Raw genomic sequence first — 115343 nt, 5'->3', positions numbered from 1 at the left:
GTGGGAACGGCCACGGCCGGCGGACCGGAGGCCGGCGCGGCGTCCGGCGCCGTACCGGGCGGCCGGGCCCGCCCGGTGGACCCGCTGCTGGCGTACCGGGCGGCGGACTTCCCCTGGTACGGGCTGGACGAGGGCTGGACGGGCCGCCGCTGGCTGATGCAGGCCGGCTCGGGCGTCCGCTCCGGCCAGAGCGCCGGCGTCGACTACGGCACCCTCGGGCACGGCGAGGAGCCCGCCAAGCAGTACGAGGCCCGGGACGTCCGCCGCTTCGCGGTGGTGGTCACCGTGGCCCGCCGGGACGTCCGCCGCAGCGCCGACAACACCGGCACCCTGGAGGCCACCTCGGCCTCCTCCGCCGCCTGGCTGGCCGGCTCCGGACTGCTCGCCGCCACCTGGCCCGGCCAGCTGGACCGCGCCCTGCGCCAGGACTGGATGGACCAGCAGACCGCCCTCGCCTGGGACCTCGCCGACGACCTGGAGGGCCCCGGCTGGTCCGCCCTCAGCCTTCCGGTCAACGGCCTCCCGCAGCCCTTCCGCTACCGGGAGTCCGAGTACGGCTGGGTGCTCGCCGGCGAGGCCCCCGGCGTCCTGCTGGGCGCCTACGGCCGCGGCGTCAGCGCGTACGGCGTCGGCTTCTCGACCGTCCCCGACCTCGCGGCCTACACCCGCCCGTAGGCCGGGCGCGGCGCGCGGGGCGGCAGCGGTGACCCCGTCGTCCCCGGCGGCGCTCGCCCCCGCCCCCGGCCCGGCCGGTCAGCGGCTGCCGTCCGGTTGGTGGACGGTGAGCTCGCCGTAGGCCCGCAGGTCGCCCGCCAGGTCGCCGGGCCGGTCCCGCAGGACGGCGTCCAGGAAGGCCAGGGTGGCCGCGGCGACCACGCGCGGGCTCCCGGTACGGCCCAGGGAGCCGACGACCGAGGGCACCGGCGGCAGGTACAGCGGTCCGTCCGTGAAGGTGAGGTGGGCGGCGCCGGGGACGGTGAGCCGGTAGCTCGTCGCGGTGCTGAGCCCGAGGGCCTCGGTGAGCCGGGGGAGGTAGCGCGGGTCCGTCCCCGGGGTGTCGGCCTGGGTGAGCGCCAGCGTCGGCTGCCGGAGGGCGGGGGAGCCGGGGCCGTGCGGGTAGCCGTCCAGATCGACGACGGCGCCGAACCTGCGGTCCTGCCGGGCCGCCTGCAACGCGGCGGCGCCACCCATGGAGTGGCCGGCCACCGCGGCCCGCCCGGTGTCCAGCCGGCCGGTCAGCGGGCCGGCCGGCGCACCGCGGTCCAGCTCGCCGAGCCGGGTGAGGACGAAGCCGAGGTCGGCGGCCCGGACGGCCGTCCAGTCGGCCGCCAGCCTCTCGTCCGTGTCCCGGTCGCCGGAGGAGGCGGTCACGGCGTGGATCGTCCGGCCGTCGGCGAGGACGACGGCGGCCGAGTCGTACGGGTGGTCGAGGGCGGCGACCACGTAGCCGTGGCTGGCCAGTTCCTCCGCCCAGGCGGTGTTCTGGGTGCGCGCCCCGCCCGATCCGGGGGAGAACAGCACGACCGGGAACCGGTCGCCCCCGTCGGCCACCGGGGCGTCGAAGACCGAACGGCTGCGTGCCCGCGGGACGCCGTCGACCAGGAAACCGGGCAGGCCGGCCGAGCGGGCGAGGGCCTCGGAGACGGTGCGCGCCTCCTGCTCGGTGCGTCCGAGGTACTGGGCCCGCCGGGTGCCCGGGGGGCTCGTCCGGGCGGGGTACCAGAGCTGGACCACGACCGTGCGCCGGTCGTCCGGATCGGCGGTGAAGGTCTCGGGGCGGAGCGGGTCCGTCCACTGCTCGACGCGGGTGCCGACCGCGAACCCGCCCGACGGTACGGGGAACACGGGGACGGGAAAGGCCCAGGCGGCCACCGGGCCGGTGGCGATCAGGCCGACGCAGGCCACCGTCCCCGGCAACGCCAGCCACCAGCGGGCCCGCCGGGCCGGCCGGCCGGTCCGCCGGCGCAGCAGCGGCGGGAGGGCGAACGGCAGCGCGACGGCCGCGCCCGCCAGGACGGGCAGCAGCTGCCAGCGGATCCCCGTCACGGCCAGCGGGACCGCTGACGCCGCGAGGACGGCCCCCGCCGCGATCGTGCCGCGCGGGCGGGCGGCGGGGGGCAGCCAGCGCGCCATGACCAGCGCGACGGCGCCCAGCAGGGCGAGGAATTCCAGGGGCGACATGGACAGCCCCGTGATGATCTCGGTCACCGGGCCATCCTCGGCGCCGGGTGCCTGCCGCCACATCGGCTCCGGGGCGCCGTCCGGTGCGTCCGGGGTCGCAACCCGCGGCAGCGCCCGGTGCGACCGTGGTGGCGGTCGACCCCGCCGGACCGGCGGCCGCGGTGCGACCACGGGAGGTACCCGGTCTCCTCCTGCGGTCGTACCCCGGCCCGCTGCCGTCAGCCGGTGGACTCATGTGCCGCGCGGGCCCGCGCCCTACCGTGACAAGGGCGCACGGGCCGGGCGGCGCGCAGTGCGGGCTCCCGTACCCGCCCCGGCTCCGGCCGTGCGCGGTGGCGGCCCCGGCCGGGGCCGCCGGGATCCCGAACCGACAGGGACGTGTGATGACCGAGGCTGCCACCGGGCCCGGCGGACCGGGCCACGCCCACCCGGTGGGGCACCTGGACCAGGCGGGCCACCGGGACCAGGCGCGCTGCCGGTCCCGGGTACGGCCGACCAGGACGGCGCGACGGGTGACCAGCCGCGCCGTCCCGGGCTCCGTGCGCGCGGCCCGGCTGGTGGGAGCCGCCCGGCGCGGGAGCCGGCGCCTGCCGCCCACGGTGCGGGACTCGCTGGTGCCGGCGCTGCTCCTGCTCAACATCGCGACCACGGGCGCCCCGCAGGGGCTCCCGGTGGCCGTGGCCCTCACCGCCGCCCTGGCGCTGCCCCTGGTGTGGCGGCGCCGGGCCCCGCTCACGGTGTTCGGCGCGGTGGCGGCCGCGGCCTTCGTCCAGTGGCTGACGGACGTCCAACTGCCCGCGGACGTCGCCCTGCTGGTGGCCCTCTACACGGTGGCCGCGAACGCGGGCCGGCGCGCCACGCTGGCCGCCGCCGTCGTCGCGGAGGCCGGGGCACTGCTGGCCTGCCTGCGCTGGGCGACCGACGGCGCGTTCCTGACCCCCTTCGTCGCCGTCACCGCGACGGTCGTCGCCGCCGCCGTCCTCGGCCTGAACGTGCGGACCACCCGCGCCTACCTCGCGGCCCTGGAGGAACGGGCCGCCCACCTGGAGCACCAGCAGGACCAGCAGGCGCGACTGGCCGTCGCCGAGGAGAGGACCCGGATCACCCGGGAGATGCACGACATCGTCACCCACAACCTGTCCGTCATGGTCGCGCTCACCGACGCCGCCCGCTACGCGCAGCACCGGTCGCCCGACCGGGCCACCGCCGCGATGCTCCAGATCTCCGAGACCGGCCGGCAGGCCCTGACCGACATGCGGCGCACCCTCGGCATCCTGCGGACGGACGAGCCGGACGCGCAGCGCCACCCGTTGCCCGGCATCGCACAACTGGAGGCCCTCGCCGACCAGATGGGCGCCGCCGGGCTGCCGACCCGCGTCGAGGTCGAGGGCAGCCACAGCCACATCCCCGCCACCGCACAACTGACCGTCTACCGCCTGGTGCAGGAAGCCTTGACCAACACCTTCAAGCACACGCCCGCCGGCACCCGCGCGACCGTCCGGATCCGGTGCTCGGCCGGGACCGTCACCGTGGACGTCACCGACAGCGGCCCCTGCCCGCCACCGCCCGGCGCCGCGCCGTCCGGCCACGGCATCCCCGGCATGCGCGAGCGCTCCGCCGCCTACGGCGGGACGCTGCGGGCCGGACCGCTCCCCGGCGGCGGCTGGGGAGTGCGCACCCGCCTCTTCCTCGACAGCGCCGGGGCGGCCTCCGCATGACGATCCGCATCCTGATCGCCGACGACGAGGCGCTGCTCCGGATGGCCTTCGGCACCGTCCTGGAGGCCCAGCCCGACATGGCACCGGTCGGCGAGGCCGCGGACGGCGCCCAGGCGGTGCGCCTCGCCCGGGAGCTGCGCCCCGACGTCGTCCTCATGGACGTCCGGATGCCCGGGACGGACGGGATCGAGGCGACCCGGCAGATCGTCCGGACCTCCCCGCGCAGCCGGGTGCTGATCCTCACCACCTTCGACCTGGACGAGTACGCCTTCGCCGCACTGGGCGCCGGAGCCTCGGGCTTCCTGCTGAAGAACACCAGGCCCGAGGAGCTGCTCACCGCGATACGCGACGTGGCCGCCGGCGACGCGGTGATCTCCCCGCGGATCACCCGCCGCCTGCTGGAGAGCCTGCGCCCGCACATCCCCGGCGGCGGCGGCGACGCCGCCCGCGAGGAGCGGCTGAGCCGGCTGAGCACCCGCGAGCGCGAGGTGCTCGTCCAGGTGGGCCGCGGCCTGTCCAACGCCGAGATCGCGGCCACCCTGCACCTGGCGGAGGCGACCGTGAAGTCCCACCTGGGGCGGATCCTGCACAAGCTCGAACTCCGCGACCGGATCCAGGCCGTGGTCCTCGCCCACGAGAGCCGCCTGGTCCGCCCGGCCTGACACCTGCGCGGGGCGGCTCCGTCGCACCGGAGGCCGGCCGGCACGCGGGCGGGCGGCCCGGCCGGGGCCGGAGGACGGCCGAGGGCGGGGCGGTGTGCTACCCGCCCCGCCCTCGGTGCCGTCAGGCCGGCGTCAGAACTTGTTCAAGTCAGGCTGACAGCCTCCTGACCAGCCACTATCTACCCTCGATCAGGTAGCGGGGCCGTCGTGGGGCCGTCGTCCGCTTCTGGGCCGTCTCCGAACGCCCGGTCCACAGCCTCGGTGGTGCGCTTCTCGCTGCTCGGCATGAGGTGGGTGTAAGTCCGGAGGGTGAAGCCCGGATCGTGGTGCCCCAGGTACTCGCTCACGGCCTTGATGTTCTCGCCGGCGTCCAGCAGGACCGACGCATAGAAGTGCCGCAGCGCGTGCATGCCGTTCTCGCGTCCGTGCGGCACGTCGGCCGCCGTGAGCGCGGAACGCCACTCCCCGCGGTTGAACCGGTTGCGGTGGAGGTGCAGCTTCTTGGCGTCCACGAACACCAGGCTGGCTGTGGTCGGCGGACCATCCACGTCTCGCCACGGCAGGGTGACGCTGACCGGGGGATAGGCGTCGATCTGCTTTCGCAGGGCCCGCGCGACGGAACTCGGCAGAGGGACCGTGCGAGTCTTCCCGCCCTTCGGCAGCGAGAATACTGGGCGGTTCCGAATGAGCCGGATCTGCCGGACGACGTGGACCACCCCTTCCGCGAAGTCGATGTCGTCCGAAGCCAAGCCGAAAATCTCGCCCTGGCGCATCCCGCAACCGGCGCCCAGGTCGACCAATGGTTGGTAGTGCTCCGGCAGTGAGGCGCGGACCGCCATGACGCGGGTGACGAGCCACGGCGTGATGCGGCGGGGGAGCAGCTTCGGGGCCCGGACGGAGGTGGATCGGCACGGGTTGCTCGGGATCAACCGGTCTTCCACCGCCGCCGTGAGCATCGTGCCGAGGTTCGCGAACACGACCCGCTGTGTGGCGGCGGACAGGCCCTGATCCGTGAGCGTCACCAGCCACTCGCGGATGTGGGACGGCCGCACCGACCCCAGGGGCCGCGTGCCCAGGTGCGGGACCACGTGCAGCCGGATCCGCTGCTCGGTGCTCACGTAGGACTGCGGGTCCATGCTGAGCGACCGGAGCCACTGTTCCGCGAACTGCTTCACGGTCGTCCGGCCGGCGCTCGGATCGATGTACTGGCCCCGGGCCATGTCCGTCTCGATCTGGGCGAGCCACTGGTCAGCCTGCCGCTTCTGGCGGTCGGGGAAAGACTGGCTCCTCTCGGTGCCGTCCGGACCGACGTACCGGGCCCGGTAGCGCATGCCGGTGCCGTGCCGGTCGGTCTTGACCTTGCGGCACTTGCCGTCGGGAGCGGTCTCGGTCTTGAACCAGCGGTCTTGGATGTGTCCGGCCATGTGGCGGACTCCTTCGGTGCGGGTGGTGGAGGGGTACTTGGAATTCGACGTGCGGTTTCTTGGCTCTGCGCTCGCGGTTCGGCGGTGGTGCGTGCCGGCTGTTCCAGCCGTGGGCCGGGCACTCGGGCAGTGCCGCTTCGCCGGTCCCAGAGGCCCGGCTTTTTCGCTGACGGCGGGTGATTGGCACGGGCTCTGGGGGCTTGGCCTGGGCGCTGTCGGAGGCGCCCAGGCCAAGCCGGACCGGCACTCTTTGACGTGATGCGGGAAGGGCGGATGCGATGCCCGTTGCGAGCGGTCAGGCGGCCGGTTCCTGCTGGTGGGCGATCCAGGCTTGGACGTCGGCCAGGTCGTAGCGGAGGTGGCGGCCGGCGCGGAAGCCGCGCGGGCCGGTGTGCTTGCGGCGCCACTGGTAGACGGTCTCCACGGACGGCAGGCGCAGGAGGTCGGCCAGCTCCTCGGGCGTGAGGTAGACCGGCAGGGCGGGCTTGGCGCCAGCCTGGGCGGGCCGGCGTTGCGGTTCGTCGGAGGGTCGGAGCGGGATCACCTTGGGCTGGGGCACGGCGTCGCCTTTCTGGCACTGTTGGTGGTGCTCCACGGGGTGCGCGGTGGTGCTCCAGGGGGCAGCCTCGGGCGCTGGGACGGACTGTCGTTCCGGCCCTCGTGACACGGGCCGAGCTGGGCCTTCGCGCGGGCTGTTTGGCGTCCTGGGCGGGGGCTCGAAGTGGCGTGGGCCAGGGTGCGCGGGGTGCGGCCGGCGGCCTGACGGATCGGTCACTGGGCCCCGGTTTCGTCGGGGCCGACCGGCGCTCTGACATGGGCTTTTGTGGGACCCTCACCCCCGCCAGACCCCCGCCAGCCTTGGAAAGCCGCAGGTCACAGCCCCGGCAGTCGTGTCGGGACCGGTGCCGACCGGTGCCGGAAGCGCGCCTGCGGGGCGCCTCCTGGCTGGGGTCTGGCGGCGGTCGGCACTGCGCTGACCTGGGCTTTTATCGACCCTGGCGGGGGTCTGGCGGGGGTGTAAATCGAGATGGAGCGGACTGGCGGGGCCGGTGGCGTGGGGGGCGGGGGCTTGGTGGTGAGCGGGCGACGGGCTCCGGGGTGTCCGGTTCGCTGGGCGGCTCGGATGCGCTGGGGGTGGTTGCTGGCATGGGTGCCGTCCGTTCGGTGGCTTGGGGATGGTCCGGAAAGGCCGAAAAGGCCGGAAAGGGCTTTGAACTGGGGTTTTGGCTGGCGGAAAGTGGTCCGCGATGGTCCGGAAAGGGGTCCGGTATGGGTCCGGTGGTGGTGGGGCGGGGGCTTCGCGGACCATTTCGGACCGCTTTCCGCCGAGCGTTTGTGCAGGTGGGAGGGCTTTCCGACCTTTGCGGGCTTTCCGGCCCCGGTCCGGAAAGGCGGGGGGATGAAGAGACCACCCCCGCCCCGCCCGGGGGAGGGGTGGCTTCTTCCTCCCGTGCGGGGCTGGCCGGGCTGTCGGTCAGTCGGGCGGGGCGTAGAGGTAGACCGTGGTGTGCCTGCCACCGTTGGGGACCTGGGCGGCGGCGAAGCCGGGCAGCTGGCAGAGCCGGGCGGTCAACTCGCCCCGCTGGGTGGCGTTCTGGCGCTTGAACATGACCTGCACCTCGGACTGGGTGAGCCCGCCGGGTGCGGCGGTCTTCACGGCGGCGGCCAGCTTGTCGAGGTTTGGGTCTCCGGTGCCGCCGGCGGCCGGTCCGAGGATGTGGGCGGCGCTGGCGCGGGCGTATCGGATGAGCGCCCATGAGGCCCGCAGGTGCTGCTCCTGGATGCGGTCGCTGTTGTCGAGGAGGGCGTAGACCATGGCGGCGCGCTTGGCGTAGGGGGCGGCGCGGGCCGTGAACTCGGCGAGGGGCCCGTCGTCGTCATCGGCGCCGGACAGGGCCGGGTAGACCTCTTCGCGCCAGAGCTGTCCGGCCGCGTCGGTGAGCTTGACCTCCCCGACCTGGCGGGCGTCGGTGAGCACGGTCCGCCATGTATTGGCCAGGGTGTTGACCAGGTGCTCGGGGGCGCCGGTGGCATCGGGCAGGGACAGGTTGCGGTGGACGAACACCGGCAGGAACCGGTTGTAGGTGCCCCCGGCAAGCTCGGAGTCCTGCATCTTGGCGCGTAGCTCACGGGGGGAGATGTGCCCGATCAGGGCGATGTGCGGGGCAGTGGAGCGCATCGCCTCACGGTTCATCACGCCCAGGTCCTCGCCGTTCCACGCCTGCCGCAGCACCCCGCCCAGGGATGAGCCCTCGCGGCGGGCACGGGCCATGGTGATGCCGTACTCCGACTCCACCACCCACAGCCGCTTGTCCACGACGCCCTCACCGCCCTTCGCGGCCTTACCGGGCTTCGGGTCGGGGTCGCCGTCGCGCACGGCCTCGATCAGGCCTTCCCCGGAGGACAGGCCGGAGGGCATGTGGTTGGCGACGAACTGCGGGTCGGCGGCCTTGAACAGCCGCTTGACGGTGTTGCTGGCTGCGCCCTTGCGGCCGGCGGCGGTGGCTCCGACGGTCAGGGCCCAGATGAGGGCGGGGTGGCGGTCGTTGCCGATCCACAGGAACGGGCCGGGGCCGATGATGGCTCCGCCGGCGGACAGCAGGTTCACCAGGATGGCGACGGGGTCGGCTTCGGTGGTCGGGTCCAGGTCCCGGACGGTCTGTCCGACCCAGCCGGTGAACACGTCCGGGTCTGGCACCGGGCCGGGCCGTGCGGGGCGCTCGGCGTCGGGCTGGGGGTCGTAGAGCGGGTTCGCCGCCCGGGTTGGTCGGACGTCGTCGGGGGCGGCCGTGTGCTGGGTTTCGACGGTCATCGGGGGGATCTCCGGCTGCTAGGCGGAAGGGTGCTCGGTCGGCTGCGGGGCTGGTGGGTCGCGCATCGGTCGGTGTCTCCGGTCGGGTGCGATGGTCGGGTGCCGATCGGGGGGAAGGGCGCTTCTCCGGGACGGGCAGTGGCCAAGGAACCGCGGAACGGCCTGTCGTGGCAGATCAGAGGGCGACCGTTGAGACCTGCTGCCCGGCCGGAGAAGCGCTGTTGTCGGTGACCGGATCGGGCAGGGCGGTCGGCCGACTGACCGGCACCGGTGGGCACCCTCTCTTTGCTGATCAGCAAAGAGAGGAGGTGGTCGGTCCGGTGGGCGCCCACCGCACAGTCGGTGGGCAGTCGGGTGGGCAGTCGGTGCCCACCACCGCCCCGGCGGGCGGTCGATCAGGGCGACCGGCCGGAGGCGGGTAAAGCGCTTCTCCGCCTCCTTGGCGCCCACCGGTGGGCAGGTGGCCGCTCACCAGGTGCTCACCGATGCTCAGGCGGTGGTCAGGCGCCTGGGGGAGATGTGGGGGATGGCGGTGCTGAAGACGTGGTCCACGCCGGTCAGGTAGGCGGCCGTCAGGGGTGCGGTCTCCAGCCGGTGCAGGTGCAGGACCGGCGCCGCGGCGGCCGGGCAGCCGTCCACCTTCGGCATGACCAACAGGTGGTCGTCCGCCCGGATCACGTCATTGGCCAGGCCCGCGTGCCGGGCCAGCCGCACACCGGACCGGCCGTGCAGGTCGGCGAAGAGGTCTTCGACCAGCAGCAGCCGGGTGGCTTCGGCCTGGGTGGGGGCGGTGCTCGGGTCGGGCAGGGCCAGGCGCACCCGCGCGCCGGCCGCGGCGCGTTCGGTGAGGATCCGATTCAGGTCGGGGGCGGTGTCGGCGAGGAACAGCCCGCAGGTCACCGCGATGTCGATTCGGTCGGTCGCGGTGAGCATTGCGCGGGTCCAGAGATCGCCGGGCACCGCGCTGCGGGTCGGGAACCAGGTGAGGAGTTCGTCCCGGGGCGCGGGGGTGGCCTTGTGGCGGCTGCCGAGGGTCGGCCACAGCTCGTAGGGGTCGGTGTGCAGGAGCTTGGCGGTGGCCAAGGCGTGACGGGCGTACGGGGTGCGGCTGGGCTCGTTAAGCCACCGCTCCACCGTGCGCGGGTCCATGCCGATGGCCCGGGCCAGGGACTCGACTGTGTGCTCGGAGGCCGTCAGGGCGGAGCGCAGACGGGCGTTGCCGTGCAGGGTGGTGGCGGTTGCAGGCATGATGGAACTCCCTTCATTGGGGCGTGGAGCGGCGTGCTGACTTGGCGGAAAGGCGCCGCTCCACAGACTTCCGTGGGGCTTCCTTCTGACACCTATGCTGACCTAGGTGTATCAACGTGTCAACTGGATCGGCCTAGGTGTGTTAGGTCGTGGCAGCGGATAGGCTGAACGGCATGACTGTCTCCAGCGATGACGACCGCGCCCCCTACGTCCAGGTCGCTGACGCGCTCCGTGACGAGATCAGCTCCGGCGCACTTCAGCCCGGCCAGAAGCTGCCATCTGCAAGGCAGTTGGCCGACCGCTTTGGCGTGGCTGTCATGACGGCATCCAGCGGGGTGCGGGTGCTCCGGGAGGAAGGCTTGGTCTACTCGACCCAAGGGCGCGGCACGTTCGTCCGCCGGCCTGGCGAGGACGCAGCAGCTGCCAGCATCCCCGCGAACCGCGGACTGGCCGGCCGGGTCGAGGAGCTTGAGTCGCAGGTGGAGACCCTGACCGAGCGGCTGGACGCTTTGGAGACGCTGCTCGGCAGTCGAGAGGGGTAGCCGAAGCTGTGCCAGGGGGTGGAGCGACGCTTCACGGCTCGCATGGTGACTCCCTTTCAGCTCTGTGGCTTCCTTCTGGCAGAGTCAGCAAAGCCCATGCCAGGGCAGTGATTACAGGCTGAGAGTCGATCACTCACAGGTCACTCACAGGCACAGTTCTCAGGGGGGACGAGATGCCAAGCGAGACGCCGGGAGCAGAGCCATTCATCGCAGAGTTGAAGCGCTGGAGGGACGTACGGGGCCTGTCACAGTCAGCGTTGGCCAAGGCGGTCGGCTACACGCCGTCCTACGTCTCGAAGGTGGAGAGCGGTCACCAGAAGCCGTCCGCCCCCTTCGCCGAGCAGGCTGACCGGGTGCTGCACGCTGGCGGAGCGCTCCGTCGAGCATTCAGGGAGATTGAGCAACCCGCCCGGCTCGAAGCGGCGGGCCTTCATCCTGCGGATCCGGATGCTGTGGCAGGTGACAACCAAGCCACGAGCGTCATCGTGAAGCACGACGATGCCGAGCTGTACTACGACGGCCGCACTTACCGTGCCACCCAGCGACGCCTGCTCTACAACGCGAGTCCGGACCCAATCGCCCGATACTTGATCCGCATCTCGGTCGACCGCTACCCAGGTAGCCCCGAGCGCTCGAACCGCCTCTACCGGGAAAACCCGCTCACCTGGGAGGAGATCGACCTCAGCGCGCGGGTGGGCAATGAGCCGGTTGGCTGGCGAGTCCAACACGACCGGGATGCTTTCAAGGAACTCTGGCTGCTGTTCGAGAACAGCTACGGCCGCTACCCGCTCTACCCGGGAGAGAGCACCTGGATCGAGTACTCCTACACCGTCAGCGACGACAAGTGGGGTACCTGGTTTCAGCGCGCCGTGCGGCTGCCTACGGAGCGCCTGAGCGTCCGGCTCAACTTCCCCGCCGAGCTGGACCCCGCTGTGTGGGGCACTGAGACGACCATGACCGCCGCCGCCTTCCCGTTCCGAACAGCGATCCACAAGGCTCCCACCGAGGACCGACAGGTCTTCTCGTGGACGACCGACGACCCGCCATTGCACGCTCGCTATCGCCTGGAGTGGAAGTTCCGGGCCCGGCCCAACCCTGAGGAGACTGCGCCCGTGTCCGCCAACACTGCCAGCGAGAAGATGCGATCGATCGGAGTGGTCCAGGCCGGTGACCCGATCCTTACAGGGCGAGCCCGCGCGTTCGACCTTCCGGCGGAAGCAGAGGACGTGAGGAGGGTCGTTGCAGAGCTCAACGCGGCCGCCGAGCGGGCAGCGGGCATCCACAACTTCAGCAAGGGGATGGGCGTGGCCGCTCCCCAGATTGGGATCGACCGCGCCGCTGCCATCGTGCGCACCGCTGCCGGCGAAACGCTGACCTTGCTGAACCCCCAGGTGATCGAGGAGTCCGCTGAGACGGACGAGCACTACGAGGGGTGCTGGAGCTTCTTCGACGTCCGCGGCATGGTGCCGCGCCCGCGGGCCATCACTGTCGAACATCAGGACATCGGTGGCGAGCGCCGAATCACCATCTTTGAGGATGCCGTGGCTCGCCTTGTCGCACATGAGATTGACCACTTGGAGGGGGCTCTCTACACCGCGCGCATGCGCCCCGGCGTCGAACCCATCCCCGTCTCTGAGTATCGCGGTACAGGTCGGAACTGGAGCTACGACAGCAAGCCAACGGATCGCTAGACCGGATGGCCAGGGCTGTCATGAGTTTCGCTACTTGATCAAGGGGAGTGCAGGGCACCATCGTGCGGCCCTGGCCGCTCTTTGACACTCCTGCCTTTGCCCCGCTTCGGCGGCGCCCAGGCCAGGCTGGCGGCTGGATGGCAGAAGAGCGCAAAGCCCAGAGCCCGCCGGGACTGAGGGCGGGGCGGCTCACCTACCAGGACCGGGACCCGCACGAGCAAGACCGGGGGCACTCGGCCATTGCGGTCAGGCTTAGAAGTCCCGATCGAGTCGCAACTGCTTAGGCCCCCCGATCATGCTCGGCCCCAGACCAGACAGGGCGCCAGCCAAAAGGCTCCACCACCCCGGAGCGCCTGCTTCCGGAAACCTGGTGACTCTCGGCTACGGGGTGGTCTACTCTCGCGAGAAGAGCGGAAGGGGTGAGCTATGACGGCGCACAATGACATGGCTAAGGAAGCGGAGCGTCTAAAAAGGCTCGTCGCTGGCGATCCTGCCGCGGCTACCGGTGGCCCGTACCTCGCAATATCCGCCACGAATAAAGCCATCTTCTCTGGAACCGCAGTCGAGGTGCTGGGGCATAGGTATTTGCGGCGCCCTTCGGGTCTCATTGTTCCAGAATCAGTAGCACCTGGACCCGCCCCGATCGACCTCGTGGCCACCTACATTACTCACGGCGAGATCACGGGTGAGCGTTCTGACGTCTCGGCGATTTTTGCAACTTTGAAGTCAGCTAACCTCGGTCAAGTGCTTAAGTTTACGGCGCACTGGCTGGCGCGATGCACCCTTTCCTCGGGGAGTCGGCTTGAGCTTGACCGTGCATACATTGAAGAATTCTTCCACGGAGACCGAAAGGTCCTAGCTGGTTCGCTCCTTCAGAATGGCCGCGTCGTTGTTGTTCCGCAGCTTCTTCACGTGCTTTGCAAGCTTGCGATCCTCTTCTGTCCAGCTGACGGTGAAGAACTCCCGAAGGAAATCCTTGGCCTGCTCCCCCTCGGAGTAGGCGATCACATGGCAAGCGGATTTGGCGAGGACGCCGAGGGATCCGTTCACTCGGATGGAATCCCCGGTCACCTGGCGCGAGAGTTGATTAGCAATCAGCACTTCAATCATCCTCAGGACATTGCCTCCTCCATGGGGCGGTTTACTCGGCGGTGGAGGGAGCTCTCTTCCGAAAATCCGCATCCCACTCTGGGGTCGATGGAAGATCTTTTCCATAGCTCGACAAGCGTCACCTTTGATGAGCTTGAGGTGGTTGTAATTGCGCTCTATGCCACTCTGCAGGCAAGTTTTGAGCCATTTTTCCAGGAATCGTTTTTTGGCGGCCTAGGAATCCCAAAGGAGCGGGCCCTTGCGGCTCTCGGGGTTATCTCATGCAGTCTCCCGCAGATGAAGGTCGAAATCGCTAAAGATCATCAAGGTCTCGGCGGAGGGTTTGCATGGTCGATCGGTCCGTTTGAGCAGTATCCGGTTATTTGGGCAGACGATGCGATCGCCGTCATCGACCCCAAGCTTTTGATTAATAGAATTTTTGGATGGCTTCCTTTCTTTGATGTCCAGTCTCGCCTTTCTGGCAAGCGGCGTGGGCAATTCAGGGACTATGCTGGCCGAATCAGTGAAATGTATGCGCTGGAAGTTGTGGCATCCATCGCGCCTGATCATCTGGGGAAGCGCATCTATACCGAGGATGAACTCCGGGCTGCATATGGTGCGGACATCAAAGTAGTCGATGCCGTTATTGACTATGGCGATTCGTGGGTGGTCCTTGATGTTTCGACCAGGCAGCTTATGCGAGGGTCTGTCGCTGGGACATCTGCCGAAGATGTAAAAAAGGATTTGGATGCTCTTGCGGTTAAGAAAGCCCATCAGATCCAATCTACGATCAACTGCCTTCGAGCTGATGAGAGCAGGCTCACTGGTTACCCTGCGGCGCCTGGCCGTCGGTATTATCCGGTGGTTGTGGCGAGTGAAGGGTTTCCAGTAAGCCCGGTTACAAGTCTCATGGTTGAGGATGCTCTTCGCAATGAGGGAGTGCTGCAGGCCGGTGATGTCGCGCCTCTCCAGATCGTAGATACCGTAGATCTGGAGTTGATTGAGTCGCTCGAAGAAAGCGGCAAGTCAACGTTCAATCGGATCCTGCATGATAAGCCGCAGGCAAATCTTTCCCGAATGTCAATTCGAGACTTCGTACTGGTTGAATGTGGACTCAGGTTTGAGAGGCCGAGGCGCATGGAGGCGCTCTGGAAGAAGCCATTCTCTAGGGTAATGAAGGCCGCATTTCCTGGTAGCGATCAATCAATTATTGAATGATCGTTTCGCGGCGCCTATTGGTAGCTAGCCGCAAAGGGTAGTCGGCCTCTACGCGGGCGAGCGTCCCGTTCTTCCAAATACGTTCTCGCGGGATGGCAACACAGACGGCCCCGGGCGGTGAGTCCCGGGGCCGTGTCTGGGCCGTGCGAGGTCTACCAGGGTCGACCAACGTCGACAACCAGCGACAGCGAACGGGCTGGTCAGCGAGTCGGGGAGTACCCCGCCGCTGACCAGCCCGCTACCCGATCAGAACTTGTTCTTCGGCGTGAGCCCCAGCGAGAGCCCGGACAGGCCGCGCTGGCGGCCGCCCAGCTTGCCGGCGACGGAGCGCAGGGCGGCGCCGGCCGGGGAGTCGGGGGCCGCGAGGACGACCGGGGTGCCGTCGTCGCCGCCCTCGCGCAGGCGGACGTCGATCGGGATCGAGCCGAGGACGGGGACGGTCGCGCCGACCGAGCGGGTCAGCGCGTCGGCGACGGTCTGGCCGCCGCCGGTGCCGAAGACGTCGATCATCTCGTCGCAGTGCGGGCACGGCATGCCGGACATGTTCTCGATCACGCCGACGATCTTCTGGTGGGTCTGCAGCGCGATGGTGCCGGCCCGCTCGGCGACCTCGGCGGCGGCCATCTGCGGGGTGGTGACGATCAGGATCTCGGCGTTCGGCACCAGCTGGGCCACCGAGATCGCGATGTCGCCGGTGCCCGGCGGCAGGTCGAGCAGCAGGACGTCCAGGTCGCCCCAGTACACGTCGGCCAGGAACTGCTGGAGCGCGCGGTGCAGCATCGGGCCGCGCCAGACGACCGGGGCGTTGCCCGGGGTGAACATGCCGATCGAGATCACCTTCACGCCGTGCGAGGACGGCGGCATGATCATGTCCTGGACCTGGGTGGGACGGCCCTCGACACCCAGCATCCGCGGCACGCTGTGGCCGTAGATGTCGGCGTCGACCACCGCGACCTTGAGGCCGTCGGCGGCCATCGCGGCGGCCAGGTTGACCGTCACCGAGGACTTGCCGACGCCGCCCTTGCCGGACGCGACCGCGTACACCCGGGTCAGGGTGCCCGGCTTGGCGAACGGGATCTCCCGCTCGGGGGCGCCGCCCCGCAGCAGGGTGGAGAGCTCCTTGCGCTGCTCGTCGCTCATCACGTCGAGTTCGACCTCGACCGCGGTGACGCCGGGCACGGCGGCGACCGCCTCGGTCACCCGGGTGGTGATGGTCTCGCGCATCGGACAGCCGGAGACGGTCAGGTAGACCGCGACGCGGACCGCGCCGTCCTCGGCGATCTCGACCGATTTCACCATGCCGATCTCGGTGATCGGTCGGTTGATCTCCGGGTCGTTCACGGTTGCCAGCGCCGCCCGTACGGACTCGTCCGTGACGCCGGCCGCAACCTCTGTCTCGTTGGCCATGCCTTGATGGTACGGCGCGCCGCGGCGGCGCCCGACTCGTCGGTGGCGTGCCACCGGTCACAGCAGTTCGGAGGGCTCCCGGCGCTCGTCGATCTCCTTGAGCAGCGACTGCAGCTCGGAGCGGATGAAGTCGCGGGTGGCGACCTCGCCGAGGCCCTGGCGCAGGGCAGCCACCTCGCGGGTGAGGTACTCGGTGTCGGCGATGTTGCGCTCGCTGCGGGCCCGGTCCTGCTCCATGTTGACGCGGTCGCGGTCGTCCTGGCGGTTCTGCGCCAGCAGGATCAGCGGCGCCGCGTAGGAGGCCTGCAGCGAGAGCATCAGGGTGAGGAAGATGAACGGGTAGTCGTCGAAGCGCCAGGCGACCGGCCCCACCGTGTTCCAGCCGACCCAGACGATGACCACCACCGTCATCCAGACGATGAACCGGCCGGTGCCGAGGAAGCGCGCGATCCGCTCGGAGAGCTTGCCGAACGCCTCCGGGTCGTACGCGGGCAGGGTGATCAGGCCGGGCCGGGCGGTCCGCGGCTGGTCCAGCCGGCTGCGTGCCGTGGTGCCGCTGCTGCCGCTCTCGGTGCGCTGCATCCGGCTGCCTTCCCGGGCGCGCTTCTCGCGCAGCTGGCGCAGGTGCCGGAGCTCGCCCTGGAGGCGCTGGCGCGGTGTGTCCTCCCGTCGGCCCTTGCGGTCAGCGTCCACCGGTGGCCTGCCTCTCGTGGTCCCGGCCGCCGTACGTCCCGTCGACGTGGGCGCCGCCGTACGTCCCGTCGTCGTCGGGGGTGTGCAGGGCGGCGTCGCGCCAGTCGTCCGGCAGCAGGTGGTCCAGCACGTCGTCGACGGTGACCGCGCCCAGCAGGTGGTCCGACTCGTCGACCACCGGGGCGGCGACCATGTTGTACGTCGCCAGGTAGCTGGTGATGAGGGACAGCGGCGTGTCCGGCGGCAGCGGGTCCAGGTCGTCGTCCACCAGCGAGCCGACCAGGGTGTACGGGGGCTCGCGGAGCAGCCGCTGGAAGTGCACGGTGCCCAGGTACTTGCCGGTCGGGGTCTCGCTCGGCGCCCGGCAGACGAAGACCTGCGCGGCCAGGGCCGGCTTGTTGTCGGCGATCCGCACCAGCGCGAGGGCCTCGGCGACGGTGGCGTCCGGCTCCAGCACGATCGGCTCGGTGGTCATCAGACCGCCGGCGGTGTTCTCCTCGTACGTCAGCAGCCGGCGCACCGGGGCGGCCTCGTCCGGCTCCATCAGCTGGAGCAGCCGCTCGGCCTCCTCGCCGGGCAGCTCGGACAGCAGGTCGGCGGCGTCGTCCGGGTCCATCGCCTCCAGCACGTCGGCGGCCCGCTCGTCCTTCAGCTTGCCGATGATCTCGACCTGGTCGTCCTCCGGGAGCTCCTCCAGGACGTCGGCCAGCCGCTCGTCGTCGAGCGCGGCGGCCACCTCGGCGCGGCGCTTGGCGGACAGGTGGTGCATCACGTTGGCGAGGTCGGCCGGGCGGAGCTGGTCGAAGGTGGCGAGCAGGTTGGCGGCGCCCTGGTCCTCCTCGGCGAGCGAGAAGCCGGTGACGTCGTGCCAGTCCAGGGTGAGGGTCTCGCCCTTGGCCTTGCGCAGCCGGCTCGGCCGGCCGACCTGGACGAAGACCTTGCTGATCTCCCACTCGCGGACCCGGGTCTGCACCATCGCCACGTCCAGGACGGTGACCTCCTCCTGCGTCCTGGTGCGCACCACGCGGCGGTCCAGCAGTTCGGCGAGGACGAGGGTCTCGGAGGGGCGCTGTTCGAAGCGGCGCATGTTGATCACGCCGGTGGTGAGCACCTGGCCGGACTCCAGGCTGGTGATCCGGGTCATCGGCAGGAAGATCCGGCGCCGGCCGACCACCTCCACGACCAGTCCGAGGACCCGGGGCGGCCGTCCGCCGATCCGCAGCGAGACCACCACGTCCCGGACCCTGCCGACCTGGTCGGCGTTGGGGTCGAAGACCGCCACGCCCGCGAGGTGGGAGATGAAGACCCGGCTGCCTGCCCCTGCCATGGCTCCTCGACTCCCTCGCTGCCCGTGCGGCGCCCGCCCTGACGCCCGCGGCCAAGGCTACCCGGGCGGGCGGGGCGCAGCCCGCCGAGCCACGGCCCGGTGGTGACGGCCCGGTGGAGCCGGTCCGGCGGCGGCCGTGCGGTGCCGGCTGTGCGGCGGTGACGGCCCGGCTCCGGCCGGCGCGGGCTCCGGCCGGGTGATGACGGCGCGCCACGCCGGGACGGCAGCCCGCCGGCGGGTCAGCGCCCCCGGCGCCGGAGCAGCAGCTTGGGCAGGCCGGCCGGCATCGGCAGCCGGGTGGTGACGGGCGAGGGCATCGGCGCGGCCGCCAGCGAGCCCTCCGGCATCGAGCCGGGCTGCTCGGTGAGTTGCCGCCCCTCGGCGCCGGCCGGCTCCAGCCGCAGCACCCGGCACTCGCGGGCCCAGCGGTCGGTGACGGTGTCGGTGTCGGGGGCGTTCAACCGCTTGCCCTTGAGCTCCTCCACGGCGCCGAGCCAGCCCTCGCTGCCGGGCGTCAGTTCGGTGACCCGGGCGGTCCAGCCGGTGAGCCGGCCCCACTTGTCCTTGCTGCGGACGGTCACCTCGGCGGCGCCGCCGGCGGTGAGCCCGTGCAGCGGCTGCTCGCCGCCGTCGCCGACCACGACCACGGCGCCGTCGTACCAGGCGTGCCACAGGGCCCGGCTCTGCCGCTCCCCGTCGGCGCGGACCCAGAGCAGCCCGGACTTCTTCGCGGCCTCCTCCAGGAGGGCCCGGTCCAGGAAGTCGGCGGCGGTCGCGGCGGCGGCAGGCGTGCGGTCCATGGCCGACAGCGTACGGCCTGCTGCCCGCCGGGTGTCTCAGCGGTCAGGACGACAGTTCCGTCCGCCAGGAAGGGGCCTTACCGTAGTGACGTCCGGCCGACCGCCGGCCCCGTCACCCGCGACCACCCGCCGCGCGGCCCGACCACCAGAGGAGAGCCGTGCCAGCCGTCCGGTCCGACGCCGCCGACACCGCCGTTCCCGTCACCACCGGCACCGGGCCGGCCCCGCACGCCCTGCCCCGGACCGACCTGCTGCTGCTCGCCGTCTCCATCGGCGGCATCTCGCTCTCCGCCCCGCTGATCAGCGCCACCGCCGCGCCCGCCCTGGCAATCGCGCTGTGGCGCAACGTGATGTCGGTCGGCGTGCTGGGCCCGTACGCGCTGCTGCGCCACCGGGCCGAGCTGCGGGGGATCGGCCGCCGGGCCCTGCTGCTCGCGATGGCGGCGGGGGCGCTGCTGGCGGTGCACTTCGCACTCTGGATGCCCAGCCTGCGGATGACCTCGGTGGCCTCGGCGACGGCGCTGGTGACCACCACGCCGCTCTGGACGATCCTGCTGATGCGGGTGTTCGGGGTCCGCGCGCCGCGCCTGGTGTGGGCGGGCATGTGCGTGGCCTTCGCGGGCGTCCTGGTGCTCACCGGCGTCGACCTCTCGCTCTCCCCGCGGGCGCTGCTCGGCGACGCGCTGGCGCTCGGCGCGGGGCTGGCCGCGGCCGGGTACGTGCTGCTCGGCGCGGAGGTCCGCAAGAGCGTCAGCACGACCGCGTACACGCTGGTCTGCTACGCCACCACCTCGGTCGTCCTGCTGGCGATCTGCCTGGTGGCGGGGACCCCGCTGGCCGGCTGGTCCGGCGGGGTCTGGTGGCAGATCGTGGCGCTGATGGTCAGTGCGCAGCTGCTCGGCCACTCGCTGAGCAACCGGGTGGTGAACACCCTGGGCCCGTCCGTGACGTCCACCGCGATCCTGCTGGAGACGCCGGGCGCCGCGCTGATCGCGGCGCTCTGGCTGGGCCAGTGGCCGCCGGTGGCCGCCTACCCGGCGGTCGCGCTGATCCTGCTGGGGCTCGTCCTGGTGGCCCGCGGCGGCCGCCGCTGAGCCCTGCGCGCCGGGCCGCCGGAGGGCCCGCGCGCTGCCGCCGTCGCGCCGGTCACCCGGGCGCGGCAGCTCCGCGCCCGGCACCGGCGGACGGAGCGCCGCCGGCCGCGGCTACAGCCAGCCGTTGCGGCGGAAGCCCCGGTACATCCCGACGCAGATGGTCGCCACGCCGAGCAGCACCATCGGATAGCCGTACTTGTGGTGCAGCTCGGGCATGTAGTCGAAGTTCATCCCGTACACGCCGGTGATCATGGTGGGCACGGCGAAGATGGCCGCCCAGGCGGTGATCTTGCGCATGTCCTCGTTCTGCGCAACGGAGACCTGCGCCAGGTTGGCCTGGAGCAGCGAGTTCAGCAGTTCGTCGAAGCCGTGCACCTGCTCGGTCACCCGGGCCAGGTGGTCGGCGACGTCCCGGAAGTACTTCTGGATGTCCGGGTCGACCAGCCGCTGGAGCGGCTCGGAGAGCTGCTGCATCGGCCGCAGCAGCGGGGTCACCGCCCGCTTGAACTCCAGCACCTCGCGCTTGAGCTGGTAGACCCGGCCGACGTCGGTGCCCTTGCCGCCCTTGTTGGCGAAGACGTCGAACTCGATCTCGTCCACGTCGCTCTGCAGCCGGTTGGCGACCTCCAGGTAGTTGTCCACCACGTGGTCGGCGATCGCGTGCAGCACGGCGGACGGGCCCTTGGCGAGCAGTGCGGTGCCGTCCGCGCCGTCGACGTCCTGCTCCATCCGGCGCCGCAGCTCCTGCAGCGAGCTGTGCCCGCCGTGCCGGACGGTGATCACGAAGTCCTGGCCGGCGAAGACCATCAGCTCGCCGGTGTCGACCACCTCGCTGGTCGGGGTGAGCTGGTCGTGCTCGACGTAGCGGATGGTCTTGAACACGGCGAACAGCACGTCGTCGTAGCGCTCGACCTTGGGGCGCTGGTGGGCGTGCACCGCGTCCTCGACGGCCAGCGGGTGCAGGCCGAAGCGCTGCGCGATGCCCTCGAACTCGGCCTCGGTCGGCTCGTGCAGCCCGATCCAGCTGAACGAACCCGGGGTGCCCTGGAGCTGCTTGGCGGCCTTGACCCGGCGGGCGGCCTCGCGGGGGCTGCAGGTCTCGCCGTGCCGCTTGCCGTCCTGGTAGACCGCGCAGTCGACGACCGCCGAGGGCGACTGGCCGGGGTGGATCGAGTCGTACGCGTCGTCGCCCGGGCGGCGGCGGTGCGGGCGGACGGCGGCGCGCAGGTTGTTGATCATCGACATGGCAGGCTCCTTGGGCAGGAGCCGTCGCACGGCGGCACGTCGGAGGGGCCGTGGTGCGGCGGCGAGGAACACCGATGGAATCCGGTGCCTGCGGTCGGCCCTCGGCCTTGCTGGGGCGCGATGCGGGACGACGAGGCTCCGGGGAGGGTGCTCTCCCGGCCCGATGTGACGCCGCCTCAGTCACCTCGGCAGGCGCAGCTGTTTCAGCTGGAGAGGTGAGGGGTACGGGGAAGGCGTCCGGGCCGGGTAGAGCTGCCGGTACTGCATGGTCGGCTGGTATCCACCGCAACCACCTCCTTCACGCCGCTGCCCCGGGCGACAGAAGTCCCCGGTGGTCAGCTGCTCACATTAACAGCTGACCGGGCCCGGCCGCTGGGGTGTTCACGGGCCGGTTCCCGGGGGCGGGTTACGCTCACCGGCATGGCGCACGACTTCCCGCTCTTCGGCGACCCGTCCAGTGACCCGCACGGCCCCGGCCGGCACACCCGCGAGGCCGTGCTGGCCGCCGTCGAGGCCCGGCTGCTGACCACCTTCGGCGAGCCGAGCGGCCGGGCGGCGGTGACCTTCCTCGGCACCGACCGGATCGAGGTGCTGCGCTTCGGCCCGGACACCGAGGGGCTGGTCCGCTACGCCACCCTCGGCATGGCCGCGACGCCGATGGCGGACCCGACCGCGGTGGTCGCCGACCCGGTGCGCGGCCCCCGCGCGGAGCTGGTGCTGACCGTCCGGGGCGGGCGCGACGACGTCCTCAGGACACTGGCCACCTTCGCGGCGACGCCGCAGGTGGAGGGCCTGGTGGTGGCGCCCGGCGGTTCGCTGGACCTCGGCTCCCCGCTCTGGGCGGGCGCGCCGTTCACCTCGGTGCTGGCCGCCGAGCCGGGCGGGCTGGTGCCGGACCTGGAGCTCGACGAGCCGGCCGATCCGGTGCGGTTCCTGCCGCTGCTGCCGATGACGCCCAACGAGGCCGGCTGGAAGCGGGTGCACGGCGCGGCCGCCCTGGAGGAGCTCTGGCTGCGGCACGGGACCGACCTGCGGGACCCGCTGCGCCGCGCCGTCCCGCTGGACTGAACCCGCCCCGGCGCGGGCCCCGCCCGGGCGCCGTCAGCCGTGGTCGGCGATGAACCCGAAGACGCCGTCGGCGGTCAGCTGGACGGCGATCGCGGAGAGCAGCAGGCCCGACAGCCGCGTGATCAACACCACACCGCCCTCCTTGATGACGGTGATGATGAGCAGCGAGAAGCGCATCGTCAGCCACATCACCACGTGCATGGCGACGATGGCGCACCAGACCGCGAGCTCCTGCCCGCCGGTGTCCGCGGCCTGGACGGCGAGGATGACGGCCACGATCGCGCCCGGGCCGGCCAGCAGCGGCGTGCCCAGCGGGACGAGGGCGACGTTCACCTCCTTGGTCTGCGTCGGCTCCTCGATCTTGCCGGTCAGCAGGTCGAGGGCGATCAGCAGCAGCAGGATGCCGCCGGACACCTGCAGCGCGGGGACGGAGACGTGCAGGTAGTCCAGGATCTGCCGGCCGAACAGGCCGAAGGCGGTGATCACGCCGAGCGCCACGGCGGCGGCCTGCCAGGCCATCCGGCGGCGGACCTTGTGGGCCCGGCCGGAGGTCAGCGCCAGGAAGATCGGGATGGTGCCCGGCGGGTCCATGATCACGAAGAGGGTGACGAACAACGACCCGAACGTCGTGACGTCGAAGAAGCTCATGCCCGAATTGTCCGATTGTGGAACGTCCGTTGCACCCCCGGGCCCTGACGGCGCGCGGGCGGATCTCGGTGGGCGGATCTCGCGCGGGCGCGTGGGGGTGCGGGCGGGCGGGCGCCGCCAGGGACGCGCCGAGGACCCGCGCCGGGCGCCCGGCGGTGCGCCGGGTCGGACCCCGGCCGGGACCCGGCCGGGCGTCGGGCGTCCGGCGGGCGTCGGGCGGTGGTGAACCGACCGGGCGTCAGCCGGTGACCGGCGCGGCCCCCGTCGCTTGCGCCAGCAGCGCCTCGTACACCTCGGGGTCGGTGGTGTGCGCGCCGAGCCGGACCGTCTTGCGGCTGCCGTGGTAGTCGCTGGAGCCGGTCGTCAGCAGGCCCAGGTCGGCGGCCAGGCCGCGCAGATGGGCGCGGGTCTCCTCGTCGTGGTCCATGTGGTCCACCTCCAGCGCCGCCAGGCCCGCCGCCGCCAGGCCGGCGATGGTCTCGTCCGAGACCGTCCGCCCGCGCTTGACCGCGCCCGGGTGGGCGAAGACCGGCACGCCGCCGGCCGCCCGGACCAGCCGGACCGCCTCGACCGGATCGGTCTCGTGCTTGCGGACGTCGGCCCGGCCGCCGTTGGCCAGCCAGTCGGCGGTGAAGGCGTCCGAGACGGTCGCCACCACGCCGGCCTCCACCAGCGCGCTGGCGATGTGCGGCCGGCCCACCGAGCCCGCGCCCGCGATCCGCTCCACCTGCTCCCAGGTGATCGGCGCGCCCAGCTCCCGGCAGCGCTCGACCACCGCCCGGCCGCGCCGGAACCGGTCCGTGCGGACCAGCTCGCGCTCCTGGGCGAAGGCCGGTTCGGCCGGGTCGAAGAGGTAGGCCAGCAGGTGCAGGCTGATGCCGTCGGTGTGGCAGGACAGCTCGGCGCCCGGCACCAGGGTCAGCCGGCTGCCGGCCGGCAGCGCGCGCACCGCCGCGGTGGCCTCGGCGTGGCCGGAGACGGTGTCGTGGTCGGTCAGCGCCACCACGTCCAGGCCCGCCGCGACGGCGGCGGCCACCAGCTCGGCGGGGCTGTCGGTGCCGTCGGAGGCGTTGCTGTGGGCGTGCAGATCGATGCGCACGGGTGTCAGGGCTCCTGGGGGTCGACGCTCGCCGGGTCCGCCTCAGGATAGTCAGGGCCCGCCGGCCCGCCGGCCCGCCGCCCTGGCCCGGCCGTCCGTCCCGGCCCGCCCGGGCCGCCCGTTCGTGCCCGCCCGGCCGCCCGTGCCCGGCGGGCCTGGCCGCGCGGGCGCCCGCCGGGGGAGGCCCGGCCCGCGTCAGCCCAGCAGACGCGGGGTGAGCGCGCCGCAGGGCAGCAGGTCCAGCTCGGCGCCGGCCTCGCGCAGGTCGGTGAGCACCAGTTCGTCGTACATCACCAGGGCCGACTGCTCCGGCCAGGCGATCGCCCACAGCCAGAGGCCGCGGGCCTCGCCGGCGAACACCGCGCGGTCGGCCGGTGCGTCGGGGACGTGGAACATCGGGGTGGGCCGCCCGGCCGCCAGCAGCTTGGCGTCGGCGGGCTTGTAGAGCGAGACGGAGTCGCCCGGGTCGGGCCCCGGCAGCCCGGCGTAACGGGCGCCCAGGCCGACGCCCAGCTCCTCGGCCACCAGCACCAGTTCGCCGAAGCCGCCCAGCGGGGCCGGCCCGGCGCAGGCGACGGCGGTGGCGCGGGCTCCCGAGACGTCGTCACCGACGTGCGCGATCCCGGTGTAGAGCCAGCCGACCGGCAGTGGCCAGGGCAGCCAGACGGGCACCTGCGAGCGGGCCACGGCCACGCCCAGTGCCTCCACGCTCGGGGGCAGTACGGGCTGCATCGGGTGCACCGCTCCGTGCCGGTCGCACTGCCAGGTGTCTGAGAACAGACCGGGGGCGCGGACCCGACCGGCGCACCTCGGGCAGCTTGGCTCGCCCCTCATAGCCGACAACGCTCCTCCCTCCGGACCGCCGCGTCAAGGACGATCACCCGTACGGAGTGCGTCGCGCCATCTGCCGGTGCGTCGGCCACCCGCACCGGCGGGCTGTGCGGGCGGTCCCGGCTAGGGGATGTCCAGCGGCGGGCGGCGGCAAACGTCACGGGCCCGGCCCGGAACGCACTGACGCCCCGTCATCGACTGTGCGGTGACGGGGCGTCAGTGGGGTATCGGAACGTCGGAAGCGGGTGCTTCGCAGGATTCCGGGGCGGTCTCCGGGCTCTCGGCCGGGGCTGCGCCGGGCGGCGTCAGATGGTCTTGCACGGGCGGATGAGCAGACGCTCGCCGGTCCGGGCCGCGGCCTGGACCAGCTCGTTCACGGTCTCGGCGTCGGCGATCAGCCGGTCGGTGGCCGCGCCCTGGGCGTCGTCCAGTCGGAGGATCTCGAAGCGCATGGGCCTCTCCTTTCCTGGCCCCGGGGACCGGGGCGGTTGTGGCTGAGTCGGGATCAGCCCCTTCAAGGTCTGTCGGGTCGTGCGTTCGGCGGTCTGCTGCTGCAAGCGTGCCCCCCTGGTCGCCGGGACTGCCGGCACCTCATGGACCACTGTGGCGCGGTGCTGATTCCGGGTGGTTGCCCGCCCGTGAAGTCCCGGTTTCGGCTGACTGGCGTGGATCGGCGCAGTCGTACGGCCGGTCGTCGGTTCAACAGGCCGTCGTCGGTTCAACAGGCTCGGGATGATCGAAGATTCCCGGACAGACTCAAATATTACCGGAACTAACGAATTCTGTCCCGGGTGAAAGCGCGGAACCGTCCGGGAGACGTCGGTCCACCCGCCCCCCGCCCCGGCGCAGGCCGCTCCGCCGGGGCGGATCCGTGCAGGTCAGGACCAGAACTGGGCCAGTGCCGCGGCCGTGTCGGCCGGCTGCTCGGCGTTCGGGGAGTGCCCGGCGTCCTCGACGACCACGCGGCGGGCCCCCAGCCGCAGCGCCATCCGGGACTGCTCCTCCACCGGCCAGGCGTAGTCCCGGACCCCGGAGAGCACCAGCTTGGGCAGGCCCGGAGTGGCGGCCGCCAGTTCGTCGACCCGGTCCGGGCCGGAGATCAGGTGCCCGCCGGTGGTGATCAGCGACTGCGGGACGTTGGCCAGCCACCGCTCGTGCAGGAACCGCGCCACGTCGGGGGCCGGGCGGCGGGCCGGGTCGCCGCTGCCCTCCTCCATCTGCTGCAGGATCTGCCAGATGGACTCCAGGTCCATCGTCTGCAGGGCGTCCACCAGCAGCTTGGTGCGGGCGGCCTCGGAGGGCTCGATCGCCCCCGGGCCGGTCGAGAGCAGCGTCAGCGAACTCCACGGCAGCGGTCCGTCGGCGCCCAGCAGGGCCTCCCGGACCACCAGGCCGCCGAAGGAGTGCCCCAGCAGGTGCAGCGGCCCCCCGCCGTCCAGCAGGGCGCCCAGCGCCCGGACGTCCGCGCCCAGGGCCGCGACGGCGTACGCGGCCGGGTCGTCCGGGCCGCCGCTCTGGTACTGGCCGCGCTGGTCCACCGCCACCACCCGGTAGCCCGCCCCGGCGAGCGGCTCCAGGAGGGCGACGAAGTCCTCCTTGCTCCCGGTGAAGCCCGGCACCAGCAGGGCCGTGCCGAGCGGCTCGCCGGCCGGGTCCGCCCACAGGGCGGCGAACTCCCCGCGCGCGGTGGTCAGCCGCAGCGAGCGCGCGCAGCCGGGCAGGGTCAGGAACGGCGGGGTGCTCATCGTGCGGTCTCCTCCAGGGCGGGGCCGGTCGCAGTACCTTCCGAGCCTAGCCACCGGGCCGGGCGGCGCGGTCGCACCGACGCGGCACCGCGGACGCGGCGGGGCGGGCGGGTACGCCGGACGGAGCAGCGGCCCCGGTGGCCCTCCCGGGCCGGAACGGCCGAGGCGGGCCGGCCCCCGGTGGGGGGACCGGCCCGCCTCGGTGGATGCCGGGTCAGACCGCCGGGTCAGACCGCCGGGGCGGCCTCGCCGCCGGCGGCGGGGCGGCGGGTGCGGGTGCGGCGGCGCGGGGCGGCCTCACCCTCCGCCTTCGGCTCCGCCTTGGCGGCGGCCGGGGACTCGGCCTTCGGCTCGGCCTTGGCCGGAGCCTCGGCGGCGGCCTCGGTCACCGCGGCGGCCGCGGTGCCCTCACCGGCGGCGGCGCTGCGGGGGCGGCGGCGACGACGGCGCGGGGCGCCCTCGCCGTCGGCCGCGGCCGGGGCGTCGGAGACCGCGGTCGCGGGGGCGACGGCCTCGACCACGGCGGCGTCGGCCACCGCGTCGGCGGAGGCCGAGCCGCCGCGGGTGCGGCGACGCTCACGGGTCTTGCGGGCGGGCTTCTCCTCGGCCGCCTCGGCGGCCGGAGCCGCCGGGCCGCGCCCGGAGCCGGTGGCGGTGGCGGGCTTGCCGCCCCGGCCCCGGCCGCCGGCCGAGCGGGAGCCGCGGCCGCCGGTCTCGCCGAGGTCCTCGACCTCCTCGGCGCCCAGGCCGGCCCTGGTCCGCTCGGCGCGCGGCAGCACGCCGGTGGTCCCGGGGGCGATCTTCAGCAGTTCGTAGAGGTGCGGGGAGGTCGAGTAGGTCTCCTCCGGCTCCGGGAACTTCAGGTCCAGAGCCTTGTTGATCAGCTGCCAGCGCGGGATGTCGTCCCAGTCCACCAGCGTCACGGCGGTGCCGGACGCGCCGGCCCGGCCGGTGCGGCCGATCCGGTGGAGGTAGGTCTTCTCGTCCTCGGGGCACTGGTAGTTGATGACGTGCGTGACGCCCTCGACGTCGATGCCGCGGGCGGCGACGTCGGTGCAGACCAGGACGTCGACCTTGCCGCCGCGGAAGGCCCGCAGGGCCTGCTCGCGGGCGCCCTGGCCGAGGTCGCCGTGGACGGCGCCGGCGGCGAAGCCGCGCTGGGTCAGCTGGTCGGAGACGTCGGCGGCGGTGCGCTTGGTGCGGCAGAAGATCATCGCCAGCCCGCGGCCCTCGGACTGCAGGATCCGCGAGACCATCTCGACCTTGTCCAGCGAGTGGGCGCGGAAGATGTGCTGGGTGGTGTTGGCCACGGTGTGGCCGGTGTCGTCCGGCGCGGCGGCCCGGATGTGGGTCGGCTGGCTCATGTACCGGCGGGCGAGGCTGATGACCTGGCCCGGCATGGTGGCCGAGAACAGCAGGGTCTGCCGCTTGGCGGGCAGCATGGTGAGGATCTTCTCGACGTCGGGCAGGAAGCCCAGGTCGAGCATCTCGTCCGCCTCGTCCAGGACGAGCGCGCGGACCTTCGAGAGGTCGAGCTTGCGCTGCCCGGCGAGGTCCAGCAGGCGGCCGGGGGTGCCGACGATGATGTCGACGCCCTTCTTCAGCGCCTCGACCTGCGGCTCGTAGGCCCGGCCGCCGTAGATGGCGAGCACGCGGACGTTGCGGACCTTGCCGGCCGTCTGCAGGTCGTTGGTGACCTGGGTGCACAGCTCGCGGGTCGGGACGACGATCAGCGCCTGCGGGCTGTCGCAGAGCTGGTCCTCGGTCGCCCGGCCGGCGTCGATGTCGGCGCGGACGACGACGCGCTCGATCAGCGGCAGGCCGAAGCCCAGGGTCTTGCCGGTGCCGGTCTTGGCCTGGCCGATGACGTCGTGCCCGGTCAGGGCGACCGGAAGGGTCATCTCCTGGATCGGGAAGGGGTGGATGATGCCGACGGCCTCCAGGGCCTCGGCGGTCTCCGGGAGGATTCCGAGCTCACGGAACGTGGTCTTCGTGGGTTCAGCGGTGGTGGACAGGGTGCTGCCTCTTCCATGTGGGAGGGCCGAGAGCGAGAGGGCGGCGGGCAGCCGCGCGGCTGCGCCGGGGCCGGATCGGCCCAGTCACAGCTGCGTGGACGCACAACCGCGCCGGTCCCTGCGGCCGGCCGAGGTCGGACGGCCCGTGAAGGCGCGTCGCCCGGCGGCGTGGGGGAGGATTTCCCGTGAGGGACCCGGCGCGGGACCTTCGCCTTCGGCGCGGTCCGCGGCGGCCCTCGCTCGGCCACTGATGCGGTGCCAAGGCTTGAGGTCCAAGCCAAGGTCGGAGCCGATCGGCTCTCCGACCGGGCATCCGCGTACGTGAGCGCCCGGCATCCGGGCGGGACATGTCCGGCTAGGACGACATCCGTTCGGAGCGGGCTCGCCCGGTCCGCCGGAAGCGGCGGAACCATGCGAGCACTACGGGCCTCCCTACCACCATACAGTCACGCGACGACTCGAACACGTGACGCGGGTGACACGGCCGCCGGGGCGGGCGGCCGACGGCTGCCGGGCCCGGGCCGGGGTCCGCGCCGCCGCCGGCCGCCGCGGCCCCGTCCGCGCCCTCGGCCACCGGGGCGGACCCCGGCCGGGACACCGCTCCGCCGTCCGCCCGCCCCCGGCCGGGCGGGCTAAGGTGGCGAGCCATGGAGACCCAAGGTGAGACCCAGGACGTCGGGGCCGGTTCGATCGGTGACTGGGCCAGTCGCTCGGCCGACCCGGGGTACCGGGCGGCGGTGGTGGACCTGCTCGGCGCCCTCGCGTACGGCGAGCTGAGCGCCTTCGAGCGGTTGGCCGAGGACGCCAAGTTCGCGCCCGGCCTGGCCGACAAGGCCGCGCTGGCCCGGATGGCCTCCGCCGAGTTCCAGCACTTCCAGCTGCTGCACGACCGCCTCGCCGCGGTCGGCGCGGACCCGGACGAGGCGATGACCCCCTTCGTCGAGCCGCTGGAGGGCTTCCACCGGCTGACCGCGCCGTCCGACTGGCTGGAGGGCCTGGTCAAGGCGTACGTCGGGGACGCCATCGCGACCGACTTCTACCGCGAGGTGGCCGTCCGGCTGGACGACGACACCCGTGACCTGGTGCTCGGGGTGATGGCCGACACGGGCCACGCCCAGTTCGCCGTGGACAAGGTGCGCCAGGCCATCGAGGAGAACCCGCGGGTGGGCGGCCGGCTGGCGCTCTGGGGCCGGCGGCTGATGGGCGAGGCGCTCAGCCAGGCCCAGCGGGTGGTGGCCGAGCGGGACGCGCTGTCGAACCTGCTGGTCGGCGGCGCGCAGGTGCAGGGCTTCGACCTGGTCGAGGTCGGCAAGATGTTCAACCGGATCACCGAGGCGCACACCAAGCGGATGGCCGCCCTGGGCCTGGCCTCCTGACCGCGCCCCTGTCCTGAGGGCGGGCTCCTGGCCCGCGCGGCCCCGGCCGCGCCGCACGGCCGGTCGTCCCGTCCCGGGGCGGCCGTCCCACGGGCCCCGGCCGGTCAGGCCGGGCGCCGCCGGCCCGCGTGCCGCGCGGCGCCGTGGCGGTGCGCACCCGCCCGGCGGGGCGCCCGGTCCGGCCGGGCGAGCACCGAGACCAGCAGCGCCGAGCCGGTGGCCGAGATCGCCAGCACCACGGCGGGCAGCGCCCCGCCCAGGGCGTAGTGCGCTATCACCCCGCTCACCAGCGCGGCCACCACCGCGGTGCCGAAGGTCAGGGCGCGCGAGGCCGGGAAGTGGTCCGGGAGGCCGGCCAGCGCGAAGGCGCCGACCAGCAGGCCGATCAGGACGAAGGCGACCGTTTCGACGAGCAAGAGCTGCCTCCTGGGATCGCGGTGTGCGGCTGCCCGTGCCCGTACCCGCAAGCGAACGGTCGTACACCCGGTGCCCGAGCGGGCACGGTCCGCACCCGCTCCGCCGGCCCGGCCGCCGGCCGGGAACGCACCGGTGCCCCGCCCCTCGACGAGGGACGGGGCACCGGTGGACCGTCTCAGATGGTGCCGAAACCGACCTTGCGGACGGTCGGCTCGCCGATCTCCACGTACGCCAGGCGCTCGGCCGGGACGATGACGCGGCGGCCGTGCTCGTCGGTCAGCGTGAGGAGCTTCGAGGTGCCCTCCAGCGCCTTCGCGACCGCGCTCTCGACCTCATCGGCAGTCTGCGGGCTCTCGAGAACGATCTCTCGGGGCGCATTCTGCACGCCGATCTTGACCTCCACGGCTTCCGTCCCTCCGGGGTTGCAGCCATCCACGCGCGGGAGCCGGACCGCCTGGGAACAGGCGTTCGTGGCCACCGCGCCGTACAGCCTCACCATAGAGCACGAGCTGCGCACTGAGGTGAAGGTCAGGAGATCGCCTATTCGGCTGCGGGCTCGGCGCCGCCCTCGGCACCCTGCTCGCCCGGGTGCATCGGGAAGCCCTTGAGACCGCGCCAGGCCAGGCTGGCGACCAGCCGCACGGCCTCGTCGTGCGGGATCTCCCGGCCCTGCGAGAGCCAGTAGCGGGCGGTGATCTGGGCCAGCCCGCAGACGCCGGCCGCGAGCAGCTTGGCCTCCGCCTCGGGCAGGTCGGTGTCCTCCGCGATGACCTGGCTGACCAGGGTCGCGCTCAGGTCGGCGGCCCGGTCGACCCGCTCGCGCACGGCCGGCTCGTTGGTCAGGTCCGACTCGAAGACCAGCCGGAACGCGCCGGACTCGCTGGCGACGTAGTGGAAGTACGCCTCCATCGTCGCGGCCACCCGCTGCTTGTTGTCGGTGGTCGCCGACAGCGCGGTCCTGGTCGCCTCGACCAGGGCGTCGCAGTGCTTGTCGAGCAGCGCGAGGTAGAGCTCCAGCTTCCCGGGGAAGTGCTGGTACAGCACCGGCTTGCTGACCCCGGCGCGGTCGGCGATGTCGTCCATGGCCGCGGCGTGGTAGCCCTGGGCGACGAACACCTCCTGTGCGGCGCCCAACAGTTGTTCACGGCGGGCGCTTCGCGGCAGGCGGGCACCGCGCGGGCGCTCCTGCGCCTCCTGGATGGCCGTCACGGCGCTCCTCACTTCACGGGATCTACAGCACGGGCAAGGTGACTGATTCTACTTTTGGGTAACCACATCCGCGCCGGGTGAAGCCGATAAAAGCACGGAACCCCCTTGTGGGGAGCCCACAATACGGGTCTGACCACGGCTGTTGGCAGTGGTGCGGTCCCGGAACGGTACCTTCCCGGGGCCTGGGATTTCCTTCCCGGGGCTCACTACCATCGTCCTCCATGAGCGCTGAGCAGCAGGTGGAGCCGATGGCCGAGGGCGGGACGCGTGCGCGCGCGGAGGTCCGGACGGTCGAGATCCCCGGGGCGGTACTGGCGGTGAGCGGGCCGGTGGGGACCGGCCCGCGGGACGGCGCGCAGCTGCCGCCGGCGCTGTTCGTGCACGGGCTCGGCGGCTCGTCCGACAACTGGACCGAGCTGATGGACGAGCTCTCCGACCTGGTCTCCGGCGAGGCCGTGGACCTGCCGGGCTTCGGCCGCTCGGCCCCGCCCGCGGACGGCAACCTGTCGCTGTCCGGGCACGTCAGGGCCGTGATCGGCTACCTGGAGGCGTCCGGCCGGGGCCCGGTGCACCTGTTCGGCAACTCGCTCGGCGGCGCCGTCGCCGTCCGCCTCGCCGCCCTGCGCCCCGACCTGGTGCTCAGCCTGACGCTGATCTCCCCGGCGCTGCCCGAGCTGCCGCCGCAGCGCACCGCCTGGCCGACCGGCCTGCTCGCGGTGCCGGGGGTGCCGGCCCTGATGCGGCGGATGCCGTCGAACGGCCGCAGCGTCGAGGACGCCACCGAGGGCCTGCTGCGGCTGGTGTACGGCGACGTCGCCGCGGTGCCGGCGGAGCGGCGGGCCGCCGCCGTCGCCGAGTACCGCCGCCGGACGGGGCTGCCGTACGCGATGCAGGTGATGGTCGGCTCGGCCCGCGGGATCGTCTCCGCCTACACCGAGCGCGGCGAGCAGTCGCTCTGGCGGCAGGCCGAGCAGGTCCGGGTGCCGGTGCTGCTGGTGTACGGGCTGAAGGACAAGCTGGTCTCCTACCGCTCCGCCCGGCGGGCCTGCGCGGCCTTCGCCGACGCCCGGCTGCTGGTGCTGCCCGAGTCGGGGCACGTGGCGATGATGGAGTACCCGGCGCAGGTGGCCCGGGCCGCCCGCGAGCTGCTCACGGAGCTGTCGGCGGGCCTGGCGGCGCGGCCGGAGGACTGGTCGGCGGCCCCGGCGGAGCCTTCGGCCGGGACGCCGGCGGAGCCGCCCGTCGTGCCGGGGACGGCGATGCCGGCCGTGGCGGAGACGGCCGACGGGGGCGCCGGGAGCGTGGGCGCCTAACGCCCCGGATCAGGGTTGGTCACGCCCGTTCACTCGTTCAGGTGGCAAGCGGGCAGGTGGCCGATGGATCGTCGGCGGTCCGTCCTACCTTTTTGGTGTCGGACCGAACAGGTGTGGGGGAGCAGCAGCCGCCGGGGTGCCCAGGGGGCGGCTGGAAGAGGGGGGCCCGGCGGGCCGGTGTGCGGCCTGTCGGGCGGCACGACCGGGCCGCCCATGAGCGGTGCCCCTCCGGGATCGCGGTGTCGCCGGCCGATCCGGCTCCTCAGCTCCTCGACTGCTGAAGCAATCCGTTGATCCGCTCTGCTCTGGAGGTCTTCGTGCGCGTCGCACTGCTCACCGAGGGCGCCCGGCCGTACGCACAGCGTGGCGGCCCGGGCTGGAGTGCCCGGCTGGCCGAGGGCCTGCGCGAGCACGAGTTCGAGCTGTACCTGCTGGCCGGCCCGGCCGGCCGGGGCGGGGCGGCGGACGGGCCGGCCGGCGTCCAGGGGCGCTTCGACGCCGTCCACGAACTGCCGATGTGGGGCGTGCGGCCGGCCGGACGCGGGCCCGCCGCCCTGCGCAGGCGCCAGTACCTGCGGGCGTACGAGCAGCTGGTCCGGGCCCTGGTGATGCCGCGGGAGCGCGGCTCCTTCGGCCCCGGGCTCTACCGGCTGGCCGAGCTGGCCCGGGCGGACGGTGCGCTGCCCGCCTTCCTCGCCTCGGGCCGGGCCCAGCGGGTCCTCGAACGCGCCTGGAGATCGCCCGGCGCCGACACCGCGGCCGGACAGCCGATGGTCCGGGACGTCCTGGTCGCCGCCGACCTGCTGGAGCAGTGCCTGCGGCCGCTCTCCGCGCCCTGGTACGGCACCGGGCCCGGCGGCCTCGGCGCGGCCGACGTCTGCCACGTGATCGGCACCGGCCCCGCGGCCCTGCCCGCGCTCGCCGCCAAGCAGCTGCACGGGGTGCCGTTCGTGGTCACCGAGCACGGGCTGCACCTGCGCGAGCAGTACGCCGGCTACCGCGAGGCGCCCTACCGCTGGCCGGTCCGGGCCCTGCTGCTCACCTTCTTCCGGCTGCTCACCGAGGAGACCTACCGGCAGGCCGCCCTGCTCACCCCGGGCAGCTCCCACGACCAGCAGTGGCAGCGCCGGGTCGGGGCGGACCCGGCCCGTACCCGGGTGGTCCACGAGGGCACCCCGGCGGTGGCGCGGCCCGCCGCCGGCCCGGAGCCGACGGCGCCCACCGTGGTGTGGGCCGGCCCGCTGGAGCCCGGGCGCGATCCGGCGCTGATGCTGCACGCCTTCGCCAGGATCCACGCGGAGCTGCCCGCCGCCCGGCTGCTGGTCCACGGCGAGGAGGCCGTACCGGGCCACCTCGCGCACTGCGAGGCGCTGGCCGGGCGGCTCGGCCTGACCGGGGCGGTGGAGTTCGCCGGCCGGCCGGCCTCGGCCGCCGAGGCCTGGCGGAGCGGGACGGTGGTGGTCTTCACGGCGCTGGTCCAGCGGGCCCCGCTGCTGCTCGCCGACGCGATGCTCAGCGGCCGCGCGGTGGTCTCCACCGACACCGGCGTGGCCCGCGAGGTGGTCGGGCCGACCGGGCTCCTGGTGCCGCCGAGGGACCCGCAGGCACTGGCCGGCGCCTGCCTGGCCCTGCTGGGCGACGAGGAACGCCGTTCGCGCCTGGGCCTCGCGGGCAGGCTGCGCGCGCAGGAACGCTTCGCCGTGGAGCCGGTGGTCACCGCGTTCCGTGACATCTACCTGGAGCTGGTCTCGAACTGGCCCGCCTACCCGGACGGCCGGAGCGGCACCTCGGGGCAGCGGCTGCGGCCGTTCGCCCGGCCCGCCGAGTACTGGATGGCGGCCGGTCCGGCCGGCGCCCCGGCCGGCGTCGGCGGGGCGGTCGCCGAGGAGCGGCGGACCCCGGCCGGGGCCGGGGCGGACGCCGAGCCGGAGGCCGCGGCGGAGGCCAAGCCGGAAGCGCTGGCGGAGGTGGTCTGATGGCCGGCCGGGATCCAGCGCGGGGGGCGACGCCGGAGGCGGCCCGCCGGGCGCGGGGCGGGCGGGTACCGGGCACCCGCCGCCCGGGCGGCAAGCTGCCGGACGGGCCGCCCTCGGGCGGTCCGTTATCGGGCGGGCCCGTGCCGGACGGTCCGCTGCCGGGTGACCGGCCGGCGGCCGATCCGCCGGCGGGTGCGGCACCGTCCGGCCCGCTGTCCGCCCGGCCGCTGACGGCCGGGCCCGCTGCGGGGGAGGAGACCCCGGCTCCCGGGCCGGGCCGGCCCCCGGGCGCGGGCGGCGACCCGGTACGTGAGCTGATGGCGCGCCACCGCGCGCTGTGCGAGCAGGCGGTCGACCCGTTGGAGATCGCGGCCGGGCTGGAGGAGGCCGGCCTCGGCCCGGGGGCGGCGGCCCGCTACCGGCACACGGACGTCTTCTCGCTGGCCGAGGAGCTGTACGCCCGCGTCCCGCGCCGCCCGCCCGATCCGCGGGCCGCCGAGCCGGGGGAGTCCTGGCGGCGGCGCTCCGGCGCGGCCCTGTGGACGGCCCTGGCGGCGGCGCTGCCCTGTGCGGCCCTGGCGGCCGTCCGGGTCGCGCGCCCGGGGCCGCCCGGTGCCCTCGGGCTGCTGGCGGCGGTGGCGGCGGGCGGCTGGCTCGCCGCCACCGCCGTGCGGGCGCTGTCCACACCGGGGCCGGGCCGGCCCCCGGCGGGCGGGTACGGGCCGCCGGGCGGTCCGCAGAACCCGTGGCGGCCCGGGGAGGCCGAGCGGCCGGAGCACCTGGCGGGCCGGCCGGGCCCGTGGAGCGTCAGCCCCTGGGCCGCCGGCCCGGAGCGGCCCGGGCGGCGGCCCCGTCCGGTCGTCCTCGGGTACGGGCTGGCGGCCGCCGCCACCCTGCTGCTGCCGCTGCTGGCCGGGAGCGGCCCGGCGCAGGCCGCGATGGTGGTCGCGGCCGGGGCGGCGCTGGGCGCGGCCGAGTGGACCGCCCGCTGGTTCCGGCACGTCGGCCGGATACACCTCGGGACGGCCGCGACGATCACCGACTTCCGTTCCCGGCTGCGCCCGGTGCTGCCGGTGGCGGTCGGCCTGCACCTGGCGGTGCTGGCCGTGCTGACCTTCGCCGCCCTCGCGGTGCTCACCGCCGTCGCGCCCCGGCCGGGGCCGCCGCAGGCCGGCGGGCTGCTGCACGCCGTGGCGCACCGCGCGGACGCCGTCCAGTGGGCGGCGCAGGGCGGCCAGGGGCTGTTGCTCCTGCTCGCCGTGCTGCTGCTGCACTGCGGCCGGGCTGGAGCGGCGGTCGCCGCCCTCGCGGCCGGGTCCTTCGGCACGGCGCTGCTGGTGCTGCTCCAGGGCCGGCCGGGCCTCGGCTGGCCGCTGCTCGCGGAGCACGGCCCGGCCGGTGCGCTGCTGCTCGGCAGCGGGCCCGCCGTCGCGGTGCTGCTGCCGTACGCCGGGGTGGTGCTGGGCCGGCCCGGCTCGTACCGCTGAGCCGCCCCGGCGCCGGCCGGGAGCCGCCGCCGCACGCCGGGCCGGACGCCCGGCCACGGACGCCCGGCCACGGCTGTCCGGGTTGCCCGCGCTGCCCGGCCGGCTCCCGCCGGCCGCCCGCGCTGTCGGGCGCCCCGGACGCGTCCGGCGTCCGGTAGCCGCCCGGCAGCGCGTCCGGCTCCCGTCCGAGGGCGCGGCGGGAGCCGGCGCCGGGTCCGGGGCGGGCCGGTGCCCCCGGGCCGGCCACCGACGGCGTCACCTCCGACCCACCCCCTGAATTTCCCATCTGATCCGCCAGGTCATCCGAGACCTTGCTTCGTGGAAGGACGCCCCCCGATGAGGGTGCTGCTGCTGGGCGCCGACGGTTTTATCGGCCGCCGGGTCACCGATCGTCTGCTCGTTGACCAGGAGTTGCAGGTGACGGTGCTCGGCCGGCGTGACTCCGCCGACATCCGCTTCGACCTGACGACGGGGAGCCCGGGCGCGCTGGCCAGGTTCCTCGACGCGGTGGCCCCGCAGGTGGTGATCAACTGCGCCGGGGCGACCTACGGCAGCTCCCGGGTGCTGATCAGGTCCAACACGCTGGCGGTCGCCACGGTGTGCGAGGCGATCCGGCGCAGCCGGGAGCCGGCCCGGCTGGTCCACGTCGGCTCGGCCGCCGAGTACGGCCCGGTGCCGGGCGGGATCCCGATCGCGGAGAGCGCCGAGCCGCGCCCGGTCGGCCCGTACGGGGTGTCCAAGCTCGCCGGCACGGAGCTGGTGCTGGCCTCCGGGCTGGACGCCACCGTGCTGCGGGTCTTCGACGTGGTGGGGCCGGGCGCGCCGACGGCCTCGCTGTTCGGCCGGCTCTCGGAGGGGCTGCGGCGGGCCCTGGAGCGGGACGAGTCGGTGGTCCGGATGCCGGACCTGTCCGGATACCGGGATTTCGTCGATGTCCGGGACGTCGCGCGGGCGATCCAGTCCGCGGCGGTCTCGGCGGCCACCGGTGTGATCAACATCGGCAGCGGGCACGCCGTCCGGGCCCGGGACGCCGCCCAGATGCTCGTGCGGACGGCCGGCTTCGAGGGCACGGTGGCGGAGGAGAGCAGGCCGGCGCTGCTCCCCGCGCAGTCGGCGGGCGCCGCCGACCACCTGCTGCACCCGCTGGCGCACCACCTCGCCGGGCACCGTCCGGCGGAGTCACGTGCCACCGAGGGCCGGGCGGTCGACGGGCGCTCGCCCGCCGCGGAGCCGGTGCCGTGGCGGCAGGCGGACGTCCGGACGGCCAGGGACCGTCTCGGCTGGCGGACACAGGTGCCGCTGGAGGAGTCGCTGGGCGACATCTGGCTGGAGACCGCCTGCCGGGTCTGAGGCCGCCGCGAGCCCCCGCGCCGGTCCCGCCGCGGGGCCGGCCGGGCCCCGGACCGGCCCCCGCGGGCCGCCGGGGGCCCGGCGCCGGGCCGGTGGGGCCGAGGTCCCGGGCCGGCCGCCGGTCCGTGGACGCGCGCCCGGGGCCCGGTCCCACGATCCGGTGTGCACCGTCTCGCCCATCGGACGAGCTGTCTCGGAATACAGAGGTGGCATGACACTGTTGGCCTAGCAATGCCACCGTTCGACGGCGCCGGATCCATCCGGGCGGCGCGGCCGAACCTGAACTGACGACCATCGGAGTCACCGTGTCGCTGCCACCCCTGGTCGAGCCGGCCGCCGAGCTCACCGTCGACGAGGTCCGCAGGTACTCCCGCCACCTGATCATCCCCGACGTGGGCATGGCCGGGCAGAAGCGGCTGAAGAACGCCAAGGTGCTGTGCGTCGGCGCCGGCGGCCTCGGATCCCCCGCGCTGATGTACCTGGCCGCGGCCGGTGTGGGCACCCTCGGCATCGTCGAGTTCGACGTCGTCGACGAGTCCAACCTGCAGCGCCAGATCATCCACGGTCAGTCCGACATCGGCCGTTCCAAGGGCGAGTCCGCGCGCGAGTCCGTGCTGGAGATCAACCCCTACGTCAACGTGATCCTCCACGAGGACCGCCTCGACAACTCCAACGTGATGGAGATCTTCTCCGGCTACGACCTGATCGTGGACGGCACCGACAACTTCGCCACCCGGTACCTGGTGAACGACGCCGCGGTGCTGCTCGGCAAGCCGTACGTCTGGGGCTCGATCTACCGCTTCGACGGCCAGGCCAGCGTGTTCTGGGCCGAGCACGGCCCCTGCTACCGCTGCCTCTACCCGGAGGCGCCGCCGGCGGGCATGGTCCCGTCCTGCTCCGAGGGCGGCGTGCTGGGCGTGCTCTGCGCCTCGATCGGCTCGATCCAGGTCACCGAGGCGATCAAGCTGCTGGCCGGGGTCGGCGAGCCGCTGGTCGGCCGGCTGATGATCTACGACGCCCTGGAGATGAACTACCGCCAGGTCAAGGTCCGCAAGGACCCGGACTGCGCGCTCTGCGGTGAGAACCCCACCGTCACCGAGCTGATCGACTACGAGGCCTTCTGCGGCGTCGTCTCCGAGGAGGCCCAGGAGGCCGCCGCGGGCTCGACCATCACCTCGAAGCAGCTCAAGCAGTGGCAGGACGACAAGGAGGACATCCTCCTGATCGACGTCCGCGAGCCCGGCGAGTACGAGATCGTCAACATCCCCGGCGCGGTGCTGATCCCGAAGAACGAGTTCCTCATGGGCAACGCCCTGGAGACGCTCCCGCAGGACAAGAAGATCGTGCTGCACTGCAAGTCGGGCGTCCGCTCGGCCGAGGTGCTGGCCGTGCTGAAGTCCGCGGGCTTCTCGGACGCCGTCCACCTCGGTGGCGGCATCCTCGGCTGGGTCAGCCAGATCGAGCCCCACAAGCCGGCCTACTAGGCCTGTACGACCCCGGCCCCGGCCGGCCCGGCCGGGGCCGGGCTCGGCGCACGCCGCCGCGAACGTCCGGAAGGGCCGCCGGCCTCCTGAACCCCAGGAGGCCGGCGGCCCTTCCGCGTCGTCTCGTTGCCGGGCCCGGCCGGCGATGCCTAGAGCGAGCCCTTGCGCTGCAGCACGTTGTAGGCGATCCAGCCCGGCAGCACCGGCAGCCAGAAGGTCAGCGCCCGGTAGAGGAAGACGGCCGGCGTGGCCACCGCCGGCGGCACCCCGGCCACCGTCAGCGCACCGATCAGCGCGAACTCCACCGGGCCGATGCCGCCCGGGGTGGGAATGGCGGACCCGGCCGCGTTGGCGGTCAGGAAGACCACCGCCACCGCGGAGAAGCTGATGTTTCCGCCGAATGCCTGCACCGAGGCGTCCAGGCAGGCGGTGAAGCTCATGGTGAGCAGCAGGATGCCGCCGAAGCCGGTGAGCAGCTTGGTCGGGGTCTGCATCAGGTCGAGCATCCGCGGGACGACCCCGAAGAAGAGCGAGCGGACCCTCGTCACCACGAAGCGCCGCAGCGGGCCGACGGCGGCCACCACCAGGGCCAGCACGGCGGCCGCCAGCACCCCGATGATCACCGCGCGGGAGGCGCTCAGGTCGCCGTTGGTCTGGCTGCCGGTGATCAGGCCGAAGCTGAACAGCAGCAGCAGGTGGCCGGCCAGGCCGGCCAGCTGGGAGGCGCCGACGCTCGCCACCGCCTGGCCCGGCCGGATGCCGGACTTCTGCAGGTAGCGGGTGTTCAGCGCGATGCCGCCGATCGCGGCGGGCGCCACCAGCTTCACGAAGGACCCGGCGACCTGGGCCGCGACCGTCCGCCGGAACGGCAGCCGCTCGGGCACGAAGCCGGTCAGGCTCATCGAGGCGGCGATGTAGCTGAACGCGGCGGCGGCCAGGGCCAGCGCCGCCCAGGCCCAGTTCATCTGGGAGAGCTTGAGCTGCGCGGGCTTGATGGTGGTCAGCGCCAGGTAGGCGGCGAAGGTGAGCGCGATGACCATGATCAGGGTCTTCGGCTTCAGCCGCTCCAGCTTGGCCGGCTCCATCGGCGCCTCGGGGGCGATCTGCAGGATCTGCCCGCGGATCCGGCTGAGCAGGTCCTCGCCGGCCACCGCGATGTCCTCCTCGGCCTGCTGCTGGGTCCGCTCGCCGGCGGCGACCTGCTCCAGGGCGCGGGCCTGGGCGGCGGCCTTGCGCTCCTTGCTCAGGCGCTTGAGGTCGACCCGGGTGGAGCGGCTCATGCCGACCGGCTGGAGCAGCGGCAGCGCGGCCGCCACCCGCTCCGGCCCGAGCACGTGGTTGGCGACGCTCACCGCCCGCTCCGGGCCGATCCGCAGGGCGAAGGTGGTGACCAGCTGGGCGACGTCGATGCGCAGGGTCAGGTCGCTCGCCGCGATGTCGCCGCCGGAGAGGTTGACCAGGCAGGCCGTCTTGTCGTCGACCACCAGCAGGGACTCGCCGGTGAGCCGGCGGTGGGCGATCCGGCGCTCGTGCAGGGCGGCGACCGACTCCCACAGGGAGGCCATCACCTGGTCGGTGATCTCCTCGTCCGCCAGGTCGTCCAGCGGCCGGCCCTCGACGTTCTCGTAGACCAGGATGGCGGCGTCCGGGCCCAGCTCGGAGGTGGCCACCAGCTGCGGCGCCTGGGCGCCCGAGGCCGCCGCCGCGTACGCGATCAGCGCCTCCTGCTCCAGGGCCTGGCGCAGCGACTGCGGGCTGCGCCGGACGGCCACCGAACGCAGCCGCAGCCGACGCCAGGCGCGGTAGAAGAAGCCCGAGGCCTGCTGCTCCCGGTCGACGATGTGCACGTCCAGCGGGGGACCGCTCTGCTGGGTCACGTAGTAGCGCCGGGTGCCGCCGGGGGCGTCCGGCGCGCGGTGCGCGCTGGCCGGGGTGAAGCCGACCTTGCGCAGGCCGATCATCAGGTGCTGGCCGGTCGGCCGGATGTTCGGCGAGCCGATCGCGTAGAGCGTGCCGTACGCGACGGACCAGCCGATCAGGACGGTCAGCAGCAGCGAGAGCGGGGTGGTGTAGCCGCTGATCAGCTCGGTGGCGCCGCTGAGGAAGACCACCACCCACAGGGCCACCCGCCAGCGGGGGCGGCTGGACATGCCGACGGCCGTCATGTAGGCGATGACCGGTGCGAGGTAGCCGTGCACCGGGTCGGTGAGGGTGCCCGGGCTGTCGGTCGGCAGCCGGGTCAGCGCGTCCCGGATGGTCTCCGAGGCGCCCTCGGCCACCCACCAGTCGATGCCGAGCGACACCCCGTACGCGAGGACGGAGGCGAGCACGCCGTCGGCGACCCGCAGGCCGTCGCGTTTGATCAGGCGCTCGACCGCGAAGGCCAGCGGCACGGCCAGCACCGCGATGCTGGAGACCAGCCCCGCGATGGTGGACAGGACCGGCGAGATCCGCTCGGCGTTGGAGCTGATGTCGATCTCGATGCCGCTGGTGGTCGAGGTCGCGACGCTGGCCAGGACGAACAGCGCGACGATCCCGAACACGCCGGCCAGGAACCGGATCAGGTCGGAGGGGCGGTGGGCGCGGGCGGCCAGCAGCGGCTCGTCGACGTCCAGGTGCGGCGCCTCGTCGAGCGGGTCGGGCAGCGGGCCCTGGGCGCCGGGCCGTGGCCCGGCCTGCGGCTCCTCCGGCCGCTGCGGCTCATGCTCCTGCGGGAGTTCGGGCTCGGGGAGCGGCTGGGTGGGCTCCGCCTCCAGGTCGGGCAGCTCGATCGTGGGCGGCGGGAGGTCGGCCGGGCCCGGCCCGGGCGCCGCCGGCGGGGGCACCGCGCCGCCGGCGGTTCTCGGCGGCCGGGGGGTCTTGAACCGACCGTCCTTGATCAGGGACACTTCCGGCGTGGCGGCCGACCCGTCGCCGTGGCCTGCGGACATGTCGGTGGCGGACTCGTCGGAGTCCTCGTCCACACCCACGTCTGCCGTCCCCGTCATCTGGTCTTGTCCTCGTATCACGACTCACCGCCCCGAAGATGGTGGCATGCCGTGGCGTCCGGCGCTGGACAGGGGCCGGATCGGGCGCGGCGAATCGCCCTCACGAGGCCCGCGAATCGCCCGGATGGGGAAGAATGCCGCAGATGACGGACAGCGGGACGGACGACGGTGAGGGCGCGCTGCCCCCGTTCGCGGAGTCGGTGCTCGATCTTACCGAGCGGATCCCGCCGGGCCGGGTGATGACCTACGGGGACGTCGCCGAGTACCTGGGCGAGGGCGGTCCCCGGCAGGTCGGCCGGGTGATGGCGCTCTACGGCGGCGCGGTGCCGTGGTGGCGGGTGATCCGCGCGGACGGCGCCCTGCTGCCCGGCCACGAGCAGCGCGCGCTGGCCCGCTACCGGGAGGAGGGGACCCCGCTGCGCAGCACCGCCGGGCGGGGGCCGGCCCGGGGTTCGCGGGCGGCCGAGGACCTGCCCAGGGTCGATCTGAAGCTGGCCCGCTGGGACGGGCGGTAGGACGACGGCGACGAGGGCCACGACGGAGAGTCTTCGCCCGGTCGCGCCCCGGCATTCCTGTGACCAGGCGCACCCGGCGGGCCGTGCGCCCCCACCTTCGGTGAACCGGGTGCGTGGTCGGGAATGACGGGGCAGGATCGTAGGCTCGATACGGGCGGGCCCTCTGCGGGCCCGTCCCGCCGTTGCCCGCAGGCGGGCCGGGCCGGCCCCCGACGGCCGACCGCGACATGCCCGCGGGCCAGCCCCGGCCCGATCCGCAGCCCGATCCACCAGGACGTTCGTGACCTCCCCCTACCGTTTGGTGCGCAGCCCGCTCACGCAGCCCGCCCCGCCCGTGCTGGACCCGTACCAGCAGGCGGTGGTCGAGCATGCCGGCGGCCCGCTGCTGGTGCTCGCGGGCCCCGGGACGGGCAAGACCACCACCCTGGTCGAGGCGGTCGCCCGGCGGATCGAGCAGGGCACCGACCCCGAGCGCATCCTGGTGCTGACCTTCAGCCGCAAGGCCGCCATGGAGCTCCGCGACCGGATGTCCGCCCGGATCGGCACCGCCGTGGCCGCGCCGCAGGCGACCGTGCCCGCGGCCCGGCAGGCGCCCGAGGCAGCCGCGCCGGCCGTCCCCGCGCCCGGGCCCGCGCCCGTGCTCCGGTCGCCGCAGGCGACCACGTTCCACTCCTTCTGCTACGCCCTCCTCCGCTCCCACCAGGACCCGGAGGCCTACGCCGAGCCGCTGCGTCTGCTCTCCGGCCCCGAGCAGGACGTCATGGTCCGCGAGCTGCTGGCGGGCGGCGCCGAGGACGCCCGGCTCGGCGCCGGCCGGATCAGCTGGCCGCTCGACCTGCGGGCCTGCCTGACCACCCGCGGCTTCGCCGACGAGGTGCGCGCGGTGCTCGCCCGCAGCCGTGAGCTCGGTCTCGGCGAGGCCGAGCTGGAGCGCTTCGCCGACGGGGTGCAGCGCCCCGACTGGGCCGCCGCCGCCCACTTCCTCGCCGACTACCTGGACGTCCTGGACCTGCGCGGCGTGCTCGACTACGCCGAGCTGGTGCACCGGGCGGTCCTGCTCGCCGAGCGCCCCGAGGTGGGGGACGAGCTGCGCCGGCGCTACGACGTGGTGTTCGTCGACGAGTACCAGGACACCGACCCGTCCCAGGTGCGGCTGCTGCGCCAGCTGGCCGGCGGCGGGCGCGACCTGGTCGCGGTCGGCGACCCGGACCAGTCGATCTACGCCTTCCGCGGCGCCGACATCAACGGCATCCTCGACTTCCCGCAGGCCTTCCCCAAGGCCGACGGCAGCCCGGCCGACGTCCTGGTGCTGCGGGTCTCCCGGCGCTCCGGCGCGGTGCTGCTGGCCGCCTCCCGCGAGCTGGCCCGCCGGATGCCGATGGGCCGGCTGCCCGCCGACAAGCTCGCCCAGCACCGGGCCCTGCTGCCCTCCCGCGAGGGCGGCCGGGTCGAGGTGTACACCTACGCCACTCCCGGCACCGAGCTGGACAGCGTCGCCGACCTGCTGCGCCGCGCGCACCTGGAGGAGGGCGTGCCGTGGGGCGAGATGGCGGTGCTGGTCCGGGCCGGCGGCCGCTCGATCCCGGGGGTCCGGCGTGCCCTGAGCGCGGCCGGCGTACCGCTGGAGATCGACGGCGACGACCTGCCGCTGCGCGAGGAGCCGGCCGTGACGCCGCTGCTGCTCGCCCTGCGGGTCTGCGCGGAACAGGCGGCGCTGGACCGGCCCGGCCGCCGGTTCGCCGACACCGTCCGGGCCGCGGGCGAGGACGGGGACGAGGACGACTCCGAGCCCGAGGACGAGCCGGCGGACGACCCGGCGGACGGCCCGGAGGAGGAGCGGACGGACGGGCCGGCGCCCGGCCCCGGCGCCCGGGGCCCGCTCACCGCCGACCTCGCCCGCACCCTGCTCACCGGCCCGCTCGGCGGCATGGACGGCTCCGACCTGCGCCGGCTCGGCCGGGCCCTGCGCGAGGAGGAACGGCAGGCGCTGCGCGAGGCCGGGCAGGCCACGGCCGGCGGCCCGGCGGCCGCCACCGTCCGCCCCGCCGAGGAGCTGATCCGCGAGGCGCTGGCCGAGCCCGAGCGGCTGGTCGCGATGGACCCGTCGTACGCCCGCCGGGCCCGCGACCTCGGCATGCTGCTGCGCAAGGTCCGCGAGCTGCTGGCCGGCGGCGGCACCGCCGAGGAGGCGCTCTGGGCCCTCTGGGACGGCAGCCGCCGCTGGCGCGAACGGTTGGAGCGCGCCGCCCTGCGCGGCGGCGCCGGCGGCCGCAACGCCGACCGCGACCTGGACGCCCTCTGCGCCCTGTTCGAGACCGCCGCCCGCGCCGAGGAACAGGTCACCGGCCACCGAAGTGCCCTCGACCTGCTCGCCGAGCTGGAGGCGCAGGACATCGCCGCGGACACCCTCACCGTCCGCGCGGTGCGGCCCGACGCCGTCCGGCTGATGACCGCGCACCGCTCCAAGGGCCTGGAGTGGCGGGTGGTCGTGGTGGCCGGCGTCCAGGACGGCCTCTGGCCCGACCTGCGCCGCCGCGGCTCGCTGCTGGAGGCCGACCGGATCGGCCGCGACGGCCTGGCCGAGCCGCTCTCCCCGGCCGCCCTGCTCGGCGAGGAGCGCCGGCTCTTCTACGTGGCCGCGACCCGGGCCAAGGAGCGGCTGATCGTCACCGCCGTCAAGGCGCCCGCCGAGGACGGCGACGAGCCCTCCCGGTTCCTGCGCGAGCTGTACCGCGAGGAGCTCGACCCGAGGACCGGCCGGGTGCTGCGCCGCACCCCGCAGGTGGTGGTGGAGGACGTCACCCACCGCCCGCGCCGTCCGCTCTCGGTGCCCGCGCTGGTCGCCGAACTGCGCGCGGTGACCGTCGACCCGCACCGCTCCCCGGAGCTGCGCCGGGCCGCCGCCGAGCGGCTCGCCCGGCTGGCCGCGGCGGCCGACGAGGACGGCCTGCCGCTGGTGCCGGTGGCGCACCCCGACCGCTGGTGGGGTCTGGACGACGCCACCGCCGCCCCCGACCCGCTGCGCCGGCCCGACGTACCGGTGCGGCTGTCCGGCAGCGGCCTGGAGCAGCTGGAGAACTGCTCCCTGCAGTGGTTCCTGGACAAGGAGGTCAAGGCGCGCACCACCAGCTCGGCCGCCCAGGGCTTCGGCAACGTGGTGCACGCGCTCACCGACGAGGTCGGCTCCGGCCGTACCCCCGCCGACCTCGCCGTGCTGATGGAGCGGCTGGACACGGTCTGGGACGCACTCGCCTTCGACGCCCCCTGGAAGTCCCACCAGGAGAAGCACGAGGCCCGGGCCGCGCTGGAGCGCTTCCTGAACTGGCACGTCCTGGAGCGCGGCCGCAGCACCGTCGCCACCGAGCACGGCTTCGACGTCACCCTGGACGTGGGCGGGGTCTCGGTGCAGATCCGCGGCTCGATGGACCGGGTCGAGAAGGACGACGCCGGGCGCGCGTACGTGGTCGACTTCAAGACCGGCAAGCAGATCCCCACCGAGAAGTCGCTGCCCGAGCACAAGCAGCTCGCCGTCTACCAGCTGGCGGTGCGGGCGGGCGCGCTCAACGAGCTGCCCGGCTTCGAGGAGGGCGTGCCGATGCCCGGCGGGGCCGAGCTGGTGCACCTGCGGGCGGCCGACAAGGCGCTGCCGGACGGTCCCAAGGTCCAGCAGCAGGCACCTCCGGACGGTGAACCGTGGATCGAGAACCTGCTGGCCGACGCCGCCGGCCGGGTCCTCGCCGAACGCTTCGTGCCCGCCACCGGCACCGGCTGCGACCGCTGCTCGTTCCGCCGCAGCTGCTCGGCCCAGCGGGACGGCGCGCAACTGATCGAGTGACCGGGCGGGCGGGCCGCCGGCCGGGCCGCCCGGCGGGCGGCAGCCGCTGTCCGCGGCGCCGGTTAGCGTGGGGGGGTGAATGCCGTGCTCGACCACCCCGACCAGCTCAAGGAGCTGCTCGGCATCCCCTTCAACCCGGAGCAGATGCGGGCCCTCGGCGCGCCTTTGGAGCCGGCCGTGATCGTGGCCGGCGCGGGCTCCGGCAAGACGACGGTGATGGCGGCCCGGGTGGTTTGGCTGGTCGGTTCGGGCGCCGTCCGGCCGGAGGAGGTGCTCGGCCTCACCTTCACCAACAAGGCGGCCGGCGAGCTGTCCGAGCGGGTCCGGACGGCCCTGTACAGCGCCCGCATCCTGGAGCCGGACGCGGCCGGCGGCCCCGGCGAGGAGCCGCTGGGACTGCCCGAGATCTCCACGTACCACGCGTTCGCCGGGCGGCTGCTCAAGGAGCACGGGCTGCGGATCGGAATCGAGCCGGAGGTCCGGCTGCTGGCCGACGCCACCCGGTTCCAGCTGGCGGCCAAGGTGCTGCGCTCCGAACGCGGCCCGTTCCCCGCGCTGACCGGCACCTTCTCCGCGCTGGTCGCCGACCTGATCGCGCTCGACGGCGAGCTGGCCGAGCACCTCACCGAGCCGGCCGAGCTGCGCGCCTGGGACGCCGCGCTGCTCGACACCCTGGCCGGGGTGAGGCTGACCAACGACGACCTGCGGGCCGTCCCGGTGGCCGCGCGGGCCCGGCAGGAGCTGCTGCGGCTGGTCGAGGAGTACCGGCGCCGCAAGCGGGCCGCCGGCCTGATGGACTTCGGCGACCAGATAGCCGCCGCCGCCCGGCTGGCCCAGGAACGGCCCGAGGTGGGGGCGGTGCTGCGCGGGCAGTACAAGGTGGTCCTGCTCGACGAGTACCAGGACACCTCGGTGGCCCAGCGGCTGATGCTCGCCGGGCTCTTCGGGCGCGGGCCGGCGGGCGCGCCCGGCGGGGGCGGCCACCCGGTCACCGCGGTCGGCGACCCCTGCCAGGCGATCTACGGCTGGCGCGGCGCCTCGGTGGCGAACCTGGACGACTTCCCCGTGCACTTCCCCCGGCGGGACGGCACCCCGGCCGCCCGCTACTCGCTCAGCGAGAACCGCCGCAGCGGCGGCCGGCTGCTGGCCTTCGCCAACGAGCTGGCCGAGCCGCTCCGGGCGATGCACGAGGGCGTGGAGGCGCTGCGCCCGGCGCCCGGTGCCGAGCAGGACGGATTCGTCCGGGCGGCGCTGCTGCCCACCCACGCCGAGGAGATCGACTGGCTGGCCGACTCGGTCGCCCACCTGGTGCGCACCGGCACCGCGCCCGGCCGGATCGCGGTGCTCTGCCGGGGCGGGGCGGCCTTCCCCGACATCCACGCGGCGCTGGTGGCGCGGGAGGTCCCGGTGGAGGTGGTGGGCCTCGGCGGGCTGCTGCAACTGCCGGAGGTCGCCGACCTGGTGGCGGTCTGCGAGGTGCTGCAGGACCCGACGGCCAACGCCGCGCTGGTACGGCTGCTGATCGGCCCGCGCTGGCGGATCGGCCCGCGTGACCTCGCACTGCTCGGGCGCCGCGCGGCCGACCTGGTCCGCACCGCCCGCCCGGCGGGGGTGGACGCGCTGGCGGCGGCCGTCGCCGACACCGACCCGACCGAGGTGGTCTCGCTGGCCGACGCGCTGGAGACCTTCCTGGACGCCGAGCAGCCCGACGAGCTGGCCTTCTCGCCCGAGGCGAGGGTCCGCTTCGCCCGCCTCGCCCGGGAGGTCCGCGAGCTGCGCCGGTCGCTGGCCGACCCGCTGATGGACGTCCTGCACCGGGTGCTGACCGTCACCGGGCTGGAGGTCGAGCTGGCCGCGTCGCCGCTGGCCCTGGCCGCCCGGCGGCGCGAGACGCTGCACGCCTTCCTGGACGTCGCGGCGGGCTTCGCCGACCTGGACGGGGACCCGGGGCTGCCGGCCTTCCTGGGGTTCCTGCGCGCCGCCCAGGAGTACGAGCGCGGCCTGGACAGCAGCCTGCCCGGCGGCGAGGACACCGTGAAGGTGCTCACCGCCCACAAGTCCAAGGGGCTGGAGTGGGACGTGGTCGCGGTGCCCGGGCTGGTCAAGGGCAGCTTCCCGTCCTCGACCGCGCGCGAGCGCTGGACCAGCACCAAGCGGGTGCTGCCGCACGCGCTGCGCGGGGACGCCGCCACCCTGCCCGACGTCCGCGGCGACTGGACCGGCCGGACCATGACGGCCTTCAAGAACGCCATGTCGGCGCACGCCGCGACCGAGGAACTGCGCCTGGGCTACGTGGCGTTCACCCGGCCACGGAGCCTGCTGCTGGCCTCCGGGCACTGGTGGGGGCCGAGCCAGAAGCGGCGCCGCGGCCCGTCCGAGTTCCTGCTGGACATCCGCCGGCACTGCGAGCGGCCGGGCAACGGCGAGATCGAGCACTGGGCCGAGGAGCCGGCGAAGGACGCCGAGAACCCGGCGCTGGCCGCCTCGGTGGAGCGTCCCTGGCCGCTGCCGCTCGACCCGGACGCCCAGCACGCCCGGCGCCGGGTGGCCGACGTGGTGCGCCGGCGGCTCGCCGGGCAGCCGGCCCCCGGGCCCGAGCGGATGGCCCCCGAGGACCAGCGCCGGACCGAGTCCTGGGACCGCGACCTGGACGCCCTGCTCGGCGAGTTGGAGCGGTCCCGGCGCAGCGTCCGCGACGTGCCGCTGCCGGCGGCCCTGTCCGCCACCCAGCTGATGCGGCTGGCCGCCGACCCGGACGGCTTCGCCCGGGACCTCGCCCGCCCGATGCCGCGGCCGCCGCAGCCGGCCGCCCGCCGCGGGACGCGCTTCCACGCCTGGGTGCAGGCCAGGATCGAGCCGCTGCTGCTGGTCGAGCCGGACGCGCTGCCGGGCACGGACGACGACGGCATCGAGGACGAACGCGACCTGGAGCTGCTCAAGGCGGCCTTCCTGCGCACCCCGTACGCCCACCGGACCCCGCACCGGGTCGAGGCGCCGTTCCAGCTGGTGCTGGCGGGCCGGGTGGTGCGCGGCCGGATCGACGCGGTGTACCGCACGGATGACAGTGAGTCAGGAGCGGCGGGAGCGTCACGCTACGAAGTGGTGGACTGGAAGACCAACCGGGAGGAGACCGCCGACCCGCTCCAGCTGGCGGTCTACCGGGTGGCCTGGGCCGAACAGGCAGGGGTTCCGCCGGAGCAGGTCACGGCTTCGTTCCTGTACGTCCGCAGCGGCCGGATCGAACAACCGGCAGGACTTCCTGGTCGAAAAGAGTTGGAACGGCTCCTGATCGGGAACAGTGAAGAATGAGTCACAGAGAGCTTCCAAGTCGTCACGCGATCACGCGAAACCTGTGCTCCATGCGCGTTTCGCGCCTATTGTGGGGTCGGTAACCGGTCACCTCGTACTCCGGCCGCCAGCAAGGCCCCTTCCTCCTGACCCTCAGTCATCACCGCAGGCAACCCTCGGGGCGCCCGCACCTTCTGCTGGAGAGACCGAAGTTGAGCGCGACCGGATGGATCAGAGAGCGCCTCGCGGGGCCGGCCCCGGGGGCCGCTCCGGGCGGTACCGGCACCTGGCCGAGGACGGCCCTCGCGCTGCCGTTCATCGGCATGGCGCTGGTGGTCGTCCTGAACTACTTCACCGACACCGGGGTGACGGTCGAACCGGCCCTCACCGCAGTCCCCGCGCTGGCCGCCGTGGTCAGCCGCCGTACCTGGTACCCGCTGCTGATCGGGCTCTGCACCGAGGCGGCGGCCTTCCTGATGGCCCTCTCCAGCGACTCGCTCGGCGAGTCCGTGCACAGCGCCACCGTCTTCGCCATCGTCCTGGTCGCCGCCATCGGCTGGGTCAGCGCCACCCTGCGGCTGCGTCAGGAGAAGGCGCTGGCCGACGCCCAGCTGGTGGCCGAGGTGGCCCGCCGGGTGCTGCTGCGGCCGGTCCCGGACCGGGTCGGCAGCGTCCGGGCGGCCGTCCACTACGCGGCCGCCGCCGCCCAGGCCCGGATCGGCGGTGACCTCTACGAGCTGGTCAACACCCGGCACGGCGTCCGGGCGGTGGTCGGCGACGTCCGCGGCAAGGGCCTGAACGCGGTCGAGACCGCCGCCGCCGTGCTCGGCGCCTTCCGCGAGGCCGCGCACCAGGAGCCCGCGCTGGACAAGGTGGCCGGCTGGCTGGCCGTCAGCCTCGACCGGGCCCTGCACGAGAACGACCACACCGGGGTGGAGGAGGAGTTCGTCACGCTGGTGCTGATCGGGGTCGGGCCGGACGGCACCGCGGAGATCGCCAACTGCGGCCACCCGTCGCCGCTGCTGCTGCGGGAGGGCGAGGGCGTGCGGGTGCTCGGGCTGGACGAGACCGTCCCGCCGCTCGGTGTGCTCGACCCGGCGGACGTCCGCCCGCCGGTGCAGCGGGTCCGGCTGAGCCCCGGCGACCGGGTGCTGCTCTTCACCGACGGCGTGGTCGAGGCCCGGGACCGCGCAGGCGCCTTCTACCCGCTCGCCGAGCGCCTCCCGGCGCACGCCCTGGGCCACCCGGCCGAGGTGCTGCACCGGGTGCACGAGGACGTGGTCCGCCATGTCGGCCGGCAGCTCGGCGACGACGCCGCCATGCTGCTGCTCCAGTACGACCCGCTCACCCCCGCCGCGGTGCTCCCGCACCAGAACGGCCAGCTGACGCACCGCTAGGGGCCGCCCGGGGCCGTGTGCCACCGGTCACGGCCCCGGTCACGGCCCCGGCCCGGGGCGGACTGATCAGAGCCCGACCTCCACCACCAGCGGCCGGTGGTCGGAGACCGCGGTGCGCGGCGCCAGGGAGGCGCCGACCGCGTCCCGCGGCACCCCGACGGCGAGCACGTGGTCGAACTGCACGGCCGGCCGGTGCGAGGGGTAGGTGGGGATCCTGGCCAGGTCGTGCCAGCCCTGCAGCCGCGCCCTCGGCTCGCGCACCCGGCGCCGGCGCGGCTCCGCGAGGACCGGCCGGGCCCGGCGGGCGGCCCGCAGCTCGCGGATCCGGCGCGGGCCGGAGCGCTCCAGCGCGGTGGCCCCGCCGAGCACTGTCCGCGGCACCGCGCCGATCAGGTTGAAGTCGCCCAGCACCAGGTAGGGCTGCGGCAGGTCGGCGATCCACCGGCGGATGCCGGCCAGCTGCGCCATGTTCCAGCCCGGCACGAAGGACAGGTGCGCGGCGACCACGGTGAACGGTCCGCGCTCGCCCTCCAGCACGGCGGCCAGCGCCGCCCGCGGCTCGTCCGGCACGGGGGTGAGGCCGCGCCGGCCGGCCACCCGCAGCGGCAGGCCGAACGGCGCCGGCGCGAACCGGCGGGCCCGCCAGTGGTGCACCGGCAGCCGGGTGAGCAGCGCCGTGCCGTACGAGGGCAGGTCGGTGGCGGTGCCGACCTCGCCCGGGCCGTACACCTGAAGGCCGCCGACCGGGCGGTCCTGCACCCAGCCGGCCACCGGGGCGGGGCGGCCGTGCAGGGCGGCGGCGAAGCGCCAGTCGGCGGCGCCCATCGCCTTGGCGGCGACGGCGGCCTGGTCGACCAGGCCGGACCGCTCCTGGTACCGGTCCACCTCCTGGATCGCCAGCACGTCGGCGTCCAGCCCGGCGATCGCCTCGGCGAGCGGGTCCTCGGCCGTCGGTGGGAGGTCCAGCGGGCTGCCGTCGGGGGCCAGCGGCTGACCGTGCAACAGGTTGAAGGTGGCGATGCGCAACTGGCTCACACCGCACGACGCTACCGGGTCGGCGCGCCGGGCCGGGAATCGGCGGGCGACGGGAGGGCGATCGGCGGACGACGGGGCGGTGGCGTGACCGGTGCCGTGACCGGTGGCGGGGCCGGTGGCGCCACCGGCGTCGCGACCGGCGGCGGGGCGGGCCGTGGTGGCCACGGGGCGGGCGGGAGGCGCGGACGTGGCTTGAGCGCGGAGGGCATACCGGGTATACATACTCGGTATGTCCATTCGTCACGGTCTGCTGGCCCTGCTCGACCAAGGCCCCCGCTACGGCTACCAACTGCGCGCCGAGTTCGAGGCGCGCACCGGATCGACCTGGCCGCTCAACGTCGGGCAGGTCTACACCACGCTCGGACGTCTGGAGCGTGACGGCCTGGTGGTCCCCGCCGGCGAGGACGAGGAGGGGCACCAGTTCTACGCCGTCACCGAGGAGGGACGCGCAGAACTGCGCAACTGGTTCGACACCCCGGTGCCCAGGACCAACCCGCCCCGGGACGAACTGGCGATCAAGCTGGCCATGGCGGTGACCGTCCCGGGGGTGGACGTGCCCGCCGTCGTGCAGAGCCAGCGCCGGCACAGCATCAAGGCGCTCCAGGACTACACCCGGCTCAAGGGCCGCGCGCTGGCCGGGGAGAGCGGCCCGAAGGCCGGCCGCGACGACGGCTCCGACCTCGCCTGGCTGCTCGTCCTCGACCAGCTGATCTTCCAGGCCGAGGCGGAGGTGCGCTGGCTGGACCACTGCGAGACCCGGCTCGCCCAGCACGCCGAGGCCCGCGCCGCGCGGCCGGAGCCCGAGGCACCCCGTGGCGGGCCGGAGCCGGCGAAGGACGCGCCCGCCGTCCGCGCCGGCCGCCGCGTTTTCAGAGGCTGAGCCGGCCTCACCCGCTCGCTTCCTGACCGGTACCCGCTCCCTTCCGGACCCGGACCCGGACCCGGACCCGGCGCCCGGGGCCCGGCCCCGGCGTCCCGACCGCGCGTCCGGCGCCCGGCCCGACCGCGGCGCCCGCAGCACGAACCCGCAGCCCCGGCCCCGAACCCGCAGCCCCGAACCCGGAGCCCGGCCCCGGCCGCCGGCGCCCCGCGCCGAGGCCGTCGACCTTCCGCCCGCCCGCCGGGCCGCCGCCCCGGCATCCGCCGCCCGGCAGCCCGGCCCGCGGAGCCGGCCGGCCGCCCCGCGGCCACCCGACCGCACGAGCCGCGGCCCGGCCACACCGGGCCGGCGCGCTCCCACCGGCTCGAACCCGAGCCCGTACCCACAGTCCGACCCACGAGGGGGAAACAGTGACCGACAGCGATCCGACCAGGAACACGACGGGCGCGGTGCTGCACCTGGACCACGTCACCCGGGTGCACGGGCAGGGGGCCTCCGAGGTCCAGGCCCTGCGCGGGGTCGACCTCGTGGTGCACCCCGGCGAGTTCGTCGCCGTGATGGGGCCCTCCGGCTCCGGCAAGTCCACCCTGCTCACCCTGGCCGGCGGCCTGGACACCCCGACCGGCGGTCAGGTGCTGGTCGAGGGCGTGGCCCTCGGCGGGCTCTCCCGCAAGGACCTCGCCCGGGTGCGCCGGCGCTCGATCGGCTACGTCTTCCAGGACTACAACCTGATACCCGCGCTGACCGCCGCCGAGAACATCTCGCTGCCCCGCGAGCTGGACGGCGTCTCCGGCCGGGCGGCCCGCCGCGAGGCGATCGCCGCCCTGGAGGAACTCGGCATCCCGGAGCTCGCCGACCGCTTCCCCGACGACATGTCCGGCGGCCAGCAGCAGCGGGTCGCGATCGCCCGCGCCCTGATCGGCGACCGCCGCCTCGTCCTCGCCGACGAGCCCACCGGCGCCCTCGACTCCACCACCGGCGAGTCGGTGCTCGCCGTCCTGCGGGCCCGCTGCGACGCCGGCGCCGCCGCCATGATGGTCACCCACGAGGCCAGGCACGCCGCCTGGGCGGACCGCGTGGTCTTCCTGCGGGACGGCCGGATGGTCGACGAGAGCGTCAGCCAGGACGCCGCCAGCCTGCTGGTCTCCGCCGCGACCAACAGCGTGAAGGGCCCGGTGCAGGAGTGAAGCTCACCGCCTGGCGGGTCGCCCTGCGCATCGCCCGCCGCGACGCCCTGCGCGCCAAGGGCCGCAGCGCCCTGGTCGTCGCGATGGTCGCGTTGCCCGTCCTCGGCGTGGCCGGGGCCGACATCGTCTTCCGCAGCACCGAGCTGGACCCGGGCGAGCGGGTGGTCCGCACCATGGGCCAGGCCGACGCCGAGATCCGGCTCTCCGGCGCCGGCCGGACGGTGCTCCAGGAGCCCGACCCCCGCGAGGGCAGCACCTCCGACGGGCCGGAGCAGGGCAAGCCCCTCACCGCGCAGCAGAAGCGCAGTCAGGAGACCCCGCCGGCCACCCTGGTCCGCGAGCTGCTGCCGGCCGGCAGCACCCTCGTCCCGCTCACCGACGGCCCCTACATCTCCACCACCAGCGCCGACGGCCTGCTCCTCGTGCAGACCAGCGAGGCCGACCTGGCCGACCCGGTCTGGCGGGGCCGGATCACCGTGCTGGAGGGCCGGGTGCCCGCCGCCTCCCACGAGATCGCGGTGACCCGCGACTTCCTGGACCGCGCGCACCTGAAGATCGGCGACCGCACCAGCCCGCGCGGACTGGAGCAGACCCCGTACACCATCACCGCCGCCGTCGAGTACCCGGACGAGCTCAACAGCGCCACCCTGATCGGCCGTCCCGGCGAACTGGTCGCCCCGCTGAGCGCCCTGCCCGGCGCCCGCCAGAGCGGCCGGACCACCCCCGCCGAGCAGGAGCAGCACTGGCTGGTGAAGCTGCCGCAGGGCGCGGTGCTCGACTGGCCGAAGGTCATGGAGCTCAACACGTACGGCTTCACGGCCGCCTCGCGCAGCGTCCTGCTGGACCCGCCGGCCCGCTCCGAGGTGCCGTACTACGTCCAGATGGACCAGCAGGGCGGCGGGGGCGAGTACTTCGACCGGACCGCGGTGGTCATCATGGCCACCGTCGCGGGCATGGCGCTGCTGGAGATCGTGCTGCTCGCGGGCCCCGCCTTCGCCGTCGGGGCCAGGCGCTCCCGGCGGCAGCTCGGCCTGCTCGCCGCCGGCGGCGGTGAGCGCGCGCACATCCGCTCGGTGGTGCTGGGCGGCGGCGTCGTCCTCGGCATCGCCGGCGCCGCGGCCGGCCTGGTGGTCGCCGTCGGCCTGGTCGCCGTGCTGCGCCCGTGGGCGGAGCAGTACGCCGGCCGGCGCTTCGGGCACTTCGACGTCCAGCCGCTCGACCTGCTGGCGGTGATGGGCATCGGCCTGGTCACCGGGCTGCTCGCGGCGGTCGTACCGGCCGTCCAGGCCTCCCGGCAGGACGTGGTCTCCGCGCTCACCGGCCGCGGCTCGGTCAAGCCGCCGAGCAAGCGGCTGGCGGCGCTCGGACTGCTGATGCTGGCGGGCGGCGCCGCACTGGCCCTGCTCGGCTCGACGGCCGGGATCGGCAGCCGCAGCCTGGCCGTGCTCGGCGGCTCGATGATCGCCGAACTCGGCATGGTCGCCCTGGCCCCGATGCTGGTCGGCCTCTTCGGCCGGATCGGCGGGCGGCTGCCGCTCGGGCCGCGGCTCGCGCTGCGCGACTCGGTGCGCCACCGCGGCCGGACCGCGCCCGCCGTGGCCGCCGTGATGGCGGCGGTGGCCGGCTCGGTCGCGGTCGGCGTCTACTCGGCCAGCAGCGACGAGCAGAACCGGCGGGAGTACGTCGCCTCGGCGCCGGCCGGGGCGGTCACGCTGGCCGCCGGCTGGGGCCCGGCCGCGGACGGCAAGCTGCTGCCGCAGCTGCGGACGGCGGTCGACAGCAACCTCGGCGGGCTCGGCCCGCGGGCCGACGTCCAGCGGGTCAACTACATGGGCGACTGCCACGCGTCCATGGGCGGCGGCTGCGGCAGCGTCGACGTGTCGGTGCCCAAGGAGCTGCGCTGCCCGGCCGAGGACCGGGACCTGGCGCCCGCGTCCACGCCGGAGCAGTTCCGCGAGCTGCGCAAGGACCCGCGCTGCCGGGAGAACGCCACCAGCTTCCGGGGCGGTCCGTTCGGCCCGGTCCAGGTGGGCGACAGCACGTTGCTGCACAACCTGTTCGCGCTCCACGACCCGGCCGCCGAACAGGCCCTGGCGGCCGGCAAGGCGCTGGTCTTCGACCCGAAGTACCTCAAGGACGGCAAGATCACGCTGGATCTGACCGAGCCGTACGGGGACGAGTCGCCCGGCCCGGACGCGTCGCCGTCCTCCGGCGGCGCCTCACCGGCCGCCGGGTCCCCGGCGCCCGCGGCGTCCGCAGCCGGGTCGGCCGCGGCGTCCGCGCCGGCGGCCGGGAAGCCGGCCGCGCCCTCCCCGGCCGCGTCCCCGGCCAAGTCCCCGTCGGCGGGCCCGTCCCCGTCGGCGAGCCCGTCCCCGTCGGCGAGCCCGTCCCCGACCGCCGCCGAGTCCGCCCCGGCCGGGGCGGCGGTCCCGCCGGGGGGCGGCGGTACGGGCACCGCGGGCCCGCTGCACCGTCCGGCCGTCCACCAGGTCACGGTGGACGCCGTGCTGGTGACCACGCCGGTCCCGGTCACCTACAGCCAGGCCGTGATCGCCCCGGCGGTGGTCCAGCGGCTCGGTCTGACCAGCACCGACGCCGGTTCGGTCTGGCTCCCGGAGTCCTCGCCGGGCGACGCGTCCGAGCAGAAGGCGCTGGCCGCCGTGACCCGGATCAGCGAGGGCGTGCAGTTCGAGGTCGAGCGCGGATACCGGGCCGAGGGCGACCTGGTCACCCTGGCGCTCACCGGGTTCGCCGCCCTGGTCGCGCTCGGCGCGGCCGGCATCGCCACCGGTCTGGCGGCGGCCGACTCCCAGCGCGACCTGACCACGCTGGCGGCGGTCGGCGCGGCCCCGCGGATCCGCCGGACGCTCTCCGGCTTCCAGTGCGGCGTGATCGCCGCCATGGGCGCGGTGCTGGGGACCGTCTGCGGGGTGGTGCCCGCGGTGGCCCTGCGCAAGGTGGAGGGGCTGGCCGCCCCGTACCCGGGCATGGGCCCGGAGGAGGCCGTCGACCGGACGGTGGTGGTCTTCCCCTGGATGACCATGGGGATCACGCTGGTGGTGCTGCCGGTCGTCGCGGTGGCGCTGGCCGCGCTGCTGACCCGCTCCCGGATCGCCCTGCTGCGGACCAGCGGCTGACCCGCCCCGCCGGCACCGCCTCCGTCACCTCCCCGCCGCCGTCCGCGGCCGGGAGGTGACGGAGGTTACAGGCCCGGCGCCGACCAGCGAGCGGACGTCCGGGGCGAGCACCCGCACGGGCGAACTAAAGTCGTCCGTATGACGAGAACTCCGGACAGCGTCGTCCGTACCTTCATCGAGCAGCACGAGAGCGCCTTCCTGGCCGATCTCGCCGACTGGCTCGCCATCCCGTCCGTCTCCGCCGACCCGGGCCGCTCCGGCGAGGTCCGCCGCTCCGCCGAATGGCTGGTGGACAAGCTGCGGGAGACCGGCTTCCCGGTGGCGGAGGTCTGGGAGACCGACGGCCTGCCGGCGGTGTTCGCCGAGTGGCCGTCCGGGGACCCGGCCGCGCCCACCGTTCTCGTCTACGGCCACCACGACGTCCAGCCCGCGGCCAAGGAGGACGGCTGGGCGACCGAGCCGTTCACCCCGACCGTGGTCGGCCGCCGGCTGTTCGCCCGCGGCGCCGCGGACGACAAGGGCCAGGTCTTCTTCCACACCCTGGGGGTGCGCGCGCACCTGGCCGCGACCGGCCGCACCGCGCCCGCCGTCAACCTCAAGCTGCTGATCGAGGGCGAGGAGGAGTCCGGCTCGCCGCACTTCGCCGACCTGGTCCGGCGCGAGGCCGGGCGCCTCGCCTCGGACGTGGTGATCATCTCGGACACCGGGATGTGGTCCGAGGACACCCCGACCGTCTGCACCGGGATGCGCGGCCTGGCCGACGCCCAGATCGACCTGTTCGGCCCGGACACCGACATCCACTCGGGCTCCTTCGGCGGCGCCGTCCCGAACCCGGCCTCGGTGGCGGCCGAGCTGGCGGCCGCCCTGCACGACGCGGACCGCCGGGTGGACGTCCCGGGCTTCTACGACGGGATCGTCGAGCTGACCGACCGCGAGCGCGAACTCTTCGCCGAGCTGCCGTTCGACGAGGCGCAGTGGCTGCGGGTCGCCAAGTCGTACGGGACGCAGGGCGAGGCCGGCTACAGCACTCTGGAGCGGGTCTGGGCCCGGCCGACCGCCGAGGTGAACGGCATCTGGGGCGGCTACACCGGGCCCGGGGGCAAGACCATCGTGCCGGCCTCGGCGCACCTCAAGCTCTCCTTCCGGCTGGTCGCCGGCCAGGAGGTGGAGAAGATCCGCGAGGCCGTCCGGGCCTGGGTCGCGGCCCGGGTGCCCGACGGCATCCGGTACGAGCTGGTCTTCCCCGGCGCGACCCGGCCCTGCCTGACCCCGTTGGACCACCCGGCGCTGCAGTCCACCGTCCGGGCGATGGGGCGGGCCTTCGAGAAGAAGATCCTCTTCACCCGCGAGGGCGGCTCCGGGCCGGCCGCCGACCTGCAGGACGTGCTCGGCGCGCCGGTGCTCTTCCTGGGCATCTCGGTGCCCTCGGACGGCTGGCACTCCGTCAACGAGAAGGTCGAGCTGGACCTGCTGCGCAAGGGTGTGGAGGCCACCGCCTACCTGTGGGGCGACCTGGCGGAGACCTGGCGGCCGGGCGGCGAGAGCGAGTGACGGACCTGACGATTCTTCACGTGGGGATGGAACCTTAAGTGAGCACCGTGCCTGAGACCGAACGTCCGAAGGCCCTCGCACTGGCCAGGGCCGGTGTCGACCGTGCCGCGCAGCACCGGGTCGACGAGCCCTGGCTCGCGGCGGCCTGGAGCCACCCCACCACCAAGGTGCTGCCGATCGCCGGCGGCGAGGCCTTCGTGGTGGACACCGAGGAGGGCACCGAGCTGGTGCTGCTGCCCTCCTTCGAGGCGCCGCAGGACGGCGACCGCTACTTCCTCGGCACCGACGACGACGGCGTCTCCTACTTCGCGCTGGCCGGGGAGACCCTGCCGGGGCGCCTGGACGGGGACGCCCGGCCGGCCGGACTGCGCGAGGTGGGGGCGATGCTCTCCGACCGCGACGCCGGGCTGCTGGTGCACGCGGTCGCGCTGGAGCACTGGCACCGCCTGCACAGCTTCTGCTCGCGCTGCGGCCACCCGACCGAGAAGGCCGGGGCCGGGCACCTGCGGCGCTGCACCTCCTGCGCGGCCGAGCACTACCCGCGCACCGACCCGGCGGTGATCATGATGATCACCGACGAGCAGGACCGCTGCCTGCTGGGCCGGCAGGCGATCTGGCCGGAGGGCCGCTGGTCGACCCTGGCCGGTTTCGTCGAGCCCGGCGAGTCGATCGAGCAGGCGGTCGCCCGGGAGGTCTTCGAGGAGGCGGGCGTCCGGGTCGCCGAGGTCAGCTACGTGGCGAGCCAGCCCTGGCCGTTCCCGAGCAGTCTGATGCTGGGCTTCATGGGGCAGGCCGATCCGGCCGGCACCGCGATCACGGTGGACGGCGAGGAGCTGGCCGAGGCGCGCTGGTTCTCCCGCGAGGAGCTGCGGGCCGGAATGGCGGCGGGGGAGATCCTGCCGCCGTCGGGGATTTCGATCGCCCGGCACCTGGTCGAGCTCTGGTACGGCGAACCGTTGCCGGCGGCGGCCCGCTGGTAGGGCCGGCCCGCCCGGAGCGGCGGCGGTATCGCGCCTTCGGTTGTCCACGAAGGGGCGCGTGATCGGAATTAGGGGCGCGTGGCTATCGGCCGAGCGCCCCTATTTCCTGGCCGCCTTTCCGGCCGGCCGGACGGGGCCGCGACCCGCTCCCGCCCGTGCGCCGTCCCGCACAGGTCACCGCCCCGCCGCCGGTGCCCCGCCCCACACCGGGCGCGGCACCGGGAATGCCGGCGCAATCCCCCCGGCGGCCGCGCGCAGGCCGCCGGGGCGGTTCTGCCCGGCCCGGCCGGGAGCAATCGGGGAATCCTCCGGATCGGCCGGTTCCGGCGGGTTCGGCTGAAATCGGCGAAGCCCGATCGCTACATTCACTCGGGTGACAATCCCACGGGGCAGTGCCCAATCCCCCAAGTACCAGAGGCTCGCGGCGGACCTGCGCCGCCGGATCGCCGCCGGCGAGTTCACCGCCGACGACCCGCTCCCGGTCGAGGGCGAGCTGGAGAAGCAGTACGGGGTGGCCCGCAACACCGTCCGGCTGGCGGTGGACGTGCTGGTCAACGAGGGCCGGCTGGTCCGGCTCCAGGGCAAGGGCACCTACCTCAGGGAACACCCCGTGCTGGACCACCGCGCGTACGGGCCCAGCCTGCTGCCCGGACAGCGGGACTGCCTGGCCGCGCCCACCGACATCTACACGAAAGAGGCCGCCGAGGCGGGCCGGGAGTTGACGTCCGACTTCGAGATGCTGATCGTCCGGGCCCGGGTGGACATCGCGGAGCGGCTCGGGCTCCGGCCCGGCGAGGCCATCGTGGTGCGCCGCCAGCTGCGGATGCTGGACCGCGAGCCCTACTCCATCGAGGAGAGCCACTACCGCGCCGGGCTGGCCGCCGGCACCCCGCTGATGGAGCCCGACCAGGTCGAGGGCGGGGACGAGGCGGTGCTCGCGGCGCTCGGCCGCACCGAGGTCGGCGCGGTGGACCACATGGTCGCGCGGATGCCCGGGCCGGAGGAGGCGCAGTGGTTCCAGGGCGGGCCCGGGGTGCCGCTGGTGGTGCAGACCCGGGTCACCTACGACCGGCGCGGGCCGGTCCGGGTGATCGAGACCCGCTACTCGGCGGACCGCTGCCGCCTAGTCTACGGGATCGGCGACCTCGGCGCGCGGACCACCCTGCCCGCCCCGGCCACCCCGGTCGACACCGGCCGGACGGAGCTGCGCGCGGCCGACGGCGTGCGCGCGGACGTGTCCTGACCGGACCCGCGGCGGCCGTACCGGACGGGCCGGGGCCCGCGGTCCAGGACCGCGGGCCCCGGCCCGTGCCGGGAGCGGATCAGCCCGCCAGCGCGGCCTGGACCTGGCGCAGGCTCGGGTTGGTCATCACGATCTGCTCGCCACCGCCGGCCGGGGTCACCAGCACCGTCGGCACCACCTGGTTGCCGTTGTTCACCGACTCGACGAAGTTCGCCGACGCCGGGTCCTCCTCGATGTTGATCTCGGTGTAGCCGATCCCCTCGCGCTGCAGCTGGCCCTTGAGCCGGGTGCAGTACCCGCACCAGGTCGTGCTGTACATCGTGACGCTGCCGGACATCGGTGGGGTCTCCTTCGGGAGGGGGCGTGCGGTCTTCGGGATGAACGCGCGACACGCCTCGGTCATTCCGTGTGCGCCGGGCGTGACCGCCAGTACGCGCGCCGGGCGGCGAGGGGATCATCCTCCGGTCGTACCGGGTCTGTGGACAACTTTCCGCCGCTGTCACCCCGCCCTGCCAGGATGTCGGGGCCGGCCGCACCCGCGACCGGCCGTATCCCCCCGCCGGGCTGAGAGGATGGACTGCATGCAGGAAGACCTCTTGAGCGGCAGCCCGTACGACGACGACCGCCCGGCCCCCGTCGGCGCCGACGCGGTGCTGGCCGGGCTCGACCCGGAGCAGCGGGCCGTCGCCACCGCCCTGCACGGCCCGGTCTGCGTGCTGGCCGGCGCCGGCACCGGCAAGACCCGGGCCATCACCCACCGGATCGCCTACGGCGTGCGCAGCGGCGTCTACCAGCCGCAGCAGGTGCTCGCGGTGACCTTCACCGCCCGCGCCGCCGGCGAGATGCGCGGCCGGCTGCGCGAGCTCGGCGCCGAGGGCGTCCAGGCCCGGACCTTCCACTCCGCCGCGCTGCGCCAGCTCCAGTACTTCTGGCCGCGCGCGGTCGGCGGCGAGGTGCCCCGGCTGCTGGAGCGCAAGGTCCAGCTGGTCGCCGAGGCGGCCGGGCGCTGCGGCCTGCGGGTCCAGCGCACCGAGCTGCGCGACCTCACCGGCGAGATCGAGTGGGCCAAGGTCACCCAGATCGTCCCCGACGACTACGCGGCCGCCGTCCTGAAGGCCGGCCGCGAGGCACCGCGCGACCCGGCCGAGATCGCCCGGGTCTACGCCACCTACGAGCAGACCAAGCGCGACCGCGGCGTCATCGACTTCGAGGACGTCCTGCTGCTGACCGCCGCGATCCTGGAGGACCGCCCGGAGATCGCCGACCGGGTCCGCGCCCAGTACCGGCACTTCACGGTCGACGAGTACCAGGACGTCTCCCCGCTCCAGCAGCGACTGCTCGACCAGTGGACCGGCCCCGGCGCCAGCCTCTGCGTGGTCGGCGACGCCAGCCAGACCATCTACTCCTTCACCGGCGCCACCCCCGACTACCTGCTGAACTTCCGCACCCGCCACCCCGGGGCGACGGTGGTCAAGCTGGTCCGCGACTACCGCTCCACCCCGCAGGTGGTGCACCTCGCCAACGGCCTGCTGGCCCAGGCCAGGGGGCAGGCCGCCCAGCACCGGCTGGAGCTGGTCTCGCAGCGCGAGGCCGGCCCGGAGCCGGTCTACGTGGAGTACGCGGACGAGCCCACCGAGGCGGAGAGCACCGCGCACCGGATCAAGGACCTGCTGGCCCTGCCCGCCGAGCGCGGCGGCTGCCGGGCCAGCGAGATCGCGGTGCTGTTCCGCACCAACGGCATGTCCGAGGTCTACGAGCAGGCGCTCGCCGACCTCGGCATCTCCTACCAGCTGAAGGGCGCCGAGCGGTTCTTCGAGCGGCCCGAGGTCCGGGAGGCCGGGGTGCTGCTCAAGGGCGCCGCCCGGGCCGGGTCGGACCCGCTGACCGCCGACGCCCCCGACCTGGCCTCCCAGGTCCGCGCCGTGCTGGCCACCCGGGGCTTCACCGCGACCCCGCCGGGCGGCTCCGGCGCGGTCCGCGAGCGCTGGGAGTCGCTGGCCGCGCTGGTCCGGCTCGCCGAGGAGTTCGAGGCGACCCGGCACAAGGCCGGCGAGAGCGGTGACCTGAGCGCCTACGTGGCCGAGCTGGACGCCCGGGCGGCCGCCCAGCACGCCCCGGCGGTCGAAGGGGTCACGCTGGCCTCGCTGCACGCCGCCAAGGGCCTGGAGTGGGACGCCGTCTTCCTGGTCGGCCTCACCGAGGGCACCATGCCGATCATCTACGCCAAGACCGACGAGCAGGTGGAGGAGGAGCGCCGGCTGCTCTACGTGGGCGTCACCCGGGCCCGGCGCAACCTCTCCCTCTCCTGGTCGCTCTCCCGCTCCCCGGGCGGGCGGGCCAGCCGCAAGCCCACCCGGTTCCTGGACGGGCTGCGCCCGGGCTCGGGCGCGCCCGGCTCGCGCTCCGGCGCCCGGGGCGGGCGGGGCGGCGTCGAGTTCGGCGAGGGGCGCCCGGCGGCCCGCAAGGCGCGCGGGCCGCTCAAGTGCCGCGTCTGCGACCGCACCCTGACCGAGGCCGTCGAGCGCAAGCTGCGCCGCTGCGAGAGCTGCCCGTCCTCGATGGACGAGGCCCTGTTCGAGCGGCTGCGCGAGTGGCGGGCCGGCCAGGCGAAGAAGCAGGGCGCGCCGGCCTACGTGGTCTTCACCGACGCCACCCTGATGGCGATCGCCGAGGACGTGCCGGCCAACGAGCGCGAGCTGGCCGTCATCTCGGGCGTGGGCGCCATGAAGCTGGACAAGTACGGGGCCGCCGTGCTCTCGTTGTGTGCGGGGGAAGAGCCCGAGGCAGACTCGGAAGAGGCTCCGGACGACACGTCGGACGAGCCGGCCTGAGCCGCTCGCGGCGGGCACTTCGAAACTCGCCGGAAAAATAGTTTGCGCGCCGTGCATGGAGCGCAATAGCCTGCCGGAGCGGTCAAGGGGACGAGATCGCAAGCCGTACGGGGTCACTCCTGAAACGGCCTTCCCCTGCGTGTCGTGCGTATCACAGCGCGCGGCCACAAGCCTTACCGAGAAGAAGCTTCACCGAGACAGACATCCGAACAGCCGGAGCCCGGGGGACTGGGCACCGCGAGACGCCGAGAGGAGGCGAAGACAGTGGAAACCAAGACGATGATCACCAAACTGACTGGCCAGACCGTCGCCGCTGCCTCCCTGTGCGTTGCCCCCGAGCAGGCTCTTGTCGCCCTGCTTGCCGCGGCCGGTCTGGGTCTCGACACCACCGTTGTCTCCGTCGTGCCCGTTGTCAGTGCCCTTGGGAACACTGGCGGCAGCACGGGAGCCGGCGCCGTCGAGACGGGTCTGTCCCGTGACTGGGCGATGGACGCCATGTCCCGCGATCTGCGTGACGAGCGACCGACCCAGGCACCGAAGGCAGCAGTAGCAGCCGCCAAGCATGGCGACTATGCGCAGGTCATCGGTGCCGGAATCACCCAGAAGCAGAACGAGCAGCTGATCAACCAGGCCAAGGCCGCCTTTATCGGCGCCTCGGTCATCCGGAGCAGGGCCTTCCGCGGGCCTGAACCCTGGAGAGAACGCACCTGAGTCAGCATCAGGTCGGCACCCTCCAGGGCCGCGGAACCCGTACACCGGGATCCGCGGCCCTTCTGTTTTGTCCGGTACGTAAGACCACCCAGGCCCTCCGGGGCCTCCGGTTCGGCCCCACCAGCCAGCTGAACCGGACCCACTGAAAAGACGAGGAAGACGCCCACAGTGTCCACGGTCATCACACCGCCCCTCCCGTCCGTACCGACGACAGACCAGATCACCAAGGCCGACCAGGCCGACCCCCCGGAGGTTTCTCTTATGCAGCTCACCGCGATCGACGACGCCGAGGCCCTGGGCCTTCCCATCCCGTGCCGCGCCTTCGACCCGGAGGTCTTCTTCGCCGAGACCCCGGCGGACGTCGAGTACGCGAAGTCCCTCTGTGGGGCCTGCCCGGTCAAGGAGGCCTGCCTGGCCGGTGCGCTGGAGCGGCGTGAGCCGTGGGGCGTCTGGGGCGGCGAGCTCTTCGTCCAGGGCGTCGTCGTGGCCCGGAAGCGTCCCCGGGGCCGTCCGCGCAAGACCGAGGCCGTCGCGTGAACCCCGCGCTCGGTGCCGACGCCGTCCGCCGGGGAGAGCAGCCCCCGCTGGACAGTGCCCTGCGCCACTCCGTACGCCTCGCCGCCGCCAAGGCGGACGCAGCCCGCAGCATCCCCTTTCCGAGCACGCAGCACGAGCAGGACCACCACATGACCGCCGCCGCCGTCGATCCCACCGTCCGCGCAGAGCAGACCACCGAACTTCAGATCCAGAACAGGACCCTCGAGATGCAACTCCTCCACGAATCCCTGGCTCGCGCCCATATGCAGGACCGCCTGCAAGAGGCCGAGCACGAACGCCTCGGCCTACGGGTCGTCAGGGCCCAGAAGCTCATCCGGAAGGCCGAGCGGGCCTCCCTGCGGGCCCGTAAGGCGCTGGCCCTCGCGGTGATGTGACCCGCGGGCCCCGGAGCCCGTCCGGCCGGCTCCGCGTTCCACCCCCGCCGTGACGATGGCCGCTCCCCCGGACCGGGGGAGCGGCCATCGCCGTGCGTCCGGCCCGCCGGGCCGGACGACGGGTCAGCGCTTCTTCAGCGCCTCCGCGGTGCCGCCCGGCGCGGCCGCCGGGGCGAAGCCGGGCAGCCACTCCAGCATCTCGGCGCGGAACGGCGCGTTGGCACCGAGCTGGCAGAGCACGCCGATGGTGCTCAGCGTCACCCGGTGGATCAGCAGGTACGAGGGCGGCAGGTTGAGCTGCTTGCCCAGGTTGTAGGCGGGGGAGCGCGGGTCGGCGATCCGGGCCGCCTGCGAGCGCATCCAGGCCCGGGTGAAGTGGAAGGTCTCCACGGTGGCCGGCTCGATGATCGGCAGCAGGTAGTCCAGCACCGCGTCCGGGTCGAGCCGGATCGAGGGCTTGACGAAGCCCTCCTCGCGGAGCATGTCGAGGACGCCCGAGGCGTCGCCGGCCAGCGCCATCCGCAGCGAGTCCCCGATCGGGGAGGGCAGGCCGCCGGGCAGGCGGTCGACCGTGCCGAAGTCGAGCACCCCGAGCCGCCAGGTGCCGGCCGGGCCGTCGTCCTTCAGCAGCCGGAAGTTGCCGGGGTGCGGGTCGGCGTGCAGCAGGCCGGTGCGGGAGGGGCCGGCGAACAGGAAGCGGGCGAGCAGGTGGCCGGCCCGGTCGCGCTCCTCCTGGGTGCCGTTCGCGATCACCTCGGCGAGCGGGGTGCCGCCCATCCACTCGGTGACCAGCACCTGGTCGGCCTGGGCCACCACGCCCGGGACGACGATGTCCGGGTCGCCGGCGAACTCCGCCGCGTGCCGGCTCTGGGCCTGTGCCTCCAGCTCGTAGTCCAGCTCCTCGGCGACCCGCTCCCGCAGCTCGGTGATCAGCGGCTTGATGTCGAGGCCGGGGATGAGCGGGCCGAGCAGCCAGGCCACCCGGCTGAGCTGGGCGAGGTCCGCGAGCAGCGCCTCGCCGGCGCCCGGGTACTGGACCTTGACCGCGACCTCACGGCCGTCGTGCCAGACCGCCCGGTGGACCTGCCCGATGGAGGCGGCGGCGGCCGGCTTGTCGTCGAAGCTCCGGAATCTCTCCCGCCAGTCCTGGCCGAGCCGCTCGGCCAGCGCGGTGTGCACCTTGGCGGCGGGCATCGGCGGCGCGGCGTCCTGAAGCTTGGTCAGCGCGGCCCGGTAGGGGCCGGCGACCTCCTCGGGCAGCGCCGCCTCGAAGACGGACAGCACCTGCCCGAACTTCATCGCCCCGCCCTTGAGCTCGCCGAGGACCTTGAAGAGCTGGTCGGCGGTGGCCTGCTGGAGTTCGGCGGTCACCACCTCGGCGGAGCGCCCGCCGATCCGCCTGCCCAGGCCCAGCGTGGCCCGGCCGGCCATCCCCAGCGGCAGAGCTGCGAGCTTTGCCGTACGGGTCATTGCCTTGCGCGGAAGATCGCTCACCCGGGCCTCCCAGTCAGACGCCCCCGGCGGCCCTCGCGAGCTGCGGGGCCTGAGGAACGGCGGTCACTACGTCATTGTGCCCGCTCGGCGGGCGGGCCCGGCCGAATTGTGGATAGTGCGGGAGCGCTGACAGTACGGCACCCGGCGGGCCCCGCGCCGGGCCGGGTGGCGGCCCCGGACGCCCGGTGCGCCGCCGGGGCCGGCCGGCCGGTCCCGGGCCCCGGGAGCCCGGGCCCGGCCCGGGCGCGCGGCCCCGCCGGCGCCGGCTCAGCGCTGCGCGGCCGGCTGCCAGAGACAGCCGCAGTCGGGGTGGCCCGGCAGTCGCAGCCGCCGGGCGAAGCCGTCGGCGGCCGAGATCTCGCACCAGCCGTCCACGCTGGGCGGCCGGGTGCCGTCCACGTACAGCTGGACGTGCAGGGCCGCCAGCCCGGCCACGGCGGTGGCGAGGGCGCTGTCGCAGGCGGGGGTGCGGGGCCGCCCGGGGCCGTCCTCGGCGAGCTGGGCGAGCAGCCGGGGCCAGGCGGCGTCCTCGTCGGTGCGGCTGAGGGCCAGGCAGCCGCCGCAGGCCGAGGCGCCGGGCAGCACCAGGGGGCCGACCACGCCGAGGTGCTCCACGACGCCCACGTAGAGGTGCGGCACACCGGCCCGCATCAGGCGCCGGGCCTCGACCGCGCCGCCGGCGAAGCCCCCGCCGCCGTCGCGGGGCGCGAGCACCACGAGCGCGGGCGGCGGGCCGCCGGCCCGGTCGCGGCGCGGGTGCGAGGCCGGTCCGCGGCCGCTCGCCCGGTCGACGGCGGCGCGGGCGGCGCTGGTCCGCAGCCGGCCGGCCTCGGTGGGCGGCAGGCCGGCCGGGGAGCAGTCCGTGGGGGTGACCCGGCCGGTGTCCAGCACGGTGACGCCGCCGATCCCGCCCGCCGCCAGGACGGCGGCGATCGCGCCGCCGACCCGCCCGGCTCCGCGCACCTCGACCCGGGCGGCGGCCCGGCCGCTCAGGACGGCCGGCCCGGCCCCGGGCTCGGGGTGCACCAGAGAGAGCGAGGCGAGGTCGGGGCCGAGCAGGTCGCGGTGCGGCTGCGGGTAGCGGGCCAGTGCCTCCCGGCCGGCCGCGGCGTCGTCGAGCAGCCCGGCCTGCTCCAGCGAGTCGAGGAGGTCGGCGGTCTGCTCGCGGCCGAGCCCGAGCCGTTCACCGGCGTCGACCAGCGCGGGCCGCTCCCGGCTGCCGTCGAGCAGGCCGAGGAAGGAGCAGAAGGGCGCGTCGGCCTGTTCGACCACCCTGGCGTGGCGGTGGACGGTGCCGAACTGCAGGGTCTCGGTGTCCCGCCAGGTGCGGGAGAGGGCGGGCTTGAGCACCGGGCGCATGGGGTGTGCCTCCAGGTCGGATCCGGACAGCCGGGCGGGCCGGCGGCCACGCCCGGCCGCGTCGCGGCGGTGCTCCCCGGCGGGGAGCTGCCCGCAGGATGCCGGATCGGCGGCCCCTCGCGCTCGGCGTTGTCCACAGCGCCAGGCCTATGGTCGTAGGAGTGCTTCGCATGCCCTGTGGATAACTTTCCGGTCCGCCCCGGCTCACCGCGGCGTCATCCTCCGTAGGCCTTTCGTTCGCGATCACTCCATGAAACATTTCGGCCAAGGCACCGGGACTTCTGTCAGGGGTAACCGGTAACGTCGTGTGCCATGGCGGCCGAACGGGAACCCCATCCCCCGGCGTCGCGTCGGCGTGCCCGTGCAGCGTCCGGGTCGGGAGTCGCGGCGCCGAGCACGCGCGGGCGCCCGGACCCGGCGGAACCCGCGGCCCCCGCCCAGCACCGGCCCCCCGCCCAGCTCCCGTCACCGGCCCAGGGATCCCGTCCGGACCAGTCCGCCGACCGCTCCCGGGTGGAGGTCCGCCGCAGCGCCCGCCGCAGCCGTACGGTCTCCGCCTACCGGGAGGGCGACCGCACCGTGGTCCTGATCCCGGCCCGGATGTCGGTCGCCGAGGAGCAGCGCTGGGTGGCCCAGATGCTCGACCGGCTGGCCGCGCAGGAGAGCCGCCGGGTGCTCGGCGACGACGCCCTGTCGGCCCGCGCGCGGGAGCTGTCCGCCGCCTACCTCGGCGGGCGGGCCCGGCCGGCGCAGGTCCGCTGGGTGACCAACCAGAACTCGCGCTGGGGGTCCTGCACGCCCAGCGAGCGGACCATCCGGCTCTCGCACCGGCTGCAGGGCATGCCCGAGTACGTCGTCGACTACGTGCTGCTGCACGAGCTGGCGCACCTGCTGGTCCCCGACCACGGTCCGGGGTTCTGGGCGCTGCTGGAGGCCTACCCGCGGACCGAGCGGGCCCGCGGGTACCTGGAGGGTGTGGTCTCCGCGGCCCGGCTGCCGCACATCCCCGGCGCCCGGGGGGACCGCCCGGCGGGCTCCGCCTCCCGTGAGCCGGCGCCCGGCGAGTCCTGCGGCTAGGGCCTGCCCCGCGCACCGGCGGGAAGGCCCCGGGCCGGGCCTGCTGCCGACCGACCTCCCTGGGATAGGGTCGCCGGAATCAGGCCGGCACACAGGGAGGGGCGTTCTCAGCGCCATGACCAGAGAACTCGCCAAGGCGTCCCGGATCCGGATCGGTGACCTCACGCCGCTGACCGACCTCTACCTGGGGGTCGGGCTGACCGCGCCCGGGCTGACGTTCGACATCAGCTGCTTCGGCCTGGACGCCGAGGAGCGCCTGAGCGACGACCGGTACTTCGTCTTCTTCAACCAGCCGGCCAGCCCCGAGAACGCGGTGCGGCTGCTGGGTGCCCGGCAGGACGACACCGAGTCCTTCCAGCTGGACCTCTCGGCCGTGCCGGAGAGCATCCACAAGCTCAGCCTGACCGCGACCATCGACGGCGACGGCCGGATGTCGCAGGTGAGCGCGGGCCACGTCCGGATCGTCGCGGGCGGCACCGAGGTCGGCCGGTACTCCTTCACCGGCGCCGAGTTCAGCACCGAGCGCGCGGTGATGCTGGCGGACGTCTACCGGCGCGGCGGGGAGTGGCGGTTCGCCGCGGTCGGGCAGGGCTTCGACGGCGGGCTGCAGGCGCTGCTGGAGAACTTCGGCGGCGAGGTGGCCGAGGACGACCCGGCGCCCGCGCCCGCGCCCGCGCCCGCGGCGCCCGTCCCCCCGGCGGCCGTGCCCGCCGGCGCCCCCGCGCCCGTGCTCGCGGCGCCCGTGCTCGCGGCGCCCGTGCCCGCAGCGCCCGTGACCGTGCCCGCCCCGGCGGCCACCGTGCAGATCCCGGCCCAGGCGCAGGCTCCCGCCCCGGCCCCCGGCGTGAAGATCTCGCTCACCAAGTACGCCGAACTGCCCGAGCAGACCGGCTGGCTCAAGCAGAACGACAACCTGGTCCGCTTCACCCTCACCAAGGGCCAGGACGTGCTCGCGCTGCAGGGCAGCATGGTGGCGTACCAGGGCAGGGCGGACTTCGCGCACGAGAGCTCCGGCGTGCTGCGCAAGCTCACCGCCAACCTGACCGGACAGCAGCTGAAGCTGATGCGGGTCTCCGGCGAGGGCCAGGTCTTCCTCGCGGACGAGGCGAGCCACCTGCACGTGGTCCGGCTGGAGGGCGACTCGTTCTGCGTCAGCTCGGACCGGGTGCTGGCCTTCGACGCCGGCCTGGAGCACGAGGTCCGGCGGATCGAGGGCGAGGGGCTGCCGGGCGGCGGCTTCTTCACCCTCCAGTTCACCGGGCACGGCACGGTGGTGGTGAAGACCAACGGCATCCCGGTGGTGCTGCCGGTCACCCCGGCGCCGGAGACCTACGCGGACGTGCACGCCCTGGTGGCCTGGTCGAAGGGGTCCCAGGTGATCACCACGGCGCCGGTGCGGATCCGGCGCTCGGCGTACGCGGGCCACGCCGCGGAGTCGTACAGCCTGCAGTTCAGGGGCGGCCCCGGCAACTTCGTCGTCGTCCAGCCGTTCGAGGTCTGAGAGCCGGACGCGTCCGGGAGAGGTAGGCGGGATCATGCAGAGGCAGACGCTCTCGGGCACGTACCTGGAGGGGTACCTGGAGTCCCCGGCGACGGCCAGGATGAGCAACCACGGCGCCGCGATGTGCAAGGTCGCGGTGACGACGGGCCAGGACGTCCTGGCGAAGCCGGGCGCGATGGTCGCGTACGACGGGTTCCTGCAGTACGAGGCGGTCTCGCAGACCTTCCGGCGGGCGCTGGGGGAGTGGGCCTCGGGCGAGCGCAGCCCGCTGCTGCGGTGGTCCGGGGACGGCACCCTCTATCTCGCCGACTTCGGCGCCGACGTGCTCAACCTGCAGCTCGACAACGAGTCGCTGTCGGTCAACGGCTCGCACCTGCTGGCCATGGACGCCGGGCTGACCTGCGCGGTCGAGAAGGTGAAGGGCCCGGCGATGCTGGCCGGCACCGGGCTGTTCAACGTGACGGTGTCCGGCAGCGGCTGGGTGTCCGTCACCTCCCGGGGCGTGCCCGTGGTGCTGGACTGCGCCGAGGCCGAGACCTTCGTCGACCCGGACGCGCTGGTCGCCTGGACCACCGGCCTGGAGATCAAGACCCGGCGCACCGTCAAGGTCGGCGCGCTGATCGGCCGCGGCAGCGGCGAGGCCCTGCAGCTGGGCTTCAAGGGCTCGGGCTTCGTCGTCGTCCAGCCCAGCGAGGACACCTCCGACCGACTCAAGATCCGCGGCTGAGGAGCGACCACCGTGCAGAGCCCCCTTCTCGACCACGCCGCCCTGACCGGCACCGAGCGCTACTCCCTGCAGAACCCGCAGATGCTGCGGGTGGTGCTGGACGGCGGCCCGGCCGACGTGCTGGCCCGCAGCGGCGCGATGGTCGCCCACACCGGCCGGGTCCAGTTCACCGGCTGGACGCCGCCGGGCCGCCGCAACCGGGCCAACGTGGCCCCCACCGAGCTGGACCTGATGCGGTGCAGCGGCACCGGCACGGTCTACCTCGCCAACCTCGCGCAGCACCTGCACATCCTCGACCTGCGGCGGGACCGGCTGACGGTGAACAGCACCTACGTGCTGGCGATGGACACCACGATCAGCTGGCAGGTCGTCGGCATCGAGGGCGGCGAGCGGATCGCCGGGGTGGGCACCCGGAGCCTGGAGCTGACCGGCAGCGGCCGGCTGGTGCTGATGACCTCGGGCCAGCCGCTGGTGATGCGGGTCGAGCCGGGCCGGTACGTGTACGCGGACGCCGACGCGGTGGTCGGCTGGTCCTCGGGGCTGGAGGTGCAGCTCCAGGCGCAGAGCAGCAACACCGAGGCCTGGCGGCGGCGCGGCACGGCCACCGAGGGCTGGGAGATGGCCTTCACCGGCGCCGGCCACGTCCTGGTCCAGCCGAGCGAGCTGCTGGCCCCGCAGCGGGTGCCGGTGCGCTGACCCTCCGGCGGCCGGCGCCGCCGGGCACGTCCGCCCGGCACGTCGGGCAGGTCCGGGCAGGTCCCGGCACACCTGACAGGTCCGGGCAGGTCCGGGCACGACGAAGGGGACCCGGTCACCGGGTCCCCTTCGTCGTGCCCCGGCCGCCCGGGGCGGCCGGTCACCGGGTCAGCGGGTCAGCTCCCGGGCGCGCGCGACCAGCGCGCGCACCGAGTCGTCGGTCAGCTCCGGCAGGCTGTCGTACCCGAACCAGCGCAGGTCCAGCGACTCCTCGCTGATCAGTGCCTCGGCGCCGGGCCGGGCCAGCGCGACGTACTGGACGTCCAGGTGGGTGTTCTCCGGGCGGTCCTTGCCGGTGCAGCGGACCTGGTGGCGGTCGAGCATCACCGGGGTGGGCGCGCCGTCGGCCGTGAGCAGGGTGAGGTCCGGGATGCCGGACTCCTCGGTGGCCTCGCGCAGCGCGGCGGCCGCGAGGTCCGGGTCGCCCGGCTCGCAGTGGCCGCCCATCTGCAGCCAGATGCCGACCTTGGGATGCAGGGTCAGCAGCACCCGGCCGGAGGCCGGGTCGACGACCAGGGCGCTGGCCGTGATGTGGGCGGGCAGGCAGGCCCGGAACAGGCCGTCGGGGTGCCCGGCCAGGTGGGCCAGGTAGTCGCGCCGCAGCCGGTCCTGGCCGGCGTCGGCGGTCCGCCACCCCTCCAGGGTGCGCACGGCGTCGTCGTGCAGCGCCGTCGCGCTCGTCTCGGTGACCGTCATGCGGTGGGCTCGCCCTTCCCGTCCTCGTCGGTGCCCTTCGGGCCGGTGCCGCCGTCGCCGCCGTTCTCCCCGGCGTCCTGCTGCCCGGTGCCCCTCCCCCCGGCGCCGCCCTTGCCGGCGGCCGCCTCGCCGAGCAGCTTGTCGAGCGCGTCGAAGTCGAAGCCGCCCTCGGCGTCGTCGGCGGAGCCGCGGTGCACGAAGCCGTCCGGGTCGTCCAGGTCGGCGGCGGTCGGCAGCATGTCGGGGTGCTGCCAGAGCGCGTCCCGGCCCTCGACGCCGCGGGCGTCGGCCAGGGTGGCCCACAGCCGGGAGGCGTCCCGGAGCCGGCGCGGGCGCAGCTCCAGGCCGACCAGGGTGGCGAAGGTCTGCTCGGCGGGCCCGCCGGCGGCGCGGCGCCGCCGGACGGTCTCGCGCAGCGCGCCGGCCTGCGGCAGGTGCGGCTGGGCGGCGCTGTGCACGACCGCGTCCACCCAGCCCTCGACCAGCGCGAGCGCGGTCTCCAGGCGGGCCAGCGCGGCCTTCTGCTCGGGGGTGTCCTCGGGCTGCAGCAGGCCGCCGGCGAGGGCCTCCTGGAGGGCCTCGGGGTTGCTGGGGTCGAGCTGGCCGGCCAGCTCCTCCATCCGGGAGGTGTCGACCTTGATGCCGCGCGCGTACGCCTCGACGGCGCCGAACAGGTGCGCCCGCAGCCACGGCACGTGGGCGAAGAGGCGCTGGTGGGCGGCCTCGCGCAGGGCCAGGTAGAGGCGCACCTCGTCGGCCGGGACGTTCAGGCCCTCGCCGAACTCGGCGACGTTCTGCGGGAGCAGCGCGGCCTTGCCGGCCGGGGCCAGCGGGAGGCCGACGTCGGTGGAGCCGACCACCTCGGCGGCCAGCGCGCCGAGCGCCTGGCCGATCTGGGTGCCGAACATGGCGCCGCCCATCGAGCGCATCACGCCCATCAGCGGGCCGGCCATGGCCTGCATCTCCTCGGGCAGGACGCCGCCCATGGCGTTGCCGACCCGCTCGGCGACCGGGTCGACCAGGTCCTTCCAGACCGGCAGGGTCGCCTCGATCCACTCCGCGCGGCTCCAGGCCACGGCGGTGCCGGCGCCGGAGGGGAACTCGGTGCTGGAGTCCAGCCAGAGGTCGGCGAGCCGGACGGCCTCGGCGACGGCCGAGCGTTCGGAGGCGCTCACCGAGCGGTCCTTGCTCTTGCCCTCCGCGGGTTCGGCGACCACCGTCTGGCGGGCGATGTCCTTGGCGAGCTCCCAGTTCACCGGCCCGCCGTCGAAGGACAGCATCTGGCCGAGCTGCTGGAAGGCCGCGCCCAGGTCGTTGGGGTTGAGGCCGCCGAGCATGGCGCCGAAGGGGTTGTCCGCGCCGGGCGCGCCGCCGGGCGCGCCCATGCCGAAGAGCGCCCCCAGCGGGTTGCCCGGGCCGAAACCGAAGGGCATCTGCGGGGTGGCGCCCGCGTCGGGCCCGCCCTGCTCGGAATCCTCGGACTTGTCGCGCTTGGCCTTGCCGTCCTCGGGCTCCTCGGGCGGAACGCCGAATCCGAAGGGGAGGTCGCTCACGGGTTCCTCGATCTGGTCGGCCGTCACGCGGATGGTGTGGCGGGGAAGTCTGCAGGCCCGGGGCGGTGGAAGGAGTCGGAACTCACAGCCGGTGAGCGGCTCCCGCACGGACCGGCCCGCGCGGGGTGCACCGCCGGGCCTTCGCCTCGGGCAGGATGGACGGTACGTAACACTCGTACGTACGCACATAAGCTAACCGTGGAGGATGGCCGGTGAGTTCCCCGCCTTCGGACGTTCGCTCTGGGCTGACCGGAGGTGAGGACGACCCACGCACCACGGTGTCGCCGCCTCCAGCCTACGGCGGCAAGCCGCTGACCGTGGCCGTCACCGGTGCCGCCGGTGTGCTCGGTGAACGGGTCGCGGCCCGGCTGGTGGCCTCGCCCGGGGTCCGCAAGGTGCTGGCCGTCGACGACCGGCGGGGCGAGGTGCCGGGCGTGCAGTGGCGTGTCCTGGACGTCCGCGACCCGGCGGTGGCCGAGCGCCTGGCCGGGGTGGACGTGGTCGTCCACCTGGCGATGGACCTGGGGATGGAGACCGACCCGCGGGCCCGGAGCGCGTACAACGTACGGGGCGCGCAGACGGTGCTGACCGCCTCCGCGGCCGCCGGGGTGGGCCGGGTGGTGCTCTGCACCTCCGCGATGGTCTACGGGGCGCTGCCGGACAACGAGGTGCCGCTCGCCGAGGACTCCGAGCTGCGGGCCACCGAGGAGGCCTCGCTGGTCGGCGACCTGCTGGAGATCGAGCGCCTGGCCCGCCGGGCCCCGCGGGCCCACCCGGGCCTCCAGGTCACCGTGCTCCGTCCGGCCGTGGTGGTCGGCCCGGGCGTCGACACCGTGCTGACCCGGCACTTCGAGGCTCCCCGGCTGCTGGTGGTGGCGGGCTCGCGGCCCTGCTGGCAGTTCTGCCACGTGGACGACCTGGCGGCGGCACTGGAGTACGCCGCGCTCGGCCTGGTCGAGGGCGAGGTGACGGTCGGCTGCGACGGCTGGCTGGAGCAGGAGGACGTCGAGAAGCTCTCCGGCATCCGGCGGATGGAGCTGCCCGCCTCGCTGGCGCTCGGCACCGCCGCCCGGCTGCACCGGCTGGGCCTGACCCCGGCCCCGGCGGGGGACCTCGCCTACACGATGTACCCCTGGGTGGTGTCCGGCAGCCGGCTGCACGAGGCGGGCTGGCGTCCGGCCCACTCCAACGAGCAGGTGCTGGCCGAGCTGCTGGCACAGGTCGCCGGCAAGCACGCGGTGGCCGGCCGGCGGCTGGGCGGCAAGGAGGCCGCCACCAGCCTGGGGGCGGCGGGTGCCACGGTGGCCCTGGTCGGTACGGCGGCGCTGGTGCGCCGGGCCCGCAAGCGGCGCCGCTTCTGAGGCGTCCGGCCCGCCCGCCAGCCCGTCCGCCAGCCCGTCCGTGCGCGGGGCGGCACGCGGCCTTCCGGCGCGGGTGCCCGGGCACGGTGGCGGCCCGGGACATTCTCACGATGCGAAATTTCGGAATCGTGATGCGGAAGGGCCTTGCCCAGGCCCGCCCGGGATGAGGAATCATGGGGGCATGTCCGAGAACCACGACCCCATCCGCCTGCTCGCGATCCGCGAGACCCCGCTCTCCCTCGACGAGGTGTACGAGGCGGTCGGTGACGACGCGGCCGGCGGGACCACCGTCTTCGTCGGGACGGTCCGTGACCACGACGGCGGCAAGTCGGTCGCCGCGCTGGAGTACAGCTGCCACCCGACGGCCGAGCAGGAGATGCGCCGGATCGCCGAGAAGGTCGTCGCGGACTTCCCCGTCCGGGCGCTCGCCGCGGTGCACCGGATCGGCCGGCTGGAGATCACCGACAAGGCCGTGATCGTCGCCGTCTCCTGCGCCCACCGGGGCGAGGCCTTCGCCGCGGCCCGCCGCCTGATCGACGACCTCAAGCACGAGGTGCCGATCTGGAAGCACCAGGTCTTCTCCGACGGCGAGGAGGAGTGGGTCGGCGCCGGCTCCTGCTGAGCGCCCGGCCCCCCGCTCCCTCCGCCGGCACCCTCCTGCCGTTCGCGTGCCCGTCGGCACCCGCCCGGCCCCCGCCGCCCCGCCGCCCCGCCGCGTCCGCCCGCCGGCTCCCGGGCGTGCCCTCCTCACCCGTTCGGCCGTGGCCGCGGAGGTGGCCGGAGGCCGCCTCCCGGGGCTGTGGGCGGGTTGTCGGCGCCGTAACCCGGATGGCGCCACGCCCGTTGTTCGTGTGGGTGGTTAATCTGCTCATAGACACGACGAGCTGGGAGTTCGGATATGGGTGCGCTCGCCTGGTTGATCATTCCCGCGGTCGCCGCGGTGCTCGCCTCGATGTGGGCGCTCTGGGCGGCCCGGGCCCCCAAATCCGCCGGTGATCCGGCCTCGCTGGCCGAGCACCAGCGCTTCCTGGCGGCGATGGAGCGCACCACGGCCGCGCCCGGTGCCGCCCCCACGGACCGCCTGGGCCGGTAGCCCGGCGGGCGCCCGGCCACCGGCGTCCCGTACTGTCGAGCCATGCCACGCCGCTCTGCGACGATGCTCGCCGCCACCCTGCTGCTGATAGCCCTGCTCTGCGTCTCCGTGCTCATGAAGGTGCCGTACACGGAGATGAGCCCCGGGCCGACGTACAACACGCTCGGTGTGCAGGACAAGACGGGCCGGCCGGTGATCACCATCACCGGCCACGAGTCGTACCCGACCACCGGTCACCTCAACATGACGACCGTCCAGGTGACCGGTGCGAAGTACGAGCCGAGCCTGGTCTCGGCGGTGGTGGGCTGGCTGCGCGGCGACGTCCTGGTGGTGCCGCACGAGAACGTGTACCCGCCCGGGCAGACCGACAAGGAGGCGCAGCAGCAGAACGCCGAGGAGTTCGCCTCCTCCGAGGACAGCGCCAAGACGGCCGCCCTCGGCGAGCTGGGCATCCCGATGGGCAGCGAGGTGATCGTCGCCTCGGTGGTGGCCGGCGGGCCCTCCGACGGCAAGCTGCACGCGGGCGACCGGATCGTCTCGGTGGACGGCACCGTGGTGACCGCGGAGGACCAGGTCGCCAAGCTGGTCACCAAGCACAAGCCCGGCGAGAACGTGGTCTTCACCGTCGTCCCGCGCGGCAAGGACAGCACGGCGCCGGACCAGGGGCAGCCGACCGACGTCACCATCACCACGGCCAAGGCCTCGGACGGGGACCGCGCCATCGTCGGGATCGGCCCCGACACCAAGCACACCTACCCGTTCCAGATCGACATCGGCCTCCAGGACGTGGGCGGGCCGAGCGCCGGGCTGATGTTCTCGCTCGGCATCATCGACAAGCTGACCCCGGAGGACCTCACCGCCGGCAAGTTCGTGGCCGGCACCGGGACGATCACCGACGACGGCAAGGTCGGGCCGATCGGCGGCATCGCGATGAAGCTGATCGCCGCCCGCGACGCCGGCGCGCAGTACTTCTTCACCCCGGCCGACAACTGCGCCGAGGCCGCCGGGGCCACCCCGAGCGGGCTCACCCTGATCAAGGCGGAGACCCTGGACGGCGCACTGAAGTCGCTGGAGCAGGTCCGCTCCGGGCAGACCGCGGCGCTGCCCTCCTGCGGCAAGGGCTGAGCCGCCCGGCGCGGGCCTCCGGGCCGGGCGGGCGGGCTGCGGCACGGGCGGGCTGCGGCGCGGGCTGCGCAGGGTCGCGCCGGGCCGGACGGCCGCGCGGGGCCCGCACGGCCGTCCCGGTCCCGGGATGGTCAGGCGAAGGTGGCCAGCAGCGCGTCGGTCAGGCCCGGCACCAGGTCGGGGCCGGTCAGCACCTCGCGCGCGACGTCCTTGGAACGCAGCCGCAGCGCCGTCTCCCGCTTGCCGTCGCGCAGCACGGCGGCGGTGATCCGCACCTCCTCGCGCTTGGGGTGGTTCGCCACCCACTCGGCGAGCTGGGCCTCGGTGGCGTTCTTCGGGCGGCTCTGCTCGGCGCCCGGCGGGAGCATCAGGCGCTCGACCACCAGCGCGCAGCCGGCGATCATGTCGGGCCAGGCGATCGTCCCGAGGAACTTGTCCAGCTCCATGCCGGCCGGCAGCTCGTCCTGCTCGATCGGGGTGAGGCCGGGCTCGTCGGTGTCCGCCAGCCCGAGCTGCTTGGCCAGCTTGGGGTCGGCCTTGCGCAGCTGGGCGCTGTCCACCAGGGCGAACAGCCGGGCCGGGAGGTCCCAGCCGAGGGTGGAGGCGTACTCGTCGATCTCCAGCGCGGCCCTGGTCAGCGGGGTGGCGGCGGGGAGGCTGGAGACGTCGGACGGGGTGTTGGAAGCATCGGACATGCCTCAATCCTCACACGGGGCGGGCGGCCCCGGCGCCCGGCGCTCCCGGTCCCGGCGGCGGCCCCCGGGCCCCGGCCCGGGGAACCGGTACCGAACCGACAGCAAAGCCTGGGAACTCAGGTAAAGACTGATTAAGTTGCATGGAGGACCGAACGATTCGAGACGACACAGCCGAGGTGCCACCGTGGTGTTCCAGATGCCCGACCGCTCAGGACCGGGCTTCCGGCCGAGAGTCGGCCCGCCCTCACGGCGCACCCGGGTGCTCCTGCTGACGGTGGGCGTGCTCGCGGTGCTGTTCCTGCTGTTCGTCATGTTCGCCGGTTTCTGGACGGACTGGCTCTGGTTCAAGTCCGTCAGCTACTCCTCGGTCTTCACCACCCAGCTGTGGACCAAGGTCGGGCTGTTCGCGGTGGTGGGCCTGCTGATGGCGCTGTTCGTCGGCACCAACATCTGGCTCGCCCACCGGCTGCGCCCGCCGCTGTCCGCGATGTCGGTCGAGCAGCAGAGCCTGGACCGCTACCGGTCCGGGATCGCCCCCTTCAAGCGCTGGGCGCTGATCGGCGTCTCGCTGGTGGTCGGCCTGATCGCCGGCGCGGCCGCCTCCGGCCAGTGGCGCACCTGGCTGCTGTTCACCAACGGCACCTCCTTCGGGGTCAAGGACAGCCAGTTCAACCTGGACGTCTCCTTCTACGCCTTCGAGCTGCCGTTCTACGAGTTCATGCTCGGCTTCGCCTTCAGCGCGGTGATCGTCGCGCTGCTGGCCTCCGTGCTGGTCCACTACCTGTACGGCGGCCTGCGGCTGCAGGGCCCCGGCCGCCGGGCCAGCGTCGGCGCCCAGGGGCACCTGGCGGTGCTGCTCGGCGTCTTCGTCCTGCTCAAGGCGGCGGCCTACTGGCTGGACCGGTACGCGCTGGCGGTCAAGACCGGCTCCTACAAGGGCGTGGACGGCTGGACCGGCCTGCGCTACGTCGACGCCAACGCCTTCCTGCCGGCCAAGACCATCCTGTTCTTCGTCGCGGTCATCTGCGCCGTGATGTTCTTCCTGACCCCGCTGCGCCGCACCTGGGTGCCGGCGCTGATCGGCTTCGGGCTGATGGCGCTCTCGGCGGTGCTGATCGGCGGCGTCTACCCGGCGATCGTGCAGCAGTTCCAGGTCAAGCCGAACGAGCAGGCCAAGGAGACGCCGTACATCCAGAAGAACATCGACGCCACCCGGCAGGCCTACGGCATCGCGGACAGCCAGACCCAGCCCTACACGCCGCAGGCCAGCACCACCGCGGACGCCCTGAAGCCGGACGCCCAGACCATCGCGGACATCCGGCTGCTGGACCCGAACGTGGTCTCGCCGACCTTCCAGTCGATCGAGCAGCAGCGTTCGTACTACGCCTTCCCGAGCACGCTGGACGTCGACCGCTACGGCAACGGCGCCAGTGCCCAGGACACCGTGATCGGCCTGCGCGAGCTCGACCTGAGCGGCGTCCAGGGCGACAAGCGGAACTGGATCAACGACCACTTCAAGTTCACCCACGGCTACGGCGCGGTCGCGGCCAAGGGCAACCAGGTCAACGACAAGGGCCAGCCGGTCTTCACCGAGTCGAGCCTGCCGGCCACCGGTTCGCTGGGCGACTACCAGCAGCGGATCTACTACGGCGAGAAGACCGGCACGTACTCGATCGTCGGCGGCTCCAACCAGGAGATCGACTACACCACCGACAGCGGGGACAAGCTCTACCAGTACACCGGGGGCAGCGGCGTCTCGCTGAACAACCCGTTCACCCGGGCCGCGTACGCGGTGAAGTTCGCCGAGCCGCAGATCCTCTACGCGGGGGCGATCACCGACGGCGCCAAGGTGATCTACGACCGCACCCCCAAGGAGCGGGTCGAGAAGGTCGCTCCCTGGCTCTCCATCGACGCCGACCCGTACCCGGTGGTGCAGGACGGCAAGCTGGTCTGGGTGCTCGACGGCTACACCACCTCGGACGGCTACCCGTTCGCCTCGAAGACCACCCTGGGTGCGGTCACCAAGGACTCGCTGACCAACCAGCGCGGTGAGCTGCTCACCGCGGCCAACAAGGTCAACTACATCCGCAACTCGGTCAAGGCCACCGTGGACGCGTACACCGGCGAGGTGACGCTCTACCAGTGGGACGACGCCGACCCGGTGCTCAAGACCTGGATGAAGGCCTTCCCCGACACCGTCAAGCCCAGGGCGGACATCCCCGGCACCCTGATGCCGCACCTGCGCTACCCGCAGGACATGTTCAAGGTGCAGCGCGAGCTGCTCGGCCAGTACCACGTGACGGACGCCGGCTCCTTCTTCAACGGCACCGACATCTGGCAGATCCCGGTCGACCCGACCAGCGACACCAAGCAGGTCCAGCCGCCGTACTACCTGACCGTCCGGATGCCCGACCCCGCGGTGACCTCGGCGAGCTTCTCGCTGACCACCACCTTCGTGCCCAGCGGGCGGGAGAACCTGGCGGCCTTCATGGCGGTCAGCGCGGACCCGGGCCCCGAGTACGGCAAGATCCGCATCCTCAAGGTGCCGGGCGACAGCAAGACCCTCGGGCCGAACCTCGTCCAGTCCCAGTTCAACTCCCGGCCGGAGGTCGCCAACCAGCTGACGCTGCTGAAGAGCGGCGGTGACTCCCAGCTGGAGTACGGCAACCTGCTCACCCTGCCGGTCGGCGGCGGGCTGCTGAACGTGGAGCCGGTGTACGTCAAGGGCCGCGGCGCCAAGTACCCGGTGCTGCAGAAGGTGCTCGCGGTGTACGGCAACGACAACGTGGCGTTCGAGAACACCCTGGAGGAGGCGCTGAAGAAGGTCTTCGCCGGTGTCTCCACCGGGACGACCACGCCGCCCGCCACCACGCCGACGACGCCCACGACGCCCACCACGCCGACGACGCCGACCAGCCCCGCCACGCCGCCGGCCGCGGGCAGCAACGATCCCGCGGTGCAGAAGGCGCTGCAGGACGCCCAGAAGGCGATCACCGACAGCCAGGAGGCGCTGAAGGCGGCCCAGAAGGCCCTCCAGGACGCGCTGAACGCCCAGCAGAAGGCGGCTTCGCCGGCCGCCTCGCCGCCCCCGGCCGCGACCCCCTCGCCGGGGGCCACCCCGTAGCTCGGGGCCGGCCGCGCGCGGTCGGGCGGAACGGGGCCGTGAACCGAGCCGGGCAGCCTGCCCGGCTCGGTTCACGGCCCCGTCCGTGATCGTGCTAGAGTTCAACTACCGACGCGGGGTGGAGCAGCTCGGTAGCTCGCTGGGCTCATAACCCAGAGGTCGCAGGTTCAAATCCTGTCCCCGCTACAAAGGCCGAAGGCCCGGAGGATCTTTCCTCCGGGCCTTCGGTGTTGTGCGGCCGGAAGGGTGGCCGCCCGGGGTGTCCCGGCCGGGCGCCGCCCCGGCGGCGGTGCCTTCGGTACCATCTAGCGTTGCTCGCCCGATCCGTACCGGTCGGGCCGGGCGGGAGATCTGTCCGGGTGTCGCCAAGGGAGCCGACCAACGCCGGCCGCCGGTGCGGCCCCGCTGCCGTTCGGTGGCGAACACTCACCATCGGGGCCCTGGTGGGGGTTTGTGAGGCTGAAGTGTCGGGAAATCGACAAAGCACTGAAGCAATCCCGCCGGCTTCGGCCCGCACCACCAAAATTGGCCGGGGCAGGTGTACGCGGGTTGCGGGTGATGCGACGATGGAGCACATGGGGTACGGGGCGCGGCTGTTGACCGGCCGTCGGTTCCGCTCTGCCCCCGGCAGATGCCGCGACACTCTGGGGGAGCGGGAGTCGGCATGAAGCTGATCGGAAAGAACGGACCAGGGAGCAAGCCCGTCACGGCCGAACCGGACACCGAGGGCTGGGCGCAGAGCCCGGACCCCGAGGGCGCGGAAGGCCTGCCGGGCGCCCTGCCGGCCCAGCGCACCAGCGGCCTGGCGGATCGCCGGCCGTCGGCCGGCTACGGCCCCGACAGCCTCGTCCACGTCTCCGCCCAGCAGTTCGCCGCCGGCATCGGCCCCTACACCGGGCGCGCGGACGCGCCCGGCGGTGAGGACCCGGACCAGGACGGCGCCACCTTCGAGCGCGCCCTCGCGGCCCGCGAGCAGGCCGCGCTGGAGAGCCGCCACCGGCAGGCCGCCGACGAGGGCGACACCGACGCCGCGAGCCGGCTCGGCGCGCTGCTGCTGCGCCGCGGCGACCTGGAGGACGCCGAGCCGTACCTGCGCGCCGCCGCCGCGGCCGGGGTGCGCGCCGCCGCCAACAACCTCGGCGTGCTGCTGCACCAGCAGGGCCACCGGGCCGAGGCCGCCCAGTGGTGGCGGCAGGCCGCCGTGGCCGGCAGCGCCCCCGCCGCGCACGCCCTCGGCCTGCAACTGCGCGACCAGGGCGAGGAGGAGGCCGCCGAGTACTGGCTGCACTTCGCCGCCGACCACGGGCACCCGCTGGGGGCGTACGCGCTGGGTGACCTGATGGAGCACCGGCGCGACGTGCGCGCCGAGCGCTGGTTCAAGGTGTCCGCCGACGCCGGCCACCGGGAGGCCGCCTACCGGCTCGCCCGGATGCGCGAGGCGGCGGGCGACAAGGACACCGCCGAGACCTGGTACCGCACCGCCGCCGCCCGCAGCCACGCCCGCGCCTCGCTGCGCCTGGGCGTGCTGCTGGAGGAGCGCGCGCAGGGCGACCCGGCGCTGATGGAGGAGGCGGCGCGCTGGTACCGCCAGTCCGCGCAGAACGGCGAGGCCAGGGCGGCCTGCGCGCTGGGCTTCCTGATGCGTGACGCCGGCGACCTGACGGCCGCCGCCGAGTGGTGGCAGGAGGCGGCCGAGGCCGGCGACGGCAACGCCGCCAACGCGCTCGGCGCGCTGCACGCGGGCCGCGGCGAGGCCGCGGTCGCCGAGCACTGGTACCGCCTGGCGCTGGACGCCGGCGACCAGAACGGCGCCTTCAACCTCGGGCTGCTCTGCGCCGGCGCCGGCCGCGACCAGCAGGCCGAGCAGTGGTACCGGCGGGCGGCCTACGCCGGCCACCGGGAGGCCTGCAACGCGCTGGCCGTCGTCCTGCTGCAGCGCGGCGACGAGTCGGGCGCCGAGCCGTGGTTCTCCAAGGCCGCCGAGGCGGGCAGTGTGGACGGCGCCTTCAACCTCGGCGTGCTGCACGCCGGGCGCGGGGAGCAGCAGCAGGCGCACGAGTGGTACGCGCGCGCCGCCGCGGAGGGGCACGGCGAGGCCGCCCTCCAGCTGGCCGTCGTCCAGGAGCAGCGCGGCAACCTGCCGGGCGCCCTGGAGCGCTACCGCCAGGCGGCCGGCGGCGGTTCGCCCGAGGGCTGCTTCCGGCTGGCCTCGCTGCTGGACCGGCGCGGCGACGCCGACACCGAGGCCGAGCACTGGTACGCGGTCGCGGCCGACGCGGGCCACCGCCGGGCCCAGGTCCGGATGGGCGTGCGGGCCGCCGAGCGCGGTGCGCTGGAGATCGCGGAGAGCTGGTACCGCCGGGCGGCGGAGGCCGGCAGCCGGAGCGCGGCCTTCAACCTGGGCCTGCTGCTGGCCCGTCAGGACAGCGAGGCCGAGGCGATGCTCTGGTACACCCGGGCGGCGGACGCCGGCCACGGGCGGGCCGCGCTGCGGCTGGCCCTGCTGGCGCTGCGGCGCGGGGAGCCGGTGCAGGCGGAGAACTGGTGCCGGCGGGCGGCGGACTACGGTCCGGCCGAGGTGGCCGAGCGGGCGGGCCGGCTGCTGGGCGCGCTGCACGCCGAACTCAGCGCCTGAGCCGCCCCCGACCGGTCGGGGGCCTCTTCCCGGCGGGCCGGGCGGGCCGGGGCAGGGCCCTGGCCACGGGCGTGAGTGCCCGGTCCGGCCGGTCCGATGCGGGCCGGGGTGCCGGAGTCGCCGGCTGCCCGGGCGGGCAGCCGGCTAGCGACAGTCGGGACAGAGCCCGCGGTAGGTGACCTCGGCGCCCGAGAGGGTGAAGCCGAAGCGCTGGTCGGCCGGGAGCGCGGCGACCGGGTCGCCCAACGGGTGGACGTCGCGGATGGCGCCGCAGCCCGAGCAGATCAGGTGCTGGTGCGCCTGGTGGGCGTTGGGGTCGTACCGCTTGGCGCGCCCGTCGGTGGCGACCTCCAGGACCTCGCCGAGGGTCACCAGTTCGCCGAGCGTGTTGTAGACGGTCGCCCGGGAGATCTCGGGCAGCCGGGAGACGGCGCGGGCGTGCACCTCGTCGGCGGTGAGGTGGACGTGGTCGCCGTCGAGCACCTCGGCCACGACCCGCCGCTGTGCGGTCAGGCGCCAGCCGCGCATGCGAAGTCGTTCCAGCAGGTCACTCATGGAGCCAGGGTAGCAAGGGCTGTCTTTCTCCGGAACAGCTCCGGACTTCGGCCATGTATTGACTTAGACAAAGTCCAAGCTAGGCTGAGGCTCCTCACGACCGGACGACGCGGAGGTCTCCCCGATGACTGCCCAGGACGAGCTGCGGCCCACGCTGACCACGGAGGCGGGCGCGCCCGTGGCCGACAACCAGAACACCGAGACCGCGGGCACCGGCGGCCCCGCCCTGATACAGGACCAGCTCCTCTTCGAGAAGCTCGCGCACTTCAACCGCGAGCGCATCCCGGAGCGCGTGGTGCACGCCCGCGGCGCCGCCGCCTACGGCACCTTCACGGTGACCGGCGACGTGACCGCGTACACCCGGGCGGCCTTCCTGTCCGAGGTCGGCAAGGAGACCGAGACCTTCCTGCGCTTCTCCACCGTGGCCGGCAACCTCGGCTCGGCCGACGCCGTCCGCGACCCGCGCGGCTTCGCGCTGAAGTTCTACACCGAGGAGGGCAACTACGACCTGGTCGGGAACAACACCCCGGTGTTCTTCATCAAGGACGCCATCAAGTTCCCGGACTTCATCCACACCCAGAAGCGGGACCCGTACACCGGCTCCCAGGAGGCCGACAACGTCTGGGACTTCTGGGGCCTCTCGCCCGAGGCGACCCACCAGGTCACCTGGCTCTTCGGCGACCGCGGCATCCCCGCCTCCTACCGCCACCTGGACGGCTTCGGCTCGCACACCTACCAGTGGCAGAACGAGGCCGGCGAGCACTTCTGGGTGAAGTACCACTTCAAGACCGACCAGGGCATCAAGAACCTCACCAGCGAGGAGGCGGCCGTCCTCGCGGGCACCGACCCCGACTCGCACCAGCGCGACCTGCGCGAGTCGATCGAGCGCGGCGAGTTCCCGAGCTGGACGGTCAGCGTCCAGATCATGCCGGCCGCCGACGCCGCGACGTACCGCTTCAACCCCTTCGACCTGACCAAGGTCTGGCCGCACGCGGACTACCCGCTGGTCGAGTTCGGCAAGCTGGAGCTCAACCGCAACCCCGACAACGTCTTCGCCGAGGTCGAGCAGTCGATCTTCTCGCCCTCGCACTTCGTGCCCGGCATCGGCCCTTCCCCGGACAAGATGCTCCAGGGCCGCCTGTTCGCCTACGCGGACGCCCACCGCTACCGGGTCGGGATCAACGCCGACCACCTGCCGGTGAACCGCCCGCACGCCACCGAGGCGCTCACCAACAGCCGGGACGGCCACCTCTACGACGGCCGCCACGGCCGCCGCAAGAACTACGAGCCGAACAGCTTCGGCGGCCCGGTCGAGACCGGCCGCCCGCTCTGGGCCGCGACCGCCGTCACCGGCACGACCGGCAGCACCGAGGCCCCCTCGCACAGCGAGGACGACGACTTCGTGCAGGCCGGCAACCTCTACCGGCTGTTCGGCGAGGACGAGAAGGCCCGGCTGATCGGCAACCTGGCCGGCTTCATCGCCAAGGTCTCCGCCGACCGCGACGACATCGTCGAGCGGGCGGTCGAGAACTTCCGCCGGGCCGACGCCGACTACGGCCGGCGCCTGGAGGCGGCCGTCCGCGAGCTGCGCAAGCAGAAGTAACCGCCCCCACGAACAGCGGGCCCCGGGACAGTTGCCACCACGCTGCCCGGGGCCCGCACCCACGACCGGGCCCGGCCGCCGCCCGGTCAGAGCCTGAGCAGCCCGTCCCGGATCCGCTCCAGCAGGGCCACCGACGGGCTCTCCGGCCCGTCCTGGTGGACCCGGACGTAGCGCTCCGCCGCCAGGTCCGCCACCAGCACCCGGGCCACCCCGAGCGGGGTCGGCAGCAGCGCCGCCAGCTCGGCCACCGAGCGGGGGTACTGGCAGAGTTCGACGATCCGGTGCCGTTCGAAGCCGAGCGGCGCGGTCAGCGCCGACGGCGGGGCCGACACCAGCGTCTCCAGCCGCAGCTCACCGGTGACCGGGCTGGTCCGGCCGCCGGTGACGATGAACGGACGGACCACCTCCCCGGTCTCGTACTCGCCCCCGGCCGTCACCGTGCCTCACCGACCAGCGTGGGCCGGGCCTCCCGGGCCAGCAGCGCGCCCGGCAGCAGCACCGTCGCCGTCACCCCGTGCACCGGCGAGGGGGTCAGCCGGACCTCGGCGCCGAGCCGGACGGAGAGCCGGCCGACCACGTAGTGCCCGAGCAGCCCCGAGCTGCCGACCAGGAAGCTCTCCCGGCCCGCGAGGCGGGCGTTGGCCCGCTCCAGCCCGGCCTCCGTCAGGCCGGTCCCGTGGTCGACGACGGCGACCAGGTACCCGGTGGCGGTGAGCCGCGCGAAGACCTCGACGTCGGTGTCCGGCGCCGAGGCGGCCAGCGCGTTCTCGATCAGCTCGGCCAGCAGGTGCGCCACCTCGGCGACCGCCCCGCCGTCCAGCAGCGCCTCGTCCACCTGGCGGAGCACCACCCGCCGGTAGTCCTCCACCTCGCCGAGCGCGGCCCGGACCACGTCGCCCATGCCGACCGGCCGGGCCCAGCGGCGCGGGCTGGGCTCGCCGACCAGCACGAGGACGCTCTCGGCGTTGCGCCGCATCCGGGTCGCCAGGTGGTCCAGCTCGAACAGGTTGGCCAGCACGCCCGGGTCGTGCTCGGTGCGCTCCAGGCCGGAGAGGAAGCCGAGCTGACGGGTCACCAGGGCCTGGTTGCGGCGGCCCAGGCCGGCCAGCGAGCGGGTGCTGTTGCGCTCCAGGACGGACTGTTCCACGGCGAGCCGCACGGCCGTCCCCGCCAGCCGGTCCAGCGCGGCGCCGACCTCGGCCAGCTCCGCCGCCCGGCCGGGGCGCTCCGGGGCGGGCAGGGCGGCGGCCTCGGCGAGGTCCTGGTCGGGGCCGGCGCCCTGGATCCGTGCGACCGCGTCCGGCAGCACCCGGTCGGCGAGCCGGCCGGCCTCGGCGGCCAGCGCGGCCAGCGGGCGGGTGACCGAGCGGGTGGCGGCCAGCCCGAGGGCCCCGGCGCCGAGCGCGGCGGCCAGCGCCAGCGCGACGTCCAGGACGAGTGAGCGCAGGGCCGCCGAGCGAAGCCCGTCCGCCCGGTCCAGGCTCTCCTGCGCGGCCTGCGCCCCGACCTGCTGGAGGTCGTCGACGAGGGTGCTCGCCGCCCGCCACCAGTCGGCCGGGGTCACCGGCAGGCGGTCGGCGGCGAATCCGGCCAGGGCCTGCTGCTCCATCCCGGCGACGGAGACCGCGGCCGGGGTCCGCAGGGCGGCGTCCAGCGCACTCGTCCGGGCCGCCGTGGCGGTGCGCGGCACCTGCGCCAGGGCGGCGTTCTTCACGGCCGTGATCCGGACGAACGACGGGTAGTCGGCACCCTTGAACGAGCCGGCCGCCAGGACCCCGTTGAGGGTGCCCCGCTCCAGCGCCGCCGCCTCGGTGGCGTCGGTCAGCGCCCGCAGGGTGGTCAGCGAGGCCTGCAGCCGGTCGTCGCCGGAGGCGCCGAGGCCGGCGAAGGCCGCCGAGGTCAGGCCGGTGATCGCGTCGGTGAAGAAGCCGAGCGCGTCGGCCCGGGTCGCCGTCCCGGTGTCGGCCCGGCCGCGCAGCTCGGCGAGCCGGGCGAGGCCGGACAGCGCGGACCGGACGGCGTCGGCGCCGGGCGGGCCGGCCGCCAGCCGCTGGTCCAGCGTCCGGCGGGCCTGGTCGGCGCCGGCCCGCCGGCTGCCGAGCTGGGCGCGGAAGCTCTCGTCGCCGCCGAGCAGGCCGGCGGTCAGCCCGCGTTCGAGCTGGAGCTGGTGCACCAGGCTCTCGGTGGTGACGGCCAGCGCCACCCGGTCGCTGCTGCGGCCGGCCTCGGAGTACCGGGCGGCCTGCCCGGCGGTGCCGAGCGAGGCCAGCACCACCAGGGCCCCGGTGGGCAGGGCGAGCAGCAGGGCGAGCCGGTGGCGGATGGTGCGGATGCGGAACGTACGCACGTCGGGGATCCCCTAGGCGGGCGGCCCGGCGGGGTGGGCGCACGGGGGGAGTGGGGCGCGGCTGCGGAACCGGCCTTGACCCGTCGAGCCTAGGGGGCGCTGATTGCCGCCGGGTTGCCGTGAACCCCGCACCGCCCGGCGGCAGTTGATGAGCAGTCGGCAACCCGGCGGACCAGCGGCCGAAACACGTTCGTCAGACGCCCCGCCCGGCCCGTCCGCTCAGACGCCGAGCCGGCGCAGCGCCTCGTCGTGCAGGATGCCGTTGGAGGCCACCGCGTCCGCGCCGCCGGGGCCGGGCACCCCGTCCAGGCCGGTGAAGCGGCCGCCCGCCTCCTGCACCACGATGCAGGGCGCGGCCATGTCCCACAGGCTGAGCTCGGGTTCGGCGGCGATGTCCACCGAGCCCTCGGCGACCATCATGTACGACCAGAAGTCCCCGTACGCCCGGGTGCGCCAGCAGGCCCGGGTGAGGTCCAGGAACGGGTCGAGCCGGCCGCGCTCCTCCCAGCCGCTGAGCGAGGAGTAGGAGAACGAGGCGTCCGCCAGCCGGGAGACGCCGGAGACGTGGATCCGGGAGGCCTTGGCCAGGCTGCGTCCGGCGTAGGCGCCGAGGCCCTCGGCGGCCCACCAGCGGCGGTTCAGCGCGGGGGCCGAGACCATGCCGACGACCGGCCGCTCCTCGCCGTCGGCGCCGGTCTCCAGCAGGGCGATCAGGGTGGCCCAGACCGGGACGCCGCGGATGTAGTTCTTGGTGCCGTCGATCGGGTCGATCACCCAGCGGCGCGGGCCGGAGCCCTGCATGCCGAACTCCTCGCCGAACACCGCGTCGCGCGGGCGGGCCCGCTGGAGCACGCCCCGGACCAGCTCCTCGGCGGCCTTGTCGGCGTCGCTGACCGGGGTCAGGTCCGGCTTGGTCTCGATCTTGAGGTCGAGCGCCCGGAAGCGCTCCAGGGTGATCGAGTCGGCCGAGTCGGCGAGGACGTGGGCGAGACGGAGATCGTCGTGGTAATCGGCCATGGTCGAAACAGTAGCGAGGTGCCCGGCATCCCGACAGTCGGGCCCGGTTGCCGGACAACCGTGTCGCGGGGCGGCCGCGCCGGGGGCCGCAGGGCCGGCCGGATCAGTGCCCGCTGCCGCTGAGCTGCAGGCCGACCACGCCGGCGATCACCAGGCTGATCGAGACCAGCTTGAGGACGGAGGAGGACTCTTCGAGGAAGACCATGCCGTAGATCGCGGTGCCGGCCGCGCCGATGCCGGTCCAGACCGCGTAGGCGCTGCCCACCGGCAGGCTCTTCAGGGAGAGCGTGAGGAGGCCGAAGCTGCCGAGGGCGAAGGCGCAGAAGCCGATGGTGGGCCAGAGCTTGGTGAAGCCCTCACTGAGTTTCAGGTTGATCGCGAAACCTGTCTCCAGCAGGCCGGCGAGGATCACCAAGGCCCATGCCATCGCGCTGACTCCCTGTCGATCGACGGGTCGGGCCGGTACGGCCGACTTTCCTATGATCACCAGAGCGGGCCGCTCCGACACCTCGCGGCGCACCGCAATCCGGACGGGACCGGCTCCCGGGCGTGACGCCGGGGCCCGCACCGGTCGTGCGGACCCCCTGGTGACCGCCGGTCAGTCGCCGTCCCGGGTGTCCTTGGAGGAGAGCAGCCGCCGCAGCGAGTACAGCCGGGCCTGGTCGGCGTGGCCGTCCGCGACCCAGGCGTCCAGCGCGCAGTCCTTCTCGTCGTGGCTGCAGGCCCGCGGGCAGTCGACGGTGCCCGGCTCCAGGTCGGGGAAGGCGTGGATCACCCGGGACGGGTCGATGTGCGAGAGCCCGAACGAGCGGAAGCCCGGGGTGTCGATCACCCAGCCCGGGTCCAGCGCCTTCTTCGAGCCGGGCTTCACGCCGGGCGGCGGCGGCAGCCGCAGGGCCAGCGCGGAGACGGTGGTGTGCCGGCCGCGGCCGGTCACCGCGTTGACCACGCCGGTGCTCCGCTGGTGCAGCGGGACGAGGGCGTTGACCAGGGTGGTCTTGCCCACCCCGGAGTGGCCGATGAACACCGTCGACCGCCCGCGCAGATGCGCCCGGACCGCCTCGGCGCCCTCGGTGGCCAGCTCGTCCCGCCGGGTCACCACGTAGGTGATGCCGAGCGGCGCGTACGACTCCAGCAGCGGCCCGGCCGGCGCCAGGTCGGACTTGGTGAGCACCAGGATCGGCTCCATGCCCGCGTCGTACGCCGCCACCAGGCAGCGGTCGATCAGCCGGGGCCGGGGCTCCGGGTCGGCCAGCGCCGTGACGATGGCCAGCTGCTGGGCGTTGGCGACGACGATCCGCTCGTACGGGTCGTCGTCGTCGGCGGTCCGGCGCAGCACCGAGGTGCGCTCCTCCACCCGGACGATCCGGGCCAGCGTGTCCGGCTCGCCGGAGAGGTCGCCGACGATGTTGACGACATCGCCCACCACCACGCCCTTGCGCCCCAGCTCACGGGCCTTCATCGCCACGATCTCGCGCTCGTTCTTCGTCCCCGCGTCGACCAGGCAGGTCAGCCTGCCGCGGTCGACGGTGAGGATCATCCCTTCCGCGGCGTCGTCGTGCGTGGGGCGGATCCGGGTCCGCGGCCGGGAACCCTTGCGGCCCGGGCGGTTGCGGATGTCGTCCTCGTCGGCGTCCTTGCCGTAGCGGCGCATGTGCTCAAGTCTCCGCTCAGGCCCTCGCCGCCGCCCCCGTGAGGAGGTCCAGCCACATCTGCGGGAAGTCCGGCAGGGTCTTCGCGGTGGTGGCGATGTTCTCCACCTCCACCCCCTCGACGGCCAGGCCGACCACGGCGGCGGCGGTGGCCAGCCGGTGGTCCTCGTAGGTGTGGAAGACACCGCCGTGCAGGGGGCGCGGGCGGATCCGCAGGCCGTCCTCGGTCTCGGTGACGTCGCCGCCGAGGTCGTTCAGCTCCTTGACCAGCGCGGCCAGGCGGTCGGTCTCGTGCAGGCGCAGGTGGGCGATGCCGTACAGGTGGGACTCGGAGTCGGCCAGCGCCGCCACGGCCGCGATCACCGGGGTGAGCTCGCCGACGTCGTGCAGGTCGGCCTCGATGCCGTGGATCTTGCCGGTGCCGGTGAACTCCAGGCCCTCGTCGGTGAAGCGGCACGAGCCGCCCATCCGGGTGTAGATCTCGCGCAGCTGGTCGCCCGGCTGGGTGGTGTGGGCCGGCCAGTCGCGGACGGTCACCCGGCCGCCGGTCACCAGCGCGGCGGCGAAGAACGGCGCGGCGTTGGAGAGGTCCGGCTCGACCACCATGTCGCGGCCGAGCAGGGCGCCGGGGGTGACCCGCCAGACGTCCTTCTCGCCGCCGTCCTCGGGGGCGTCGACCTGCACGCCGGCCAGCCGCAGCATCTCCACGGTCATCCGGATGTGCGGCAGCGAGGGCACCGGGCCGCCGACGTGCCGCACCTCCACTCCCTGGTTGTAGCGGGCGCCGGAGAGCAGCAGCGCGGACACGAACTGGGAGGAGGACGAGGCGTCCAGCTCGACCGGCCCGCCGTCCAGCGCGCCCGAGCCGTGCACGGTCAGCGGGAACGACCCGCGCCCCCCGTCGTCGATCCGGGCCCCCAGTGCGCGCAGGGCGTTGATCACACCGTGCTGGGGGCGCTCGTAGGAGCGCGGGTCGCCGTCGAAGTGCACCGGGCCGTCGGCCAGCACCGCGAGCGGCGGCAGGAAGCGCATCACGGTGCCGGCGTTGCCCACGTCGATCCGGGCCGGGCCACGCAGCACCGGCGCCGGGATGACCCGCCAGGCCTCGCCGCCGCCGCTGCCGCCGGTCGCGTTGTTGACCGTCTCCTCGATGCCGACGCCGAGCGCCCGCAGGCCGTCGGCCATCAGCTGGGAGTCGCGGCTGCGCAGCGGGCGGCGCACCCAGCCGGGCTCGCCGGCCAGCGCGGCCAGCAGCAGCGCTCGGTTGGTGACCGACTTGGAGCCGGGGATGGTCACGGTCGCGTCAACGGCGGTGGTCGCGACGGGGGCGGGCCACAGGGTGTCGGTCATAGGGGCCAGTTTAGGGGCCGTACGGGGAGGGCCTCCGCGCCTACCCGAATGGCGGGACGGGACCGACCAGCCAGCTGCCGCCCAGGCCCAGGCAGGCGAGGGCCACCACCAGGAAGACGGTCACCCAGACGAGCGCGGCGACGCCGGTCAGCCGGGCCAGCTGGTCCGCGTCCGAGTCGCGCGCGCCGCCGTGCCGGCGCTTGCGCTGCAGCTCGGCGACCGGGCGGACCCCGCCGAGCAGCAGGAACCAGACGCCGAGGTAGGCGAAGGCGCCCTGCAGCTCGCTGCTGCCGTACCAGGAGACCAGGAAGAACGCGGCGCCGGTGGCCACCACCGAGAGCAGCCCGAAGGCGTTCCTGATCATGATCAGCAGGCCGGCCAGCAGGGCGATCGAGATCCACAGCAGCGCGGTGGTGTGGCCGGCCGCCAGCAGCGCGGCCCCGCCCAGGCCCAGCAGCGAGGGCGCGGTGTAGCCGGCCGCGGCGGTGAGGATCATGCCGGGACCGGTGGGCTTCCCGGAGGACACGGTCAAGCCCGAGGTGTCCGAGTGCAGCCGGATGCCGGAGAGCCGGCGGCCGGTGAGCAGCGCGGTCAGGCCGTGGCCGCCCTCGTGCGCGATGGTCACCACGTTGCGGGTGATCCGCCAGACCGGCTGCGGCAGCACGGCGAGCAGGGCGAGGCCGGCGCTGCCGAGCGCGATCCACTGCGGCGGGGCGGGCTGGGTGCCGAGGACGCGGTCCCACACCTCGGCGATGCTGTGTCCGTCCATGCCTGCGGGTCTCGCCTCCGGTCGTGCTCGTCACGGTGCCGTCCGGCTCGGTGCCGGTGCCGGGGTCGGTGCGGGGGCCGGTCCGGCGCCCGTCGGGGTGGCAGCCTCCCATGCCAGGACGGTGCCCGGGTAGCCGTCGGTTCTGATCCGTGGATGAGGAAGTGGTGAAAGCGGCCCGCGTGGCAAGCTGACGGGATGTGCGGTCGCTTCGCCTCCACCACCAAGCCCGAGGACCTGGTCGAGATCTTCGGCGTCGAGCAGTGGGACCCGGCCGAGACGCTGGCCCCCAGCTGGAACGTCCCGCCGACCCGGGCCGCCTTCGCGGTGCTGGAGCGCCTGCCCAAGGGCGGCACGCGGCCGGTGCGCCAGCTGCGGGTGCTGCGCTGGGGGCTGGTGCCGGCCTGGGCGAAGTCCCCGGAGTCGGCGGTCAAGATGATCAACGCCCGGGCCGAGACGATCCACGAGAAGCCCTCCTACCGGCAGGCCTTCGCCTCCCGGCGCTGCATCGTCCCGGTCGACGGCTACTTCGAGTGGCAGACCCTCCCCGGCGGCGGCAGCCGGCCGCCCAAGCAGCCGTACTTCGTCAGCCGCGCGGACGGCGGCGTGCTGGCGCTGGCCGGCGTCTACGAGTTCTGGCGCGACCGTGCGCACCCGGCCGGCCACCCCGAGGCCTGGCTGGTGACCTGCAGCATCGTCACCACGGCCGCCGAGGAGACGCTGGCCCCGATCCACGAGCGGATGCCGCTCTTCCTCGACCCGGCCGCCTTCGACGACTGGCTCGACCCCCGGCTGAGCGACCCGGACGAGCTGCTGCCGCTGCTCGTCCCGCCGGCCCCGGGCGCGCTGCTCGCGGCGCCGGTGGCGGCCGCCGTCGGCAGCATCCGCAACGACGGGCCCGAGCTGGTCCGGCCGCTGGACGCCGAGGAACTGGTCACCACCTTGTTCTGAGCCGTTCCGCGTGCTGAGCGGTTCCGCCCTCCCGTCCTCTCCTCCGCGTCCGCCCTCCCGCCCTCCTCCGCCCCTCTCCTCCGCGTCCCCCCTCCTCCCCTCCTCCTCGTCCCGTCCTCGTCCAGCCCGGTCCCCTCTCTCCCGCCCGGTCCAGCCGGGCCGCCCCGGTACGGAGCCCCGCGCCATGCAGACCACCGACCCCGTCCTCGTCCCCACCCCCGCCGGTGACGCCCGGATCAGCTACGCCCCGGCCCGCGGCCCCGCGAAGGCGCTGCTCGCCCTCGGCCACGGCGCCGGCGGCGGGATCGAGGCCCGTGACCTCCAGGCGCTGGCCGCCGCGCTGCCGCCGCTGGGGATCACCGTGGCGCTCGTCGAGCAGCCCTGGCGGGTGGCGGGCAAGCGGCTCGCGCCGGCGCCGAAGACCCTGGACGCGGGCTGGCTCCCGGTCGCGGCCGTGCTGGCGGAACAGGGCCTGCCGGTGGTGGCGGGCGGCCGCAGCGCCGGGGCCCGGGTCGCCTGCCGGACGGGAGCGGCGACCGGGGCGGTCGGCGTGCTGGCGCTGGCCTTCCCGCTGCATCCCCCGGGCAGGCCGGAGAAGAGCCGGGCCGGGGAGCTGCTGGAGTGCGGGTTGCCGGCCCTGGTGGTGCAGAGCGTGGCGGACCCCTTCGGCGGGCCGGCCGAGTTCCCCGAGCTGCCGGCCGGGCAGCGGCTGGTGGCCGTGCCGTACGGGAGCCACGGTTTCGAGGTGCCCAAGCGGGCGCCGGTCGGGCAGGCCGAGGTGCTGGAGACGATCACGGACGCGGTCGGCGCCTGGGTCCTGGGACTGGTCGGACGGCCCTCCTGACCCGCGCCCGAACCGCACCCGAACCGGTCCCGGGCCGGTCGTGAACCGCGCGGCGCCCGGTCCGGGGCGGACCCCGGGGCGTACCGGCCGGGCGGCCGGAATGCCCGGGAATGCGGGCGAGGGCGGCATGGTTGTCACCCTCGTCAGCTTCAGTCCCGGTGGAAAGGCAAGTGCAGATGGGTTCGATCGTGTGCCCCGAGCGGCCTGACGAGCGCGCGGTCGAGAACGGCTTCGTCCCGTCCTGGTCCGAGTGGCTTGTCGCGGGCGAGAAGCCCGTCAGCCCGATATCCTCCATTTCGGGACGGCCCACCGTGGGCCATGCCCGTTATGCCGAGGAGGTGGGTCCGGTCGTCGGGACCGAGCACGAGGCCGATCCGGGTACGGACCCGCGCGAGGGCGTGCCCACAGGTGAGGCGCTCACCGGCGAGGAGCTGGCCGAGGCGATCGGTGAGGACACCTTCCGGGTGTCCGCGGAGGAGAGCGAGGAGGCCCGGCGGGAGCGCTTCGAGCGCGACGCCCTGGGCTACCTGGACCCGATGTACTCGGCGGCGCTGCGGATGACCCGCAACCCCGCCGACGCGGAGGACCTGCTCCAGGAGGCGTTCGCCAAGGCGTACGCGTCCTTCCACCAGTTCCGTGAGGGCACCAACCTCAAGGCCTGGCTGTACCGCATCCTCACCAACACCTTCATCAACTCGTACCGCAAGAAGCAGCGGGAACCCCAGCGCACGGCGGCCGAGGAGATCGAGGACTGGCAGCTCGCCCGGGCCGAGTCGCACATGTCGACCGGCCTGCGTTCGGCGGAGACCCAGGCACTCGACCACCTGCCCGACAGCGACGTGAAGGACGCCCTCCAGGCCATCCCGGAGGAGTTCCGCATCGCCGTCTACCTCGCCGATGTCGAGGGGTTTGCGTACAAGGAGATCGCGGACATCATGGGTACACCCATCGGTACGGTGATGTCCCGGCTGCACCGTGGCCGCCGTCAGCTGCGCGGCATGCTGGAGGACTACGCCCGTGAGCGCGGGCTCGTCCCCGCCGGCACCGGGGCAGGGCAGGAAGCGAAGGGCTCGGGCTCATGAGCTGCGGCGATCCGCACGACACCGAGTGTGGCGAGGTCCTCGACCACCTCTACGAATTCCTCGACAACGAGATGGCCGAGGGCGACTGCGCCAAGCTGCGCGTGCACTTCGACGAGTGCTCGCCGTGCCTGGAGAAGTACGGCCTCGAACAGGCCATCAAGGCACTGATCAAGCGCTCCTGCGGCTGCGACGACACCCCGGCGGACCTCCGCGGCAAGGTGCTGGCCAGGATCGACTCGATCCGGGCCGGGCAGCGCCCGGGCGAGGCCCTCGTGGTGACGGTCGAGACGACCGTCGAGATGACGGCCGAGCCCACCCCCGCCCCCGCACCCGCCCGCGAGTCCCGGTCGGCGCCGTACGCGGCCGCCGAGGCGAGCAGCGCGTCGGAGTGACCGGCCGCCGGACGTGCCGACGCCCCGCGCGCCGGCCGCCCGGCCCGGGGGTGCCCGACCCGTCGGAGCGGTGAACGGCCCGCCTGACGGTGGGCCGTGCCCCTCGCAGGGCTGCCCCTCCGCGCTGCGGCCGGTCGCGCTGCGGCCCTGGACGGCGCCGGCACGACACCGCCCCACGACGAGCCGGCGTACCGAAGGCCCCGGGAGCACGCTCCCGGGGCCTTCGGCCTGCCCGGCCGCGAACCCCTGACCACCCGTTTCACTCGTTCGGGTGAGTTGGGGCTGCGCCAGCAGGGCCATTCCGCGATCATGCGTCCCCACGCCGGGGCGGAGGCCTATCCTCCTGACGAAACCCGCCGCCGCGCCACCCGACGCGTCGAGGGCGGCGTGGACCAGGACGGCGGGGGAGGCCGGGATCGCTACCGACACTGTTGGCCCGGACCTGCCGGCCGGAGCCGTCCGCTACCTCGTCGCCCTGCCCGCCCTCGTCCTGCCGCTGGTCGCGTACTGCTGCGCCCTGCCGCTGCTGCCCGCCGGAGCGGCCGTGCTGCCCCGCTGGCTCGGCGCCCCGGTCGACTGGCCCAAGGTCGGGCTGCTCGCCTTCCTGCACGCCTGCTGGGAGTCGGTCGCCCAGGGCCTGCCCACCCCCTGCCTGCAGATGCTCCTGCGCACCCGGGCCCGGCTGCTCGGCCGCCGCCCCCCGCCCCGCCGCGCCCCGGCCCGGCCCGGCGCCTACACCTTCTTCCCGGTGCTCTTCGCGGGGCTGCTGATGCTCCCGCCCGCCGCCGCCGCCCTGGTGGCCGTACCGGCCGCGCTCGCCGCCGGCGCCGCCCCGCCCGCCGCCGCCCGCCGGTGCTGGAACGCCGCCCAGCTGGCGCTCTCCGCCTTCGCCGCCGCCGGGGCCTTCCACCTGCTGGCCGGGCCCAGACTGCTGCTCGGCTCGCGCTTCCCCGGGGCGCTGCTGCCCGCCTTCGCCGCCGTCGCGGTGTTCTGCCTGGTCAACAGCGTGCTGGTGGGCGGCATGCTGGCGCTGGCCGAACGCCGGCCGCCGGCCGTCCTGCTCCGCGGCGCCACCGCCGCGATCGGCCTGCCCGTCCTGGTGCACGCGGCCGGCGCCCTGATGGTCGCCGTGCTCTGGCAGGGACCGTACGGTGCCTTCGCGGCGCTGCTCGCCCTGCTGCCGCTCACCATCTCGGCCTGGGTGCTGGCCCAGGGCCACCGCGAGCGCGACACCCACCAGGCGACCGTCCAGGCCCTGGTGCAGGCGGTCGAGATCAAGGACGCCTACACCCGCGGGCACAGCGAACGGGTCGGCCGGGCCGCCGTGCTGATCGCCCGCCAGCTGGGGATGGAGCCCGAGCGGCTGCGCACCCTGCGCTTCGCCGGGATCCTGCACGACGTCGGCAAGCTGGGCGTCGCCACCGAGCTGCTGCGCCGCAACGGCCCGCTGACCGAGGAGGAGCGGCGGGCGGTCGAGGTCCACCCGGTGTACGGGTACGAGCTGGTCCGCGGGATCGCCTTCCTCGGCGAGGCGCACGCCGGCATCCTGCACCACCACGAGCGGATGGACGGCCGGGGCTACCCGAGCGGCCTGGCCGGGGACGGGATCCCCGAGTTCGCCCGGATCATCTCGGTCGCGGACGCCTTCGACTCGATGACCTCCACCCGCTCGTACCGGCGCGGGCGCCCGGTGGCCGAGGCGGTCACCGAGCTGGAGCGCTGTGCGGGCAGCCAGTTCGACCCGGTGATGGTGCGGGCCCTGGTCGCCGCGGTCGGCGAGCACGGCTGGCAGCCCGCGCTGCCGCCGCCCGGCGGCTGGGCCGGGGAGGTCCCGGACATCCCGCTCGGCGTGCCGGAGCCGGCCCGCGGCGCCCCGCCCCGCCTCCCGGCCCAGGCCGACCGGCCGGCCCCGGCCGGCGAACCGGCCCGGGGCGGGCCTCCGGGCCCGGGCGGGACGGCGCCGGGCGGGACGGACGCACCGCAGGCCGGTCCGGCATGAGCCGCCGGCGCGGCCCGGTCCGCCGGGCGGAACACCGGGTGCCCCGGCCCGCCTCCGGCCGGCGGACGCCCCCCGCGGCCCGGCCGGCACCCCCGGCGGAGCAGCGCGCGGACGGCGGGGCGCCCCGCCGTCCGCGCGGCGCCGGCGCGGTGCCCGCGGTGCTGCACGCCGCCGCCGCGGCGCTGCTGGTCGTGGCCGTCACCGCCACGGCGGCGGCCGGCCCGGCCCAGCCGGTGGTGGCCCTCGCCTTCCTCACCCTGATCGCGGTCGGCGAATGCGTCCGGATCACCCTGCCCGGCGACCGCGAGCAGGCCCCGATCGGGGCTGCCGCCGCCCTCGCGTACGCGCTGCTGGGGCCGCTGCGCGGCCTGCCGACCACCCACGGGGTGCTGCAGGTGGTCGCCGTGGCCGGTGCGGGCAGCCTGCTGGCCGCCGCGGCGCCGTCCCTCTCCAGGGCCCTGCCGGGGGCCTTCGGCCGGGCCCTGCGGCGCCGCCGCGGGCGGTCCCCGGCCGACCTCGTCCGGCGGGACACCGCGGCCCGCCGGCTGCTCACGGTGGGGTTCGCCGCCGCCGTCTTCCAGCCGCTGTACAACGGCGGCCTGCTCGACCGCCTGCCCTCGGCCGGGCCCGCGTACGGGGTGTTCCTGGCCGTGGTGGCCGCCCTGGCGGCGCTCTGCGACGCGACGCTCGCCGCCGCCCTGCACCGGGCCCGTACCGGCCTGCGGTTCCCGGCCGCGCTGGAGGACGAGCTGCGCTCCCTGCCCGGGATCGGCTCGGCCATCGTGGCCACCGGCATGCTGGTCAGCCTGGCGGCCGGCGAGATCGGCCTCTGGGCGCTGCCGGTGTTCTGCGCCCCGCTGCTGCTCGCCCAGGTCTCCTTCCGCCGGGCGGCCGCGATCCGGGCCACCACCGGCCAGACCATCGCCACCCTGGCCCGGGCCACCGAGGTGGCCGGCTACACCCCGCCCGGCCACGCCCGCCGGGTCGCCGACACGGCCTGCGCGCTCGGCCGCGAGCTGGGCCTGGGCACCCGGGAACTCGCCCTGCTGGAGTACGCCGCGCTGATGCACGACGTCGGGCAGCTCTCGCTGGTCGAGCCCGTCCCGGACGGCGCCACCGCGCTGCTGCCCGCGGCCGAGCAGCAGCGGATCGCCCGGCTGGGCAGCGAGGTGATCCGCCGCACCGGGGTGCCGCCCCGGGTCGCCGAGCAGGTCGCCCGGCTGGCCGACCCCTGCCGCCGGCCGGACGGCGGGTACGACCGTTCGCTGCCGTTGTCCGCCCGGATCATCCGGGTCGCCAACGCCCACGACGACCTGCTGACCGCCGCCCGCGGCCGGGGCCTGTCCGACCCGGCCGGCCGCCTGGAGGCCCTGGAGGCGCTCCGGCTGGAACGCGGCCGGGCGTACGACCCCCGGGTGGTCGAGGCGCTGGCGCGGATGGGCGGCCGGGCCCGCGAACCCGGCTGAACCAGGCGGCGGGGAGCGCGGCTCCTGGTGACCGTGGTTGGATGCGGTCGTAGCGTGGAACACCCGATCCGGGGCACGGGGTTCGCACCGAGGGTTCACGCCGCAGGGCTTGCGGTCCGGGGCCCGCGGTGCGGGACTTGCGGTGCGGGACCTGTGGCCCGGCAACCGAGCGGGGCAGCAGGCATCAGGACTCAGCAGGGCTGAGCGTGACCAGCGGGACTCAGCGGACGACAACGGCAGGGACGAACGTGAGGATCTTCCACCGGACACGGCACCGGCCGTCCGCCACCTGGCGGCAGACGACCGACCGGGCCTTCACGCTGATCGGCGACGGCCGGTACGAGGACGCCGGAGCGCTGCTCGTGATGGCCGCCGACCTGGAGCCGTGGCTCTCCGACTCCTGGTTCAACCTGGCGCTGCTGCACAAGTTCCGCCGGGACTGGGAGCAGGCGAGAGCCGCCGGACTGCGCGCGGTCGCCCTGCTGGACCGCGAGCACGGCGCCGCCGACTGGTGGAACCTCGGCATCACCGCCACCGCCCTCCAGGACTGGCCGCTGGCCCACCGCGCCTGGCAGGCGTACGGGCTGAAGCTCCCGGGCCGGGCGGGCGCGCCGACGGACGGCCCGGTCAGCCTGGACCTCGGCACCACGCCGGTGCGGCTCTCCCCGGAGGGCGAGTCCGAGGTGGTCTGGGGCCGCCGGCTCGACCCGGCGCGGATCGAGGTGCTCTCCATCCCGCTGCCCTCCTCCGGCCGCCGCTGGGGCGAGGTGGTGCTGCACGACGGGGCCCCGCACGGCGAGCGGGTGGCGGACGGCGCGGCCTACCCGGTCTTCGACGAGATCGAGCTCTGGGCGCCGTCCCCGGTGCCGACCTACGTGGTGCTGCTGCACGCCGCCACGGCCGGTGACCGGGACGCCCTGGAGCGGCTGGTCGCCGACGCCGGGTACGCCGCCGAGGACTGGACCTCCTCCGTCCGGCTGCTCTGCCGGGCCTGCTCGGAGAGCCGGATGCCCGCCGACGACGGCCGCACCGCCCACCACGACCCGCACGACGACGGCGACGCCGCCCACCCCGGGCACCTGAGCCACCTCAGCCAGGGGGCCGGCGGGCTGGCCTGGCTGGCCGAGCGGGAGTGCGGCATCGCGGCCCCCGCCGCGTTGGTCCGCACCCTGCTGGACCGCTGGGTGGCGGCGAACCCGGGCGGCCGGGCCTACCGCGACCTCGAAGAGGTCTGCTGACCCCTCGCCGCCGGATCCGGCCGCGCCGCAGGTCCGGCCGTGCGGGGCCGCCGAGGCCCGGCGCCCGGTCCGCCGGCGCCCGGCCGTCCGGCACCGGGCGCCCGGCCCGTCCCGGGGAGTGGTCGTCCACCCGGAAGTAAGGGACCGGCGGCCCGCTGGGGCCGTACCCTTGAGCGGACACCCCGGCAGACCCATGGGAAGCGGAAGAATCGATGGCGGAGCAGCACGACCACACCCACGAGCACGACCACGAGCACGGCGAGGCGCCGGCCGCCCCGCTGAAGGTGGTCGGTGAGGAGCCGGACCTCTCCAAGGGCACCGCCCGCCCGATCACCGTGGTCGGCAACCCCGTCCTGCACCACGAGTGCAAGGACGTCGCCGCCTTCGACGCCGGCCTCTCCGAGCTGATCGACGACATGTTCGTCTCGATGTACGCGGCCGAGGGCGTCGGCCTGGCGGCCAACCAGATCGGCGTCGACGCCAAGGTCTTCGTCTACGACTGCCCGGACGACGAGGGCGTCCGGCACATCGGGCACGTCGTCAACCCGGTGCTGGAGGAGCTCCCGGCCGGGCGCCGGGTGCTGGACGACAGCAACGAGGGCTGCCTGTCCGTCCCCACCGCCTACGCCGAGCTGGCCCGCCCGGACTTCGCGGCGGTCACCGGCCAGGACAAGGACGGCAACCCGGTCCGGGTCGAGGGCACCGGCTTCTTCGCCCGCTGCCTGCAGCACGAGACCGACCACCTGTACGGCCAGCTCTACATCGACCGGCTCTCCAAGCGCGACCGCAAGGACGCGCTCAGGCAGATGGCCGAGGGGACGCCCAAGTACGCGACCGTCCCCAACGACTGACCACGGGTACGACGCGGGGGCCGGTACGTTCTTCTCGTACCGGCCCCCGCGCCGTGCTCCCGTCCGGGTGCCTCCCGGTGCCGTCGGCCTCCCGCTACCGCGGTGCCTTCGCCCCGATGCGCTCGACGGCCTTGGTCACCCGGTGGCCGAGCCGCTGGGCGGGCTTCTCGATCAGGCGGAAGGTGACCTGGCTGGCCGCGAGGACGAGGGCGCAGAAGCCGATGCCCAGCACCGTCCGGGTGCCGAGCGACAGCGAGGTGACCTCGGTGGGGCTGATCACCTTGAGCAGGACGCAGAGCAGCACCGCGTGCACCAGGTAGACGGAGTAGCTGACCGAGCCGAGCCAGGTCAGCACCCGGGGCATCCGGAACCGGCGCAGCGACATCGCGAGCGCGAAGGTCGCCCAGGCGGCGAGCATGGTGGTCAGCCACTGCCACTGGAACTCCGGGGTCCGCTCGCCCGTCTCGCCGTACCGTCCGCCGACGTAGAGGATCGCGGCCATCGTGACCGCGGCCGCCACGGCGCACTTGACCCGGCTGATCTGGCCCTGCTCGGCGCGGTAGATCGCGGTGCCCGCGAACATGGTCGCCAGGATGGTCATGCTGAACCAGCCGGGCATCCGCCCGTTGGCCGAGAGCAGGCCGAGCGCGAGCGCCGCGGTCAGCACCGCGCCGGCCACCGCGAGGACCTTGCGGCGGCTCATCATGCCGAAGATGCCCACGGCCATCACCACGGCGGCCACCACGACCGCCCGGCGGATGTCGGCCACCTGGTGCGAGAGCGTGACGAGCGGGAAGGCGCCCACCGCCGCCACCGCGACCACGGCGAAGACGGTGGAGATCTCCGCGCTGCGCCGGTGCACGCCGACGACGAACAGCGAGGCCACCAGCAGGTAGAAGATCATCTCGTAGGAGAGGGTCCACATCACGAAGAGCGTGCCGCCCACACCGAGGAAGTCGTGCAGCATGGTGGCGTTGCCCAGGGCGGCGATCGCCGGGTGCTCCTGCGAGAACCAGCTGACCGGCTGCAGGGCGCCGGTGTACGCGCCCAGCTTCCAGGCGATCACCCCGGCACCCACCACGACCACGCAGAGCGGGTAGATCCGGAACAGCCGGCTCACCCAGAACCCCCGCACGCTGCCCTTGCGCTCCAGGGAGGCGGGCACGATGTAGCCGCTGACCAGGAAGAACAGGAAGACGCCGTAGGAGCCGAGGTCGAGTTTGTCGGCGGTACGGGCGAACACCTCGGGCATCACGAGCTGCACGAAGTGCTGCACCACGATGGCCAGGGCGGCGAATCCGCGCAGGGCGTCGAGCCAGCCGAGCCTCGGCTTCGCGGAGCCGGCGGCCGGGGCGGCCTCGCTGCCCGCTATCGCTGGGGCAGGGGCCTGGGTTGTGAGGGACATTCGAGGAGATTAGCGCAATCACCTCACCGTCGAACGTCCGGCCGAACGCCCGAACACCGGTAGGGGCCGGTGGCGGCCCGTGCCCGCTCCCGTCGGCGTGCTCCGTACCCGGCACACCGCCCGCGTCCGGGGCCGGGCGCACCGCCGGGCTCCGGGGCCGGGGCCCGGGAGGAGCGCCCCGGACCGGCCCGACGGGAGCGCCCCCGACGAGAGCGCCCCCGACGAGAGCGCCCCCGACGACCGTGGGTCGTCGGGGGCGCTCCCGGCTGTTCAGGGGCGCGGGGGAGCCGGCGTCCTAGGCGCGGGGGAGCCGGCGTCCTAGAAGTCGTCGTCGAAGGCGACCGAGCCCTCGACCGCGACCTGGTAGGCGGAGACCCGGCGCTCGAAGAAGTTGGTCAGCTCCTGGACGTTCTGCAGCTCCATGAACCCGAACGGGTTGCTGGAGCCGTAGCGGACCGGCATGCCGAGGCGCGCGAGGCGCTGGTCGGCCACGGCCTGGAGGTACTCCCGCATCGACTCGGTGTTCATGCCGGGCAGGCCCTCGCCGCACAGGTCACGGGCGAACTGGAGCTCGGCCTCGACGGCCTCCTCCAGCATCTCGGTGACCTGCTTGGCCATCTCGTCGTCGAAGAGGTCCGGCTCCTCCTGGCGGACGGTGTCCACCACGGAGAACGCGAAGTCCATGTGCATGGACTCGTCGCGGAACACCCAGTTGGTGCCGGTGGCCAGGCCGTGCAGCAGGCCGCGGCTGCGGAACCAGTACACGTACGCGAAGGCGCCGTAGAAGAACAGGCCCTCGACGCAGGCCGCGAAGCAGATCAGGTTCAGCAGGAACGCGCGCCGGTCGTCCTTGGTCTGCAGCGAGTCCAGGTGGTCGACGGCGTTCATGTACTTGAAGCAGAACTGCGCCTTCTGGTGGATGGAGGGGATGTTCTCCACCGCGTCGAAGGCCGCCGCGCGGTCGTCCGGGTCGGGCAGGTAGGTGTCGAGCAGCGTCAGGTAGAACTGGACGTGCACGGCCTCCTCGAACAGCTGCCGGGACAGGTAGAGCCGGGCCTCGGGCGAGTTGATGTGCTTGTAGAGGCTCAGCACCACGTTGTTGGCGACGATCGAGTCGCCGGTCGCGAAGAAGGCGACCAGCCGGCCGATCATGTGCCGCTCGCCCTCGCTGAGCTTGGCGAGGTCGGCGACGTCGGAGTGCAGGTCCACCTCCTCCACGGTCCAGGTGTTCTTGATCGCGTCCCGGTACCGGTCGTAGAACGACGGGTACCGCATCGGACGCAGCGTCAGCTCGAAGCCGGGGTCGAGGAGCATCTTCTCGCGGCCGGGCGCGTCGAAGTCGGTCTCCGGGGTGGGGGAACTCACTGGCAGGCCTCGCAGGACTCGGGGTTCTCCAGGGAGCAGGCGAGCGCCGCCTCCTCCTCCGGAGTGAGGGTGGACGTCGGCGCGGTGACCGCGACCGGCACCGGGGCGGCCGCGCGGGCGGTGCCGGTGGCGGCCTGGGCGATCCGGGTGGCCGGGCGCGAACGCAGGTAGTAGGTGGTCTTCAGGCCGACCTTCCAGGCGTACGCGTACATCGAGCTGAGCTTGCCGATGGTGGGCGCGGCCATGAAGAGGTTCAGCGACTGGCTCTGGTCGATGTACGGCTGCCGGGCGGCGGCCAGGTCGATCAGCGCGCGCTGCGGGAGCTCCCAGGCGGTCCGGTAGAGCGAGCGGACCTCGGCGGGCAGCCAGTTGAGGTCCTGCACGGAGCCGTTGGCCTCGCGCAGCGCGTCCCGGGTCTGCGCGTCCCAGACGCCGAGCTCCTTCAGCTCGCGCACCAGGTACGGGTTGACCTGGAGGAACTCGCCGGAGAGGGTCTCGCGCTTGAACAGGTTGGACACCTGCGGCTCGATGCACTCGTACACGCCGGCGATCGATGCGATCGTCGCGGTCGGCGCGATCGCGAGGAGCAGCGAGTTGCGCAGGCCGGTGGTGGCGATCCGGGCGCGCAGCGCGTCCCAGCGCTCCGTCCACTGCGGGGTGGTCCCGAAGTGGTCGATGTGCAGCTGGCCGCGGGCGGCGCGGGTCTCCGCGTACGCCTCGTGCCGGCCCAGCTGCTCGGCCAGCTCGCTGGAGCGCTCGTAGGCGACCAGCATGATCCGCTCGGAGATCAGCGTGGAGAGCTGCTTCGCCTCGGCGGAGTCGAAGTCCAGGCGGAGCTTGAAGAAGACGTCCTGCAGCCCCATCACGCCGAGGCCCACCGGGCGCCAGCGGGAGTTGGAGGTGCCGGCCTCGGGGGTCGGGTAGAAGTTGATGTCCACCACGCGGTCGAGGAAGGTGACGGCGGTGCGGACGGTCGAGTCCAGCCGGTCCCAGTCCATCGCGTTGAGCAGGTCGGCGGGGGTGGCGCCGGGGGCCACGTGGGCGCCCAGGTTGACCGAGCCGAGGTTGCAGACGGCGGTCTCGGAGTCGTCCGTGACCTCCAGGATCTCCGTGCAGAGGTTGGAGGAGTGGACGGTCCGGCCGGGCAGGGCGGTCTGGTTGGCGGCCCGGTTGGAGGCGTCCTTGAAGGTCATCCAGCCGTTGCCGGTCTGCGCCAGGGTGCGCATCATCCGGGCGTACAGGGTCTGCGCGGGGATGCTGCGCACGGCCTTGCCGGCCGCCTCGGCCTTCAGGTACGCCTCGTCGAAGTCGGCGCCCCACAGGTCGACCAGCTCGGGGACGTCGGCGGGGGAGAACAGCGACCAGTCGCCGCCCGCGTTGACCCGGCGCATGAACTCGTCCGGGATCCAGTGGGCGAGGTTCAGGTTGTGGGTGCGGCGGGCCTCCTCGCCGGTGTTGTCGCGGAGCTCCAGGAACTCCTCGATGTCCGCGTGCCAGGTCTCCAGGTAGACGCAGGCCGCGCCCTTGCGCCGGCCGCCCTGGTTGACCGCCGCCACCGAGGAGTCCAGGGTGCGCAGGAACGGCACGATGCCGTTGGACTTGCCGTTGGTGCCGCGGATCAGCGAACCGCGCGAGCGGATCCGGCTGTAGGAGAGGCCGATGCCGCCGGCGTGCTTGGAGAGCCGGGCGATCTGCGCGTAGCGCGAGTAGATCGAGTCCAGGTTGTCCAGCGGCGAGTCCAGCAGGTAGCAGGAGGACATCTGCGGGTGCTTGGTGCCGGAGTTGAACAGCGTCGGCGACGACGGCAGGTAGGAGAGCGCGCTCATCAGCGCGTACAGCTCGGCGACCTCGCGGACCGACTGCTCGTTGTCGCCGACCGCCAGGCCACTGGCGACACGGAGCAGGAAGTGCTGCGGGGTCTCGATCACCTTGCGGGTGATCGGGTGGCGCAGCAGGTACCGGGACTGCACGGTGCGCAGGCCGAAGTACTCGAAGCGGTCGTCGCCCTTCTGGTCGAGCAGGGCGTCCAGCGCGTCGGCGTGCTTGGCCACGAACGCGGCGGTGGTGTCGCCGATCAGGCCCTCGGCGTGGCCGACGACGATCGAGGCGGAGAAGGAGACGGCGCCCTGGCCGACGGCCTCGTCCTGGATCTCCAGGGCGAGCAGCCGGGCCGCGAGCTTCGAGTACTGGGGGTCCTCGGCGATCATCGACGCGGCGGCCTCGACGGCCAGCCCGCGCAGCTCCGCGAAGTCGGAGCCGGCGTGCCGGCCGCGCAGGGCTGCGGCGGCGACGTGGCCGGGGTCGACCTGGGGCAGGTCGACGCTGCGGTCGGTCAGCAGCCGAAGGAGCGCTCCGCCGGGGTCGGACACCGTCGGGTCGGACGGGGCGGAGTGGCTGGAACCCTGGGCGGGCAGGGTGGCTGAGGCAGCGGTGGTCAAGGCGCTTCTCTCCTGGCGGCGGCGGTCGGCGAGGGGGCAGCCGGGCCGTATGGGCGCAGGGGAGGGCAGCGCGGAACACCTCACGGCGCGCGCGAACCACCCCCCGGCCCACCCGCGAGGCCCGGACGATACTGCTGTGCTGCATGGCGACTGCGGGGAAGCCCTGTGGCACACCGTCGGCAGGTATTCGGACTCGCGTGGCCCGGTCGGGCAGCCCGCTCACCGCTGCGGGGCAGTCCCGGACTCGCACCGGGTTCCCCTGCGTTCGACAGCAGGAGTGAGCATACATCTAGTGGCGCCAGCCCGATGAAGCACCACATGTTGTGCACTGTGGCGTGTCGGGCGGCTACTCGTCGGCTCACGGAGCAGTCAAGGGAGCGGGTGCCGGGCCCGGATTTGGGAACGGATTGATTACCTGACGGCCCTGCCGTGCGCACCATGCTTTACGATCTCGCCTCATGAGCGAGGGAACGGGCGTACCGTCCGACTGGACGCGTCAGCCCGCACAGCCGGTCCAGGGTCAGCAGCCGGGGACACCGGGGCAGCCGCCGCAGGGGCAGCAGCCCGTGCCGCCGGTCGCCGGTGGCTTCGGCCCGCCCCCGGTGCCGTACAGCCAGCCCGCGCAGCAGCTCCCGCCGCAGGGCCAGCCGCTCCCCCCGCCGATCCCGCAGCAGCAGCAGCCGCAGCAGCCGTTCGCGCCCCAGCCCGGTCCGCAGCAGGCGCCGCCGCCGCACTGGCAGCCCGCGCCGCAGCCGTTCCAGGCCGAGCCGAACTGGACCCAGCTGGCCGACCAGCACGAGAACGAGTCCCGCAAGCGCCGCCGGATCTGGATCGGCGCCGCGGTGCTGGCCGTGGTGCTCGTCGGCGGCGTGGTCGCCGCCGGCGTGGTCATCTCCGGGGGCAAGAAGGGCGGCGACAAGCCCGGCCCGAAGCCGGCCGCCTCGACCGGCCTGCCGCTGGAGCAGGCGCTGCCGCTGATCTCCGACGCCTCGACCGACAAGGCCCCGGTCGACGCCGCGACGCTCTTCCCCGACCAGACCCGCACCATCGACGGCAAGGTCTGGACCCGGATGGTCACCGGTTCGACCTCCCCCTGCTCCAAGGCGACCACCGGCGGGCTCGGGCTCGCCCTCGGCGACGACGCCTGCCGCTCGCTGGTCCGGGCCACCTACGTGTCCGGGGAGAGCGCGGTCACGGTCGGCATCGCGGTCTTCGACAACAAGGCGGGCGCCGACAAGGCGCTCGGCCGGCACGCGGGCCTCGTCCAGGGCCTCTCCGGCCCGGGGGTCGCCACCTTCTGCGTCACCGACAAGTCGGGCTGCGTGGAGACGCACGCGGCGGTGGGCCGCTTCGGGTACTTCACCGTCGCCGGTTCGCTCAAGCAGGCTCCCGACCAGGCCGATCCGGCGGCGGCCGCGGCGGCGAGCCCGCTCGCGGACCGGGCCAAGGAGGTCCTGCTGGGCCGGGCCAAGCCGGCGGCCACCGCCGGCTGAACGCGGTCGTGCCCGGGGCCCGGGCGGCGGTCGCGCCCGGCCCGGGGCCCGGGTGACGGCCCGGCGGGTGACGGTCCGCTGCCGCCGGTCGCCCGGTCCGCGTGCCCGCGCGGCCCGGCGCGGTCCGGCCGCCGGACGGCGCGCCAGGCAGGGCGCGCCCGCCGCCCCCTGGTGACCGGCCGTCAGGCCCGGGGGCACCGGACCGTTCGTGCCGGACCGTTCACGGCGGCCTGTTCGCGACGGCCGTCACAGGCCGCGAACGCGCGTCCGATAAGGTGTGGTGCCCCGGGGGACAGTTGCTGCTTGGTCAGTTCGCTCCGGCACGCGGAACGCAGCTACCAGGAGGTATCGCGCGGTGAGCACCGCGACCAGTGCGCCCAGCAGAAGACGGAAGTCGTCCGGCCGGCGCCGGAACGCGTCGGAGCCCGTTTCGGGCCTGCTGCTCCCGGCACCCCCGAACGCCCAGGAGAAGTACAACTACACCGTCCGCAACCAGTGGGTGCTGACGCTCTGCTCGGTGATCAGCTTCGTCTGCCTGGTGATCAGCCAGGTCGAGCTCTTCCGGGTCGGCTCGTGGTTCTGGCTCTGCGTGCCGTTCCTCGTGTTCACCGTCGTGTACTACCTGGTCTCCCTGCGGGTGAACAGCTTCACGCCGAACTTCGACCTCAAGGAGCACCGCCGGCTGGTCCGCAAGTGGACGCCGGCCGAGTACCCGACCGTCGACGTCTTCCTGCCGGTCTGCGGCGAGCCGATCGAGACCCTGCACAACACCTGGACCCACGTCCGCAAGCTCGCCGAGCACTACCCCGGCCTGGTCATGCCGTACGTCCTGGACGACGCGGCCAGCCCGGCGGTCGAGGCGATGGCGGCGGACTTCGGGTTCCGCTACGGCGTCCGGGAGAACCGCGGCTGGTTCAAGAAGGCGGGCAACCTGCACTACGGGTTCGACCGCTCGGACGGCGAGTACATCCTGATCCTGGACGCCGACTTCGCCCCCCGGCACGACCTGCTGGACGAAGTCCTGCCGTACATGGACCGGGACCCGAAGCTGGGCATCGTCCAGTCGCCGCAGTTCTTCCGCGTGCTCGACTCGCAGAACTGGATCGAGCGGGGCGCGGGCGCCATCCAGGAGCTGTTCTACCGCTCGGTGCAGGTCGCCCGGCAGCGCAACAACGGCGCCATCTGCGTGGGCAGTTGCGCGGTCTACCGGCGGGAGGCGCTGGCCGAGAACGGCGGCACCACGCTGATCGCGCACTCCGAGGACGTGCACACCGGCTTCGACCTGCGCGGTCTCGGCTGGGACCTGCAGTACATCCCGGTCGCCCTCTCCACCGGCGTCTGCCCGGACACCGCGGGCGCCTTCCAGAACCAGCAGTACCGCTGGTGCATGGGCTCGATGTCCCTGCTGACCAGCAGGAAGTTCTGGCAGGCGAAGCTCGGCTTCACCACCCGGCTCTGCTACGTCTCCGGGTTCCTCTACTACATGCACACGGCGCTGATGACCTTCGCGCTGCCGATGCTGCCGATCATGCTGCTCATCCTCCAGCCACGGCTGCTGGAGGTCCGGCACCTGGTGCTGGTCATCCCCAGCCTGGTCTACGCGACCGTCATCTTCCCGCTCTGGCACCGGGCGCCCTACCGCCTGGAGGCCTGGGCCGGCCGGATGATGTACGGCTGGTCGCACTTCTTCGCGATCTGGGACCTCGTCCGCGGCCGCCAGATGGGCTGGCAGCCGACCGGCTCCAACGGCGCGAAGAAGGACAAGCAGCGGCGGTTCTGGTGGGGTGTCATCTTCTGGAGCGGCGGGACGGCCGTGGTCTGGGTGGGCGCCGCGGTCTACCGGATGTTCACCATGCACCCGCCGGACTTCGCCCTGGTGCTCTCCTCCGGCCTGTTCTACGCCGTCACCGTCGGCCGAATACTCATCCAGCCCCGATCCCAGGACGCAGTGGCATGACAGACAGCAACACCCGCCCGGGGAGCCGGCTCCCGGTGGTGGTCCGCCTGCTCGCGGTCGCGGCCCTGGTCCTCCCGCTGGCCGCCTGCGACCTGCTCGGCGAGAAGAACATCGGCCCCACCCCGTCCGCGGCCGCCGCCTCCGGCGCCGCCGCGGCGGCCGGGGCCTCGGGTGCGGCCGCGGCGCCGGCCGAGCCCACCGGGCTGCCGTACGACGTCCGCCCGCTGCTCAAGCCGGTGAAGAAGTACCTCGGGATCGCCGCCGACGGCGCACCGCTCTCGATGGCCGCGGTGGACGAGTTCACGGCCAAGGCCGGCAAGAAGCCCAACATGATCGAGTTCTACTCGGGCTGGGGCGACGAGTACGACTCGAAGGGCGCCCGCAACGCCTGGGACAGCGGCGCGCTGCCGTACATCGCCTGGGAGCCGTTCACCGTCAGCCTGGCCGACATCGCGGCCGGCAAGAGCGACGACTACGTCAAGCGGTACGCGGCGGGCATCCGCAACGCCAACGTGCCGGTGGCGATCAGCTTCGCGCACGAGTTCAACGGCGGCTGGTACGAGTGGGGCACCAAGCACGCCACCGCGGCCGACTTCGTGGCGGCCTACCAGCACCTGCACGACGTCTTCGCCCAGCTCGGCGTCGGCCAGGTGATCTGGGTCTGGAGCCCGAACAGCATCAACCCGATGCCGGCCGTGGCCCTCAAGCCCTACTACCCCGGTGACACCTACGTCGACTGGGTGGGGATCGTGGCGTACTACACCCACCTTGAGGCCGGCACCTTCGACACCCTCTACACCCCGACGCTGACCCAGATCCGCACCTTCACCCAGAAGCCCTGGCTGATCGCCGAGACCGGCTCCGAGCCCGGCGCGCGCAAGCCCGCCGACATCGCCAACCTCGCCGCCAACGTGATCAAGCGCCCGGACTGCCTCGGGTTCATCTGGTTCAACATCAACAAGGAGACGAACTGGCGGATCGACAGCGATCCGCAGGCGCTCTCCTCCTTCAAGCAGGCGGTCTCCGACGGCCGCTACGGATTCGATGTGAAGAGTCCCTGATGACGTCCTCCCCTCCGCACAGCGGCCGCCGCCGGCGCGGGAACCCGGATCAGGGCCTGCCGGCCGCCGGCCGGCCCGGGGCCGAGGAGCCCTTGATCGAGGAGCCGGTCCGCCGGCCCGATCCCGGGGGCTCCTGGTTCCAGGCCCAGCGGCCGACGGCCACCGGACCGGGCCCGCACGACGACGGCGCCCACGACGACGGCCGGTACGGCGCGTCCTCCGGTGACGCGCTCCCCGGCGGCGCTCCGTCCGGCGGCGCCTCCTTCGCCGGTGACGCCCCCTCGGCCGGCGCCCCCTTCGGCGGCGCGTACGACGACGGCACGCCCTTCGACGACGGCACGCCCTTCGACGACGGCCGGACCTTCGACGGCGTGCCCTTCGAGGACGGCCGGACCTTCGACGGCCGGTCCGCCGAGGCACGCCCGCAGGACGGGCGGCGCCGGGGCCGGCGCCACGACGGCAGCGGCCCCGCGGAGCCCTACCGGGGCACCCGCCGCCAGGACGGGGGGTACGAGGCGGACGGACGGTACGAGGACGCGCTCGACGAGCCCGGCGTGTACGCCGACGGCCCGTACCAGGCCGAGGCGTTCGCGCCGGCGCCGTACGAGGCCCGCGGGGCCGGGGCGGCCCGGCCCGGGGACTTCCGGCCCGGGGATGCTCCGGCCGGGGACGGTCTGCCGGGGGACGGGCGTCCGGTGGAGGACCCGTCCGGTCACGCCCGGTCCGGCCGGCCGGAGCCGGCCGCCGGACGCTCACGCCGGGCCGCGGCCCGGGCGGCCCGGGCGGGCCAGGCCCGGACGGAGGAGGTCCAGGAGGGCGAGCACCGGGCCGACGAGCACCGGGCCGAGCCGCACCCGGCGGCCGCCGGGGAGGCGCCCGAGGAGCCCGGCCCGGCCGGGCACCCCGAGGAGGTGCCGGCCCTCGCCGACGTCCCGGTGCAACGGGACGGCCGGGAGACCCCCCGCTACACCCTCGCGCCGGTGCCCGAGGCCAGCTGGTCGCTCGATCCGGGCCGGCGCCGCTCCTGGGTCAGCCGCGCGCTGCTGCTGGCCATCCTGGCGCTGCAGACGGCGCTGTCCGTCCGGCTCTCCAACACCGCCTTCCAGGACGAGGCGCTGTACATGTACGCGGGGCACGCGGAGCTCTCGCACCTGCTGTACGGCACCGCCCTGCCGAAGGACTACAACAGCTACTTCTCCGGCTCCCCGATGCTCTACCCGATCGTCGCCGCCGTGATCGAGAACCACTTCGCGATGGTCGGCGTCCGGGTGTTCAGCCTGCTCTGCATGCTCGGGGCCACCGCGCTGCTCTACAGCTTCAGCCGGCGGCTCTTCAACGAGCGGGTGGCGCTCGGCGCGGCGGCGATGTTCGCGGTCACCCAGTCGACCGTGGTGCTCGGCTTCTTCGCCACCTACGACGCCCCGGCCGTGCTGCTGCTGGCCCTGGCGATCTGGATCGTGGTCCGCACCGACCGGGCGCCGGCGGCGGTGGTCGTGCTCGCCGCGCCGGTGGCGGTGCTGGCCGTCGGCCTGAAGTACGCCTCGGCGCTCTACCTGCCCAGCCTGGTCCTGCTCGCCCTGCTCACGGGGATCCGGAACAAGGCCCGGCAGCCGCTGCTGCGCGGCCTGCTGCTGGCGGGCGCGGCCGGCGGCCTGCTCTGGGCCGGGCTGACCTTCACCGACGTGCTCAGCGGCGTCCAGGCCACCACCACCGCCCGGGCCCACGGCACCGAGAAGGCCACCGAACTGCTGCGGCAGTCCGCCGAGTTCGGCGGCCTGATGTTCCTCACCGCCTGCGGCGGCGCGATCGCGTACGCGATGCGCGGCCGGATGAACGAGTCGCCGCTGGCCCTGGCGCTGACCGGCCCCGGCCGCAAGCGCCGGATCATGCTCGGCCTGCTGCTCACCGGCACCGCGCTGCTCGCGCCCGCGTACCAGATCCACCTGCACACCTCGGTCGCGCTCTACAAGCACATCGGCTTCGGCCTGCTGTTCGCCGCCCCGATCGCCGGCATCGGCATGGCACGGCTGATCGGCCCGCACTTCCGCCACCCCCAACTGGGCATCCTGCTCTGGGTGGTGATGCTCTCGCTGGGCCTGTCGCAGTCGGAGTGGCGGTTCAACACCTGGCCCGACTCCAGCAAGATGGTCGCGGTGCTGCGCCAGCACGTGGACGCCAACGGGCGCTACCTGGCCTCCGCGGACAACGTGCCGGTGTACTACCTGCGCGATCTGACCCTGCAGAGCCAGTGGACCTCGACGTACGGCATCGGCTACGTCGACAAGGACGGCAAGCTGCACTCGGCGGACGACGGCTACCGCGCCGCCATCGCCGACGGCTGGTTCGACCTGATCGTGCTCGACGGGGTCGCCACCCCGGAGACCGACCGGGTCGTCGCGGAGGCCGTGGCGCAGAGCCCGCACTACCGACTGTTGGGCCGTCTGCCCTTCACCCACGTCGGGGGGACGGGCTACTACCGGATCTGGGTGAAACAGTAGAGATGACGACCCCCACCGACGTGGCGGACTCGTCCGCGGCCTGGCCGCCCCGGCCGGACACCCCGCCCGCGGCCGCCACCCCGCCGACCCCCGCCGCAGCACCGGCGCCGGCTCCGGCTCCCGTCGCAGCACCGGCTCC

General features: G+C 74.1%; 89 protein-coding genes, 1 tRNA gene, 1 pseudogene and 1 riboswitch (1 of these 92 cut by a window edge). Of the genes and pseudogenes, 52 read left to right on the top strand and 39 right to left on the bottom strand.

Annotation, left to right across the window (positions count from 1 at the left end; genetic code table 11):
• A protein-coding gene (locus IE329_RS05055; RefSeq protein ID WP_373311075.1) for a hypothetical protein crosses the window boundary here: on the top strand, positions 1–675 show its 3' portion. It extends 21 nt beyond the left edge of the window; 675 of the gene's 696 nt are visible here — the last part of the coding sequence; its start codon lies beyond the left edge, outside the window; its stop codon occupies positions 673–675.
• Positions 676–753: 78 nt separating this feature from the next.
• Here the strand turns inward: IE329_RS05055 and IE329_RS05050 are convergent, their stop codons facing one another.
• Complete coding sequence (locus IE329_RS05050) at positions 754–2244, bottom strand: alpha/beta hydrolase family protein (protein WP_190209550.1); 1491 nt, start codon at positions 2242–2244, stop codon at positions 754–756.
• Positions 2245–2564: 320 nt separating this feature from the next.
• Here IE329_RS05050 and IE329_RS05045 point away from each other — a divergent pair, with 320 nt between their 5' ends.
• Both IE329_RS05045 and IE329_RS05040 read left to right on the top strand, forming a co-directional pair.
• Entirely contained in the window at positions 2565–3899 is a 1335-nt protein-coding gene (locus tag IE329_RS05045) for a sensor histidine kinase (RefSeq protein ID WP_229927173.1), read from the top strand.
• On the top strand, positions 3896–4561 hold the full coding sequence (locus tag IE329_RS05040; protein ID WP_190209549.1) for a response regulator: 666 nt from the start codon (positions 3896–3898) through the stop codon (positions 4559–4561). The genes IE329_RS05045 and IE329_RS05040 overlap by 4 nt, the downstream gene beginning before the upstream one ends.
• Before the next feature lie 179 nt (positions 4562–4740).
• On the opposite strand, the gene IE329_RS05035 is transcribed toward IE329_RS05040, so the two are convergent.
• The 4 genes from IE329_RS05035 to IE329_RS05020 all read right to left on the bottom strand — a co-directional run bounded on the left by IE329_RS05035 (position 4741) and on the right by IE329_RS05020 (position 10045).
• Entirely contained in the window at positions 4741–5985 is a 1245-nt protein-coding gene (locus IE329_RS05035) for a tyrosine-type recombinase/integrase (RefSeq protein ID WP_190209548.1), read from the bottom strand.
• A 295-nt stretch (positions 5986–6280) separates the two neighbouring features.
• Positions 6281–6463: a helix-turn-helix transcriptional regulator gene (locus IE329_RS05030; RefSeq protein WP_190209610.1), complete on the bottom strand. Its 183-nt coding sequence runs from the start codon at positions 6461–6463 to the stop codon at positions 6281–6283.
• Positions 6464–7459: 996 nt separating this feature from the next.
• Entirely contained in the window at positions 7460–8797 is a 1338-nt protein-coding gene (locus IE329_RS05025) for a YfjI family protein (RefSeq protein ID WP_190209547.1), read from the bottom strand.
• A 489-nt stretch (positions 8798–9286) separates the two neighbouring features.
• Positions 9287–10045, bottom strand: coding sequence for a helix-turn-helix domain-containing protein (locus IE329_RS05020; RefSeq protein WP_190209546.1), 759 nt, complete (start codon positions 10043–10045; stop codon positions 9287–9289).
• Between the two features lie 173 nt (positions 10046–10218).
• Between IE329_RS05020 and IE329_RS05015 the strand changes: the two genes are divergently transcribed.
• Together IE329_RS05015 and IE329_RS05010 are read left to right on the top strand one after the other, a co-directional pair.
• A complete protein-coding gene (locus IE329_RS05015; protein ID WP_190209545.1) occupies positions 10219–10587 on the top strand; it encodes a GntR family transcriptional regulator in 369 nt (122 codons plus the stop codon).
• A 173-nt stretch (positions 10588–10760) separates the two neighbouring features.
• Positions 10761–12278, top strand: coding sequence for a peptide deformylase (locus IE329_RS05010; RefSeq protein ID WP_190209544.1), 1518 nt, complete (start codon positions 10761–10763; stop codon positions 12276–12278).
• 855 nt (positions 12279–13133) lie between these two features.
• Here IE329_RS05010 and IE329_RS05005 read toward each other — a convergent pair.
• A complete protein-coding gene (locus IE329_RS05005) occupies positions 13134–13388 on the bottom strand; it encodes a hypothetical protein (RefSeq protein WP_190209543.1) in 255 nt (84 codons plus the stop codon).
• Between the two features lie 87 nt (positions 13389–13475).
• Between IE329_RS05005 and IE329_RS05000 the strand changes: the two genes are divergently transcribed.
• Positions 13476–14585, top strand: a complete 1110-nt coding sequence (locus IE329_RS05000) for a hypothetical protein (RefSeq protein ID WP_190209542.1) — start codon at positions 13476–13478, stop codon at positions 14583–14585.
• 246 nt (positions 14586–14831) lie between these two features.
• On the opposite strand, the gene IE329_RS04995 is transcribed toward IE329_RS05000, so the two are convergent.
• The 4 genes from IE329_RS04995 to IE329_RS04980 form a co-directional block, all read right to left on the bottom strand.
• Positions 14832–15992 carry an Mrp/NBP35 family ATP-binding protein gene (locus IE329_RS04995; RefSeq protein WP_073926253.1) on the bottom strand — a complete coding sequence of 387 codons (1161 nt, stop codon included), beginning with the start codon at positions 15990–15992 and terminating at the stop codon, positions 14832–14834.
• Between the two features lie 57 nt (positions 15993–16049).
• On the bottom strand, positions 16050–16574 hold the full coding sequence (locus IE329_RS04990; protein WP_190209609.1) for a DUF1003 domain-containing protein: 525 nt from the start codon (positions 16572–16574) through the stop codon (positions 16050–16052).
• Positions 16575–16674: 100 nt separating this feature from the next.
• A complete protein-coding gene (locus tag IE329_RS04985) occupies positions 16675–18012 on the bottom strand; it encodes a magnesium transporter MgtE N-terminal domain-containing protein (RefSeq protein WP_190209541.1) in 1338 nt (445 codons plus the stop codon).
• A 239-nt stretch (positions 18013–18251) separates the two neighbouring features.
• Positions 18252–18812, bottom strand: a complete 561-nt coding sequence (locus IE329_RS04980; protein ID WP_190209540.1) for a hypothetical protein — start codon at positions 18810–18812, stop codon at positions 18252–18254.
• A 158-nt stretch (positions 18813–18970) separates the two neighbouring features.
• Here IE329_RS04980 and IE329_RS04975 point away from each other — a divergent pair, with 158 nt between their 5' ends.
• A complete protein-coding gene (locus IE329_RS04975) occupies positions 18971–19906 on the top strand; it encodes a DMT family transporter (protein ID WP_190209539.1) in 936 nt (311 codons plus the stop codon).
• 111 nt (positions 19907–20017) lie between these two features.
• On the opposite strand, the gene corA is transcribed toward IE329_RS04975, so the two are convergent.
• Positions 20018–21151, bottom strand: a complete 1134-nt coding sequence (gene corA, locus IE329_RS04970; RefSeq protein ID WP_073926251.1) for a magnesium/cobalt transporter CorA — start codon at positions 21149–21151, stop codon at positions 20018–20020.
• A 420-nt stretch (positions 21152–21571) separates the two neighbouring features.
• Here corA and IE329_RS04965 point away from each other — a divergent pair, with 420 nt between their 5' ends.
• Positions 21572–22219, top strand: coding sequence for a suppressor of fused domain protein (locus IE329_RS04965; RefSeq protein ID WP_190209538.1), 648 nt, complete (start codon positions 21572–21574; stop codon positions 22217–22219).
• Between the two features lie 33 nt (positions 22220–22252).
• On the opposite strand, the gene IE329_RS04960 is transcribed toward IE329_RS04965, so the two are convergent.
• The 6 genes from IE329_RS04960 to IE329_RS04935 form a co-directional block, all read right to left on the bottom strand.
• A complete protein-coding gene (locus IE329_RS04960) occupies positions 22253–22867 on the bottom strand; it encodes a MarC family protein (RefSeq protein WP_190209537.1) in 615 nt (204 codons plus the stop codon).
• Positions 22868–23105: 238 nt separating this feature from the next.
• Positions 23106–23966 (bottom strand): PHP domain-containing protein, encoded by an 861-nt coding sequence (locus IE329_RS04955; protein ID WP_190209536.1) that lies wholly within the window; start codon positions 23964–23966, stop codon positions 23106–23108.
• A 195-nt stretch (positions 23967–24161) separates the two neighbouring features.
• Positions 24162–24800: a DUF6758 family protein gene (locus IE329_RS04950; RefSeq protein WP_190209535.1), complete on the bottom strand. Its 639-nt coding sequence runs from the start codon at positions 24798–24800 to the stop codon at positions 24162–24164.
• A gap of 302 nt (positions 24801–25102) precedes the next feature.
• Positions 25103–25249 carry a hypothetical protein gene (locus IE329_RS04945; protein WP_190209534.1) on the bottom strand — a complete coding sequence of 49 codons (147 nt, stop codon included), beginning with the start codon at positions 25247–25249 and terminating at the stop codon, positions 25103–25105.
• Positions 25250–25675: 426 nt separating this feature from the next.
• Positions 25676–26542 carry an alpha/beta fold hydrolase gene (locus IE329_RS04940; RefSeq protein ID WP_190209533.1) on the bottom strand — a complete coding sequence of 289 codons (867 nt, stop codon included), beginning with the start codon at positions 26540–26542 and terminating at the stop codon, positions 25676–25678.
• Between the two features lie 227 nt (positions 26543–26769).
• Positions 26770–28443 carry a DEAD/DEAH box helicase gene (locus IE329_RS04935; protein ID WP_229927172.1) on the bottom strand — a complete coding sequence of 558 codons (1674 nt, stop codon included), beginning with the start codon at positions 28441–28443 and terminating at the stop codon, positions 26770–26772.
• A 761-nt stretch (positions 28444–29204) separates the two neighbouring features.
• On the opposite strand from IE329_RS04935, the gene IE329_RS04930 reads away from it, so the two are divergent.
• Positions 29205–29933, top strand: coding sequence for a ferritin-like fold-containing protein (locus IE329_RS04930; protein WP_190209532.1), 729 nt, complete (start codon positions 29205–29207; stop codon positions 29931–29933).
• A gap of 104 nt (positions 29934–30037) precedes the next feature.
• On the opposite strand, the gene IE329_RS04925 is transcribed toward IE329_RS04930, so the two are convergent.
• The 3 genes from IE329_RS04925 to IE329_RS04915 form a co-directional block, all read right to left on the bottom strand.
• Positions 30038–30349: a hypothetical protein gene (locus IE329_RS04925; protein ID WP_190209531.1), complete on the bottom strand. Its 312-nt coding sequence runs from the start codon at positions 30347–30349 to the stop codon at positions 30038–30040.
• A gap of 176 nt (positions 30350–30525) precedes the next feature.
• Positions 30526–30753 carry a DUF3107 domain-containing protein gene (locus IE329_RS04920; protein ID WP_190209530.1) on the bottom strand — a complete coding sequence of 76 codons (228 nt, stop codon included), beginning with the start codon at positions 30751–30753 and terminating at the stop codon, positions 30526–30528.
• 137 nt (positions 30754–30890) lie between these two features.
• Positions 30891–31559, bottom strand: a complete 669-nt coding sequence (locus IE329_RS04915; protein WP_190209529.1) for a TetR/AcrR family transcriptional regulator — start codon at positions 31557–31559, stop codon at positions 30891–30893.
• A 221-nt stretch (positions 31560–31780) separates the two neighbouring features.
• Here IE329_RS04915 and IE329_RS04910 point away from each other — a divergent pair, with 221 nt between their 5' ends.
• The 5 genes from IE329_RS04910 to moeZ all read left to right on the top strand — a co-directional run bounded on the left by IE329_RS04910 (position 31781) and on the right by moeZ (position 39169).
• Positions 31781–32872 (top strand): alpha/beta fold hydrolase, encoded by a 1092-nt coding sequence (locus IE329_RS04910; protein ID WP_190209528.1) that lies wholly within the window; start codon positions 31781–31783, stop codon positions 32870–32872.
• Positions 32873–33162: 290 nt separating this feature from the next.
• Positions 33163–34848, top strand: a complete 1686-nt coding sequence (locus IE329_RS04905) for a DUF3492 domain-containing protein (protein WP_229927171.1) — start codon at positions 33163–33165, stop codon at positions 34846–34848.
• Positions 34849–35165: 317 nt separating this feature from the next.
• The gene (locus IE329_RS04900; protein ID WP_190209526.1) at positions 35166–36335 is read left to right on the top strand and encodes a hypothetical protein; all 1170 of its coding nucleotides are present in this window, start codon (positions 35166–35168) and stop codon (positions 36333–36335) included.
• A 336-nt stretch (positions 36336–36671) separates the two neighbouring features.
• Complete coding sequence (locus tag IE329_RS04895) at positions 36672–37685, top strand: NAD-dependent epimerase/dehydratase family protein (protein ID WP_190209525.1); 1014 nt, start codon at positions 36672–36674, stop codon at positions 37683–37685.
• Between the two features lie 305 nt (positions 37686–37990).
• A complete protein-coding gene (moeZ, locus tag IE329_RS04890) occupies positions 37991–39169 on the top strand; it encodes an adenylyltransferase/sulfurtransferase MoeZ (RefSeq protein ID WP_073926238.1) in 1179 nt (392 codons plus the stop codon).
• 149 nt (positions 39170–39318) lie between these two features.
• Here the strand turns inward: moeZ and IE329_RS04885 are convergent, their stop codons facing one another.
• Positions 39319–42156, bottom strand: coding sequence for a lysylphosphatidylglycerol synthase transmembrane domain-containing protein (locus tag IE329_RS04885; protein WP_229927170.1), 2838 nt, complete (start codon positions 42154–42156; stop codon positions 39319–39321).
• A 143-nt stretch (positions 42157–42299) separates the two neighbouring features.
• On the opposite strand from IE329_RS04885, the gene IE329_RS04880 reads away from it, so the two are divergent.
• The 4 genes from IE329_RS04880 (at position 42300) to IE329_RS04865 (ending at position 51191) form a co-directional block, all read left to right on the top strand.
• A complete protein-coding gene (locus tag IE329_RS04880; protein WP_373311073.1) occupies positions 42300–42671 on the top strand; it encodes an MGMT family protein in 372 nt (123 codons plus the stop codon).
• 280 nt (positions 42672–42951) lie between these two features.
• Positions 42952–46506, top strand: a complete 3555-nt coding sequence (locus IE329_RS04875) for an ATP-dependent helicase (protein WP_268257252.1) — start codon at positions 42952–42954, stop codon at positions 46504–46506.
• A 75-nt stretch (positions 46507–46581) separates the two neighbouring features.
• A complete protein-coding gene (locus IE329_RS04870) occupies positions 46582–49815 on the top strand; it encodes an ATP-dependent DNA helicase (protein WP_229927168.1) in 3234 nt (1077 codons plus the stop codon).
• Positions 49816–50006: 191 nt separating this feature from the next.
• Positions 50007–51191, top strand: a complete 1185-nt coding sequence (locus IE329_RS04865; protein WP_190209523.1) for a PP2C family protein-serine/threonine phosphatase — start codon at positions 50007–50009, stop codon at positions 51189–51191.
• Between the two features lie 66 nt (positions 51192–51257).
• On the opposite strand, the gene IE329_RS04860 is transcribed toward IE329_RS04865, so the two are convergent.
• Complete coding sequence (locus IE329_RS04860) at positions 51258–52226, bottom strand: endonuclease/exonuclease/phosphatase family protein (protein ID WP_190209522.1); 969 nt, start codon at positions 52224–52226, stop codon at positions 51258–51260.
• A 229-nt stretch (positions 52227–52455) separates the two neighbouring features.
• On the opposite strand from IE329_RS04860, the gene IE329_RS04855 reads away from it, so the two are divergent.
• From IE329_RS04855 to IE329_RS04830, 6 genes are all read left to right on the top strand, one after another.
• Entirely contained in the window at positions 52456–53106 is a 651-nt protein-coding gene (locus IE329_RS04855) for a PadR family transcriptional regulator (RefSeq protein ID WP_190209521.1), read from the top strand.
• Between the two features lie 410 nt (positions 53107–53516).
• The gene (locus IE329_RS04850; protein WP_229927167.1) at positions 53517–54293 is read left to right on the top strand and encodes an ABC transporter ATP-binding protein; all 777 of its coding nucleotides are present in this window, start codon (positions 53517–53519) and stop codon (positions 54291–54293) included.
• Positions 54290–57430, top strand: a complete 3141-nt coding sequence (locus IE329_RS04845; RefSeq protein WP_190209520.1) for an FtsX-like permease family protein — start codon at positions 54290–54292, stop codon at positions 57428–57430. Before IE329_RS04850 ends, IE329_RS04845 begins: the two co-directional genes overlap by 4 nt.
• Positions 57431–57568: 138 nt before the next feature.
• Positions 57569–58981, top strand: a complete 1413-nt coding sequence (locus IE329_RS04840) for a dipeptidase (RefSeq protein WP_190209519.1) — start codon at positions 57569–57571, stop codon at positions 58979–58981.
• Positions 58982–59019: 38 nt separating this feature from the next.
• Positions 59020–59961 carry an NAD(+) diphosphatase gene (gene nudC / locus IE329_RS04835; RefSeq protein WP_190209518.1) on the top strand — a complete coding sequence of 314 codons (942 nt, stop codon included), beginning with the start codon at positions 59020–59022 and terminating at the stop codon, positions 59959–59961.
• Positions 59962–60334: 373 nt separating this feature from the next.
• Positions 60335–61204 (top strand): GntR family transcriptional regulator, encoded by an 870-nt coding sequence (locus IE329_RS04830; protein ID WP_190209517.1) that lies wholly within the window; start codon positions 60335–60337, stop codon positions 61202–61204.
• A 79-nt stretch (positions 61205–61283) separates the two neighbouring features.
• Here IE329_RS04830 and IE329_RS04825 read toward each other — a convergent pair whose 3' ends face one another.
• Positions 61284–61541: a mycoredoxin gene (locus IE329_RS04825; protein WP_190209516.1), complete on the bottom strand. Its 258-nt coding sequence runs from the start codon at positions 61539–61541 to the stop codon at positions 61284–61286.
• 244 nt (positions 61542–61785) lie between these two features.
• Between IE329_RS04825 and IE329_RS04820 the strand changes: the two genes are divergently transcribed.
• The 4 genes from IE329_RS04820 (at position 61786) to IE329_RS41785 (ending at position 65678) form a co-directional block, all read left to right on the top strand.
• Complete coding sequence (locus IE329_RS04820; protein ID WP_229927166.1) at positions 61786–64035, top strand: ATP-dependent DNA helicase UvrD2; 2250 nt, start codon at positions 61786–61788, stop codon at positions 64033–64035.
• Between the two features lie 264 nt (positions 64036–64299).
• Entirely contained in the window at positions 64300–64746 is a 447-nt protein-coding gene (locus tag IE329_RS04815) for a hypothetical protein (RefSeq protein ID WP_190209514.1), read from the top strand.
• A gap of 180 nt (positions 64747–64926) precedes the next feature.
• Entirely contained in the window at positions 64927–65283 is a 357-nt protein-coding gene (locus tag IE329_RS04810; RefSeq protein ID WP_073926372.1) for a WhiB family transcriptional regulator, read from the top strand.
• Positions 65280–65678 carry a hypothetical protein gene (locus IE329_RS41785; protein ID WP_190209616.1) on the top strand — a complete coding sequence of 133 codons (399 nt, stop codon included), beginning with the start codon at positions 65280–65282 and terminating at the stop codon, positions 65676–65678. Before IE329_RS04810 ends, IE329_RS41785 begins: the two co-directional genes overlap by 4 nt.
• A gap of 123 nt (positions 65679–65801) precedes the next feature.
• Here the strand turns inward: IE329_RS41785 and IE329_RS04800 are convergent, their stop codons facing one another.
• Together IE329_RS04800 and IE329_RS04795 are read right to left on the bottom strand one after the other, a co-directional pair.
• Entirely contained in the window at positions 65802–67172 is a 1371-nt protein-coding gene (locus tag IE329_RS04800) for an ABC1 kinase family protein (RefSeq protein ID WP_190209512.1), read from the bottom strand.
• 267 nt (positions 67173–67439) lie between these two features.
• The gene (locus tag IE329_RS04795) at positions 67440–68531 is read right to left on the bottom strand and encodes a ThiF family adenylyltransferase (RefSeq protein WP_190209511.1); all 1092 of its coding nucleotides are present in this window, start codon (positions 68529–68531) and stop codon (positions 67440–67442) included.
• Between the two features lie 507 nt (positions 68532–69038).
• Here IE329_RS04795 and IE329_RS04790 point away from each other — a divergent pair.
• The 4 genes and pseudogenes from IE329_RS04790 to IE329_RS04775 form a co-directional block, all read left to right on the top strand.
• Positions 69039–69608 (top strand): annotated as a pseudogene (locus IE329_RS04790) (M48 metallopeptidase family protein); the annotation flags it as partial.
• Between the two features lie 115 nt (positions 69609–69723).
• The gene (locus IE329_RS04785; RefSeq protein WP_190209509.1) at positions 69724–71109 is read left to right on the top strand and encodes a TerD family protein; all 1386 of its coding nucleotides are present in this window, start codon (positions 69724–69726) and stop codon (positions 71107–71109) included.
• Between the two features lie 34 nt (positions 71110–71143).
• The gene (locus tag IE329_RS04780) at positions 71144–71836 is read left to right on the top strand and encodes an AIM24 family protein (protein ID WP_190209508.1); all 693 of its coding nucleotides are present in this window, start codon (positions 71144–71146) and stop codon (positions 71834–71836) included.
• A 12-nt stretch (positions 71837–71848) separates the two neighbouring features.
• Positions 71849–72532 carry an AIM24 family protein gene (locus IE329_RS04775; protein WP_190209507.1) on the top strand — a complete coding sequence of 228 codons (684 nt, stop codon included), beginning with the start codon at positions 71849–71851 and terminating at the stop codon, positions 72530–72532.
• 168 nt (positions 72533–72700) lie between these two features.
• Here IE329_RS04775 and IE329_RS04770 read toward each other — a convergent pair whose 3' ends face one another.
• Complete coding sequence (locus tag IE329_RS04770; protein ID WP_190209506.1) at positions 72701–73288, bottom strand: NUDIX hydrolase; 588 nt, start codon at positions 73286–73288, stop codon at positions 72701–72703.
• Complete coding sequence (locus IE329_RS04765; RefSeq protein WP_190209603.1) at positions 73285–74841, bottom strand: zinc-dependent metalloprotease; 1557 nt, start codon at positions 74839–74841, stop codon at positions 73285–73287. Before IE329_RS04765 ends, IE329_RS04770 begins: the two co-directional genes overlap by 4 nt.
• A gap of 212 nt (positions 74842–75053) precedes the next feature.
• On the opposite strand from IE329_RS04765, the gene IE329_RS04760 reads away from it, so the two are divergent.
• The 4 genes from IE329_RS04760 (at position 75054) to IE329_RS04745 (ending at position 78420) form a co-directional block, all read left to right on the top strand.
• Positions 75054–76202 carry an NAD-dependent epimerase/dehydratase family protein gene (locus IE329_RS04760; protein ID WP_370882240.1) on the top strand — a complete coding sequence of 383 codons (1149 nt, stop codon included), beginning with the start codon at positions 75054–75056 and terminating at the stop codon, positions 76200–76202.
• Between the two features lie 163 nt (positions 76203–76365).
• Entirely contained in the window at positions 76366–76824 is a 459-nt protein-coding gene (locus IE329_RS04755; RefSeq protein WP_073926217.1) for a molybdenum cofactor biosynthesis protein MoaE, read from the top strand.
• A gap of 276 nt (positions 76825–77100) precedes the next feature.
• Positions 77101–77295, top strand: coding sequence for a hypothetical protein (locus tag IE329_RS04750; RefSeq protein ID WP_190209505.1), 195 nt, complete (start codon positions 77101–77103; stop codon positions 77293–77295).
• A 42-nt stretch (positions 77296–77337) separates the two neighbouring features.
• Positions 77338–78420: a YlbL family protein gene (locus IE329_RS04745; protein WP_190209504.1), complete on the top strand. Its 1083-nt coding sequence runs from the start codon at positions 77338–77340 to the stop codon at positions 78418–78420.
• A 131-nt stretch (positions 78421–78551) separates the two neighbouring features.
• Here IE329_RS04745 and IE329_RS04740 read toward each other — a convergent pair whose 3' ends face one another.
• Positions 78552–79115 (bottom strand): PPA1309 family protein, encoded by a 564-nt coding sequence (locus IE329_RS04740; protein WP_190209503.1) that lies wholly within the window; start codon positions 79113–79115, stop codon positions 78552–78554.
• 196 nt (positions 79116–79311) lie between these two features.
• On the opposite strand from IE329_RS04740, the gene IE329_RS04735 reads away from it, so the two are divergent.
• The 3 genes from IE329_RS04735 (at position 79312) to IE329_RS04725 (ending at position 84874) form a co-directional block, all read left to right on the top strand.
• Positions 79312–82239 carry a UPF0182 family membrane protein gene (locus tag IE329_RS04735; protein WP_190209602.1) on the top strand — a complete coding sequence of 976 codons (2928 nt, stop codon included), beginning with the start codon at positions 79312–79314 and terminating at the stop codon, positions 82237–82239.
• A gap of 112 nt (positions 82240–82351) precedes the next feature.
• A tRNA-Met gene (locus tag IE329_RS04730) sits at positions 82352–82425 on the top strand.
• A 478-nt stretch (positions 82426–82903) separates the two neighbouring features.
• Entirely contained in the window at positions 82904–84874 is a 1971-nt protein-coding gene (locus tag IE329_RS04725) for a tetratricopeptide repeat protein (protein WP_190209502.1), read from the top strand.
• Between the two features lie 144 nt (positions 84875–85018).
• On the opposite strand, the gene IE329_RS04720 is transcribed toward IE329_RS04725, so the two are convergent.
• On the bottom strand, positions 85019–85429 hold the full coding sequence (locus tag IE329_RS04720) for a Fur family transcriptional regulator (RefSeq protein ID WP_190209501.1): 411 nt from the start codon (positions 85427–85429) through the stop codon (positions 85019–85021).
• 124 nt (positions 85430–85553) lie between these two features.
• Here IE329_RS04720 and IE329_RS04715 point away from each other — a divergent pair, with 124 nt between their 5' ends.
• On the top strand, positions 85554–87032 hold the full coding sequence (locus IE329_RS04715) for a catalase (RefSeq protein WP_190209500.1): 1479 nt from the start codon (positions 85554–85556) through the stop codon (positions 87030–87032).
• A gap of 86 nt (positions 87033–87118) precedes the next feature.
• On the opposite strand, the gene IE329_RS04710 is transcribed toward IE329_RS04715, so the two are convergent.
• The 7 genes from IE329_RS04710 to IE329_RS04680 form a co-directional block, all read right to left on the bottom strand.
• Positions 87119–87469 (bottom strand): DUF742 domain-containing protein, encoded by a 351-nt coding sequence (locus IE329_RS04710; protein WP_190209499.1) that lies wholly within the window; start codon positions 87467–87469, stop codon positions 87119–87121.
• Complete coding sequence (locus tag IE329_RS04705) at positions 87466–89379, bottom strand: sensor histidine kinase (protein WP_190209498.1); 1914 nt, start codon at positions 89377–89379, stop codon at positions 87466–87468. The genes IE329_RS04710 and IE329_RS04705 overlap by 4 nt, the downstream gene beginning before the upstream one ends.
• Positions 89380–89598: 219 nt before the next feature.
• Positions 89599–90396 (bottom strand): histidinol-phosphatase, encoded by a 798-nt coding sequence (gene hisN, locus IE329_RS04700; protein WP_190209497.1) that lies wholly within the window; start codon positions 90394–90396, stop codon positions 89599–89601.
• A 103-nt stretch (positions 90397–90499) separates the two neighbouring features.
• Positions 90500–90823, bottom strand: coding sequence for a DMT family transporter (locus IE329_RS04695; RefSeq protein ID WP_190209496.1), 324 nt, complete (start codon positions 90821–90823; stop codon positions 90500–90502).
• 171 nt (positions 90824–90994) lie between these two features.
• On the bottom strand, positions 90995–92050 hold the full coding sequence (rsgA, locus tag IE329_RS04690) for a ribosome small subunit-dependent GTPase A (protein WP_190209495.1): 1056 nt from the start codon (positions 92048–92050) through the stop codon (positions 90995–90997).
• Between the two features lie 16 nt (positions 92051–92066).
• Positions 92067–93398 (bottom strand): 3-phosphoshikimate 1-carboxyvinyltransferase, encoded by a 1332-nt coding sequence (gene aroA / locus IE329_RS04685; RefSeq protein WP_190209494.1) that lies wholly within the window; start codon positions 93396–93398, stop codon positions 92067–92069.
• A gap of 40 nt (positions 93399–93438) precedes the next feature.
• Positions 93439–94167: a M50 family metallopeptidase gene (locus tag IE329_RS04680; RefSeq protein WP_190209493.1), complete on the bottom strand. Its 729-nt coding sequence runs from the start codon at positions 94165–94167 to the stop codon at positions 93439–93441.
• A gap of 195 nt (positions 94168–94362) precedes the next feature.
• Between IE329_RS04680 and IE329_RS04675 the strand changes: the two genes are divergently transcribed.
• The 8 genes from IE329_RS04675 (at position 94363) to def (ending at position 102987) form a co-directional block, all read left to right on the top strand.
• A complete protein-coding gene (locus IE329_RS04675) occupies positions 94363–95115 on the top strand; it encodes an SOS response-associated peptidase (RefSeq protein ID WP_190209492.1) in 753 nt (250 codons plus the stop codon).
• A 184-nt stretch (positions 95116–95299) separates the two neighbouring features.
• Positions 95300–95959, top strand: coding sequence for an alpha/beta hydrolase family protein (locus tag IE329_RS04670; protein ID WP_190209491.1), 660 nt, complete (start codon positions 95300–95302; stop codon positions 95957–95959).
• Between the two features lie 338 nt (positions 95960–96297).
• The gene (locus IE329_RS04665; RefSeq protein ID WP_079198137.1) at positions 96298–97041 is read left to right on the top strand and encodes a sigma-70 family RNA polymerase sigma factor; all 744 of its coding nucleotides are present in this window, start codon (positions 96298–96300) and stop codon (positions 97039–97041) included.
• Positions 97038–97433, top strand: a complete 396-nt coding sequence (rsrA, locus tag IE329_RS04660) for a mycothiol system anti-sigma-R factor (RefSeq protein ID WP_190209490.1) — start codon at positions 97038–97040, stop codon at positions 97431–97433. The genes IE329_RS04665 and rsrA overlap by 4 nt, the downstream gene beginning before the upstream one ends.
• Before the next feature lie 475 nt (positions 97434–97908).
• Entirely contained in the window at positions 97909–99432 is a 1524-nt protein-coding gene (locus tag IE329_RS04655) for an HD-GYP domain-containing protein (protein WP_413789712.1), read from the top strand.
• 158 nt (positions 99433–99590) lie between these two features.
• Positions 99591–100898 carry an HD-GYP domain-containing protein gene (locus IE329_RS04650; RefSeq protein ID WP_373311072.1) on the top strand — a complete coding sequence of 436 codons (1308 nt, stop codon included), beginning with the start codon at positions 99591–99593 and terminating at the stop codon, positions 100896–100898.
• A gap of 248 nt (positions 100899–101146) precedes the next feature.
• On the top strand, positions 101147–102136 hold the full coding sequence (locus IE329_RS04645; RefSeq protein ID WP_190209488.1) for a tetratricopeptide repeat protein: 990 nt from the start codon (positions 101147–101149) through the stop codon (positions 102134–102136).
• Between the two features lie 212 nt (positions 102137–102348).
• Entirely contained in the window at positions 102349–102987 is a 639-nt protein-coding gene (def, locus tag IE329_RS04640) for a peptide deformylase (RefSeq protein WP_190209487.1), read from the top strand.
• 94 nt (positions 102988–103081) lie between these two features.
• Here def and IE329_RS04635 read toward each other — a convergent pair whose 3' ends face one another.
• The 3 genes from IE329_RS04635 to IE329_RS04625 all read right to left on the bottom strand — a co-directional run bounded on the left by IE329_RS04635 (position 103082) and on the right by IE329_RS04625 (position 108171).
• On the bottom strand, positions 103082–104392 hold the full coding sequence (locus tag IE329_RS04635) for an acyltransferase family protein (RefSeq protein ID WP_190209486.1): 1311 nt from the start codon (positions 104390–104392) through the stop codon (positions 103082–103084).
• 318 nt (positions 104393–104710) lie between these two features.
• Positions 104711–105706, bottom strand: coding sequence for a ribonucleotide-diphosphate reductase subunit beta (locus tag IE329_RS04630; RefSeq protein WP_190209599.1), 996 nt, complete (start codon positions 105704–105706; stop codon positions 104711–104713).
• A gap of 47 nt (positions 105707–105753) precedes the next feature.
• On the bottom strand, positions 105754–108171 hold the full coding sequence (locus IE329_RS04625; protein ID WP_229927180.1) for a ribonucleoside-diphosphate reductase subunit alpha: 2418 nt from the start codon (positions 108169–108171) through the stop codon (positions 105754–105756).
• Positions 108172–108356: 185 nt separating this feature from the next.
• Positions 108357–108518, bottom strand: a riboswitch (cobalamin riboswitch).
• Between the two features lie 135 nt (positions 108519–108653).
• Between IE329_RS04625 and IE329_RS04620 the strand changes: the two genes are divergently transcribed.
• From IE329_RS04620 to IE329_RS41780, 4 genes are all read left to right on the top strand, one after another.
• Positions 108654–109688: a hypothetical protein gene (locus tag IE329_RS04620; protein WP_190209484.1), complete on the top strand. Its 1035-nt coding sequence runs from the start codon at positions 108654–108656 to the stop codon at positions 109686–109688.
• 355 nt (positions 109689–110043) lie between these two features.
• Entirely contained in the window at positions 110044–111645 is a 1602-nt protein-coding gene (locus IE329_RS04615; protein ID WP_373311071.1) for a glycosyltransferase family 2 protein, read from the top strand.
• A complete protein-coding gene (locus IE329_RS04610; RefSeq protein WP_190209483.1) occupies positions 111642–112706 on the top strand; it encodes a glycoside hydrolase family 26 protein in 1065 nt (354 codons plus the stop codon). The genes IE329_RS04615 and IE329_RS04610 overlap by 4 nt, the downstream gene beginning before the upstream one ends.
• Complete coding sequence (locus tag IE329_RS41780; protein ID WP_308438336.1) at positions 112706–115204, top strand: glycosyltransferase family 39 protein; 2499 nt, start codon at positions 112706–112708, stop codon at positions 115202–115204. Before IE329_RS04610 ends, IE329_RS41780 begins: the two co-directional genes overlap by 1 nt.
• Positions 115205–115343 lie beyond the last annotated feature (139 nt).

Source organism: Kitasatospora indigofera (assembly GCF_014655955.1).
Taxonomy (GTDB): Bacteria; Actinomycetota; Actinomycetes; order Streptomycetales; family Streptomycetaceae; genus Kitasatospora; species Kitasatospora indigofera.
Note: the sequence above shows the minus strand (reverse complement) of the source record. Positions and strands in the feature narration are given on the sequence as shown.

Bases quoted from the DNA above. Each gene is read 5' to 3' on its own strand.
- IE329_RS05015 (WP_190209545.1), top strand. From the start codon at position 10,219: ATGACTGTCTCCAGCGATGACGACCGCGCCCCCTACGTCCAGGTCGCT.
- IE329_RS04680 (WP_190209493.1), bottom strand. From the start codon at position 94,167: ATGGACGGACACAGCATCGCCGAGGTGTGGGACCGCGTCCTCGGCACC.
- IE329_RS05040 (WP_190209549.1), top strand. From the start codon at position 3,896: ATGACGATCCGCATCCTGATCGCCGACGACGAGGCGCTGCTCCGGATG.
- IE329_RS05025 (WP_190209547.1), bottom strand. From the start codon at position 8,797: ATGACCGTCGAAACCCAGCACACGGCCGCCCCCGACGACGTCCGACCA.
- IE329_RS04720 (WP_190209501.1), bottom strand. From the start codon at position 85,429: ATGAGTGACCTGCTGGAACGACTTCGCATGCGCGGCTGGCGCCTGACC.
- rsrA (WP_190209490.1), top strand. From the start codon at position 97,038: ATGAGCTGCGGCGATCCGCACGACACCGAGTGTGGCGAGGTCCTCGAC.
- IE329_RS05035 (WP_190209548.1), bottom strand. From the start codon at position 5,985: ATGGCCGGACACATCCAAGACCGCTGGTTCAAGACCGAGACCGCTCCC.
- IE329_RS04795 (WP_190209511.1), bottom strand. From the start codon at position 68,531: ATGCGCCCGGTGCTCAAGCCCGCCCTCTCCCGCACCTGGCGGGACACC.
- IE329_RS04620 (WP_190209484.1), top strand. From the start codon at position 108,654: ATGAGCGAGGGAACGGGCGTACCGTCCGACTGGACGCGTCAGCCCGCA.
- IE329_RS04965 (WP_190209538.1), top strand. From the start codon at position 21,572: ATGGCGCACGACTTCCCGCTCTTCGGCGACCCGTCCAGTGACCCGCAC.
- IE329_RS04755 (WP_073926217.1), top strand. From the start codon at position 76,366: ATGAGGAATCATGGGGGCATGTCCGAGAACCACGACCCCATCCGCCTG.
- IE329_RS41780 (WP_308438336.1), top strand. From the start codon at position 112,706: ATGACGTCCTCCCCTCCGCACAGCGGCCGCCGCCGGCGCGGGAACCCG.
- IE329_RS04675 (WP_190209492.1), top strand. From the start codon at position 94,363: ATGTGCGGTCGCTTCGCCTCCACCACCAAGCCCGAGGACCTGGTCGAG.
- IE329_RS04820 (WP_229927166.1), top strand. From the start codon at position 61,786: ATGCAGGAAGACCTCTTGAGCGGCAGCCCGTACGACGACGACCGCCCG.
- IE329_RS04885 (WP_229927170.1), bottom strand. From the start codon at position 42,156: ATGACGGGGACGGCAGACGTGGGTGTGGACGAGGACTCCGACGAGTCC.
- IE329_RS04880 (WP_373311073.1), top strand. From the start codon at position 42,300: ATGACGGACAGCGGGACGGACGACGGTGAGGGCGCGCTGCCCCCGTTC.
- IE329_RS04780 (WP_190209508.1), top strand. From the start codon at position 71,144: ATGCAGAGGCAGACGCTCTCGGGCACGTACCTGGAGGGGTACCTGGAG.
- IE329_RS04750 (WP_190209505.1), top strand. From the start codon at position 77,101: ATGGGTGCGCTCGCCTGGTTGATCATTCCCGCGGTCGCCGCGGTGCTC.
- IE329_RS04960 (WP_190209537.1), bottom strand. From the start codon at position 22,867: ATGAGCTTCTTCGACGTCACGACGTTCGGGTCGTTGTTCGTCACCCTC.
- aroA (WP_190209494.1), bottom strand. From the start codon at position 93,398: ATGACCGACACCCTGTGGCCCGCCCCCGTCGCGACCACCGCCGTTGAC.
- IE329_RS05020 (WP_190209546.1), bottom strand. From the start codon at position 10,045: ATGCCTGCAACCGCCACCACCCTGCACGGCAACGCCCGTCTGCGCTCC.
- IE329_RS04770 (WP_190209506.1), bottom strand. From the start codon at position 73,288: ATGACGGTCACCGAGACGAGCGCGACGGCGCTGCACGACGACGCCGTG.
- IE329_RS04945 (WP_190209534.1), bottom strand. From the start codon at position 25,249: ATGCGCTTCGAGATCCTCCGACTGGACGACGCCCAGGGCGCGGCCACC.
- IE329_RS04785 (WP_190209509.1), top strand. From the start codon at position 69,724: ATGACCAGAGAACTCGCCAAGGCGTCCCGGATCCGGATCGGTGACCTC.
- IE329_RS04935 (WP_229927172.1), bottom strand. From the start codon at position 28,443: ATGACCCTTCCGGTCGCCCTGACCGGGCACGACGTCATCGGCCAGGCC.
- IE329_RS04855 (WP_190209521.1), top strand. From the start codon at position 52,456: ATGTCCATTCGTCACGGTCTGCTGGCCCTGCTCGACCAAGGCCCCCGC.
- IE329_RS05005 (WP_190209543.1), bottom strand. From the start codon at position 13,388: ATGATTGAAGTGCTGATTGCTAATCAACTCTCGCGCCAGGTGACCGGG.
- IE329_RS04900 (WP_190209526.1), top strand. From the start codon at position 35,166: ATGGCGCGCCACCGCGCGCTGTGCGAGCAGGCGGTCGACCCGTTGGAG.
- hisN (WP_190209497.1), bottom strand. From the start codon at position 90,396: ATGGCCGATTACCACGACGATCTCCGTCTCGCCCACGTCCTCGCCGAC.
- IE329_RS05050 (WP_190209550.1), bottom strand. From the start codon at position 2,244: ATGTGGCGGCAGGCACCCGGCGCCGAGGATGGCCCGGTGACCGAGATC.
- corA (WP_073926251.1), bottom strand. From the start codon at position 21,151: ATGTCGATGATCAACAACCTGCGCGCCGCCGTCCGCCCGCACCGCCGC.
- IE329_RS04840 (WP_190209519.1), top strand. From the start codon at position 57,569: ATGACGAGAACTCCGGACAGCGTCGTCCGTACCTTCATCGAGCAGCAC.
- IE329_RS04735 (WP_190209602.1), top strand. From the start codon at position 79,312: ATGCCCGACCGCTCAGGACCGGGCTTCCGGCCGAGAGTCGGCCCGCCC.
- def (WP_190209487.1), top strand. From the start codon at position 102,349: ATGGCGGAGCAGCACGACCACACCCACGAGCACGACCACGAGCACGGC.
- rsgA (WP_190209495.1), bottom strand. From the start codon at position 92,050: ATGCGCCGCTACGGCAAGGACGCCGACGAGGACGACATCCGCAACCGC.
- IE329_RS04980 (WP_190209540.1), bottom strand. From the start codon at position 18,812: ATGGACCGCACGCCTGCCGCCGCCGCGACCGCCGCCGACTTCCTGGAC.
- IE329_RS05045 (WP_229927173.1), top strand. From the start codon at position 2,565: ATGACCGAGGCTGCCACCGGGCCCGGCGGACCGGGCCACGCCCACCCG.
- IE329_RS04950 (WP_190209535.1), bottom strand. From the start codon at position 24,800: ATGAGGGGCGAGCCAAGCTGCCCGAGGTGCGCCGGTCGGGTCCGCGCC.
- IE329_RS05000 (WP_190209542.1), top strand. From the start codon at position 13,476: ATGGAAGATCTTTTCCATAGCTCGACAAGCGTCACCTTTGATGAGCTT.
- IE329_RS04715 (WP_190209500.1), top strand. From the start codon at position 85,554: ATGACTGCCCAGGACGAGCTGCGGCCCACGCTGACCACGGAGGCGGGC.
- IE329_RS04630 (WP_190209599.1), bottom strand. From the start codon at position 105,706: ATGCTCCTCGACCCCGGCTTCGAGCTGACGCTGCGTCCGATGCGGTAC.
- IE329_RS04740 (WP_190209503.1), bottom strand. From the start codon at position 79,115: ATGTCCGATGCTTCCAACACCCCGTCCGACGTCTCCAGCCTCCCCGCC.
- IE329_RS04695 (WP_190209496.1), bottom strand. From the start codon at position 90,823: ATGGCATGGGCCTTGGTGATCCTCGCCGGCCTGCTGGAGACAGGTTTC.
- IE329_RS04985 (WP_190209541.1), bottom strand. From the start codon at position 18,012: ATGGCAGGGGCAGGCAGCCGGGTCTTCATCTCCCACCTCGCGGGCGTG.
- IE329_RS04825 (WP_190209516.1), bottom strand. From the start codon at position 61,541: ATGTCCGGCAGCGTCACGATGTACAGCACGACCTGGTGCGGGTACTGC.
- IE329_RS04725 (WP_190209502.1), top strand. From the start codon at position 82,904: ATGAAGCTGATCGGAAAGAACGGACCAGGGAGCAAGCCCGTCACGGCC.
- IE329_RS04910 (WP_190209528.1), top strand. From the start codon at position 31,781: ATGAGCGCTGAGCAGCAGGTGGAGCCGATGGCCGAGGGCGGGACGCGT.
- IE329_RS04940 (WP_190209533.1), bottom strand. From the start codon at position 26,542: ATGAGCACCCCGCCGTTCCTGACCCTGCCCGGCTGCGCGCGCTCGCTG.
- IE329_RS04895 (WP_190209525.1), top strand. From the start codon at position 36,672: ATGAGGGTGCTGCTGCTGGGCGCCGACGGTTTTATCGGCCGCCGGGTC.
- IE329_RS04670 (WP_190209491.1), top strand. From the start codon at position 95,300: ATGCAGACCACCGACCCCGTCCTCGTCCCCACCCCCGCCGGTGACGCC.
- IE329_RS05010 (WP_190209544.1), top strand. From the start codon at position 10,761: ATGCCAAGCGAGACGCCGGGAGCAGAGCCATTCATCGCAGAGTTGAAG.
- IE329_RS04635 (WP_190209486.1), bottom strand. From the start codon at position 104,392: ATGTCCCTCACAACCCAGGCCCCTGCCCCAGCGATAGCGGGCAGCGAG.
- IE329_RS04745 (WP_190209504.1), top strand. From the start codon at position 77,338: ATGCCACGCCGCTCTGCGACGATGCTCGCCGCCACCCTGCTGCTGATA.
- IE329_RS04995 (WP_073926253.1), bottom strand. From the start codon at position 15,992: ATGGCCAACGAGACAGAGGTTGCGGCCGGCGTCACGGACGAGTCCGTA.
- IE329_RS04930 (WP_190209532.1), top strand. From the start codon at position 29,205: ATGGAGACCCAAGGTGAGACCCAGGACGTCGGGGCCGGTTCGATCGGT.
- IE329_RS04990 (WP_190209609.1), bottom strand. From the start codon at position 16,574: ATGCAGCGCACCGAGAGCGGCAGCAGCGGCACCACGGCACGCAGCCGG.
- IE329_RS04610 (WP_190209483.1), top strand. From the start codon at position 111,642: ATGACAGACAGCAACACCCGCCCGGGGAGCCGGCTCCCGGTGGTGGTC.